89 protein-coding genes, 1 tRNA gene, 1 rRNA gene and 1 other RNA gene are annotated in these 112,482 nt (G+C 60.2%); 24 read left to right on the plus strand and 68 right to left on the minus strand.

Features of this window, described 5'->3' with window-relative positions:
* Positions 1 to 249 precede the first annotated feature (249 nt).
* The 3 genes from AAA069_RS05685 to AAA069_RS05695 all read right to left on the minus strand — a co-directional run bounded on the left by AAA069_RS05685 (position 250) and on the right by AAA069_RS05695 (position 3,134).
* Positions 250 to 1,650 carry a phosphoglucomutase/phosphomannomutase family protein gene (locus tag AAA069_RS05685; protein ID WP_347479838.1) on the minus strand — a complete coding sequence of 467 codons (1,401 nt, stop codon included), beginning with the start codon at positions 1,648 to 1,650 and terminating at the stop codon, positions 250 to 252.
* Between the two features lie 157 nt (positions 1,651 to 1,807).
* Complete coding sequence (locus tag AAA069_RS05690) at positions 1,808 to 2,701, minus strand: homocysteine S-methyltransferase family protein (RefSeq protein WP_349127792.1); 894 nt, start codon at positions 2,699 to 2,701, stop codon at positions 1,808 to 1,810.
* Between the two features lie 10 nt (positions 2,702 to 2,711).
* Entirely contained in the window at positions 2,712 to 3,134 is a 423-nt protein-coding gene (locus AAA069_RS05695) for a metal-dependent transcriptional regulator (RefSeq protein WP_040359600.1), read from the minus strand.
* Positions 3,135 to 3,254: 120 nt separating this feature from the next.
* On the opposite strand from AAA069_RS05695, the gene pepT reads away from it, so the two are divergent.
* Positions 3,255 to 4,502 (plus strand): peptidase T, encoded by a 1,248-nt coding sequence (pepT, locus tag AAA069_RS05700; protein WP_349127793.1) that lies wholly within the window; start codon positions 3,255 to 3,257, stop codon positions 4,500 to 4,502.
* A gap of 253 nt (positions 4,503 to 4,755) precedes the next feature.
* Here pepT and AAA069_RS05705 read toward each other — a convergent pair whose 3' ends face one another.
* The 23 genes from AAA069_RS05705 to AAA069_RS05815 form a co-directional block, all read right to left on the minus strand.
* The gene (locus AAA069_RS05705; protein WP_006235722.1) at positions 4,756 to 5,991 is read right to left on the minus strand and encodes an LCP family protein; all 1,236 of its coding nucleotides are present in this window, start codon (positions 5,989 to 5,991) and stop codon (positions 4,756 to 4,758) included.
* A gap of 12 nt (positions 5,992 to 6,003) precedes the next feature.
* Entirely contained in the window at positions 6,004 to 7,287 is a 1,284-nt protein-coding gene (gene murA, locus AAA069_RS05710) for a UDP-N-acetylglucosamine 1-carboxyvinyltransferase (RefSeq protein ID WP_035138796.1), read from the minus strand.
* Positions 7,288 to 7,375: 88 nt separating this feature from the next.
* A complete protein-coding gene (gene atpC, locus AAA069_RS05715) occupies positions 7,376 to 7,768 on the minus strand; it encodes an ATP synthase F1 subunit epsilon (RefSeq protein ID WP_006235718.1) in 393 nt (130 codons plus the stop codon).
* A gap of 3 nt (positions 7,769 to 7,771) precedes the next feature.
* Positions 7,772 to 9,226, minus strand: coding sequence for a F0F1 ATP synthase subunit beta (gene atpD / locus AAA069_RS05720; RefSeq protein ID WP_006235717.1), 1,455 nt, complete (start codon positions 9,224 to 9,226; stop codon positions 7,772 to 7,774).
* Positions 9,226 to 10,134, minus strand: a complete 909-nt coding sequence (gene atpG / locus AAA069_RS05725; protein ID WP_006235716.1) for an ATP synthase F1 subunit gamma — start codon at positions 10,132 to 10,134, stop codon at positions 9,226 to 9,228. The genes atpD and atpG overlap by 1 nt, the downstream gene beginning before the upstream one ends.
* Before the next feature lie 5 nt (positions 10,135 to 10,139).
* Positions 10,140 to 11,738: a F0F1 ATP synthase subunit alpha gene (atpA, locus tag AAA069_RS05730; RefSeq protein WP_349127794.1), complete on the minus strand. Its 1,599-nt coding sequence runs from the start codon at positions 11,736 to 11,738 to the stop codon at positions 10,140 to 10,142.
* Complete coding sequence (locus tag AAA069_RS05735) at positions 11,738 to 12,214, minus strand: F0F1 ATP synthase subunit delta (protein ID WP_035138792.1); 477 nt, start codon at positions 12,212 to 12,214, stop codon at positions 11,738 to 11,740. Before AAA069_RS05735 ends, atpA begins: the two co-directional genes overlap by 1 nt.
* Positions 12,204 to 12,806, minus strand: a complete 603-nt coding sequence (atpF, locus tag AAA069_RS05740; protein WP_006235712.1) for a F0F1 ATP synthase subunit B — start codon at positions 12,804 to 12,806, stop codon at positions 12,204 to 12,206. Before atpF ends, AAA069_RS05735 begins: the two co-directional genes overlap by 11 nt.
* A gap of 15 nt (positions 12,807 to 12,821) precedes the next feature.
* Complete coding sequence (locus tag AAA069_RS05745) at positions 12,822 to 13,016, minus strand: ATP synthase subunit C (RefSeq protein WP_022094262.1); 195 nt, start codon at positions 13,014 to 13,016, stop codon at positions 12,822 to 12,824.
* A 124-nt stretch (positions 13,017 to 13,140) separates the two neighbouring features.
* Positions 13,141 to 13,944, minus strand: a complete 804-nt coding sequence (atpB, locus tag AAA069_RS05750; RefSeq protein WP_022094263.1) for a F0F1 ATP synthase subunit A — start codon at positions 13,942 to 13,944, stop codon at positions 13,141 to 13,143.
* A 3-nt stretch (positions 13,945 to 13,947) separates the two neighbouring features.
* The gene (locus AAA069_RS05755) at positions 13,948 to 14,259 is read right to left on the minus strand and encodes a hypothetical protein (RefSeq protein ID WP_035138788.1); all 312 of its coding nucleotides are present in this window, start codon (positions 14,257 to 14,259) and stop codon (positions 13,948 to 13,950) included.
* 283 nt (positions 14,260 to 14,542) lie between these two features.
* On the minus strand, positions 14,543 to 15,190 hold the full coding sequence (upp, locus tag AAA069_RS05760) for a uracil phosphoribosyltransferase (RefSeq protein WP_117746943.1): 648 nt from the start codon (positions 15,188 to 15,190) through the stop codon (positions 14,543 to 14,545).
* Between the two features lie 123 nt (positions 15,191 to 15,313).
* Positions 15,314 to 16,855: a glycerol kinase GlpK gene (gene glpK / locus AAA069_RS05765; RefSeq protein ID WP_217750679.1), complete on the minus strand. Its 1,542-nt coding sequence runs from the start codon at positions 16,853 to 16,855 to the stop codon at positions 15,314 to 15,316.
* A gap of 13 nt (positions 16,856 to 16,868) precedes the next feature.
* On the minus strand, positions 16,869 to 17,612 hold the full coding sequence (locus AAA069_RS05770) for an L-threonylcarbamoyladenylate synthase (protein WP_195521259.1): 744 nt from the start codon (positions 17,610 to 17,612) through the stop codon (positions 16,869 to 16,871).
* Between the two features lie 134 nt (positions 17,613 to 17,746).
* Positions 17,747 to 18,238, minus strand: a complete 492-nt coding sequence (locus AAA069_RS05775) for a type II toxin-antitoxin system HicB family antitoxin (RefSeq protein WP_147356408.1) — start codon at positions 18,236 to 18,238, stop codon at positions 17,747 to 17,749.
* Positions 18,239 to 18,458: 220 nt separating this feature from the next.
* The gene (locus AAA069_RS05780; RefSeq protein ID WP_349127795.1) at positions 18,459 to 19,709 is read right to left on the minus strand and encodes a HemK/PrmC family methyltransferase; all 1,251 of its coding nucleotides are present in this window, start codon (positions 19,707 to 19,709) and stop codon (positions 18,459 to 18,461) included.
* A gap of 672 nt (positions 19,710 to 20,381) precedes the next feature.
* Positions 20,382 to 21,449: a peptide chain release factor 1 gene (gene prfA / locus AAA069_RS05785; protein WP_035138783.1), complete on the minus strand. Its 1,068-nt coding sequence runs from the start codon at positions 21,447 to 21,449 to the stop codon at positions 20,382 to 20,384.
* Between the two features lie 228 nt (positions 21,450 to 21,677).
* Positions 21,678 to 23,105 carry a M20/M25/M40 family metallo-hydrolase gene (locus AAA069_RS05790; RefSeq protein ID WP_349127796.1) on the minus strand — a complete coding sequence of 476 codons (1,428 nt, stop codon included), beginning with the start codon at positions 23,103 to 23,105 and terminating at the stop codon, positions 21,678 to 21,680.
* A 72-nt stretch (positions 23,106 to 23,177) separates the two neighbouring features.
* A complete protein-coding gene (locus AAA069_RS05795; protein WP_349127797.1) occupies positions 23,178 to 23,963 on the minus strand; it encodes an amino acid ABC transporter ATP-binding protein in 786 nt (261 codons plus the stop codon).
* A 22-nt stretch (positions 23,964 to 23,985) separates the two neighbouring features.
* The gene (locus tag AAA069_RS05800) at positions 23,986 to 25,134 is read right to left on the minus strand and encodes an amino acid ABC transporter permease (protein ID WP_349127798.1); all 1,149 of its coding nucleotides are present in this window, start codon (positions 25,132 to 25,134) and stop codon (positions 23,986 to 23,988) included.
* 9 nt (positions 25,135 to 25,143) lie between these two features.
* Positions 25,144 to 26,070: a transporter substrate-binding domain-containing protein gene (locus AAA069_RS05805; protein WP_349127799.1), complete on the minus strand. Its 927-nt coding sequence runs from the start codon at positions 26,068 to 26,070 to the stop codon at positions 25,144 to 25,146.
* A gap of 293 nt (positions 26,071 to 26,363) precedes the next feature.
* Positions 26,364 to 27,257, minus strand: coding sequence for an aldose 1-epimerase family protein (locus tag AAA069_RS05810; protein WP_217108334.1), 894 nt, complete (start codon positions 27,255 to 27,257; stop codon positions 26,364 to 26,366).
* A 113-nt stretch (positions 27,258 to 27,370) separates the two neighbouring features.
* A complete protein-coding gene (locus tag AAA069_RS05815; RefSeq protein ID WP_349117102.1) occupies positions 27,371 to 28,240 on the minus strand; it encodes a hypothetical protein in 870 nt (289 codons plus the stop codon).
* Between the two features lie 251 nt (positions 28,241 to 28,491).
* Between AAA069_RS05815 and AAA069_RS05820 the strand changes: the two genes are divergently transcribed.
* A complete protein-coding gene (locus AAA069_RS05820) occupies positions 28,492 to 29,742 on the plus strand; it encodes an MFS transporter (RefSeq protein WP_342996160.1) in 1,251 nt (416 codons plus the stop codon).
* Positions 29,743 to 29,787: 45 nt separating this feature from the next.
* On the plus strand, positions 29,788 to 30,234 hold the full coding sequence (locus tag AAA069_RS05825) for a low molecular weight protein-tyrosine-phosphatase (RefSeq protein WP_035138777.1): 447 nt from the start codon (positions 29,788 to 29,790) through the stop codon (positions 30,232 to 30,234).
* A gap of 186 nt (positions 30,235 to 30,420) precedes the next feature.
* Here the strand turns inward: AAA069_RS05825 and AAA069_RS05830 are convergent, their stop codons facing one another.
* From AAA069_RS05830 to AAA069_RS05840, 3 genes are all read right to left on the minus strand, one after another.
* Positions 30,421 to 31,782, minus strand: a complete 1,362-nt coding sequence (locus AAA069_RS05830) for an ATP-binding protein (protein WP_349127800.1) — start codon at positions 31,780 to 31,782, stop codon at positions 30,421 to 30,423.
* Positions 31,783 to 31,965: 183 nt separating this feature from the next.
* Complete coding sequence (locus tag AAA069_RS05835; protein ID WP_229077256.1) at positions 31,966 to 32,295, minus strand: TIGR04076 family protein; 330 nt, start codon at positions 32,293 to 32,295, stop codon at positions 31,966 to 31,968.
* Complete coding sequence (locus AAA069_RS05840; RefSeq protein WP_349127801.1) at positions 32,288 to 33,112, minus strand: PfkB family carbohydrate kinase; 825 nt, start codon at positions 33,110 to 33,112, stop codon at positions 32,288 to 32,290. The genes AAA069_RS05835 and AAA069_RS05840 overlap by 8 nt, the downstream gene beginning before the upstream one ends.
* A 580-nt stretch (positions 33,113 to 33,692) precedes the next feature.
* Between AAA069_RS05840 and AAA069_RS05845 the strand changes: the two genes are divergently transcribed.
* From AAA069_RS05845 to AAA069_RS05855, 3 genes are read left to right on the plus strand one after another with little or no spacing between them, the layout of a single operon-like run.
* Positions 33,693 to 34,196, plus strand: a complete 504-nt coding sequence (locus AAA069_RS05845) for a MarR family winged helix-turn-helix transcriptional regulator (RefSeq protein WP_349127802.1) — start codon at positions 33,693 to 33,695, stop codon at positions 34,194 to 34,196.
* Positions 34,189 to 36,003, plus strand: a complete 1,815-nt coding sequence (locus AAA069_RS05850) for an ABC transporter ATP-binding protein (protein ID WP_349127803.1) — start codon at positions 34,189 to 34,191, stop codon at positions 36,001 to 36,003. Before AAA069_RS05845 ends, AAA069_RS05850 begins: the two co-directional genes overlap by 8 nt.
* A complete protein-coding gene (locus AAA069_RS05855; protein WP_349127804.1) occupies positions 35,996 to 37,915 on the plus strand; it encodes an ABC transporter ATP-binding protein in 1,920 nt (639 codons plus the stop codon). The genes AAA069_RS05850 and AAA069_RS05855 overlap by 8 nt, the downstream gene beginning before the upstream one ends.
* A 183-nt stretch (positions 37,916 to 38,098) precedes the next feature.
* Here AAA069_RS05855 and AAA069_RS05860 read toward each other — a convergent pair whose 3' ends face one another.
* Together AAA069_RS05860 and AAA069_RS05865 are read right to left on the minus strand one after the other, a co-directional pair.
* Complete coding sequence (locus AAA069_RS05860) at positions 38,099 to 39,190, minus strand: GGDEF domain-containing protein (protein WP_349127805.1); 1,092 nt, start codon at positions 39,188 to 39,190, stop codon at positions 38,099 to 38,101.
* 120 nt (positions 39,191 to 39,310) lie between these two features.
* A complete protein-coding gene (locus AAA069_RS05865; protein ID WP_349127806.1) occupies positions 39,311 to 40,189 on the minus strand; it encodes a LysR family transcriptional regulator in 879 nt (292 codons plus the stop codon).
* A gap of 233 nt (positions 40,190 to 40,422) precedes the next feature.
* On the opposite strand from AAA069_RS05865, the gene AAA069_RS05870 reads away from it, so the two are divergent.
* From AAA069_RS05870 to AAA069_RS05885, 4 genes are all read left to right on the plus strand, one after another.
* A complete protein-coding gene (locus tag AAA069_RS05870) occupies positions 40,423 to 41,304 on the plus strand; it encodes an SDR family oxidoreductase (protein WP_349127807.1) in 882 nt (293 codons plus the stop codon).
* 66 nt (positions 41,305 to 41,370) lie between these two features.
* Positions 41,371 to 42,627, plus strand: coding sequence for an MFS transporter (locus tag AAA069_RS05875; protein ID WP_117646283.1), 1,257 nt, complete (start codon positions 41,371 to 41,373; stop codon positions 42,625 to 42,627).
* A 69-nt stretch (positions 42,628 to 42,696) separates the two neighbouring features.
* On the plus strand, positions 42,697 to 43,737 hold the full coding sequence (locus AAA069_RS05880) for a Gfo/Idh/MocA family oxidoreductase (protein WP_349127808.1): 1,041 nt from the start codon (positions 42,697 to 42,699) through the stop codon (positions 43,735 to 43,737).
* Between the two features lie 411 nt (positions 43,738 to 44,148).
* Positions 44,149 to 46,296: a Tex family protein gene (locus AAA069_RS05885; protein ID WP_349127809.1), complete on the plus strand. Its 2,148-nt coding sequence runs from the start codon at positions 44,149 to 44,151 to the stop codon at positions 46,294 to 46,296.
* 225 nt (positions 46,297 to 46,521) lie between these two features.
* Here AAA069_RS05885 and AAA069_RS05890 read toward each other — a convergent pair whose 3' ends face one another.
* The gene (locus AAA069_RS05890) at positions 46,522 to 47,226 is read right to left on the minus strand and encodes a transaldolase (RefSeq protein WP_349127810.1); all 705 of its coding nucleotides are present in this window, start codon (positions 47,224 to 47,226) and stop codon (positions 46,522 to 46,524) included.
* A gap of 193 nt (positions 47,227 to 47,419) precedes the next feature.
* The gene (locus AAA069_RS05895; protein ID WP_349127811.1) at positions 47,420 to 48,247 is read right to left on the minus strand and encodes an HAD-IIB family hydrolase; all 828 of its coding nucleotides are present in this window, start codon (positions 48,245 to 48,247) and stop codon (positions 47,420 to 47,422) included.
* Positions 48,248 to 48,322: 75 nt separating this feature from the next.
* On the opposite strand from AAA069_RS05895, the gene rlmKL reads away from it, so the two are divergent.
* Positions 48,323 to 50,881 carry a bifunctional 23S rRNA (guanine(2069)-N(7))-methyltransferase RlmK/23S rRNA (guanine(2445)-N(2))-methyltransferase RlmL gene (rlmKL, locus tag AAA069_RS05900; protein ID WP_349127812.1) on the plus strand — a complete coding sequence of 853 codons (2,559 nt, stop codon included), beginning with the start codon at positions 48,323 to 48,325 and terminating at the stop codon, positions 50,879 to 50,881.
* Positions 50,882 to 50,976: 95 nt separating this feature from the next.
* Here the strand turns inward: rlmKL and AAA069_RS05905 are convergent, their stop codons facing one another.
* The 5 genes from AAA069_RS05905 to AAA069_RS05925 form a co-directional block, all read right to left on the minus strand.
* On the minus strand, positions 50,977 to 51,690 hold the full coding sequence (locus tag AAA069_RS05905; protein WP_195361449.1) for a response regulator transcription factor: 714 nt from the start codon (positions 51,688 to 51,690) through the stop codon (positions 50,977 to 50,979).
* A gap of 4 nt (positions 51,691 to 51,694) precedes the next feature.
* The gene (locus AAA069_RS05910) at positions 51,695 to 53,320 is read right to left on the minus strand and encodes an ATP-binding protein (protein WP_138375136.1); all 1,626 of its coding nucleotides are present in this window, start codon (positions 53,318 to 53,320) and stop codon (positions 51,695 to 51,697) included.
* 112 nt (positions 53,321 to 53,432) lie between these two features.
* Positions 53,433 to 53,627 carry a hypothetical protein gene (locus AAA069_RS05915; protein WP_006235656.1) on the minus strand — a complete coding sequence of 65 codons (195 nt, stop codon included), beginning with the start codon at positions 53,625 to 53,627 and terminating at the stop codon, positions 53,433 to 53,435.
* A gap of 69 nt (positions 53,628 to 53,696) precedes the next feature.
* Positions 53,697 to 55,724: a KUP/HAK/KT family potassium transporter gene (locus AAA069_RS05920; protein ID WP_035138754.1), complete on the minus strand. Its 2,028-nt coding sequence runs from the start codon at positions 55,722 to 55,724 to the stop codon at positions 53,697 to 53,699.
* 159 nt (positions 55,725 to 55,883) lie between these two features.
* Positions 55,884 to 56,732 (minus strand): nitroreductase family protein, encoded by an 849-nt coding sequence (locus AAA069_RS05925; RefSeq protein ID WP_349127813.1) that lies wholly within the window; start codon positions 56,730 to 56,732, stop codon positions 55,884 to 55,886.
* A gap of 213 nt (positions 56,733 to 56,945) precedes the next feature.
* On the opposite strand from AAA069_RS05925, the gene AAA069_RS05930 reads away from it, so the two are divergent.
* Positions 56,946 to 59,246 (plus strand): LTA synthase family protein, encoded by a 2,301-nt coding sequence (locus AAA069_RS05930; protein ID WP_349127814.1) that lies wholly within the window; start codon positions 56,946 to 56,948, stop codon positions 59,244 to 59,246.
* Positions 59,247 to 59,932: 686 nt separating this feature from the next.
* On the opposite strand, the gene AAA069_RS05935 is transcribed toward AAA069_RS05930, so the two are convergent.
* The 4 genes from AAA069_RS05935 to AAA069_RS05950 all read right to left on the minus strand — a co-directional run bounded on the left by AAA069_RS05935 (position 59,933) and on the right by AAA069_RS05950 (position 69,227).
* On the minus strand, positions 59,933 to 63,949 hold the full coding sequence (locus tag AAA069_RS05935; protein WP_349127815.1) for a fibronectin type III domain-containing protein: 4,017 nt from the start codon (positions 63,947 to 63,949) through the stop codon (positions 59,933 to 59,935).
* 873 nt (positions 63,950 to 64,822) lie between these two features.
* On the minus strand, positions 64,823 to 65,374 hold the full coding sequence (bilS, locus tag AAA069_RS05940; protein ID WP_349127816.1) for a flavodoxin family protein BilS: 552 nt from the start codon (positions 65,372 to 65,374) through the stop codon (positions 64,823 to 64,825).
* A gap of 127 nt (positions 65,375 to 65,501) precedes the next feature.
* On the minus strand, positions 65,502 to 67,361 hold the full coding sequence (locus AAA069_RS05945; RefSeq protein ID WP_349127817.1) for an ABC transporter ATP-binding protein: 1,860 nt from the start codon (positions 67,359 to 67,361) through the stop codon (positions 65,502 to 65,504).
* On the minus strand, positions 67,362 to 69,227 hold the full coding sequence (locus AAA069_RS05950) for an ABC transporter ATP-binding protein (protein ID WP_349127818.1): 1,866 nt from the start codon (positions 69,225 to 69,227) through the stop codon (positions 67,362 to 67,364).
* A gap of 211 nt (positions 69,228 to 69,438) precedes the next feature.
* Between AAA069_RS05950 and AAA069_RS05955 the strand changes: the two genes are divergently transcribed.
* A complete protein-coding gene (locus AAA069_RS05955; protein WP_349127819.1) occupies positions 69,439 to 70,425 on the plus strand; it encodes an LPXTG cell wall anchor domain-containing protein in 987 nt (328 codons plus the stop codon).
* A gap of 349 nt (positions 70,426 to 70,774) precedes the next feature.
* Here the strand turns inward: AAA069_RS05955 and ffs are convergent.
* Positions 70,775 to 70,870: signal recognition particle sRNA small type (ffs, locus tag AAA069_RS05960), an RNA gene on the minus strand.
* A 455-nt stretch (positions 70,871 to 71,325) separates the two neighbouring features.
* On the minus strand, positions 71,326 to 73,107 hold the full coding sequence (tadA, locus tag AAA069_RS05965; RefSeq protein WP_349127820.1) for a tRNA adenosine(34) deaminase TadA: 1,782 nt from the start codon (positions 73,105 to 73,107) through the stop codon (positions 71,326 to 71,328).
* Between the two features lie 51 nt (positions 73,108 to 73,158).
* On the opposite strand from tadA, the gene AAA069_RS05970 reads away from it, so the two are divergent.
* Positions 73,159 to 73,248: transfer RNA gene (locus tag AAA069_RS05970), tRNA-Ser, on the plus strand.
* 3 nt (positions 73,249 to 73,251) lie between these two features.
* Here AAA069_RS05970 and AAA069_RS05975 read toward each other — a convergent pair.
* The gene (locus AAA069_RS05975) at positions 73,252 to 73,836 is read right to left on the minus strand and encodes a TetR/AcrR family transcriptional regulator (RefSeq protein ID WP_158557017.1); all 585 of its coding nucleotides are present in this window, start codon (positions 73,834 to 73,836) and stop codon (positions 73,252 to 73,254) included.
* Between the two features lie 211 nt (positions 73,837 to 74,047).
* Here AAA069_RS05975 and AAA069_RS05980 point away from each other — a divergent pair, with 211 nt between their 5' ends.
* On the plus strand, positions 74,048 to 74,599 hold the full coding sequence (locus AAA069_RS05980) for a LemA family protein (protein WP_349127821.1): 552 nt from the start codon (positions 74,048 to 74,050) through the stop codon (positions 74,597 to 74,599).
* Between the two features lie 479 nt (positions 74,600 to 75,078).
* On the opposite strand, the gene AAA069_RS05985 is transcribed toward AAA069_RS05980, so the two are convergent.
* Positions 75,079 to 76,131 carry a branched-chain amino acid aminotransferase gene (locus AAA069_RS05985; RefSeq protein ID WP_035138743.1) on the minus strand — a complete coding sequence of 351 codons (1,053 nt, stop codon included), beginning with the start codon at positions 76,129 to 76,131 and terminating at the stop codon, positions 75,079 to 75,081.
* 298 nt (positions 76,132 to 76,429) lie between these two features.
* Positions 76,430 to 77,068 carry a VTT domain-containing protein gene (locus AAA069_RS05990; RefSeq protein WP_349127822.1) on the minus strand — a complete coding sequence of 213 codons (639 nt, stop codon included), beginning with the start codon at positions 77,066 to 77,068 and terminating at the stop codon, positions 76,430 to 76,432.
* Between the two features lie 224 nt (positions 77,069 to 77,292).
* On the opposite strand from AAA069_RS05990, the gene cysE reads away from it, so the two are divergent.
* Positions 77,293 to 77,997 carry a serine O-acetyltransferase gene (gene cysE / locus AAA069_RS05995; RefSeq protein WP_349127823.1) on the plus strand — a complete coding sequence of 235 codons (705 nt, stop codon included), beginning with the start codon at positions 77,293 to 77,295 and terminating at the stop codon, positions 77,995 to 77,997.
* 114 nt (positions 77,998 to 78,111) lie between these two features.
* On the opposite strand, the gene AAA069_RS06000 is transcribed toward cysE, so the two are convergent.
* The 4 genes from AAA069_RS06000 to AAA069_RS06015 form a co-directional block, all read right to left on the minus strand.
* A complete protein-coding gene (locus AAA069_RS06000; protein ID WP_349127824.1) occupies positions 78,112 to 80,112 on the minus strand; it encodes an ABC transporter ATP-binding protein in 2,001 nt (666 codons plus the stop codon).
* Position 80,113: 1 nt separating this feature from the next.
* Complete coding sequence (locus tag AAA069_RS06005) at positions 80,114 to 81,829, minus strand: ABC transporter ATP-binding protein (protein ID WP_306462811.1); 1,716 nt, start codon at positions 81,827 to 81,829, stop codon at positions 80,114 to 80,116.
* An 8-nt stretch (positions 81,830 to 81,837) separates the two neighbouring features.
* Complete coding sequence (locus AAA069_RS06010; RefSeq protein WP_022094370.1) at positions 81,838 to 82,338, minus strand: MarR family winged helix-turn-helix transcriptional regulator; 501 nt, start codon at positions 82,336 to 82,338, stop codon at positions 81,838 to 81,840.
* Positions 82,339 to 82,519: 181 nt separating this feature from the next.
* Positions 82,520 to 82,810, minus strand: a complete 291-nt coding sequence (locus AAA069_RS06015; protein ID WP_006235631.1) for a hypothetical protein — start codon at positions 82,808 to 82,810, stop codon at positions 82,520 to 82,522.
* A gap of 294 nt (positions 82,811 to 83,104) precedes the next feature.
* Here AAA069_RS06015 and AAA069_RS06020 point away from each other — a divergent pair, with 294 nt between their 5' ends.
* Positions 83,105 to 83,626, plus strand: a complete 522-nt coding sequence (locus AAA069_RS06020; protein ID WP_138375058.1) for a nitroreductase family protein — start codon at positions 83,105 to 83,107, stop codon at positions 83,624 to 83,626.
* Positions 83,627 to 83,854: 228 nt separating this feature from the next.
* Here the strand turns inward: AAA069_RS06020 and AAA069_RS06025 are convergent, their stop codons facing one another.
* The 3 genes from AAA069_RS06025 to AAA069_RS06035 all read right to left on the minus strand — a co-directional run bounded on the left by AAA069_RS06025 (position 83,855) and on the right by AAA069_RS06035 (position 87,033).
* Positions 83,855 to 84,430, minus strand: coding sequence for a hypothetical protein (locus AAA069_RS06025; RefSeq protein WP_022094368.1), 576 nt, complete (start codon positions 84,428 to 84,430; stop codon positions 83,855 to 83,857).
* A gap of 84 nt (positions 84,431 to 84,514) precedes the next feature.
* Positions 84,515 to 85,732: a helix-turn-helix domain-containing protein gene (locus tag AAA069_RS06030; RefSeq protein ID WP_349127825.1), complete on the minus strand. Its 1,218-nt coding sequence runs from the start codon at positions 85,730 to 85,732 to the stop codon at positions 84,515 to 84,517.
* A 266-nt stretch (positions 85,733 to 85,998) separates the two neighbouring features.
* Positions 85,999 to 87,033 (minus strand): YeiH family protein, encoded by a 1,035-nt coding sequence (locus AAA069_RS06035; RefSeq protein WP_161145214.1) that lies wholly within the window; start codon positions 87,031 to 87,033, stop codon positions 85,999 to 86,001.
* 193 nt (positions 87,034 to 87,226) lie between these two features.
* Here AAA069_RS06035 and AAA069_RS06040 point away from each other — a divergent pair, with 193 nt between their 5' ends.
* Positions 87,227 to 87,928 (plus strand): GntR family transcriptional regulator, encoded by a 702-nt coding sequence (locus tag AAA069_RS06040; protein ID WP_050766156.1) that lies wholly within the window; start codon positions 87,227 to 87,229, stop codon positions 87,926 to 87,928.
* Between the two features lie 111 nt (positions 87,929 to 88,039).
* Here the strand turns inward: AAA069_RS06040 and glmS are convergent, their stop codons facing one another.
* Positions 88,040 to 89,887, minus strand: coding sequence for a glutamine--fructose-6-phosphate transaminase (isomerizing) (gene glmS / locus AAA069_RS06045; RefSeq protein WP_035138734.1), 1,848 nt, complete (start codon positions 89,885 to 89,887; stop codon positions 88,040 to 88,042).
* Positions 89,888 to 90,199: 312 nt separating this feature from the next.
* Between glmS and AAA069_RS06050 the strand changes: the two genes are divergently transcribed.
* The gene (locus AAA069_RS06050; protein WP_349127826.1) at positions 90,200 to 91,312 is read left to right on the plus strand and encodes a LacI family DNA-binding transcriptional regulator; all 1,113 of its coding nucleotides are present in this window, start codon (positions 90,200 to 90,202) and stop codon (positions 91,310 to 91,312) included.
* 113 nt (positions 91,313 to 91,425) lie between these two features.
* On the opposite strand, the gene AAA069_RS06055 is transcribed toward AAA069_RS06050, so the two are convergent.
* The gene (locus tag AAA069_RS06055; protein ID WP_349127827.1) at positions 91,426 to 92,076 is read right to left on the minus strand and encodes an HAD family phosphatase; all 651 of its coding nucleotides are present in this window, start codon (positions 92,074 to 92,076) and stop codon (positions 91,426 to 91,428) included.
* Positions 92,077 to 92,249: 173 nt separating this feature from the next.
* On the opposite strand from AAA069_RS06055, the gene AAA069_RS06060 reads away from it, so the two are divergent.
* Positions 92,250 to 93,128: an ATP-dependent sacrificial sulfur transferase LarE gene (locus AAA069_RS06060; RefSeq protein WP_349127828.1), complete on the plus strand. Its 879-nt coding sequence runs from the start codon at positions 92,250 to 92,252 to the stop codon at positions 93,126 to 93,128.
* 299 nt (positions 93,129 to 93,427) lie between these two features.
* Here the strand turns inward: AAA069_RS06060 and AAA069_RS06065 are convergent, their stop codons facing one another.
* A complete protein-coding gene (locus AAA069_RS06065; RefSeq protein WP_022094253.1) occupies positions 93,428 to 95,122 on the minus strand; it encodes an ATP-binding protein in 1,695 nt (564 codons plus the stop codon).
* A gap of 477 nt (positions 95,123 to 95,599) precedes the next feature.
* On the opposite strand from AAA069_RS06065, the gene AAA069_RS06070 reads away from it, so the two are divergent.
* Positions 95,600 to 96,583, plus strand: coding sequence for a DNA/RNA non-specific endonuclease (locus AAA069_RS06070; RefSeq protein ID WP_349127829.1), 984 nt, complete (start codon positions 95,600 to 95,602; stop codon positions 96,581 to 96,583).
* Positions 96,584 to 96,712: 129 nt separating this feature from the next.
* Here the strand turns inward: AAA069_RS06070 and AAA069_RS06075 are convergent, their stop codons facing one another.
* The 4 genes from AAA069_RS06075 to AAA069_RS06090 form a co-directional block, all read right to left on the minus strand.
* Positions 96,713 to 98,788: an elongation factor G gene (locus tag AAA069_RS06075; protein WP_022093945.1), complete on the minus strand. Its 2,076-nt coding sequence runs from the start codon at positions 98,786 to 98,788 to the stop codon at positions 96,713 to 96,715.
* 310 nt (positions 98,789 to 99,098) lie between these two features.
* Positions 99,099 to 99,863 (minus strand): amino acid ABC transporter ATP-binding protein, encoded by a 765-nt coding sequence (locus tag AAA069_RS06080; RefSeq protein ID WP_349127830.1) that lies wholly within the window; start codon positions 99,861 to 99,863, stop codon positions 99,099 to 99,101.
* Positions 99,856 to 100,494: an amino acid ABC transporter permease gene (locus AAA069_RS06085; protein ID WP_152076219.1), complete on the minus strand. Its 639-nt coding sequence runs from the start codon at positions 100,492 to 100,494 to the stop codon at positions 99,856 to 99,858. The genes AAA069_RS06080 and AAA069_RS06085 overlap by 8 nt, the downstream gene beginning before the upstream one ends.
* Positions 100,495 to 100,659: 165 nt before the next feature.
* Entirely contained in the window at positions 100,660 to 101,520 is an 861-nt protein-coding gene (locus AAA069_RS06090; RefSeq protein WP_099432383.1) for a transporter substrate-binding domain-containing protein, read from the minus strand.
* A 582-nt stretch (positions 101,521 to 102,102) separates the two neighbouring features.
* On the opposite strand from AAA069_RS06090, the gene rlmD reads away from it, so the two are divergent.
* Entirely contained in the window at positions 102,103 to 103,317 is a 1,215-nt protein-coding gene (gene rlmD, locus AAA069_RS06095; RefSeq protein WP_349127836.1) for a 23S rRNA (uracil(1939)-C(5))-methyltransferase RlmD, read from the plus strand.
* 78 nt (positions 103,318 to 103,395) lie between these two features.
* On the opposite strand, the gene AAA069_RS06100 is transcribed toward rlmD, so the two are convergent.
* The 5 genes from AAA069_RS06100 to tilS all read right to left on the minus strand — a co-directional run bounded on the left by AAA069_RS06100 (position 103,396) and on the right by tilS (position 110,134).
* Positions 103,396 to 104,217 (minus strand): phosphatase, encoded by an 822-nt coding sequence (locus AAA069_RS06100; protein ID WP_349117146.1) that lies wholly within the window; start codon positions 104,215 to 104,217, stop codon positions 103,396 to 103,398.
* A 165-nt stretch (positions 104,218 to 104,382) separates the two neighbouring features.
* Positions 104,383 to 105,567: a pyridoxal phosphate-dependent aminotransferase gene (locus tag AAA069_RS06105; protein ID WP_349127831.1), complete on the minus strand. Its 1,185-nt coding sequence runs from the start codon at positions 105,565 to 105,567 to the stop codon at positions 104,383 to 104,385.
* Positions 105,568 to 105,756: 189 nt separating this feature from the next.
* Positions 105,757 to 107,838, minus strand: coding sequence for an ATP-dependent zinc metalloprotease FtsH (gene ftsH / locus AAA069_RS06110; RefSeq protein WP_349127832.1), 2,082 nt, complete (start codon positions 107,836 to 107,838; stop codon positions 105,757 to 105,759).
* A gap of 61 nt (positions 107,839 to 107,899) precedes the next feature.
* Positions 107,900 to 108,448 (minus strand): hypoxanthine phosphoribosyltransferase, encoded by a 549-nt coding sequence (gene hpt / locus AAA069_RS06115; protein WP_022093938.1) that lies wholly within the window; start codon positions 108,446 to 108,448, stop codon positions 107,900 to 107,902.
* A 147-nt stretch (positions 108,449 to 108,595) separates the two neighbouring features.
* A complete protein-coding gene (tilS, locus tag AAA069_RS06120; RefSeq protein WP_349127833.1) occupies positions 108,596 to 110,134 on the minus strand; it encodes a tRNA lysidine(34) synthetase TilS in 1,539 nt (512 codons plus the stop codon).
* A 48-nt stretch (positions 110,135 to 110,182) separates the two neighbouring features.
* Here tilS and AAA069_RS06125 point away from each other — a divergent pair, with 48 nt between their 5' ends.
* Positions 110,183 to 110,992 carry an MBL fold metallo-hydrolase gene (locus AAA069_RS06125; protein WP_349127834.1) on the plus strand — a complete coding sequence of 270 codons (810 nt, stop codon included), beginning with the start codon at positions 110,183 to 110,185 and terminating at the stop codon, positions 110,990 to 110,992.
* Between the two features lie 81 nt (positions 110,993 to 111,073).
* On the opposite strand, the gene AAA069_RS06130 is transcribed toward AAA069_RS06125, so the two are convergent.
* Positions 111,074 to 111,505 (minus strand): Hsp20 family protein, encoded by a 432-nt coding sequence (locus tag AAA069_RS06130; RefSeq protein ID WP_040359532.1) that lies wholly within the window; start codon positions 111,503 to 111,505, stop codon positions 111,074 to 111,076.
* 277 nt (positions 111,506 to 111,782) lie between these two features.
* Here AAA069_RS06130 and AAA069_RS06135 point away from each other — a divergent pair, with 277 nt between their 5' ends.
* Positions 111,783 to 112,250, plus strand: coding sequence for a hypothetical protein (locus AAA069_RS06135; protein WP_349127835.1), 468 nt, complete (start codon positions 111,783 to 111,785; stop codon positions 112,248 to 112,250).
* A 130-nt stretch (positions 112,251 to 112,380) separates the two neighbouring features.
* On the opposite strand, the gene rrf is transcribed toward AAA069_RS06135, so the two are convergent.
* Positions 112,381 to 112,482: ribosomal RNA gene (gene rrf / locus AAA069_RS06140) — 5S ribosomal RNA — on the minus strand; the annotation flags it as partial.

Raw genomic sequence — 112,482 nt, forward strand, 5'->3', positions numbered from 1 at the left:
CGATGTCTGCCCGGATGCGACACAACTGGTGTGTCCATCCTCGCAGTATCCGGTTCTCAAGGTGCACGCTTTGCGGCTCATCCGGTTCCACCGGGCCGCGCGGCAAGGAGATATATTGCCAGACCGGAGGGGCCCCGTGGGCGGGAATCTGGGCGTACACATTTCCTACACATCTTGGAATCCGACTAACGTTTGCCAGCCGTTACCTACCGCTCGCCGAGCATCTCTTTATATAAGGCAGTCTCATGGTTAAAGCGGATACGTCCCCCTAGCTAAAGCACAGCCAGCATCGAGCAACTCATCACGTTCTTCCACCGAGAACCCCTCGGCGTAGACGCGCACCACTGGTTCGGTCCCGCTAGGACGGACCAGCAGCCACGTGTCATCCTCGAATGCCAAACGCAAGCCATCCATATGACTAACGTTTTGCGGCACCTTGCCACAAATCGACTTGGGGTTTACGCCCGGCAGCAGGGTTCGTAACGTTTCGGCATCTTCGGCCTCAAGGCGCAAATCGCGTCGACCGTAACTCGTCTTACCAAAACTGTCCTCGAGTTGGTCGACCAGAACGCCCAAAGGCGCGTCCGTCTTTGCCATAAGCTCACACAGAATCAGACAGGCGAGGATTCCATCGCGCTCGGGCATATGCGCGGCGATGCCGATACCACCGGCTTCTTCGCCGCCCATGAGGACGCCGCCCTTCTTCATCTCTGCCGCTATATATTTGAAACCGACTGGTTTGACGGTCACGCGGCAGCCAAGCGCCTCGGCAATGCGACGCACGAGCGTCGAGCATGAAAGATTGACGACGACGCGCCCCTCCAAATTACGAAATTGAACCAAGTCGCCCAAAACGAGCGCCATGATCTGATGCGGATGTATATATCTGCCGCGCTCGTCAACCGCGCCGATACGGTCGGCGTCGCCGTCGGTCACCAGGCCAGCGCAAGCTCCGTCCTCGATAACCGTGCGCTCGCAAGCGTCCACCCACGGTTCAACGGGGTCGGGGCAGATATCTTCTTGGTCAGACGCCTGCCCGGCGTGAATCTCGTGCACCTCAACGCCAAGCTCGCGCAGCAAGTCGGCTAGATAGCCCTGGGCTGCGCCGCCCATGGGATCGACAACCACGCGCAGGTGCGCGGCGCGGATGGCTTCGGCATCGACAAACGATGCCACCGCCTGCATATAGTCAGGAATGATATCCGCGGTGCGATATTGCCCCTCGATCCCCATTGGCTCGGGAGCCATAGTCTCTTCGAGCTCTTCGATGACATCCTGGTTGGCGGTCGAGCCGTCACCCATGCGAATCTTGAGGCACAGATAGCCCTGCGGATGATGGGACCCCGTCACCATGAGCGCGCCGCACGCTTCACCGTCATAAGCCGCCGCCCACGTAAGGGCAGGGGTCGGGACAGGTCGCGAAGCGAGCACGGCGTCTAGCCCGTGCGCTGCTAGCACGCCCGCCGCAAGCTCAGCGAACTCGCGCGCCAGGGGCCGGGTGTCGAACCCTATATATACCGTTTTGCCCGGATTGGTCTTTTGCCACAACTCGCCGACGGCATCGGCGATACGGGCAACGTTATCGGCAGTGAAGTCCTCATCGACGCGAGCGCGCCAACCGTCAGTTCCAAAATGAATTATCGCGCACACGCGCAGACACCTCACAGTGTTTGGATCATGGTACGCATGGGGTATACCCGCAACATGCACTCGGCAACCTGCCGGCACCAGCATTCACCATTTGGGCAAATGCTGCCGAGGACATGCAAGCAATAAAAAAACCGCCCCGTATGGAGCGGTTTGCCCTTTATATATCGAGCGCCTCGGCCATCGCGGCCGTAGTGATTGCCGTGGTTCCACAGCAACTGCCCACCATTGCGGCACCGGCATGTCTCCATTCGATGCATGCGCGCGCGAAAGCTTCGGGGTTCTCGTGCCATACGGGGCCATCCTGAGTCTGGACCGGATCGCCTACGTTGGGACGCACCGTGACGGGAGTAGTCGCCGATGCAACCATCCTGGGCACCGCCGCGTTCGCGGCCGCAAGCGAACAGCAATTAACACCAACCGAGTTTGCGCCGTGTTTTTCGGCGTACAAAACGGCTGCCTCGATGTTGAGGCCATCGCCCAACAGGTCGCCTTTATCGTCAACGACAAAACTCACCAGAACAGGCATGCCATCGGCGGCATCTCGGGCGCCGGCAAGCATGGGCTGCAGATTACGGATAGACGTCACCGTCTCGATCAGTAGACCGTCAACGCCGGCGTTGAGCAAGGCGTGCGCCTGTTCGCGCGCAATGCCTCGGATTTCACGATACTCGGCAGAGTTCTCGGCAAACCACTCAATACCGATCGGGCCCATCGAGCCCAGCAGCAGCTGAGGGTGCGCCTGGCGGGCATCGTCGACGGCCCCGCGATTGACCTCCGCCACGGACGGCGCAATCTGGTCGTGCTTGAGGGCATAGCTCGATGCCTGAAAGGTATTGGTAATGAGCACCTGCGCGCCGGCGGCGACATACAAGCGATGGATACGAGAAACGGTCTGCGGCTCTGCCAGATTCCAAAACGCCGGTGGAATGTCGGCGGCATCGTACTCACTCAACAAAACACTGCCCATGGGGCCCTGCGCCAACAAGGTCTCGCTCGACAAGCGGCGCGTAAGTTCCTCGGCACCAAAGCGGTTGTAATAACTCGTATCCATATATATCCCGTTATTCCTCGACGCTGATTCCCTGCTTTTCGAGATAGGCGAGCCAGCGGCTCATCGTGTCCTCGGATAGCGCATGCTCCATCATGCAGGCCTCGGAATCGGCTCGCTCAAATTCGACACCGAGCTCCTGAACCAAAAACGTGCGGATGAGGCGATGACGGTACCAGATAGCCGTACCAACCTCGCGGCCGCGATCGGTCAGGATCACCTTGCCGTAGTGCGATTGCTCGACAAGCTCGGATGCCTTGAGCGCCGAAACCGCTTTATTGACCGATGCCTTGGAGACGCCAAGGCGCTGCGCGATGTCGACCGATCGCACGCCGTTGGTTTCCCCCTCTTCGCTTTCAATGCGAACCATGCACTCCAAGTAGTCTTCGTTCGCCACCGTCAGATGTAGTTCGCGCGAGCTATTTGTCGTATCCATGATCTTCCGTCCCTTCTGCATTCAATGGCTGATTCTACCCCATCCAAGCGTCGTGGTATGCCGTGGCATACCGTGCTAGAGTTCTTGTTGCACACGACGACCAAGATTGGAGCGGTCTTTATGGAAAACACCACCACGAGCCCCGATGTCCTCGAACGCTTTTTGCGCTACGTCCAGATCAACACGCAGTCCGAGGATGCAAACTGTGACCAGGTACCCTCGAGCGCCGTTCAGTTTGACCTTGCCAACGTGCTGGCTGAAGAGCTGCGCGAGCTTGGTGCGAAAGATGCCCACGTGACCGAGCACGCCTATGTCTGCGCGCATATCCCCGCAAGTGCGGGCGCTGAGGACAAGCCCGCCCTGGGCCTGATCGCCCATCTCGACACCACCGAAGTTGCACCGGGTGCCGGCGTGAAGCCGCACATCGTACACTACGAAGGCGGCGACCTGGTCTGCGGCACGGTTGACGGTAAGCCCGTTGCCATGAGCACCGCCAAGCTTCCCGCCCTGAACGACCTCGCGGGTGAGGACCTGGTCTGCAGCGATGGCACCACGCTGCTGGGCGCGGACGACAAGGCAGGCGTCGCCGAGATCATGTCGCTTGTCGCGCGTATCGCTCAGGATCCCTCCCTGCCCCATCCCGCACTCGGCATTTGCTTCTGCCCTGACGAGGAGATCGGTCACGGAGCCGAGCTGTTGGATATCGATACCTTTGGCTGCAAGTACGCCTACACGGTCGACGGCGGCCCCATCGGCGAGCTGGAGTGGGAGTGCTTTAACGCCGCCGAGGCGACCGTCCGCTTTGAGGGCCAGTCCATCCACCCGGGCGACGCCAAGGGCCGTATGATCAACGCAGGCAATCTGTTCTGCGACTTCAACGCGTTGCTCCCCTACGTGCAGCGCCCGGAGTATACGGAAGGCTACGAGGGCTTTTATCACCTTGAGGGTGTATCTGCGACCGTCGATCACGCCACAGCGCGCTATATCGTCCGCGACCATGACGCCGCCAAGTTCCAGCAGAAACTCGACCTTATTGATGCCGCCGCCTCGATGCTCAACCAGCGTCTGGGTGAGGAGCGCGTGACGGTCGAGATTAGGCAGCAGTATCGAAATATGGCCGAGATCGTTCGTGACTATCCCGAGCTTATTGATGTTGCCAAGGAAGCCTACCTTGCCTGCGGCGTTGAGCCCCAAGTGCTGCCGATTCGCGGCGGCACCGACGGCGCTCAGCTGTCGTTCCGCGGTCTGCCCTGCCCCAACCTTTCCACCGGCGGCTATTGCTACCACGGCGTCAACGAGTTCGTCCCGGTCAGTTCGCTCATCAAGATGACCGACGTGCTCCAGGAGCTCGTCGCCCGCTTTGCATAGGGAACTCGAACAATCTAGGTAAGCAAAACCGCCCCGTCCTCAAAACCGAGAACGGGGCGGTTTTTGGTGCAAGGGGAGTAGTCAGCACCGCAGGTTGAGCCAACGTCAGCGAGCGATGTCCAAGGCGAACAAGTTGGCATGAAAAAGGCAGGGCATTGACCTTCTGGTCATGCCCTGCCTTTTGAATGACAAATTGTCGCCTTGGGCGGCGCGCAGCGTCGAGCCGTTACGGCGTTTGGTAAAACGCCGTAACTTAGTAGTTGGCCTCGTAGCCGTTGCCGTCGCCGGTGGGCTCTTCGTAGTAGTCCGAATCGCTCGAATCGCTTGAGTCATCGGAATCGTCAGAGCTGACCGATGAGGTTGCGGTACCGTTTGCGTAGTCGTCGGACGTGTTGTTGTTCAGGTCGCCGATCGTAGAGCTGGAACCGTCGGAAAGACCCATGGTGTTGGGACCCTTGGGATCCTTGCCGGCATCGACGCGCTCCATCATTTCCTTGAGCTCGTCCTCGTAGACAAAGACGTAGCTCACACCGTCGATCATGGTGCTGTCGTCGGCGTACGAGGGCAGGTTGGCCGAGTAGATACCGTCGACATCCATACCGCGCATGGCGTTGACCGTAGCCACGATATCCTGAACGCTCATATCGGTTACGAGCATATCGGACAGCGAATTAACCAGGCCAAAAATCTTCGTGGCATCGAAGTTATTGAGAATCTGGTTGGCAAGGGCGCCAAGCACCTGACGCTGGTGGCGCATGCGTGTGTAATCGCCGTCGGCATAGGTGTAGCGGCAGCGGGCATAGGTAAGGGCGGTGGCACCGTCCATATGCTGCTGGCCAGCGGTAATCTTAATATCCAGGTGCTCGGGGTCGTCAACATCATCGGTTGCGTTAATGTCGATACCGCCAACCGAATCAATCAGCGCCTGCATACCGTCGAAGCTGACCTCGGCATAGTGGGAAATCTGAACACCGCACAGCTCGTTGACCGCCTCGACCATGGCCTCGGCGCCGCCAACGGTATGGCAGGCGTTGATCTTCATGGTCTCGCCCTTGTACTCGACCTTGGTGTCGCGCGGAACGGAAATGAGCGTCGCCTGCTTTTGCGTGGGGTCGATGCGTGCCAGGATAATCGAGTCGGCACGATACGTATCCTCGCCCGGACGGCCGTCGGTGCCAAGAAGCAGCACGTAGAACGGATCCTTTGCCTCATCGGTGTCAACCAGAACCCGACGCAGATTGTCGGTAATGACATTAGAATCGCCGAGCTTGCCCATAATGGTGGCAAACCACAGGCCGGCAGCGGTAGTGGCACTCAGCAGCACACCAAGCACGACAATGAGCGCGACGTGACGAATCGTGTGGCTACGACGACGTTGACGAGCGCGCTCGGAATAGCGAGCCACGTTATCGCGACTGTAGATCTTGGCCTGCGCACCAGTTGAGGGTCTTCGGGCGGTGGTATCCGCGAGGGGCTTTTTATTAAACATAGGCAACCTGTATTAGTAGATGACGGGATCGGGGACGGTAGCATGCTCGACATGCGCGCCGAGCGCCTGCAGCTTTTCGACAAACTGCTCGTAGCCGCGCTTGATATGATGGATAGCCGAAACCTCGGTCGTCCCGTCGGCGATCAAGCCCGCTACGACGAGGGCCGCTCCGCCACGCAGATCGGGCGAGGTAACCTGTGCACCCGAGAAACCCTTGACGCCATGAATCATGGCATGATGGCTCTCGATACGAATGTCGGCACCCATGCGCACCAGCTCAGAGGCAAACATAAAGCGATTCTCGAAGATGTTCTCGGTAATAACGGAACTGCCGTCGGCGAGAGCGGAGAGCACCATAATCTGCGCCTGCATGTCCGTCGGGAAGCCGGGGAACGGAAGCGTTTGGATGTCGACCGGCTTGATACGCTCGGCACGGTTCACATGGACGCCATCCTCGACGCGCTCGCAGTCGATACCCATGAGCTCCATCTTCTTGAGCACCATGCCCAAGTGAATGGGGCAAAAGCCCGTGACATCGACACCACGATCGTCGGCCATCAACGCACCGGCAACGATAAAGGTACCGGCCTCGATGCGGTCGCCCACTACGCGATGGGTAACAGGATGCAGTTCTTCCACGCCCTCGATGGTCACGACAGGCGTACCGGCGCCAACAATCTTGGCGCCCATCTCGTTGAGCATGTTGGCGAGATCGACGATCTCGGGCTCGCGGGCGGCATTGTCGATAACCGTGGTGCCCTGCGCGCGCACGGATGCCATGATGAGGTTCTCGGTCGCACCGACGCTGGCGAACTCGAGCGTAACGGTGGTACCGCGCAGACCTTGGGGCGCATTAGCGTTGATGTAGCCGTGGGCGGTATCGAACTCTACGCCCAGGGCCTCGAGACCAAGAATGTGCATATCGATCTTGCGAGCACCCAGGTTGCAGCCGCCCGGCATGGCGATCTTGGCGCGATGGAAGCGGCCCAGCAGGGGTCCCATCACGGCGGTGGAAGCACGCATCTTGGCGACGAGCTCGTAGGGGGCCTCCCAAGAATCGACCTGAGAGGTATCAATCTCGAGCGTGTGCTCGTCGAGAACATCGATCGTAGCGCCCATGCCCTTGAGCACCTTGCCCATCACGTGGACATCGGAAATATCGGGCACGTTCTGCAGCGTCGTCTTGCCCGGCGCCAGAAGCGTTGCCGCCATGAGTTTGAGTGCGGAGTTCTTGGCGCCCGAAACGGGCACGGAGCCTCCGATGGCGTGGCCACCCTCAACGCGGATAATATCCAAGGTCTACCCTTTCAAAAAGCATGCCCGGGATGGCTGAGCCATCCCGGGCATGATGTGTTCGCAAATGGTCGAACGCTAAATCGTTTGACTATTGGGCAAGCTTGAGCTTACACCATGCGATTTCATTATAGAGGTAGGCGCGGCGTGCATCATCCTCCGACAAATTACCCAGCTTCTCTTCAAAACCTTGAATATCAGCTTTAAGCTTGTCGGCATCGACGGTCGCCAAATCGCAAGCGCGCTCGGCGAGAACGGTCACGACATCGTCCGCAACCTGGGCATAGCCGCCGGCCACGGCAAACGTGTGGTCGACAGTGCCCATGGCCTTATCGGAAACGCGAACGTAACCGCGGTCGATCGTGCAGATCTCGCTGGAGTGAGCAGGCAGAACGCCAAACTCGCCATCCGTGGACGGAATCGACACAAACGCAGCGTCGCCCTCATAGGCGCAGCTCACGGGGCACACGATGCGGATACGCATAACCTACTTCTCCCCCATCTTGCGGGCGCGCTCGCGCACGTCCTCAATCGTGGAAGCATAGCGGAAAGCCTGCTCGGGCAGGTCATCGGCCTTGCCGTCGACAATCTCGGCGAAGGAGCGGACGGTATCCTCGACGCGGACGTAGACACCGGGGTTGCCGGTGAACTTCTCGGCAACGTGGAAGGACTGGGAGAGGAACTGCTGGATCTTACGGGCACGGTTGACCGTAAGGCGCTGCTCCTCGGACAGCTCGTCCATACCCAGAATGGCGATGATGTCCTGAAGGTCGGAGTACTCCTGCAGGAGCTCCTGGACCTTGACGGCGACACGGTAGTGCTCCTCGCCGACGATCGAGGGATCGAGAGCGTCGGAGGAAGACGCGAGCGGGTCGATAGCCGGGAACAGGCCGAGCGACGAAATGCTACGCGAAAGAACCGTGGTGGCGTCGAGGTGCGTAAACGTCGTGGCAGGCGCCGGGTCGGTCAGGTCGTCTGCGGGGACGTAGACAGCCTGGACGGAGGTAATGGAGCCCGTCTTGGTCGAGGTAATGCGCTCCTGGAGGTCGCCCATCTCGGTTGCCAGCGTGGGCTGGTAACCAACGGCGGACGGCATACGGCCCAGCAGTGCGGAAACCTCGGAACCTGCCTGGGAGAAGCGGAAGATGTTGTCGATGAACAGCAGAACGTCCTGGCCACGATCACGGAAATACTCAGCGGTGGTAAGGCCGGCCAGACCGATGCGCAGACGCGCTCCGGGCGGCTCGTTCATCTGACCATAGACCAAGCAGGTCTTGTCGATAACGCCAGACTCGCTCATCTCGAGGAACAGGTCGGTGCCCTCGCGGGTACGCTCGCCGACGCCGGTGAACACCGAAGTGCCGCCGTGCTCCTGGGCGAGGTTGTTGATGAGCTCCTGAATCAAAACGGTCTTGCCGACGCCGGCGCCGCCGAACAGACCCGTTTTGCCGCCACGGATGTAGGGCTCGAGCAGGTCAACGGCCTTGATGCCGGTCTCGAAGATCTCGGTCTTGGTGGTGAGCTCGTCGAAACGGGGCGCTGCATGGTGGATGGGGTAGAACTCCTCCACCTCGGGCATGGGCTTGCCGTCGACGGGCTTGCCCATGACGTTCCAAATACGGCCGAGCGTCTTGGGGCCAACGGGCATCTTCATGGGCTCACCGGTATCGGTGGCGATGAGGCCGCGCTGCAGGCCGTCGGTCGAGGACATGGCGACCGTGCGGACGACGCCGCCCGGAAGCTGACTCTCGACCTCGAGGATCGTGCTCAGATGACCGATCGGGGTCTCGGCCTCGACCGTGAGCGCGTTGTAGATCGGGGGCACCGCGCCGTCAAACTTGACGTCGACGACAGGGCCGATGATTCGCACGATGCGACCATCACCGGCAGTCGTCTTCTTGGTGGCTTCCTCGACCGCAAGCTTTACGGTGTTATTAGCCATTACTGTTCCTCCAATGCTGAGGCTCCGCCGACGATCTCGTTAATCTCGGTCGTGATCGAAGCCTGGCGCACGCGACTATACGTGCGGGTAAGGGTCGAGATGATCGCGGTGGCGTTTTCCGTCGCGGAGTGCATGGCCTTGCGGCGTGCACCCTGCTCGGCAGCCGCCGAATCGATCAGGGCCTGGTAGATGACCGTCAGGATATAAGACGGCACAAGCTTGCCGAGAACATGCTCGGGAGAGGGCACGAACTCGAACGTGGACGAGATGCGCTTAGGGGCGTCGGTCTCGTTCTTACGCGGACCGTGGGCCATAGCGATCATCTCGGGGTCGAGCGGCAACAGATGCTCGACGCGAAGCTCCTGATCCACGCGGTTCTTGGCGTGGTGGTAGACAAGCTCGACGCGGTCAAGCTCACCGGCACGATACGCATCGCAGATATGAGAGGAGATCATGCGGGCCTGATTGAAATCGGGCTCAGAGGAGTTGCCCTCAAAGTGCATGACGACGTTTGCGCGGTCACGGAAATACGTGGCCGGCTTACGCCCGCACGCGATGATCTCGCACTCGATGCCGTCGTTCGCCCAAGAAGCGGCGAGCTTTTCGGCCGTGCGCTCCACCGTCGTATTGAAACCGCCGGCAAGGCCGCGGTCCGAGGCAATAACGACAATCAGGCCATGCTTGACGCTCTCATGCTTCTGCAGCATGGGATCGGTGCCCGAACAGGAGGCGTCGCCGGCGACCGTCAACATGACGTCGGTCAGCGCCTCCTTATAGGGCTCGGCCTGCTTGGAGCGATCGAGAGCACGACGGATCTTGGCCGTAGAGACCATCTCCATCGTGCGCGTGATCTGCTTGGTCGTGGTAACCGAGGAGATTCGCTTCTTAATGTCGCGAAGGTTGGCCATGGGGCTTAGTTCTCCTCTGATCCAGAAACATCCGAATGGTGCTTGGCCATGAACTGCTGCTTGAAGTCGCCGATGACGCGCAAAAGCTCAACCTTGGTGTCATCATCGATCTTCTTGGCGCGAACCTTGTCGAGCAGCGAGCCAAAGCCATTGTCCATGTACTCGATAAGCTCGGCACGGAAGGGCAGCACGTCGGAGATTTCCAGGTCATCCAGGAAGCCCTCGTTGCCAGCGAACAGCGTAACGATCTGCTCGCCAACCTCGAACGGCTTGTAGCGCGGCTGCTTCAGGAGCTCGGTCATGCGGGCACCATGGGTCAGCTGCTTCTGAGTAGCCTCGTCGAGGTCGGAGCCGAACTGGGTAAAGCCAGCGAGCTCCTGATAGGAAGCGAGGTCCAGACGGAGGTTGCCGGCGACCTGCTTCATGGCCTTGGTCTGCGCATCGCCACCGACGCGGGACACGGAGATGCCCACGTCGACTGCCGGGCGCTGACCCTGGAAGAAGAGCTCGGACTGCAGGTAAATCTGACCATCGGTAATGGAAATGACGTTGGTCGGAATGTAGGCCGAGACGTCGCCGTCCTGGGTCTCGATGATCGGCAGTGCCGTCATGGAGCCGTAACCGTTCTTCTTGGACATCTTGACGGCACGCTCGAGCAGACGAGAGTGCAGGTAGAAGATGTCGCCAGGATAGGCCTCGCGTCCGGGCGGACGATGCAGCGTCAGCGACATCTGACGGTAGGCCACAGCCTGCTTGGACAGGTCGTCGTAGATGACGAGCACGTGGCCGCCGGGGTTGGTCTCGCTGGCGGGCTTACCGTCCTCGCCGTTGTACATGAAGAACTCGCCGATAGCGGCACCGGCCATAGGCGCGATGTACTGCATAGGGGCGGAATCGGCAGCGGTGGCCGAAACGATGATGGTGTAGTCGAGCGCACCGTGCTGAGCGAGGGTCTCGCGGATGTTGGCAACCGTGGAGGCCTTCTGGCCGATGGCGACATAGATGCAGACCATGCCCTTGCCGCGCTGGTTGAGGATAGCGTCGATGGCGATGGCGGTCTTACCGGTCTTACGGTCGCCGATGATGAGCTCACGCTGACCGCGGCCAATAGGCACCATGGAGTCGATAGCGAGCAGACCGGTCTGAACCGGCTCGCACACCGGGGTACGATCGATGACGCCGGGAGCCTTGAACTCGATGGGGCGACGGTGCGTGGCGACGATGTCGCCCAGGCCGTCGATGGGCTGGCCGAGCGGATTGACGACGCGGCCGAGCATGGCACGGCTCACGGGGATATCCATAATGCGGCCAGTGGTGCGGCACTCGTCGCCTTCCTTGATGGAGTCGACGGCACCAAACAGAACGGCGCCGACCTCGTCACGGTCAAGGTTCTGGGCAAGGCCGAAGACGGTCTCACCGGTATCGGAGCTCTTGAACTCCAGAAGCTCGCCTGCCATGGCGCTCTTGAGGCCGGAGACGCGCGCGATGCCGTCGCCTACCTCGTCGACCGTTGAAACCTCATGCGTATCGACCGTCGCGGAGAGGCTCGTGAGCTGCTCCTGCAGTTTCTTGGCGATATCCTGGGCATTGAGGGTTTCGGACATTAGGCTTCACCTCCGTACGAATTAGCAGAGTTTGCGAGGGTCTCCTGCGCGATGCGCAGCTGCGTCTTGACGGAAATGTCACGACGCTCGCCGCGGGCCTCGAGCACCAGGCCGCCCACGATAGACGGGTCGACCTGCTCGATAAGGAATACCTTGCGGCCGAAGTCCTGCTCGCATTTCTTAGTGATGGTTTGACGCAGCTCGTCGTCGAGCGGGATCGCCGTGGTGACGGTCACGCCCACTACATCCTCGTCTTCCTCGGCAACATACTTAAAGGCAGCTGCCACCTTGGGAAGAAGGTCGAGCTGGTCGCGCTTGGACATGGTGTCGAGCACGGCGATGATCTCGGGGCTGGCAGAGGCCAGGCGCTCGACCATCTCGAGGTCCTCGAACACATGGTTCTCGGCCTTGGCGGCTTCCAAAAGGGAACGCGCGTAGGTCTCGAGCACCTTGTCCTGATAGCGGCTAGTCGGCATTCAGGCTACCTGCTTCCTGGATGTAGCGCTCGATGAGCTTCTTCTGCTCGGCATCGTCCTCGAGTGCCTCGCCCACGATCTTGGTGGCGACGGCAACGGACAGGTCGGCGATGGAGCTCGCGGCACCGGCGTAGATGGACTTGCGCTCGTCCTCGACGGTCGTATGGGCCTTGGCGATGATCTCCTCGGCCTCCTTGTGAGCAGCCTCGATGATACGGGCACGCTCGGACTCGGCGTCCTTACGGGCCTCGAGAACGATGTCGGCAGCCTGACGACGGGCGTCGGTGACGATCGAGTCGGACTCAGCGCGCTTGGCGATAGCCTCCTGCTTGGTCTTCTCGGCCTCGTCGAGGCTCTCCTCGATCTTCTTGCCGCGCTCCTCCATGGTTTTCATGATGCCCGGCAGGGCGACCTTGGCCAGCACGATCCAGATAATCAGGAAGGCGATAAGCGCCGGGATGAACTCCGCCATCTTAGGGATGAGGATGTCCGCACCGGCGGCGCCGTCCTCGGCGAACGCGGAAACCGGCATGAGCAGCGCGGCCGCGGACGCGGAGAGTGCGATCGCGCTCTTCTGGGATGAAAGATTCATACTTGACGCTCCGTGCTATTTAACGATCAGCGCGACAACGAAGCCGATCAGAGCCAGAGCCTCGCCGAAGGCGGAGCCCATGATGAAGACGGTGAACACGCGGCCCTGGACCTCAGGCTGACGGGCCATAGCACCCGTAGCACCCAGAGCAGACAGGCCGATAGCAAGACCAGCGCCGATAACACCAAGACCGTAACCGATAACTCCCACGATTCCTCCTTTGTCGTGCGTGTCTTATTTCACGCAGGATAACCTTTTTATAACTGCCGGGCTCCATGGGTACGGGCACCGGCGGTTTAACGAATTGCCTTACCATTAAGGCGCGAGCGGAAGACTACTCCTCCTCCGCGACCTCCTCTGCCTCGGAGACATACACGGCGGTAAGGACCGTGAAGACGTAAGCCTGGATGGCGCCGACCACAAGCTCGATCGCATAGATCAGGATGAGGATGGCAAGCCAGGCCAGCGAAGGCAGGGCGCCGACGGCGTGGGCCGCGGAAACCTGCTGAAGCAGCGGCTGCATGAACATGCTCGCCATGATGGCGAACGAGCCCATGACCACGTGTCCTGCGAACATGTTGCAGAACAGACGGACGGCAAGCGTGATGAGGCGCAGGAAGGTCGAGAAAAGCTCGACGACCCACACGAGCACGTTCATCGGGAAGCTCACGCCCTGCGGGGCGAGGCTCTTGATGTAGCCGATCACGCCGTGAGCCTTGCATCCGTAGTAGATGAAGTACACGAAGGCGAAGATGGCGAGCGCGGCGGTGGAGCCGATTGCACCGGTGCCGGGCTTCATTCCCGGGATCAGGCCGATCATGTTATTGATCAGGATGAACAGGAAAAGCGAGCACAGGAACGGGAAGTGCTTCTTCCAGTTCTCACCCACGACGCCCTTGCCGATATCGTTCTCGACGTACTCGATGATGTACTCGAAACCGTTGACGAAGAAGCCCTTGGGGACCAGGGTCTGCTTCTTCTTGAACACGGCCAGGACGATCAGGAGCACGATCGTGGAGACGATCAGCCAAAACGAGTACTGCGTGATGCCGCAGCTCAGATCGCCCACGACAGGGGTGGAGCTGAACTCGCTGACCAGATGATTAATCTCATCAGGCAGCTTTTCAAAAATTTCCACGACTTACCTTTCGACCTCATGAGGATCTCGTAGCGCCTTGGCGACGCGAACCGCGCAGGCGGCCATAAAGGCCACGAAGCCGATCGCCTCGCCCAGGAGGAACATGCGAAATGCCTCTCCGAACAACACAAACACAACCAAGGTAAAGACGAGCAGAGCGATTGCCGAGACCGCCAGACTCACCATACCCTTGAGCATGTCCGCATTCTGCTTATCGTCAAGAACCGGCTTGAGCGTAAAGACAAAGGGAAGGAAGGCAATCGCGCCCGCGATGGCACCTGCAACGATAGCGAGCAGATCGGCTATCTGAAACACTGGCGTCCTCACTTTCCTTTTTTATCGCCTCACAGGACAGTTCCCGCCAAACATTGGTGACTATTGTACGAGCCAATCGCTAAAGTACAACCGAAAAAGCATCGGTTAATACGCACCTGTTCGTTTTCTTAAGACCTTCTTTATGCCGCAGGTACGGTAATACGTTTTTCTCGAACCCTGCGGGGCAAAACGTCCATTAACTAAAGGTGCGCACAGGCGTCTTCTACTTGCCCGCGCGCACCATTTCTTCCTATTTGCAGCCGCGGCCGTCTTAGCCCAGCGACTAGAGCGTGCCGTAGATGCGATCGCCGGCGTCGCCCAGGCCGGGAACGATGTAGGCAGCCTCGTTGAGATGGTCGTCGATAGCACAGGTATAGATATGCACATCTGGGTCCTTCTCGGTCAGCGACTTGAGGCCCTCGGGGGCAGCGACGATGCACAGCATGCGGATGTCCTTGACACCGCGCTCGCGCAGGTAGCTGATGGCCATCTCGGCCGAACCGCCCGTGGCGAGCATGGGGTCGACGACCAGGCAGATGCGCTGGTCGATATCCTTGGGCATCTTGCAGTAATACTCGTGCGGCTCGTGGGTAACCTCGTCGCGCTCCATACCGATGTGGCCCACGCGAGCGGAGGGTACCAAGTCGAGGATGCCATCGACCATGCCAAGGCCTGCACGCAGAATGGGAACGATGGCGAGCTTTTTGCCGGCGAGCTGCTTAAACGTTGCGGTGGTGATGGGGGTCTCGACTTCGACGTCTTCCATGGGCAGGTCGCGCATGGCCTCGTAGCCGTCAAAAAGTGCGAGTTCGCGCACGAGCTGGCGGAACTGGTTGGTGCCGGTGTTTTTGTCGCGCAGAATCGACAGCTTATGCTGGACGAGCGGGTGATCGACAAGGGTCACACGGGACGTATCGTAGGTGACGGTCATGGGTTGATTGCCCCTTTCGTTGCGGCCGGAAGATGGCCTTGCTGACAAGGCGCATGGCGATGTTGTTGCCGCGCGCCGTGCATAAGTTTAGCGGTTTGTTGTATCGAGCAGCCCATCGCAGCCCTACTGTGCGGTACTGAGCGAGCGCTTGACTGCATCACGCCAGCCCGCAAGGTTTTGCTCGCGACGCTCGGCGGACATATGGGGAAGGAAGGTCCTAACGATCTGGGCATTTTGCTCCAGCTCTTCAAGGTCTTCCCAATAGCCGACAGCAAGACCCGCCAAGTACGCGGCACCGATTGCCGTGGTCTCCACCGTCTCGCATTGCAGCACGGGGATATCCAGCAGGTCGGCCTGGAATTGCATGATGAACTCGTTGCGTGAGGCGCCGCCATCGACGGACAGGCGCTCAATCGAAAGTCCCACGTCCTGCTCCATGGCGCGCAGCACGTCATAACTCTGGTAGGCCATGGACTCGCAGGCCGCACGCACAATGGTCGCGCGACTCGAGGCACCGGTCAGGCCGCACACGATACCGCGGGCACGCGGGTCCCACCAGGGAGCGCCCAGGCCAGCGAAGGCGGGGACGAAGTAGCAGCCCTCGTTGTCGTTGATCGAAGCGGCGAGTTGCGCGGACTCGCTCACACTCGAGATGATGCCCATGTTGTTGCGCAGCCAGTTCATGGTTGAGCCGGCGGCAAAGATAGAACCCTCGAGCGCATAGCTGATCTTGCCGTCCGCGGCGATACCGATCGTGGAGACCAGACCGTTCTTGGATTCGACGACCTCGTCGCCGGTGTTCATGAGCATAAAGCAACCCGTGCCATAGGTGTTTTTGGTCTGGCCGGGATGGAAGCAGCAGTGGCCGAACAGCGACGCCTGCTGATCGCCCGCCACGCCCATGATGGGCGGCATGTTGGTCATGATGTCGCTCGCGACGCGGCCGTAGTCGCCCGAGCTCCAACGAACCTCGGGCATCATGGAACGTGGAACGTCAAAGAGCGCCAGCAGGTCGTCGTCCCAATCGAGCGTATGGATATTAAAGAGCGCCGTGCGGCTGGCATTGGTGTAGTCGGTGGCAAAGACCTGACTGCCGGTGAGGTTGTAGATGAGCCAGGTATCGATGGTGCCGAACATGAGGTCGCCCGCCGCCGCGCTCTCACGCGCACCGTCGACGTTGTCGAGGATCCACTGCACCTTGGAAGCCGAGAAATACGGATCGAGCGTGAGTCCCGTGCGGGAGCGCACCAGCTCTTCTGCGCCCCGCTCGACCAGCTCGTCGATCAGAGGTGCGGTGCGACGGCATTGCCACACGATGGCGTTATAGATGGGTTGGCCGCTTATGCGGTCCCACACCACCGTGGTCTCGCGCTGGTTGGAGATACCGATGGCGGCGATGCGGTCAGAATGGATGCCGCTCTTAAACTGGACCTCCATCATCACGCCGATCTGGCTGGCAAGCACCTCCATGGGGTCTTGCTCTATCCAACCGGGACGCGGGAAGCTGGTTTTGACGCTACGACGTGCCTGCGCGACGATGCAGCCGTACTCGTCGACGATGGTCGCAAGTACCGAGGTGGTGCCGCAGTCGAGCGCCATGATGTAGGAACCGCCAAAGTTAAACGAGGCATCTTCCATGCCCAGGCTGCCCAGATTCAACGACATCGCTTACACCTTTCTATTGCATCGGGTCGGACAGGACCCGTTCGATCTCTGATGCGGGAAGTGCGCCTTGGCGCAGGATCTGGAGCCCGCCGTGCTGGAACGACACGATGGTCGAGGCGTCGCGACACGGGGTCTCGCCGGCGTCGACGGCAACATCGACCCCCTCCAGGATGCGCTCCTCCACCGTGACAAAACTTGCCGGCGCGGGCGCGCCATGCGTGTTGGCGCTGGTGCAGGCAAGAGGGCTGCCGCAGGCGCGGATGAGCGCTTGCACCACTGGCGAGGCCGAAGCGCGAAGTGCCACCGTGTCGTCGGCGGCGCGCATAAAGGTCGGCACGCAGGGGGCCGCCTTGACCACGATAGTCAGGGCTCCCGGCCAGCATCGTCGCGCGAGTACGCGAGCCTCTTCGGGGATATCCACGCCATAGCGGTCGAGTGCTTCGGCATTATCAACCAGCCAGGCGACCGTTTGGGTGAGCTTGCGCTGCTTGAGGGTAAAGATGCGGCGGTAGCCGGTACCGAGCGCAGGGACCGCGGCGCCATTGACGACAGCCTGCGGATCGCGCGGCCACGATGGGAATTCGCTTGTATCTTGGGGTACGGCGTCCGAGAAGGCGTTGACTGCCACGGCGACACCGTAGACGGTCTCGGTCGGGATCAAGGCCAGGCCGCCGCAGCCGAGCACCTCGGCCGTGCGCTCGACGGCGAGCCGATGCGGCTCGCGCGTTCCCTCGTATACCCGATAGACCGTCTGCATGTGTATGCCAGCCCCTTACGCTCTGGTGAAAGTTTGTTTACTGAGGGGCATTCTCGCACGAAACATTCAGCCTATTTGCCCAGAGCGCATGTTGGTTTGGTGAGCGGCTCTAGTAGTCGGTGAAAGTGAGGGGGTTATTGGACTGCGACGAACTTCTTTGGCCTGCCGGCGTGGCATCTTTGGGCGGCGTAGCGCTCGATGCTGTCTATCGTTATCATCCGACGGCCGTCGACGAGTTCAACATCGAGTTTTCCGGCTTTGACCAGCGCGGTAATCCGCGGAGCGGAGACTTTGAGGTCCAGCGCTGCATCTTTAAATGTTCGGCACGCCGCTTCCCGAGCGTCCTCGTGGTCGATTTCGACTGAAAGGGCCACGACCTCGGCCGAGCGTTCGTACCCTGCCGGAGTCAAACCGTTGTTGAGGTCGTCGGCCAAAAACGCCATCAGCGCCTCGGTGGCATGGGTAATCGCTTCTTCGCGCGTATCGCCATCGGCAAAGGCGCCGGGAAGCTGCGGGAAGCTGGCGCAGTAACCGTCGTCTTCTTTTATGAGAACGCAGTCATAGGTAAATCGCTGCCTCATTTTGCCTCCAACTACCATCCAGCTTGGCGACGAATACTTGCCCACGTGCCCTTCTTTGGTCGATCACCACCAGAGCCGTTCACGGTGACAACACGATCGCCAGAAACATACTTAGCATGACTACCGACTTGCGCGACCTTCACGAATCCATCGTGCTTGAGTAGGGCAATGATTTCCCGAAAGGTAGGAGGTTGCATGGGCCGACCTCTTTCAGCCGTCCTAATTATAAACTACTTTATAATTTTTGCTAACCAGTTAATGAATATTACTGGCGCTGTTTGGGCTCGGTGACGATGGCTCGGACGATGCGGGGGCGATCGGTGAGGTCGCGGACGATGCGCACGTCCGAGAGACCCGCCTGGCGGCAGAGCTCGGCGGCGGCGTCGAGGGCACCCTCGTAGAGCTCGCAGGCAAACAGGCCGCCGGCGCGCAGCATGTAAGGCGCCGCATTGAGCAGGCGGCGGAAGATATCGAGGCCGTCGGCGCCGCCCTCAAGCGCCAGGTCGGGCTCGAAGTCCTTGACCTCGTGCGGCAGTGAGCGCATGACGTCGGTCGGAATGTAGGGCGGATTGGAGACAAGCACATCAAAGGTGCCCCACTCTTCGCGGGGAATGGAACTCACCAGGTTGGTGAGGCTAAAGGCGACCTCATCGGATGTGAGACCGAGGGCGTCGCGGTTTTTGGTGGCCAGATCGATAGCGCGCGGCTCGATATCGGTGGCGGTGCAGGTAACGTGGCCGCGGCGCTCCCAGGCAAGGGAGAGCGAGATGCAGCCCGTGCCGCAGCCGACCTCGAGAACGCGGGCGATGCGGGGCTCGGCTGGGGCAGGCGAAGCGGCATCCTGAGCTGAAGCCGTCTCCTGGTCGGCACCCTCGATGGCGATGCCGTATTCGTCGAGCTCGGACTCGGCGGCTTCCGTGGCTTCGGCTTCTGCTGCCTGCGCGGCGGCTTCCTCGGCCTCGCGATCGGCCAGTTCCTCGGCATAGGCACGGCTGCCCAGTACGTCGCCGCCTAGCGCCGCCTCATCGGCAGCCGTCAGGTTAGCGGCACGACGCTCGGCGGTCGCGCGTTCGTCTGCCAGCGCGGCCTCGGCTTTGCGTGCCTCCTCGACCTCATCGTTCCAAGGCAGCTCAACACGCTGACGGGCAGCGGCTTCGGGGCTCAGCACCTCGGCATCCAGATAATTGAGGACTTCCTCGACGAGCATCTCGGTTTCGGGGCGCGGAATGAGCACACCGGGGGCGCACGCGACGTCGATCATGCGAAACTGCGTGCTGCCGGTGATGTACTGTAGCGGCTCGCCTTTGGCGCGACGAACGACGGCCGCATGCATGGTCTCGAGCTGGGCCGCGTTAAGCGTCTCGTCCATACGCATATATAGGTCAATGCGCGCCAGGCCCGTAGCTGCGCACAGCAGCCACTCGGCAGAAAGACGGGGGCGCTCCTCGCCGCGCTCGGCCAGGTACTCCTTGGTCCACTCAAGACAACGCTTGATGGTCCAGATCTCGTTTGCCATGGGGCCCTCCCCTCTTAAGCGCCGGACGGCGCGCGAATGTCGGAGCAGATTGTACGCGAGGCCAGCGCTTGGCAAGGGGCGATTGCAGGCGATTATCGAGAATCAGCCCAGATTTTTTGTTTGCCCCCGTCCAAAGTGTTCATTCGCCGACGTTCATATCAGCATCCGTCAAGCTTTTGGCAAGGTTGCCCCCAACCTGACCAATATCTAACCAAACGCTTGCCACATCACTTGACGCGCGACGCGTCAAAAATCGCCCCTCGACTTCTTGGACGATTTTTCGAGCAATATTATCAATAGCAGATGAAGGCTGTTAATTACTTTGAGCAGGTAGGCAGCTTAATTTCTAACAAAGCAGATTAAATAAACTCGAAAAGTAATTTACCCAACCTAGTCATTTAAGAACGTCCCCAATGACTAAAATGCCATCACAGCCGACTGAATAAAATATCAAGGCAATGTCCCCAATGACTCCCTACGGATCATTTGACAACCAAGAAAACGCCGATGTTTTGGCAATGCCAGCGAGCGACGTCCAGAGCGAACAAGTTGGCATGAAAAAGGCAAGGCATAGACCTTCTGGTCATGCCTTGCCTTTTGAATGACAAATTGTCGCTCTGGGCGGCGCGCAGCGTCGAGCCGTTACGCGGTTTGGCAAAACCGCGTAACCCACTACACAGCCTGCGCCAGCTTCTCGGCTCGCTCGGCGGCGGCGAGTGCCTCGATCACGGTGCCGAGCTGATCGCCCAGAAGGACGCCGTTGTAGGTGGAGTTGAAGCCGATGCGGTGATCGGTCACGCGGTCCTGGGGCTGGTTGTAGGTACGGATCTTCTCGGAACGGTTGCCATGGCCGATCTGGCTCTGGCGCTCGGCACCGAGCTCGGCCTGCTGCTTCTCGAGCTCCATCTCGTACAGACGGGCACGCAGCATCTGCATGCAGACCTCGCGGTTCTGGATCTGGGAGCGCTGCTCCTGCGACTGCACCACGGTGTTGGTGGGCAGGTGGGTAATGCGCACGGCGGAGTAGGTGGTGTTAACGCACTGACCGCCAGGGCCGGAGGCGCAGTAGGTGTCGATGCGCAGGTCGGACTGGTTGATCTGGACGTCGATCTCCTCGGCCTCGGGAAGCACGGCGACGGTAGCCGTGGAGGTCTGAATGCGGCCCTGGGACTCGGTCTTGGGGACGCGCTGGACGCGGTGCACGCCGGACTCGTACTTCATGACGGAGTAGACGCGGTCGCCCTCGACCTTGAACTCAATGGACTTAAAGCCACCGGCCTCGCTGGGGCTAGAGTCGAGCACGGTAGTCTTCCAGCCGCGCGACTCGCAAAAGCGCTGATACATCTTGTACAGGTCGCCGGCGAAGATGGCCGCCTCGTCGCCACCGGCGGCGGAGCGGATCTCGACGATGGTGTTCTTGTCGTCGTTGGGGTCGCTCGGGATGAGCATGTACTTGATGTCTTCCTCGAGCTGGGGAAGCTTGGCCTCGTTTTCGGAGATGTCCATCTGGAGCATCTCCTTCTCATCGGCATCGGTGGTATCGTGCAGCATTTCCTTGGCAGCCTCGATGTCATCGAGCGCGCCGATGTACTCGCGCGAGGCGGCGATGAGGTCGGACTGGTGCGCGTATTCCTTGTTGAGACGCGTGAACTCCTTGATATCGGAGGCGACGGCCGGGTCGGAAAGCTTCTTCTCGAGCTCCTCGTAGGCCTTGATGATCTTTTCGAGCTTGTCGCGCATGACGGACTCCTTTATATGCGTGAAGGTGAAAATCGGCAGAATTGATGGGGCGCGGGGCGCCGCTGCGGGGGTAAGCCCGGCTAGAACATGTCGATCCTCAGATACATGCGCATCCCTTCGCGTATGGGGTACATAGTTGCGGTCTAACCCATACATGATAGCGTGCGCAGGCAAACCTGCATATAACCCGCACGGAATCCGACAAAGGGACAGTCCCTTTGTTGGATTCTAGAGCGTGTGGAGCAGAGCGATGAAAAAGCGGACACCCTGAAGGTAGACTCGGCGGGTAATGCGCTCGTTGGTGCCGTGGACGCCTCGGTCGCACTCGTCATCGTCGACCACAAAGGCCGAGAAACGAATGCACTCAGGGCAAATGCGCTGATAGTTGGCAGCGTCGGTCGCGCCGATCACGGTCGAGGGGACGATGCTGACAGGAGCCCCGCCCGTCGCACTCGGTCCGTTTTCCTCCGTCCCCTTTGGATCACGGAAATAGCGGGCGGCGATGGCGCGAACGGCCTCGAGCCCCGGTCCACCGACACGCGGAGACGGCGAAGGCTCGGAGCTGCCGGGGCCCAGCTCCACTTCGACACAACCGGCAAGGTCCGCCCCGGCAACCGCCTCACGGCAGCGCGCCACAACGTCGACCACGCTCGTACCCTCGAGCATGCGGAAGTTAATGTTGGCCCACATATCCTGCGGCATTACGTTGGCGCCGGTGCTGCCACCCTCGATCTGCGTGGGCGCGCAGGTGGTCGTCACCAGCGGATAGAGCTTTTTGCTGGCGAGGCAATCGCGGACAATGGCATCCCCGTTGGCGGCAATTTCATCGGCCGTGTAGAGCCCCAACTCGACGAGTTGAGCGGCAAGCAAGTCGGTCACGCGCGTCGGCCACTCGATATCGCAGATTGCGGTGATGGCACGGCTGAGCACCTCGAGCGATGTGCCGCCGTAGGGGTTGGACGAATGCCCGCCCTCACTCTTCGTCTTGAGTATGATATCGGCGTAACCCTTCTCCGCGAGGTCGGCATGCATAAGCCAGCCCTCGCCCGCGCCATACTCGGCAGCCGAAACAATACGGTAGTCACCCTCGTCGATCAGATATTCAAGTTCAACGCCACGCTCCTCGAGCACACGACCGATCGCCCCCGCGCCGTACTGCGTGGTTTCCTCGTCCTGGCCAAAGGCGAGCAGCAGGGTACGCTTGTGCTCCCAGCCGTGCGCGAGCGCATACTCAACCGCCTCGAGAATGCCTGCGACCTGGTCTTTCATATCGATGGCGCCGCGACCCCAAATGTAGGTGTCGTCCACATGTCCGCTAAAGGGGGCATGCGTCCAGTCAGCCTCGGTGCCGGGTACCACGGGAACCACGTCCATGTGGCCCATGAGCATAATGGGCTTGAGGGCAGGGTCGGAACCGCCAAGCGTCACCAATAGCGAATGGTCGATAAGCTCGACCTTACCCGCCGTAAATACGTGCGGCCAAGCCTGCTGCATATACGCGCGCAGGTCGTCGAACGGCTGCCAGTCCACCGCCTCGGCATCCATACTCGAGATGGTCGGAAACGACAGCACGCGACCCAAGCGCTCGCACGCGCCAGCCTCGTCTATATCGGCAAAATCATCCTCATGCGCAAAGAAGCGCCAAACCTCGGCCATGACATCCTTTCGATTGTGATGACGAGGGCCGCCCCACCGGAGCGGCCCTGCCACATAAGCGTTTGCGGTCGGTTATTTGTCCTCGAGATAACGCGAGAGGAACTCGCGAGTGCGCTGGTGCTTGGGGTTGCCGAAGAGCTCGGCCGGCGCGGCGTCCTCGAGCACCACGCCCTTGTCCATAAAGACCACGCGGTCGGACACCGTGCGGGCAAAAGCCATCTCGTGCGTGACGACGACCATGGTCATGCCTGCGGCAGCGAGCTTGCGCATGACCTCGAGCACTTCTCCCACGATCTCGGGGTCGAGCGCGGAGGTCGGCTCGTCGAACAGCATGATCTGCGGATTCATGCACAGGGCGCGGGCGATGGCCACGCGCTGCTTTTGGCCGCCGGACAGGCGACCCACGGCGGCGTGCGCGAACTTTTCGAGCCCCACACTCGTCAAATGCTCCATCGCGACCTTCTCGGCCTCGGCCTTGCTCATCTTTTTGAGCGTGACGGGCGCAAGCGTGCAGTTGTCGAGCACGTCCATGTTGTTGAACAGGTTAAAGTCCTGGAACACCATGCCGATGTCCTCGCGGAGTTTATTGATATTGCAGCGCTCGGCCGTAAGGTCCTGGCCGTGAAACCAGATGTGGCCCGCGTCCGGGGTCTCGAGCAGGTTGAGGCAGCGCAGGAAGGTCGACTTGCCCGAGCCCGAGGCGCCGATAATGGTGACAACCTCGCCGGGGTTAACGGACAGGTCGATGCCCTTGAGCACCTCGAGCGAGCCAAAGCTCTTGCGCAGGCCCTCGACGCGGATGAGCGGCTCATTGGTCTGTGCGGCGGCCGCGGTGCCGGTAGTGGCGATATCTGCCATGATGATTCTCCTCGTCTTGAGCCTAGTTGGAGCTGGGCAGCGTTGCCGGGGCCTCGGCGCCGAGCTTTTTGCCAAAGGCCTCGAGCAGGCGGCTCGCCACGAGCGTCAGGATCAGGTAAACCACGAGCGCCACGCAGTAGACCTCCATCTGGCGGTAGTACACGCCGGCGACGGTGGTGGTGGCGTACATGAGGTCGAACACGCCGATGACCGAAAGCACCGACGAGTCCTTGATGTTGATGATGAGCTCGTTGGTGAGTGCGGGGATCGCGTTTTTAATACCCTGGGGGAACACGACCTTGCGCATGGCCTGCCACTGCGACAGACCCAGCGAGCGCGCCGCCTCGGCCTGGCCGGGATCGATGGACTCGATGCCGCCGCGCAGGACCTCCATCATGTAGGCGGTGGAGTTGAGCGAGATAGTGACGAGGCCGGCGGTGAAGGTACTCCAAATCTGGTTGGCCTGGGCGGTCTCGAAGCCCATGCCGCGCAAAACGGTGAAGCCCGCGTAATAGATGAGTAGGCCCTGGACCATCATGGGCGTGCCGCGCACGATGGTAGAGTAGACGGTCGCAAAGCCGCGGCCAATGCTCTTAAAGAAGCGCACCAGGTCGTTGTCCACGCGATCGAAGGTCTGAATACGCAGGAACACAAAGAGCAGCGCCAGGAAGAATGCGATGACGGTGCCGAAGGTGGCAAGCGCGATGGTGATCTCGATACCGCGGATAAAGAAGTCCCCGCTCTTGTAGGTCATGTAGACCAGGCTCGACAAAAAGTCGCTAGGATTGGAATCCGAGACAATGCTCACCTGTACCAGGTCGATAAACGACATGACGCAGCGGTCCACGAAAAAGATCGCCGCGATGGCGACCACGACGTAGCTGCCCAGGCGCGCGCCGTGGCGGAAACGCTCGGATGCGAACGGCGACTTTTCGCGATAGTCGCTCCAGTGCATAAGCTTGGTGACGAGCGCCGCCGCCGACACGACAATCCAGGCCCAAAGAATCGCCCAAAGGCAATCCTGGAAGATGCCGGTGGGGGCCAAGAAGCTCAACGGCGTGGGGTTGCGTTGGCTAAACGCCAGGCCGAGCGCCGCGATGACGCTCGTGCCCAGGTACACATAACGGTGGTCGGCCTTGATAAAGGAGGCCAGACGATTGATGGTTTTCATGCTGCCTCCCTATGCCGGCTGACGATCGAGGCACGCGTCCCACATTTGGTCGCGTTCCTCTTGGCTAATGCCCTTGAGTGTCTTGTCGATGAGTTTAAGTAGCTTGTCCGAGCCCTTGCGGCAGCCGACGTTTGCCGTGACCTCCTGCTTAAAGCCCTCGCCCTCGGCAAATTGAATCGGCACGATACCCGGGTTTTGGGCCATATAGCCCTTCTCATTCTCGGTGTTGTAGGTCACGGCGTCGCACGTGCCCTGCAGCAGGTTCGAAAACACCGTGGGGACGGAGTCGACCGGGTTTTTGTGGACGACGCCCGGGATCTCGTCGATGACGGTATCGAGCATGGTGTCCTTTTGGCCGAGCACCGTGGCGCCGCTAAAGTCGCTGAGCTTGGTGGCGTTTTGGTAGGGCGAGCCCTCTTTTACGAACAGGCCAAAGTAGCCGATAAAGTACGGGTCGGAGAAGCCGACGGACTCCTCGCGCTCGGGCGTAGCGCTCATGCCGGCGATGATGAGGTCGATCTGGCCGTTGTTGAGCGAATCGATAAGGCCCGAGAAGCTCTGCTTGACGGCAACGGGCTCGCCGCCGAGGGCCTTGCAGACGATCTTGGCGATCTGCACGTCGTAGCCATCGGCATAGGCGCCCTGCACGTTGTCGATGGGGATGGTGTACTCGCTGGCTTCGGAAACCTGCCAGTTGTACGGGGCGTAGGCCGCCTCCATGCCAATGCGGATCTTGTCCTTGCCGATCACGGAATCGGACAGGTCGTCACGACCGCCGCCCGTCGTGGGCTGAACTACCTTGAGCGTAGACGGGCGCTGGCAGCCGGCGAGCGCGCCGGCGACGACAGAAGCGCTCGCAGCGAGAGCACTACCCAAAAAGATGCGACGGCTGCATACCGGCTGTGGATGCGCGTCGCGTTGATGGGGAGAATGCATAATCTGCCTTCCCTGTTGAATCGTATGCTGACGACTTAACAGGATACCGCTCAGCGCTACCTCCAGCAAATGCATATATAAATGCATATATGCAAGTTTACGAACTGAAAACGATTGGTAGTCGTTGGAGACGTTCTTAAACGACTAGTCAAACAAGAACGTCCCCAACGACTAGGCATGAAAAAGGCAAGGCATAAACCTTCTGGTCATGCCTTGCCTTTTGAATGACAAATTGTCGCCCTGGGCGGCGCGCAGCGTCGACCGGCCCGCCGTTCATTAGAACGGCGGAACCTCTAGAGCAGGGTGACGCTAAAGCTACGTTTATCGGTAGCGCCGGGAGCCAAGGTGATGGTGTTGACCTTGTGCTCAAAGACGTCGTCCTCGGTGTCCATGGTGGTGTGACCGGTCCAGGGCTCGAGCGCCACAAACGGGGCGTCGTTGGCGGCAGACCACACGCCAATGTACTTAAAGCCCTCAAAGTCGATCTTGACGCCGTGGCCCGACTTGCGGCCGCGCAGCGTGAGCGTGGAGCCCGGGGTATCAGTGAACATGATGGCGTCGTTATCGAAGCTGCGGTGCGTGATGGGCAGCACGTCCGAGTTATCGGGAGCCTTGTAACTGCCCTCGAACGTCATAAGACCGTCGGGCGTGATGATGGGAGCCTCATTAGTCCAAGCCTCGGTAAACGCCAGCTCGTAATCCTCGAATGCCTCGTCCTCGGCACCGGGAGCCGGTACGTTAAACGCGGGGTGGCCGCCCACCGAGAACGGCAGGTCCACGTCGCCGGTATTGGTGACGGCAAAGGTCTGGGTAAGTGTGGCGTCACCAGTCAGGGCATAGGTCATGTTGAGCTTAAAGTGGAACGGGAACGCCTTGAGCGACTCGGGCGTGTCGGTGATCTCGTACGTTACCGAGGAGCCGTCCTCCGAAACCTCGACCAGCTTGTGTTCGACGATGCGCGCGAGTCCGTGGCGCGGCATCTCGCAGGTGCCGGCCGCAGACGTCGCCGTGTTGTTGCGCAGCGAGCCCACAATAGGGAACAGGATGGGCGCGTGCTTGCCCCAAAAGGCCGGGTCGCCCTGCCACAGATACTCGTTGCCGTTGAGGGCAAGGCTCGTGAGCTGGGCGCCCATGGAATCGATGGCCGCGGTGAGGCCGCCGCGCTTGATGGTAGTGACGGTAGACATGCTACTTCCTCCAAAAATAAACAATAGTGTCGAGGGCTATTGTCCCACTCTTGGCGGCGGGACGGGACAGCAGGCGATTATTGAGTAGTCATAGCGGAATGAGCGGCGAGCACCTACTGGGTATCCACGTAAAGGTCGAACCCGCCCTGCGGTGTGGTGTCGACCGTGTCGGGCGCCTGTGAGTTAAAACTCACGGGGACCATGCGCTTTGAGGCACGGAAGCGCGTGCCGTCGGTGGCGACGGGCGGTTCATCGACGGTGAGCTCGTAGTCGCCGGGCTTAAGTTCGATGCCGTCACCAGCGGAATTGACGTATTGATACTCGTCAATCGTCTGCCCTTTGAGCGTGCGCCCCACGATGTGGATGAGCATTTGGCTGTCGCCGCGCGCGGTGTCCCACGTCGCGCCGTCCTTGACCTCGACCGACACATGTACCGAGCGCGTGCGGCCGAGCGATTGCTCGATAGACATCTCGACCTTGGCGGCGTCTTTTCGCTGTTGTTCAACATGGCTCCAGACGTTTCCAATTACCGAGCATGCGATAACGCCGGCCATGAAGGCGATAAGGATGGGGCCGAGCGGAGAGCGACGTCCTGCATCTTCCTCGCGAGACAGATTGGGACGACGTGTGGGCGCGGGCGCCTGAGCACCCTGCGAGGGCACGTCGAGAATACTGAAGGATGCCGTGCTGTCGGGGTCGATGTTATGGCGCGGCTGCGGGGTCTTGGCCGGCGAGATGGACATGTCCGCCGGCTCACCGAGTGTGGCCGTGGCATCGGCCTTAGCCTCATCGGCCTCGGCTTGGGCCCAAGCCTGCTCAAAGGTCAGGGGCTCGGCGGCATCGGAGGCGGCATCAGGCTCGACAGCGGCATCGTTGCCGGTCTCGTCCTCGTCGCTCGACACGTCACGCGACGCGGGCTCGTCCCACTCCTCGTCCGGAGCCTCGCCCTCGCTATACCACCATTCAAAGTTATCGATATCCATACGGGGCGCCCCTTAGGCCTCGCAAATAAACACTCGCTAGTCTTATACCCCCAGACGGCACCGAAGCTCACCCGCGCCGGACACGAAAACAGTCACAACATTCGACGTTTTTCCTCGTTTTCGAGATTTTCATCGAATGTTGTGACGGTTTAGGCGGCAGCCACGCCGCGAATGTGACAAAGAGACTGTCCCTTTGTCACATTCTGTTAGAGTTGCAGGGATTGAATCCCGCTTATTCACGCGACATTGGAGTGACAACCTTGACCGCCGCAACCACGCCAAAAAGTAAGTCAACCGCCGCCGCGCTCTCCCCCGCGCGCACCAATCTTTGCCTGGCGCTGCTCGTGCTGTTGGGATTCTCGCTCGGCTGCTCCGAGTTCGTGGTCATCGGCATCGAAAGCGACCTAGCGACGGAACTCGGCGTATCGCTTGCCACCGCAGGCCAACTTATTAGCGTGTTCGCACTGATCTACGCTATCTCGACGCCGGTGCTCGCGCTCAGTACGGGGCGTTTTCGCCGCTACCAGCTGCTCGTGTGCTACAGCATCGTCTTTGTGCTCGGCAACCTGGTCATGGCGTTGGCGCCCAACTTCCAGGTGCTGTTCATCTCGCGCATCATCCTGGGCTCCGTCTCGGGCGCACTGCTCGCCGTGGGCGTGACGTACATCCCCGAGCTTCTGTCTCCGCAGCAAACTTCGCTTGCCATCTCGGTGGTATATGGTGCGTTTTCCGTGGCAATGGTCTTTGTCACTTCGATCGGCAAGTTTGTGGCCGACACGCTCGATTGGCACGTGGCCATGTACGGCACGCTGGCCTTTGCCGTTCTGATCTGCGGAGCGCTCGTGGCGTTTATGCCGCGCGCTGGGCAAACCGACGAGCCCGCCACTTTTCGCGAGCAGGCGGGTCTGCTACGCGAGCCGAGCATCATCACCGGCATGCTCATCTTTTTGTTTGGCGTGGGGTCGGTCTACGTTTTCTACGGCTACGTGACGCCTTATCTTGAGCAGGTGCTGGGCATGGGCACGGTCGAAGCCAGTACCACGCTCATGGCCTACGGCGTGTTCTGCCTGATCTCGAACATCCTGGGCGGATGGATCGATGCGCGCTTTGGCATGAAGGCGCTACTCGTGACGTTTGTGCTGCAGGCTGCAGCGTTACTCGGACTGTTTGCTGTGGGCGGCACCATGCCGCTCGCGCTGGTCTTTGTCTTTAGCCTGGCGCTGCTCATGTACCTGTTCTCGGTGTCGTGCATCACGCACTTTATGGACGTGGCACGCAGCCGCCATCCCAAGTCGATGGTACTCGCAAGTTCGGTTGAGCCCATGGCGTTTAACGTCGGCATCTCGTTTGGCACCGCAGTGGGCGGCACCGTGGTAAGCAGCGTTGGCATTGCATATGTAGGCGCAGTGGGTGCCGCGTTCTCGCTTGTGGCCTGGGTGCTTACGCTGGTGACGATTAAGTTGGCTCGCTGGGAACGCAAGAGGGCGATGGCGCAGGCGTAGATGCGATACTCGAGCTCGATGATGGCGATCGAAAGGAAACCGCATATGCAACGTGTACTGTTCATCTGCTATGGAAACATCTGCCGCTCGACGATGGCCGAGTCGGTGTTTACCGAGCTCGTGCGCCGCGCTGGGCGCGAGGCGGAGTTTGCCATCGATTCCGCGGCGACCTCGACCGAGGAGATCGGCAACCCGCCACACCACGGTACCGTTGCCAAGCTACGCGAGGTCGGGATTCCCGTCGTCGCACATCGCGCACGTCAGGTGCGTCGCGCGGAGTATGGCGACTGGGACCACATTGTCTATATGGACGACGAGAACGCCCGCGCCCTGTACCGAATTTTTGGGAAGGACCCCGATGGCAAGATCTCGCGCCTGCTCGATTGGACCGATCGCCCCGGCGACGTGGCCGACCCCTGGTACACCGGCAATTTCGACGCCACCTACCGCGATGTACTCGCCGGTTGCACCGCCATGCTCGAGCAGCTGTAGGCGCTCGGGCGGCGCGGGCACACGGGCCACGCCATCGGCATAAAACGAGCGTGGATTTTCTCCCACTTTGAGCGTTCGAGTGCGCTCTAAACGGGAGAAAATCCACGCTCGTTATCTCGGTGGGAGAAAATCCACACTCATGAATGTGACAAAGGGACTGTCCCTTTGCCACATCCGGGACCGGCCCTAGACCGGCTTGACCTCCAGCTTTATCCCCTCGGCGCAGGAGTCGCCCAAAACATCCGAAAGGGCCCAGGTCGCATATAGCGGCAAATAGAGAACCGCTCCGTTGCGCTCAACGTTGCCTCTCGAGAAAACAATCCCGAGCCTTACGCCATATTCAGCCGTATCAAGCACATGACCGAGCGCAGCGTGCGCGTGGTAATAGGAGCCCGATTTAACCTCGATCGGAACAGCCGTCCCATCCGGTCCGTCGACCACAAAGTCCACTTCACCGCGCTTTTTTGTCTGATAGTAGTAAAGCTGGCGATTTTGGGCAGCCAGCTGCTGGGCCACCACGTTTTCGTAAATGCCGCCCAGATTGGGCTCCTTGCTATCAAGATACGCCGCTTGGGCGACTCCAACGGGGTAGCGCGCCATCAACATGCCCGTATCCGATTGGTATAGCTTGAACTGCGATGGCCGTGCCGTCTTGAGCAGGGGCGACTTTGGCTCGGTTACGATATCGGCTTTGAGAGCAACGCCGGCATCGACAAGCCAGACAAAATCTCGCTGGTACTTCTCATAATGCGCCTTGGGGTCAATGGAATTGAGCACGAAACGCTTGTGTTCGCCCTCAAGCATAATGGGGAGCTGATCGTAGATGCTCTGCACCTGAAGGGCACGCCCGCTTGCATACTTGGAAATATCCCGTCGGTACTGTTCGTTGAGCTCTGACTGTAGCTGACGAACAGAGGCAAGGTCGCCCTGCGTGTCAAGGAAACGCTGCACGACCTCCGGCATTCCGCCGACAACGGTATAGGTCCTGAAGTTTGCCATCATCGCGTCATGAATGTAATCAGGAATGGGCCTCTCGCTGATACACGCGTTACGTATCGTTTGGCGAGCCCCCTCGCTCACCCCGGTTGCCCAGCAAAACTCCTCAAAATCGAGCGGGAACATCCTAAGCTCGTGGACATACCCCACGGGATAGGACCTGACGCCCTTGAACTGAGTCCCGAGCATTGACCCCGAAAACGCCCAGCGGCACCTCCCGTCCTCAACAAGGAACTTTGCCATCGTCATGATGTCGGGGGCCTCTTGGACCTCATCGATAAACACGAGCGTTTTGCCTGGTGCAATCGACTTTCCCGAAAGAAGCGTCACCCTGCTGATGAAATCATCGGCATCCCGCGCCTCGAGAAGAGCATCTTTTGCCTGGCGATTTTCCATGAGGTTAAGCTCGATGTAGGTTGCATGGTTGGCTTTGCCAAATGCGCGAATCGAATAGCTTTTGCCGATCTGGCGAGAACCCGTGATGAATAAGGCCTTTTGCTCGGTAGACTTCAGCCAACGCTCCAGCTCTGCCGCTATTTTCCTACGCAGCATAGGCTCTCCCCTCAATATCATCGAATGAAATGCAGAGTTTATATACTTGATTATCTATGAAATGCAGAGTTTTTAGAACCTAAAATCGGATGAAATGCAGAGATTTGATATTACAAGCATAATAGAAGGAGCACCATCGGCGAATGTGACAAAGGAACTGTCCCTTTGTCACATTGCGCTCAACTACTCGTCGACGATCTCGGCGAGCCAGACGTTGAGGGTATCGACTTCGGGGCAGCAGAACTTTGCCGTGCCGGGCTCGTTTCCAGGCACGGTCCCGCCATAGCGCAGGATATCGATATAGGGAAAGCCCACGTGGCAGGCCATGGCGCACATCTTGCCGCGATCTCGGTCAAAGTCAAAGACGTCGCCCGGCTTGTGACCGTGGTGGCAGCGGCACGCACCCAGCTGGTCCACGCAGCTCACGCGGATGCGCGGACGCTTGCCACGCGGCGCGCCGAGCGGCTTGTTCTCGCCCGCAGGCTTGATGCCGCCCTCGCCGGCGTTACTCATGGTCAATCACATCCAGGCAGGCCTCGATGGGAAGGCCAGCCGACTTGTCCTCTTGGCCGGCATTGCGCTCGATAAGCTCAGCCACCACACGCATGGCATCGGACGTCGCGCGCTGCAGACTCCAACCTGCCATAACGCGGCCGACGAGCACCGCCGAGAACGTGTCGCCCGTGCCCGGGAAGTAGACCGGAATGAGCTCAAAGGGAATCGTAAAGTACTCCCCCGCCACATGGTCGTAACCGATAACCGCGTTCGTGCCATTGACTACGGCGCTCGTAATGACCACAGACTTGGCACCCAGCTCACGCACGGCGTCCACAAGGGCGCGGGCCTCATCGGGCGTAATTTGCTCGGCGATAGGCCTATCGGCAAGCAGGCACGCCTCGGTATAGTTGGGCACCGCGTAGTCTGCGCACTCCAGCAGATGCCGCATAAGGCCAATCGTGGACTCGGGCACGCCCGCATAGAGCTTGCCGTTGTCGCCCATGATGGGGTCGACGAACACCTTGGTGCCCTTTTGCGCACGGCGGTGGCAAAAGTCCGAGATGATGCGCGTCTCTTCCTCGGTCACGATAAAGCCGGTCGAGATGGCGTCGAACTCAAAGCCGAGCTCCTCCCAGATGGCGAGGCTTTGGCGCACGTACTCGGTGGTGTCGTGGATGTAGAACTTGGGGTAGTTGAGCGTGTCGGAAACGAGCGCCGTCGGCAGATTATGGATACGGTAGCCCATGTGCGACAGCACCGGCAGCATGGCGGAAAGTGCGACCTTGCCGTAGCCGCACATATCGTTGATCAGCAGCAGCTGAGTGTTCTTCATGAGGGTCTCCCTTGGTTCGGGCGCGGCGCAGCAGCGCCACAGTGCGACTAAGTGTAGCGCAGGGGACGTTGCGAGCGGAGTCGAGCGGCACGAAGGGCAAATTGTTGCGGAAAGGTTTCGGAAACGAGGGGCTAGCTTGCTTCATTGCGGCTCATTTGCCGCCACTTATTCAGTGCCATTTCAAAACTATGCCGGATTACGGGGCTGAACCTGAATGAGCCAACCACACCCCCTATTTTCAAATCATAGCGAGCCTTCTACCTGCGGTTTTCTTTTTACCAATTTCGGCATGGTCGGCAATCCGTCGTTCAGCCCCGTAATCCGGCATAGTTTTTAAGTTAGTCGTTGGGGACGTTCTTAAATGACTAGGCAAACAAGAACGTCCCCAACGACTATCATGCCGCCGAAGTTGAAAGGCAGATTGCCGCTCTGGCGGGTTTGCAGCGTCGAGCCGTTACGCGGTTTGGTAAAACCGCGTAACCACTAGTTTGGTACCTTGACAATCAATCTATGCGCTCCTAAATTAGTTAGGCACAAAACAATTCATCTACCTAACTAAGGAAAGGAGCGAAGCTTAGATATGTGTGTTGAACCACTCGTCCTTCCGCATGAGCCCGGCGGTGACCCGTCGCAACCGGTAGACATACCCGAAGCGGTCAGCGCCGAAGACAAACTCGCCAAGCGCATCCTGAGCGGCCTGGGCTTTTGCGGCCATTACATGCATTTTCATGGCGGAGGCGTGTCCGGCAAGGCGCCCATCATCTGCCTGCTGGCCAAGCAGCCCGGCGGCGAGATGTCGCAGCAGGAACTCGGCATGCATTTTGACCTCAAGCCGGGGTCGCTTTCCGAGATCCTGTCCAAGCTCGAGGTCAACGGTCTCATCGAGCGCAGCCGTAACCCCAAGGATCGACGGCAACTCACCATTCGCCTGACCGAAACCGGCCGGGAAAACGCCCGCATCGACCAGGCGGCCCGCATCCGCTTTAGAGAACGGGCCTTTAGTGCCCTCACTCACGACGAGCGCGAGCAGCTCGCCGAAATGCTCGAGAAAATCCGTGTAACCTGGGAGGAACTGGATGATTAAAACCCTCATGGGCAGCATCCGCGACTATATGAAAGTCACTGTTGCCACGCCATTGCTCGTGCTTGGCGAGGTGCTCTGCGAGATGCTGATTCCATTTATCACCGCCAACCTGATCGACGCCATCAAAGACGGCACCACCGTAGCCGAGATGCTTCCCACCGCGGGCTTTTTGGTGCTCATCGCGCTGACATCGCTGGCTTTTGGCGCCGCTGCCGGCGTCACCTGCAGCCACGCGAGTTGCGGCTTCGCCAAGAACCTGCGTCACGACCTGTTCTACAAAATCCAGACGTTCAGCTTTGCCAACATCGATGAGTTCTCGAGCTCCTCGCTCGTCACGCGTCTGACCACCGACATCAACAACGTGCAGCAGGCCTTTATGATGATCATCCGTATCGCCGTGCGTGCGCCGCTGGTATTGATCTTCGCCTTTACCATGGCGTTTATCATGGGCGGCAGCGTTGCCATGGTCTACCTGGTCATCATTCCGCTGCTGGGCTTTGGACTGTTCTTTATCATCTTTAAGGTACGCCCCATCTTCTCGCGCGTGTTCCACAAGTACGACGCCCTTAACGAGTCCGTCGAGGAAAACGTCACCGGCATGCGCGTGGTCAAGAGCTACGTGCGCGAAGACTTTGAGAAGGAGAAGTTCGCCACCGCCGCGCGCGACGTCCAGATGGACTTCACCCGCGCCGAGAAGCTGCTCGCCTTTAACAACCCCATGATGAACATCTGCGTCAACGGCGCATTTGTCGTCATCATCTACCTGGGATCCAAGCTCATCATCACGAGCCAGGGCACGCTGTTCGACGTGGGCCAGCTCTCCTCGATCTTTACCTATGGTTTCCAGATCCTCATGAGCCTGATGCAGCTGTCGATGATCTTTGTCATGGTGACCATGGCCGACGAATCGGCACACCGCATTACCGAGGTGTTGGCCGCCGAGCCCACGATCGCCGATCCCGCCGAGCCCGTGCTCGAGGTTGTCGACGGTTCCATCGACTTTGACCACGTGAGCTTTAAGTATTCCGCGCATGCGAAGCGCCAGGCGCTCGACGATATCGACCTGCACATTAAGAGCGGCGAGACCATCGGCATCATCGGCGGCACCGGCTCGGCCAAGTCCACGCTCGTAAACCTCATCGCCCGCCTGTACGACGCCACCGAGGGCACCGTGCGCGTGGGCGGCGTGGATGTACGTGACTACGACCTGGACGCCCTGCGCCACCAAGTGGCCATGGTGCTGCAGAAAAACGTGCTGTTTAGCGGCACCATCGCCGAGAACCTGCGCTGGGGCGACCCGAACGCCACCGACGAGGAAGTCCGCGAGGCGGCACATCTGGCCTGCGCCGATGAGTTTGTCGACGGCTTCCCCAAGGGCTACGACACCTGGATCGAGCAGGGCGGCTCCAATGTTTCCGGCGGTCAGAAGCAGCGCCTGTGCATTGCGCGTGCCCTGCTGCGTCGCCCCAAGATCTTGATCCTGGACGACTCCACCAGCGCCGTCGACACCAAGACCGACGCCAAGATCCGCGCAGGGTTGGCAAGCTATCTGCCCAACACGACCAAGCTCATCATCGCCCAGCGCATTAGCTCCGTGCAGGATGCAGACCGCATCATCGTCATGGAGGGCGGCCGCATCGCGCAGATCGGTAACCACGACGAGCTGCTCAAGACAAGCGAGATCTACCGCGAGACCTTTACCTCGCAAAACAAGATGTCTGCCGAGGGCGAAGGAGCCGTCGAGGCCAACACCGAGGCATCCGTAACGCAAGCTCAGACCCAGGAAGGAGGCGAGGCACATGAGTAAGGCAACGACCGCCGAGCGCGCGCTCAACCGCAAGGGCGGCACCATGTCGCGCCTCATCAAGACGCTCTTTGGCTTCTACCCCGTGCTTTTGCCCCTCGTCGTTGTCGGCGTGGTGCTCTGCGCCATCATCAACTCCATCGGTGCGACCTTCCTTCAGAGCGCTCTGCAGATTATTAGCGAATCGTGGCAGTCGGGCGATTGGACGACCGCACAGCCCAAGATCGCACAGCTCGTGACCACCCTCGCCTGCATCTACGGCATCGGCATCCTGTCTTCGCTCTTCTGGAACCGCGCCATGGCCATTGTCACGCAGGGCTCGCTGGAGAAGCTGCGCGAGAAGATGTTCAACCGCATGCAGGACCTGCCGATTCGCTACTTCGACACGCACCAGCGCGGCGACATCATGAGCCACTACACCAACGACATCGACACGCTGCGCCAGATGATCAGCCAGTCGCTGCCCAACCTGCTCATGACGACCATCGTCATCGTCACGGTGTTCTTTATCATGCTGTACTACAGCGTTTGGATGTGCCTGGTCATTGTGGCAGGCGTCGCCTTTATGACCTTTATGACCAAGCTGCTCGGCTCCAACTCCGCGCGCTTCTTTATTGCGCAGCAAACCGAGCTCGGCGTGGTCGAGGGCCACATCGAGGAAGTCATGAACGGCCAGAAGGTCGTCAAGGCATTCTGCCACGAGTCTGCCGCCGAGGCCGATTTTGACGAGCGCAACGAAAAGCTCTTCGAGGTCTCGCAGAAGGCCAACATGTACGCCAACATCCTCATGCCCATCCTTATGAACCTGGGCAACCTGCTCTACGTGCTGGTCGCACTGGCAGGCGGCATTTTCCTGGCGCTGGGCGTGCCCAACCTGAGCATCTCGGGCATGGCGCTGTCCATCGCCGTCGTGGTGCCGTTCCTCAACATGACCAAGCAATTCTGCGGACAGATCGGTCAGATCTCGCAGCAGATCAACGCCGTGGTCATGGGCCTCGCCGGCGCCGACCGTATCTTTGAGCTCATCGACGAGAAGCCCGAGACCGACGAAGGCTACGTGACGCTCGTCAACGCGCAGGTGAACCCCGATACCTGGCAGCTCGAGGAGGCCGACCACCACACCGGCATGTGGGCGTGGAAACATCCGCACCGCGCAACCGGCGAGATCGAGTACGTGCCGCTGCGCGGCGACCTGGTCATGGACAACGTCGACTTTGGCTACACGCCCGACCACGAAGTGCTGCACGGCGTGTCCGTGTTTGCCAAGCCGGGCCAGAAGGTCGCGTTTGTCGGCGCCACCGGTGCCGGTAAGACGACCATCACCAACCTCATCAACCGCTTCTATGACATCGCCGACGGCAAGATTCGCTACGACGGCATCAACGTCAACAAGATCCGCAAGGCCGATCTGCGCCGCTCGCTGGGCGTGGTGCTGCAGGACGTGAACCTGTTCACCGGCACCGTGATGGATAACATCCGCTACGGCAACCTGGATGCGACCGACGAGGAGTGCATCGCGGCGGCCAAGCTCGCGGGCGCCGACGACTTTATCACCCGCCTGCCCGACGGCTACGACACGATGCTCACCGGCAACGGCGCCCAGCTGTCGCAGGGCCAGCGCCAGCTGATTTCGATCGCCCGCGCCGCCGTCGCCGATCCGCCGGCAATGATTCTGGACGAGGCCACGAGCTCCATCGACACCCGCACCGAGGCCATCGTGCAGGCCGGCATGGATAAGCTCATGGAGGGCCGCACGACGTTTGTCATCGCGCACCGCCTGTCCACCGTGCGCAACTCCGACGCGATCATCTGCCTGGACCACGGCCGCATCATCGAGCGCGGCAACCACGACGAGCTGATCGCCAAGCGCGGATATTACTACCAGCTCTATACCGGAGCGTTTGAGCTGGAGTAGTTCGGCCCGCCGAGATGGCCGATTTGCCGCTCATTCGTCGGGCATGACCCTAAGGTCAATGCCCTCCTCTTTCGGGGCAAATCGACTCATCTCAACGACCCAAACACAATGCGCCGCAACGAATAAAGCCTCCGCAGCCACACGGGCTGCGGAGGCTTTTCTATGCCCTCTGTTGTTACAAGTTTACCGTTCCTCGCGTTGCAGTCCGGCTGCCTCAGCTGTCTTTACACGGTTCTTATCGACGTACATGTTCTTGTCGGCCTGGGAAAAGAGCTCGCGCATCGTAGGCGGTTCATCAAAATCACTGGAAAGCGCATAGCCCACCGCATAGCTAATAGGCATGTCGGGATGAGTCTCGGAATACTCGTTCACGTTCGCACGAACCCGAGCGAGACAGGACTCCACGGCAGCTCGATCGGCATCCCACAGCACCGCGATAAACTCATCGCCGCCGTCGCGACCCACAAAGCAGGTCTCGGACGCCACACGCCCCAGCTGCCGGGCAAAAGAGCGAATGTATTCGTCGCCCTTCTCGTGACCAAAGCTGTTATTGACCGTATGCAGATTGTTAAGGTCGAAGACGCACACCGCAACGGGCGCCTCCGCGGAGACAGGCTGCTCCTGCCCCAAGATCTCCTCGCACTTGTTCTTGTTGGGTAGTCCTGTGGCTTCGTCGAGATAGACTTTGTTCTGCAGCTCGCGATTGAGTGCGGCAGTTCGCACCGCGCGAACAAGTTCAACCGCAAAGGCCGCCACCAATCCCATGATGTCGATGATCACCAGGCCCTCGAGATAGTTGAGCGCCGACGCCTTCTCCTGAGAGTAGTCCTCTGCGAGTCGCGTAGCATCGTCGCAAATGCCAAAGAACTCCTCGCTCATGGAGATGATGTCGGTGTTCTCATAGCCGACTTCGCGCACGCGGATGATCTCGGTGCAAAGCTCATCAAAATAATTTGCAAGCTCGGTCATTTTTGCCTGATACTCATCGTCGTTGAGACGGACGAGGATGAGGTCGTCACTTCCGTAACGCAAACCGTTAATGTATGAATCCACGGCTTTGAGCAGGCCATCTTGAGGCTGGCCCGCGTCCTCGAGCTTAACGATTCGCTGCGTGGTACCGCGCACCAGACCGGCGTAGTTGACCACGCGCGCCGTGCCCTGGATATCGGAGACGAGCAGCATAACGTTGATGAAGAAGAAGATGAGAACTGCCGTGAGCACCATCATGAGCAGGCGCACCGCCTGGCTGGCCTTCTTGGCGACAGAAGTATTCACAAGTTCAATCCCCCAAATGGCAAAAGAGTAGGTGGCGCATAGCGTCTTGTAAATCATGCGGGGTCAACTCTACCAGATGATTTTTCTAGGACGGGGATTAAAGAATCATCGACACGATAGCTATTTGAGAAGCTGGGCCATGGCGTTGACGAATTTTTGGACTTGGAGGGTGGGCTCGAGCGGGTAGTGCAGAAAGACCGGCACCTCGCGGCCGCAGAGGAACGGCACGCCCACAAAGGCCGGGTGCACCCCCGACCATGCGCCGCAGGTGAGCACCGCGTCGCCCTTTTCCTCCGCCTCGTTAAAGAGCGCAAAGTCAAAGCTATCCACGTCGATCACGTCCACGCCGCCGTCGGCCAACAGGTCGATGCGCAGGCTGTCCATGGCGTCGTTGCCGTGGCGCAGTACGCGCAGGCGCATGCCCTCCAAGTCGGCAACCGTGATGCGCGTCTTGCGCGCCAGCGGGCTCGTGCGCGGCAGGTCGATATAAAACGGCACGTTGACAATGCGGAGCTTTTGGCAGGTGTCGCCCCAGCGCGGAGTCGAAAAACTCGACTGCACCACATCGACCTCGCGACCAAGGCTGCGCATGACGGATTCGCGCTCGTCATAGAGGTCGCTTACCGGCACGATCTCAAATCGCAGCGACGGCTCCAGCTCGTGCACGCCCGCCCACATCGAAAGCGTCTGACGCCCCGGGCACATCATCGACACGCCCAGGCGCACGGCACCGCCGTCACCCGCCGCACGTCGGGCACGGCGCAGGGCGTCCTCGGACTGGCGCATGATCGAGCGCGCATCGTCCACCAGCAGCGCGCCCGCCGGCGTCACCTTGACGCCCGAGTGCGAGCGTTCGAACAGCGTGATGCCGAACTCGGCCTCGAAGCCCGATACCTGCTTGACGAGTGCCGGCGTCGACACTCGCAATTTTGCCGCCGCACGCGAGAAGCTTCCCAGCTCCGCGGCGGCCGATATGGCCTCAAGTCGTCGATCGTACACGTCAATCTCCCGTTTTAGCGCCCGTGGCCACATGGTGCCACAGGGGGTTGTTTTCGCAGGTCACGCGCTCAATTGAGAATAAATTGCATCGCACGGTGTAAACCTACGGTTAACACCATTCTAACAAATATGCAATTCACCTGCGCAAATGCAAAGCATACGATAACCAGCGAAAACCACGTGGGTCGATTAATGAGAACGACCCACCGGGAGGCACAAGAAGGGAAGTTCCTATGAGCAACTGGCTTAAGCTCGAGGGCGATGTTTGCGCCGTGACTGGCGCGCTCGGCGGTATGGGCGCCGAGATCTGCCGCGAGTTCGCCCGCAACGGCGCCAACGTCGTCCTGCTCGACCTGGACGAGGAGAAGGTCAAGGCCGCAGCCGCCGACCTCGCTGCCGAGTTTGGCATCCACGCCGAGGGTTACAAGATGAACGCCACCGACGAGGCCGAGGTTCAAGCCGCCGTCGATGCCACCATCGCCGACTTCGGCCGCGTCGACGTCCTCGTCAACACCGCCGGCATCCTGCGCTTCGCCGCCATGGAGGACCTGCCGCTGAGTGACTGGGAGCAGGTGCTCAACGTCAACCTCACCGGTTACTTCATCACCTCGCAGCGCTTTGGTCGCGAGATGATCAAGGCCGGCCAGGGCCGCCTGGTGCACATCTCGACCGTCGCCAGCCACTCCCCCGAGACGTTCTCGGGCGTGTACAGCTCCACCAAGGCCGGCGTCAACATGATGTCCAAGATGCTCGCCGCCGAGTGGGGCCCCTACGGCGTCCGTTCCAACTGCGTCGAGCCCTGCTTCGTCAAAACTCCGATGTCGGCCAATTTCTACGCCGACCCCGAGGTCGAAAAGAGCCGCAGCCGTCTGATCGCCACGCGCCGCATCGGCGAGGTCAGCGATATCGCCAACGCCGTCATGTTCCTGGCGTCCACGCGCTCGGACTTTACCACCGGCGACGCCATCAAGGTCGACGGCGGCTTCTCCAACATGATGGGCGACCTCACCGCCAAGCCCGGCGGCCGTCGCGCCTATGCCGACAACTATCTTAAGAACAAGGGTGTCGAGCTTTGGTCCGATGAGTCCGGCGTCGCCAAGCCGACCGACCAGTAAACCAACCTGACGAGGAGGCCCCGCGGACACGCCCGCCCCTCCCCCGTATCGATTAGAAAGAGTCCAATGGCTTCCACCAACTCCAACAAGGGTCGCGCCGTCGTGCTTTCCGCCGCGTGCGTCACCATGTTCTTCATCAGCTCCATCGCGCTGTATTCCGTCGTGAGCAAAAACCTGCTCGCCGTCTACCCCGAGTGGTCGAGCGCCCTTACCTGGGCTTTCCCGGTCTTTCAGACCATCATGGCCGTGACGGGCATCTTCGCCGGCCGTATCTCCGATAAGATCGGCCCGCGCAACGTCGTAATCGCCGCCGCCGTGTGCTACGGCCTGGGCTGGTTCATGTCCGGCACCGTCACCGAGCCGTGGCAGTTCTACCTGTGGTTCTCGCTCGTCGCCGCCATCGGCAACGGCCTGGGCTACAACCCCGCGCTCACCACCGGCCAAAAGTGGTTCATCGACAAGAAGGGTCTCGCCTCCGGCATCACCCTCGCCGCTTCGACCGCCGGTCCCGCTGTGCTGTCCCCGGTGCTCGCCTCGCTGCTCATCCCGAGCCTGGGCATCTTTGGCGCCCTCAAGGCACTCGGCGTCATCTTCTTTGTGACGATCGCCGCCTCCGCCCTGTTCCTGAAGGCCCCCGAGGCCGGTTGGCTGCCCGAGGGCTTCGAGGCCCCCAAGGGCGGCGCGCATGCCGGCACCTTCGGCGACCTCACCCCGGGCGAGATGGTCAAGACCCCGCGTTTCTGGGTCCTCATCGTCACCTTCGCCTTCGCCGCCACCGCGGGCACCCTGCTCGTGGGCAAGGTTGCCTCCATCGCCGCCGTCCAGCTCTTCGCCGACCCCACGAGCGCCGCGGCCGTCGCCCTCGGCGGTGTGGTGGTCTCCGTCAACACCTGCGCCAACCTGGTTGGCCGCCTGTCCTTTGGTCAGATCATCGACAAGCTCGGCGCCTACAAGTCGCTGCTCATCAGCCTTGTCGTCACCATCGTCGCGCTCGTCATCATGTCGATGAGCTTTACGCAGAGCATGTTCTTTGTGGCGCTCGCCCTGCTCGGCTTTAGCTTTGGCGCTCTGCTCGTCATCTACCCGCCGCTCACCGGTGGCGCCTTTGGCACCAGCAACATCGGCGTCAACTACGGCATCATGTTTTTGGGCTACGCCGCTTCCACCTGGATCAGCCAGCCCATCACCGCCGTGCTGTATCACGCCGAGGCCGGCAGCGCCGCCTACCAGCAGTCCTTCTACGGCGCCATTGTGATCGCCGCCATCGCCGTCGTGCTCACCGTCTACATGATGGTCTCCGACAGCAAGAAGAAGTCCGCCTAGTTTTACCGATGCGACAAAGGGACAGTCCCTTTGTCGCATTCCACCGGTCACCAGTATTAAGGAGTCGAAATGTCTGAGCTCAACCCCGTCCGCATTGCCGTTATCGGCGCCGGCGCCATGGGCCGCAACCACATCCGCTTTGTCACCGAAGAGCCCGAGGCCGAGCTCGTCGCCATCGCCGACGCCTTTGAGGGCGCCCGCGCCACGGCCGAGGCCGCCGGCGTGCCGTTTTACACCGATCCCGCCCAGATGATGGACGAGGTCAAGCCCGAGGCCGTCATCATCGCCACCCCCAACGACCTGCACCTGGGCGTTGCCCGCGAGGCTGTGAAGCGCAACATCGTGCCGCTGGTCGAAAAGCCGATCTCCAACGATCTCGAGGATGCCCAGGCCTTTGCCGCCGAGACCGAGACCGCCGGCGTGCCCGTGCTCGTGGGTCAGCACCGTCGCCACAACCCCTTCGTCAACAAGGCCAAGGAAATCATCGAGTCCGGCGAGCTGGGCAAGCTCACCGTGTCGAGCTTCCACTACATGATCTATAAGAATGACGAGTATTTCGATGTCGAGTGGCGCCGCAAGAAGGGTGCCGGCCCGATCCTGGTCAACCTGGTGCACGACGTCGACCTGCTCCGCTACCTGCTGGGCGAGCCCGTTGCCGTCCAGGGTATGCAGTCCAGCGCCGCCCGCGGTTTTGAGACCGAGGACTCCGCCGTGGTCAACGTCCGTTTTGCCGACGGCGCGCTCGCGAGCATGACCATCTCTGACGCCACCGCCAGCCCCTGGAACTGGGAGGTGACCGCTCGCGAGGATCCGCAGTACCGCCCCTTCGACGCCGACGCCTACTTTATCGGCGGCACCAAGGGCGCCCTTTCGCTGCCCCGCCTGCACCAGTTCTCCTACGACGGCGCCTCTAACTGGCACAAGCCGCTGCAGATGGAGATTCCGGCCGTGGACCCGGCACTGCCGCACAAGATGCAGCTCAAGCACTTTGTGAAGGTTGTCCGCCGCGAGGTCAAGCCCGTCGTGACCCCCGCCGATAACGTCAAGACGCTCACGCTTCTCAACGCCATCAAGGAGGCCGCCGAGACCGGCCAGCTCGTCGAGCTGTAATGCCTTAAGAGCGACCGCGGCAGAAGCCCCATGCCGAACCCTTCGGTCCGCCACCAATAAGCCCCTCTTCTTTGCCCCGCGAGCAGCCTCCTGCCCGTGGGGCATTTTGCTACCTTGCCGACGATTTTTCTGGGGCAGGGGCCATTTTGCGCCTCAGCTTGGTTCGTGCGCCACGAAATGGGCCTATCTACTACGTTTAGCCGACCACCCTCAACCATGCCGAATTTCGCGAAATAAAAACCGCAGGTAAACGGCTTGCCGATTTTCGGAAAACCCAGGTATGGTCAGCCCCTACGGGTAAAACGTAGTAGATAGGCCGTTTTCGTGGCGCGGCCCCAAAACAGCCTTTTGGGACGGGTGGTATCCTTGGTAGCCCTGTGTTGCAAACGCACCTTAAACGCAAGGAGTCCCATGGATCTTATCGCCCAGCTCGCCCGCGAGCTCAACCTTAAGGCCGCCAACATCGAGGCGGCCGTCAAACTCATCGACGAGGGCAACACCATCCCCTTTATCTCGCGCTACCGCAAGGAAGCAACGGGCGGCATGGACGACGTCGCCCTGCGCGCACTCGACGAGAGCCTGTCCTACCTGCGCAATCTTGAACAGCGCAAAGAGGACGTCATTCTGCTCATCGACGCCCAGGGCAAACTCACGCCCGAACTCGAGCAGCAGATTCGCGAGGCCACGCAGCTCCAGCGTGTCGAGGACCTCTACAAGCCCTACCGCAAAAAGCGCATGACCCGCGCGCAGAAGGCCCGCGAGGCCGGCCTGGAGCCGCTTGCCAACATGATCATCATGCAGGCCTCGGCCAAGGGCAGCGCACTCGACGCTGCCGCGGCATACGTCAACGAGGAGGCCGGCTTCGACACGCCCGAAAAGGCGCTCGCCGGCGCGGCGGACATCGTGGCCGAGACGGTGGCCGAGGACCCCGAGAACGTCGCCGACCTGCGCGCCTTTACGCAAAACACCGCCGATATCGTCGTCGAGGCGACCGACCCCGCCGAGAAGACTCCCTACGAGCCGTACTACAGCTATGATGAGCCGCTGCGCCGCATCCCCAACCACCGTGTGCTGGCTATCGACCGCGGTGAGCGCGAGGGCAAGCTCCGCGTGCGCGTGAACGTCGACGGCGCCGCCGCCACGGCACGCCTCGGCAGCCGTTGGCCCCGACGCCAGGGCGTCTTCGCGCCCGTCTTTGACGCCGCCATCGCCGACGGTTACAAGCGCCTCATGGCCCCCTCGCTGGAGCGCGAGGCCCGCGCCAAGCTCACCGTTCGCGCCCAGACCGAGGCCATCAACGTCTTTGCCAAGAATCTCGAGGGCCTGCTCTCGGCGCGCCCCGTGCGCGGCGCCCGCGTGCTCGCGCTCGATCCGGGCTACCGCACCGGCTGCAAGGTCGCCGTCATGGACGAGACCGGCAAGCTACTCGACCACGGCGTGGTCTACCCCACCAGGCCGCGCCACGACGTCGCCGGCACCAAGCGCGAGCTCGCCCGCCTCGTCAAGAAGGATGGCGTCAACACCATCGTCATCGGCAACGGCACCGCCAGCCGCGAGACCGAGGAAGTCGTCTCGGAGTTCATTGCCGAGCAGGCGCCCAGCCTTCGCTACACCATCGTTAACGAAGCCGGCGCATCGGTGTACTCGGCTTCCGAGCTCGCCAGCCAGGAATACCCCGACCTGGACGTCACCGTGCGTGGCGCCATGAGCCTGGGCCGCCGCCTGCAGGACCCGCTGGCAGAGCTCGTCAAGATTCCGCCCCAGTCCATCGGTGTTGGCCAGTACCAGCATGACCTTGACCAGGCCGAGCTCTCGCGCACTCTGGGCCACGTGGTGGAGGACGTCGTCAACCGCGTGGGCGTCGACGTCAACACCGCGAGCGCGAGCCTGCTGGGATACGTATCGGGCATCACGCCGAGCGTGGCCAAGAATATCGTGGCCTACCGCGAGGAAAACGGCGCCTTTACCGATCGCCGTCAGCTTAAGAAGGTCCCCAAGCTGGGACCCAAGGCATACCTCAACGCTGCAGGCTTTTTGCGCATCAGCGGCGGCAAGAACCCGCTCGACGCGACAAGCGTCCACCCCGAGAGCTACGAGGTGGCCACGTCCGTCCTGGAGCGTGCCGGCGTTGCGGCAAGCGAGCTCAGCCGTGGCGGCGTGCCCGACATCGAGCGCCGTCTGGGCAGTATCTCGGCGCTGGCAAGCGACCTGAACTGCGGCACTCTCACGCTCATCGACATTGTCAACGAACTCAAGAAGCCCGGTCGCGACCCGCGCGACGACGCACCCGAGGTGGTCTTTAGCCGCTCGGCGCTTTCCATCGATGACCTGGAGCCCGGCATGGAACTCAAGGGCACGGTGCGCAACGTTGTGGACTTTGGCGCCTTCGTCGACGTGGGCGTGCACCAGGACGGCCTCGTGCATATCTCAAAGCTGGCCAACCGCTTTGTCAAGCACCCGAGCGACGTGGTGCGCGTCGGTGACACGGTCAAGGTGTGGGTCGAAAAGGTCGATCGCGACCGCAAGAAGATCTCGCTCACCATGGTACAGGGGAAGTAAACCGCCAAAGCAGGGGTACCCCCTGTAGTGACGTGCAAAATCGCGAGTATTCTGCAAATTCCACCGTTCCGGATGCCCCTCAGAGACGAAAAAGCAAAAAACAGCCCCCGTTTTAGCGTCGTCAGAGCCAAAACGGGGGCCGTTCCATGCTTCGGTTAACTGATAAAGACCTTTACCTTGCTGAATACTCGCGATTTTGCACGTCGCTACAGGGGGTACCCTTGCTTACGGCAGAATATGAAAGCCGAGCGAGGCGATATCCTTGGCAAAACCGCGCACGGTATCGAGCGAGACCTCGTACGGGTCACGGCCGATGTTCTTGCGCTTGGCCAGGATGCTGTTGGGCACCGTGATGATCTGGCAACCGCAGGCCTCGGCCTGGTAAATGTTGATAAGCTCGCGCGTGGACGCCCACAGGACCTCGCAGTTGGGCTTGGCGGTGGCCTTCTTGACCGACTCCGTCATAAACGGAATGGGGTCGACGCCGGTGTCGGCGATGCGGCCGGCAAAGAGCGAGATGATGGACGGCGTCTCGGCGTCAACGGCCTCGACCATCTCATCGACCTGCGTAGGTGTAAAGATGGTGGTGACGTTGACCTTGATGCCGTCGGCCGAAAGCTTGCGGACCAACTCGGCGGTGGACTCACCCTTGGTAGTCACGCACGGAATCTTGACGTAGACGTTCTCGGCCCAGGTAGCAATCTCGCGGGCCTCCACCTCCATGGTCTCGACGTCGTCGGCAAAGACCTCAAACGAGACGGACACATCGGTGATGTGGGTCAGGACCTCCTTGGCAAACGCGCGGTAGTCCGTCACGCCACCCTTCTTCATAAGGGACGGGTTGGTCGTGAAACCCTGAACGTTGCCGTTCTCGTACATGTCGAGCATGCCCTCGAGGTTTGCACCGTCAGCGAACACCTTGATTGCCATCTGCCTGATTCCTTTCGTTTGCACACGGCCGATAAACTGCTAAACACTTTACCTATGTTTATCAAGGCGTGAGCTGCGGGTTTTTATCTTCTCGGCGAACGGTATAAACACCTCAGTGTTTGGATTGATAAATCGATTGAGCATGCAAAAGCAAGGAGTCGCAGTTTGAGCAAACGTCAGAACGCGGGATTCATTAGATGAGGCCGAAATGCTGCATGGCGGTGACGGTGCCGTCGTGTGCGACATCGTCGGTCACGTAGTCGGCGACCGCCTTGACCTCGGACATGGCGTTGCCCATGGCCACGGCTGTCTCGACGGCAGCGAGCATGCCCAGGTCGTTGCCCGAATCGCCAAAGCCAAAGGTGCGCGCATTTCCCTCGCGGCCCAGATACGCCAGCGCTCGCGCCACGCCCACGCCCTTGTCAATGCCCTTGGGGCTCAGCTCGCGATTCTGACCACCGGTGTTGCACAGCTCAAACTCGCGATCGATAAAGCCATCATCGTTGACTACGCGAGCCAGGTCGCTCGCGACGATGCCTACCTTGCCCACGCGCAGACTGCCGTCGACGCGCATTTCCTCGGTGCTGTGCACCACAGAAGTGCCGATCAGAGACGACTGCTCAACACCCGCGGGTTCCAGGGCAAAAGTAGCCACGTTGGTCTCGAAAAAGGCCTCAATCCCTGCCGCGGCCATACGGCGCGCAAGCTCCTCGATAACGTCCTCGTCAAAGCAGTCCTCATGCACCACGCGGCCCTCGACCTCGAGCGTCGCTCCCGCCATGGCAACGACACCCGCCGGGTTCAGCGCGCGCAGGCCATCGGCAATCAGCCACAAGGGACGACCCGTGCAGATAAATGCATGGTGTCCCGCGTCGCGCAGACGATGAAACGCCTCGACGACCGCCTGCGAGGGGTGAACCGCCGAAAAGTCCTTGTCGGTCATGTTGTCGGGATCGAACGACGTCAGCGTGCCGTCCACGTCAAAAAAGAGCACGGCGGAATCGGGGCACGCATCAATCATATGGGTTCCTTTCGGGGGCGAGAGTAAACGAAGTATCCATCATATAATGGAGCGACGCAACCAGAGAGGTCACCCATGGAATTTTACGCAAGCTGCCCCGAGGGCTTTGAGTCCGCACTCGCCGATGAGCTTAAACGCCTCGGGCTTTCGCATGTTCGCCGGCTGAAGGGCCGCGCTACATTTGAGGGCGAGCTCGAAGAAGGCTACCGCGCCTGTCTGTGGTCGCGCCTGGCGAGCCGTGTGTTCGTGGTACTCGGGCGCTTTGAGGCGCAGGATGCCGATGAACTGTACGATAGCGTTTACGACATCGCCTGGGAGACCATCATCCGCCCCGGCGCCACCATCGCCATCACCGCCCGCGGCGTGACCGAGCAGCTGCGCAACACGCGCTTCTCGGCCCTGCGCGCCAAAGACGCGCTGTGCGACCGTCTGGCCGAGACCACGGGCCGTCGCGCCGACGTCGATGCCGCCGACCCCGATGTTCACCTGTTGCTTTCGCTGCGTCAGCGCCGCGCGAGCATCAGCCTGGACCTTTCGGGCGACCCGCTGTTCAAGCGTCTGCCGCCCGCTGCGACTCGTGCCGGCGAGGGCGCACACGTGTTGCGCCCCGACTACGCCGCCCTGGTGCTGGCGCAGGTCGGCTGGACCGCACTATGCGAGCGCGAGCTGACGGCCGACGATTACGAAAACGAAGCCCTTCCCACGCTGATCGATGCCTCGTGCGCCGGCGGCGGTCTGCTGCTGGAGGCCGTGAACATTCTGACCGACCGCGCCCCGGGCGCCGCACGCGAGCGCTGGGGCTTTAAGGGCTGGCAGCTGCACGACGCTGTCCTGTGGGAGCAGCTGCTTGCCGAGGCGCGCGAGCGCGAGGCGGCAGCGCGCGAGCGCCAGGCGCGCATCGTGGCCGTAGACATCGACCCCGCCGCCCGCAAGACTGCCGAGCGCATGGTCAAGTGCGCCGGCTACAAGCGTTTTGTCGACTTTTGTGCCGCCAAGCCCGCCACCGTGCTGGACCATGCGGGCGCCGTCGCCGGTGCCGCCCTGGTCGCGGACACGACCGAGACCCCGCTTTCGCTCATGCACGATGCCATGACGCTCATCGGCGAGCTGCGCCGCGCCCCCGAGCTCGCTTCGGCGCCGGTCGCCGCTCTCACCCGCGACGGCTTGCTGGCCCGCGCGCTCCACGCCGAGCCCGAGCGTTCGATCGCCATCATGCCCAATAACGAGGAGGCGGCTCTTGAGGTTTGGCCCTCGCTCGACCACGCCGCCGCGGCATTCGAAGCTGCGACCAGCGCAGATGCCGAGGAGCAGACCGCAGATGCCCAAGGCGAAGCCGCCGACACCCTCATGCCCGAACCTACCGCCACGCTCGACCTGGGCGACGGCAAGCCGCTGCCCGTGCTCATCCCGGAGTCCGAGCAGTTCGCCAACCGCCTGCGCAAGAACGCCCGTCTGCGTCGAAAGTGGGCAAAGCGCGAGGGCGTGAGCTGCTACCGCGTCTACGATGCCGACCTGCCCGACTACTCCGCTGCCATCGACCTGTACGAGGGTTGCCCGCAGACGCCGGGCCGCTGGCTCGTCATCGCCGAATACGCCGCGCCCAAGACCATCGACCCCGCACTGGCCCAGGCCCGTATGCTCGACATCTTGGCCATCGCGCCGCGCATCCTGTATGTTCCGGCCGAGCACGTGCACGCCAAGGCCCGCATGCGTTCGCGCGGCGGCTCGCAGTACGGCAAGCAGGGCGCCGGCAAGGCCGGCTCGGGCGAGCGCGCCAACATCGCGCGCCGTCGCCTGCCGCTCATCGAAGAGGGCGGACTCACCTTTGCCGTCAACTTTGACGACTATTTGGATGTGGGCATCTTCTTGGATCACCGCGTCACCCGCAACCTGGTGCGCGAGCACGCCAAACAGGCACGCCGCTTCCTCAATCTGTTCGCCTATACCGGCACCGCCACCTGCTATGCGGCAGACGGCGGCGTCGAGGAAACCGTGACAGTCGACCTTTCCAACACCTACCTGGACTGGGCCGAGCGCAATATGCGCCAGAACGGCTTTGTTGGTCCGCAGCATCATTTTGTGCGCGACGACGTGCTCGCCTGGATTCGCGACCAGCGCCAGACGCGCAACCGCTGGGACCTGATCTTTGTCGACCCGCCCACGTTCTCGAACTCGTCCAAGATGGGCCGCCGCACCTGGGATGTCCAGCGCGACCATGTTGAGCTTTTGGCCGGCGTATCGCGCCTGCTCGCACAGGGCGGCCACGCCATCTTTAGCTGCAACCTGCGTGGCTTCCGCCCCGAGACGCGCAAGCTCGCACGCGCGGGCGTCGTGCTGGAGGACATTACGGCGCAGACCATTCCCGAGGATTTCGCGCGCAACCAGAAGGTGCACCATTGCTATATCGTGCGCCGCCTGCCCATCGAGGACGCCATGGCCGAGGTCGGCTTTAGCGCCGAAGAGATTGCCGAGCGAACCGAGGAGCTGCGCAACCCCGAAGCCCACAAGCCTCGCGCAGCAGCGCCCGCGCACGCGCAGGCCGGCGACCAAGGGCCGCGCGGCGACGGCAAGACCGCCTGCGCAGGCAAGCCCAAAAAGAAGAAGTTCTACGCCAGCAAGCCCAAGGGCAAATAAACAAAGTTGCGGTGGAATACGGACTGTTTTGCCTGGAATTAGGCAAATTTAGACCGTATTTCACCGCAACTCATAGTGGGATGGCGGACGCCGTCCTACCCTTGGGTGACCAAGCGATAACCGATACCCACGTGCGTCTGGATATAGCGCGGGTGCGCGGGATCGGACTCGATCTTCTTACGCAACGTGCCCATAAAGACACGCAGGCTCGCCAGGTCGCTCTTAGTTGCCGTACCCCAAATCTCGTGCAGGATAGACTGGTGCGTCAGCACCTTGTCGGCGTTATGCGCCAGCAGACATAGCAGTTTGTACTCGATCGGCGTCAGATGCAGCTCCTCGCCGTCCATCGTGGCGATGCCGGCATCAAAATCGATATGCAGCTCACCGGTATCGAACGAGCCCTCGGAGGCAACGCCGCCCGTTTGCGCATACGAAAGGCGCCTGAGCGTCGTGCGAATGCGCGCGAGCAGTTCCTCGACCGAAAACGGCTTGGTCAGATAGTCGTCGGCACCGGCATCGAGCGCGCGGATTTTGTCCGCATCTTCGCTGCGCGCCGAGACCACGATGATCGGCATGCCTGACCATGCGCGCACCGACTCCACCACCTTGACGCCGTCCATATCGGGCAGGCCCAGATCGAGCAGCACGATGCTCGGTGCCTGCGATGAGGCGGCGGCGATGGCGGCATGGGCGGTCTCCACAGCCATATGGCGCAAGCCGTGCGCCTCGAGCGCGGCAACGATAAGATTGCGAACGGCGGGGTCGTCCTCAACGACCAAGATGAGCGGTTTTACGGCAGAGTTCGGCACAGCGCTACTCCTTATCAAACGAAACGTCGGCGGCGGGAAGTTCAATCGTAAAGACCGAACCGTGCGGGTCCGCCGCGGCAACCTCTATGCTACCGCCATGTGCCAACGCAATGGAACGGCAGAGCGAAAGACCCAGGCCAACGCTGCGGTGGCTGTCGGCCAGACCATGGTTGGCGGTATAGAACGACTCGAAGATCCGCTCGCGATCCTCGGGTGCGATGCCCGGACCATCATCGGCCACCGAGCACGCCACGCGTCCATCGTCGACGCTAATCGAAATCACGATATGCGAGCCCGCGGGCGTATAGGTGATGGCGTTGTTCACCAGATTGACCACCAGCTGCACCATCAGGCGCGCATCGACGTTGACGAGCGCTGGCTCATCGCACGCCACCACCTTAAGGTCGTGCTCGCGCACGGCAGGGTTCACGTGGCGCAGCGCCTCCTCGACGATATCGTCCATGAGCTCGAGCGTGGTCGACAGGCGCATACCGCCACCCTCGAGCTTGGTGATGGCGAGCAGATTCTCGACGGTGGCGTTGAGCCACAGCGCATCCGAGCGAATGGATAGAAGCAGGCCGCGGCGCGTCTGGGCATCGAGCACCGCGGTGCCGGTCGAGCCCTGGTCGAGCAGCACATCGGCATTACCCGAAATACTGGTGAGCGGCGTGCGCAGGTCGTGCGAGATGGAGCGCAGCAGGTTGGCGCGCAGCTGTTCGTTTTTGGCGAGCACCGCCGCCTCCTCGCGGGCCTCCATGGCGCGGGCGCGATCGAGCGCCAGCTCGCCTTCGCTCACGATGGCATCGGCAAGTGTCCGCTCCTCATGCGTCAGCACGTCGGGCTCGGCAACGATAGCCAGCACGCCCACCACCGAGGCGGGGTCGCCCGAGCGCGCGAAGCCGTCGCCTGTGCGAACCGTCAGGTAGATGCCATAAAACGCCGAGCCGCCATAGGTGGCATCGAGCGGCGTTCCCACATAGGCGGACGCCGAGAGCCGAGGCGGCATCTGCGGCGCCAGTTCGTGCACCGGTGCGGCATCGCCCACGGCCGTGTAAGTCGCGCGTGGCAGCAGGTCATCGCCCTCGGCGTCGGCGCTGTACCACACGACCGGGCAGCCCGAAAGACGCGCCAGCTGCGTGGCCATGGCGTGAACGATCTGATGCTGATCGGCGCACCGCTGCAGCATGCGGTTGGTCTCGAGCACCATATGCGTGCGGCGGTCGCTGGCGGCAGCCTGTGCCAAGGCGCGGCGCAGGGCCAACGCAATCGAGCTCGACACAAGCGAGACCACGAACATGATGAAGAACATGCCGGGATAGCCGCGGTCGATAAGCGACAGCGAGTAGCGCGGGTCGACAAACAAGAAGTTGTAGAGCGCCACGGCGGCAGCCGAGCTCAGCAAGCAATACAGGCGACTCCAGGTAAAGAATGCGCACAGCTGAACGGCGAACACATAGACGATCATGATGCTCGGCGCGAGACCCGGATGGTCGAGCAGCGCGCCCACAATCGTCGCCGCGACCAGCAGCCCCACCGATACGCAGGCGTCATACAGAGGAGTGCGGCGCGTCAGCGTTGTGCGCCGCCACCAAAAGCTATCGGCAATATCGCCGTCCGTACGGACGTCCATCAGCGTCCCGCCCCTCTCTCAAAAACAAAAACCACCACAAAGGGGACAGGCACCTTTGTGGTGGTTTCCCTTGTGGTGGTTCCAAGTGTATAGCCTTTGCAACCGGCGGTCGCTAGACAAACAGCACGTGCGCGAGCAGTGCGCACACGCACGCCGCGACAAGCACCGTCACCACGATCGAAATCACGCGGTCGGCCATGTCCATGTTGGCCCGATTCGTAAAGAACCGATCTTCGGCAGCATCGGCGCGTACCTCACGCACCAGCTCGGTCGCAAGATCGCAACCGTCAAGCACCTTTGCATCCATGGTTTCCTCCCAGGACTCAATCCCCGTCAATACAAGCCCGCCCGTTCGCAGACAAACCTCGAGCGTCGACTACGGCCGCTCGTTGGGAGCCAGGCGTTGCATCTTGTTCACGGCCTTGAACTTGGTGAACAGCGGCACGTACTCAAAGCTCACGTTGGAGTTCTCCAGGCCGTACCAACGCGCGGGCGTGCCGGCGGCGCGGCGAATGATGTACTTGAGCGTGATGGCCGTACGCTCGCTGGGCTCCACATCGCTTTCGGGCGCCAGAAGCTTACGGATCAGGACGAACTTGAACGTGCCGATGTTACCCGGATCCTTGTAGACCGAGTAGTCATGCGTCTGCGGCGGCAGCTCGCCGGTGGCAGCCAGGTCCTGAACAACCTGACGCAGGTAGGCATTGACGCGCTGGTTGATCTTGTAGCCCAGGTACAGGTGCACGCGGAACACGTAGTCGGTGCCGAACGTCTCGACCGAATAGGCAAAGGTGTGCGGTTCGTCCATGGTCTCGACATTCACGAACCACCAGGCGCGGGCACGCTTGGGATGCTTGTCCAAGATCGAATAGACGATATCGCGGTCGATGTAGTCGGTATGGGTGTCCTTGGTCAGGTACACGACGTTGTCACTCATGCGCTCGTAACGGTCGTCGTCGCGCAGGCGCTTGAGCTGCGGCAGGTAGCTGCGCAGCGGCAGCAGCGTAAACTGGCGCTGCTCGACCGCCGTGCCGTTGTACCAGCACACCATAATGCCCATGATGAGTGCAGCCATGAGGATGGTGAAATAGCCGCCGTGGAAGAACTTGGTGAGCGAGCTCACGAAGAAGAAGCCTTCGAGCAAAAGGAAGAAGGCCGCGAAGATCCACGGAGCAACCTTGAGCTTGCGCTCCTCGTGCAGGTAGAAGAAGAGCAGCAGCGTGGTGCACATCATAGTCAGCGTAATGGCAAGGCCGTAGGCGGCTTCCATATGCGCCGAGTTCTGGAACAGCAGTACCACGATGACGCAGCCGACAAGCATGACGTTGTTGACCATGGGGATGTAGAGCTGGCCCTTGGTCTCGGCAGGGTAGAAGACCTGCATGTGCGGCATGAGATCCAGACGGCTGGCCTCGGACACCAGCGAGAATGCGCCGGTGATGAGCGCCTGCGAGGCAATGATGGCCGCGACGGTGGAAAGGCCGACGGCAAACGGGCGCAGGCCCGGGGCGAGCATCTGGTAGAACGGGTTGAGGTCGGCAATGCCCATGAGCTCGGGGTTGGCAGCGTTGTTCATAAGCCAAGCGCCCTGGCCCATATAGGAAAGCAGCAGGCAGCACTTAACGAACGGCCAGGTAGCGTAGATGTTGCCGCGGCCGACATGGCCCATGTCGGAGTAGAGCGCCTCGGCACCGGTGGTGGCGAGGAAGCAGCTGCCCAGAATCATGATGCCCGCGTGGTTGTTGGGGCTCAGCAAAAAGGCGATGCCGCGCACCGGGTTGAGGCACAGCAGCACGGCGGGGTGCTGGAAGACAAAGAACAGACCCGTGCCGCCCAGGAACAGGAACCACAGCGTCATGATGGGGCCAAAGGCGTGACCGATCTTGGCCGTACCGATGCGCTGTACCAAGAAGAGCACGATGATGATGGCGAGCGTAATGGCGACGACGCGGCCCTGGTCATCGCCCAGCACGGCATGGACCGCCGGGATGGTGCGCAGGCCCTCGATGGCCGTGGTAACGGTAACGGCCGGCGTCAGGATGCCGTCGGCGAGCAGCGCGGCGCCACCCAGCATGGCGGGGATGATAAGCCACTTGCCGCAGCGCTTGACCAGGCTGTACAGGGCAAAGATGCCGCCCTCACCATGGTTATCGGCGCGCAGCGAGATGAGCACATACTTGATGGTGGTCAGCAACGTGACCGTCCACACGACAAGGGAGAGCGCGCCGAGCACGAACTCCTCCGTGACGCTTCCGATGCCGCCGTTGCCGGCAACGAGCGCCTTGGTTACATACATAGGACTGGTGCCGATATCGCCGTACACCACGCCCAGCGTGACGAGCATCGCCGAGATGCTCACAGGAATCGCAGCGTGCGAGGCTGCCTCCTTGGCCTTTTGTTCCATAAGCCGGTTTCCTCCCAACTTTAATGTTCGAAGGGATTATAGGTAATCGGCCTGCACTTGCACGGCACCGTTTTCCCAGCTAGATAAACATTTATACGGCCTTTAGGCCACCACGGCGATATGGAATGCGACAAAGGGACTGTCCCTTTGCCTCATCTGTCATTTTCCGAGCCAGTTTTTGAACCACCACTCCATGGAACGGCTCATCTCGGCCATAAAGGGGCTCGTGTGCTTGCGGGTGTAGATATCCACCACGCGCTCCCCCACCTCGCGGGCATGCGAACGGAACATCGCGTCCATCTCGGCCACCTGCGCGTCCATGGTCGCAGCATCGGCGCGGCAGTAGCGCTCCTCGTGCACCAGGTTCACCACGGGGTGCGCGATTGCCGGGCGCTCCTTGCGGGGCGTGCCGATGATGAGCATCGACAGCGGCATGGTATAGGGCGGCAGATCGAGCAGCTCGGCAACTTCCTCGGCATTCTCGACGATATCACCGATATAGCAGCTCCCCAAGCCCAGAGCCTCGGCGGCAACCACGGCGTTTTGCGCAGCGATCACGGCGTCCTGGGCCGCAATGGCAAAGTCGCCCAAACCCGGCGCGCGGCGGGGCGCCTTGCCCGTACGCTCGACAAACTCGGGCTCAAAGCAGCCCACGTGCTCAAACAGATCGATCCACTTGGCATAATCGACCACAAATATTAGTGCCCAGGGCGCCTTGGCGATCATGGGCTGGTGGTCGCACAGGTCGGCCAGACGATCCAGCGTAGCCTGCTCGCGAATGCTCACGATGGAATACATCATCATGGCGCCCGCCGACGGCGCGCGACTCGCCGCATGCAAAATTGCCGCCCGCTGCTCGTCGGTCACCGCCACGGGGCGGTCGTCGTCATCACGCGCAAAGGCACGCGTGGAGGAACGGTGCTCCAACGTGTCCAGCACCGCATTGCCCGTCGTCTCGACCGGATAACCGTTCGTATCCACAGCCTTGGTGCAAACCTGCTCGTTCATCGCCTCATCCTCGCTAATTCTTTAAGAAGCCTTTACGTTTCCGTGTAATTCCCGTCCATTATCGCGCAGGTCGCCACTACATTGCGCCACACCGCCACACGTGCGCGTTAATATGGCTGGTTGTTGTGCGCAGACACCAATTGCAGCGCATATCTTGGTAACAATCGGGTAAACCCCCGCTTTCGTACGTTTTAGTTTGTGAGGAGTCTCAGCATGTTCGCTGCCGCCATCTCGCTCGTCGGTCTTGCGGCGACCGTCTACCTTGTCTTGCGCGAGGCCAAGGCCATTCGCGCTCAGTCGGGCACCGTTGCCAAAAGCGCTCTTGGGTGGAGCGTCGCCTTCGGCCTGTTCCAGGTCTTTTTGACTATTTGGGGCGCCGTGGGCCTCGTCGCTCAAAACGAGCCGCTCGCCTTTGTGATGCTCATCCTGACCAACGCCATCCTCACCGGCTGCGCTTGGGCCAGCATCGCACGCGACCGCATCGCCCCGCGCGTCTTTGCGTTCGCCGCGCCCGACGCCCCCGCCCCCACCGGCAAGCTCGCCCGCCTGCGCGGCGCCTTTGTGGGCAAACCGCTCGTCGCCGCCGTCCTGTGCCTGCTGCTCGCCGGCGTCTTTGCGCTGCTGGGCATGGAGGTATCGTCCAACCACGACTTCACCTGGGTCTACCCCCTGTGCATCCTGCTCGAGTGGGCCATCATCACCGTGCTCATGACCGGCTTGTTCTTCCTGTTCCAGCGCCACGGCGCAGCTCCGGCCGTCCTGGCCTTCGCCCTCTTTGTCCTGGGCATTGCCGAGTTCTTCGTCATCACGTTTAAATCCATGCCCATCCAGCCGGGCGACCTTTCGGCCATCTCCACCGCCGCCGCGGTCGCCGGCACCGGCTACACCTTCTCGATCTCACTGTTCTGCGTGCTGTCCATGGGCTTTACCTCCATCGCCATGCTGCTGTGCGAGTACGCCGGCCTGGTGGCACCGCACCGTCAGAAGGGCGCCGCCAACGCCAAGCGCATGCTGCTCACCAACCTGCTCGTCGCCGTGCTGTGCCTGGGCGGTGTGACCGCACACGTCACGCTCATCGACTACTACAACACCCTCGGCATCACCGTCTACACCTGGCGCCCGCTCGAGAGCTACTGGCGCGAGGGCTACCTGCCCGCTTTCATTAGCGCAGCGCAGTCCATCAAGCCGCCCAAACCCGCCGACTACTCCGTCGACGATGCCAAGGCCGCGCTCAAAAAGTACGCCAAGGCCTACGACAAGTCCGACGCGGCCAAGAGCGACGAGCGCGCCGCCGCAAAGGAGCAGTTCGACAGCGAGAAGCCCACGGTCATCGCCATCATGAACGAGACCTTCTCGGATCTTTCGATCTACCAGAACATGCGCGCCGGCTACGAAGGCCCGCAGTACTTTAAGAACCTGTCCAACTGCCTCAGCCGCGGCAAGCTCTACGTGAGCGCCTACGGCGGCGGCACCGCCAATACCGAGTTTGAGTTTATGACCGGCAACTCCATGGCCAACCTGGGCTCGGGCGTGTACCCCTACACCATCTACAACATGGAAACGACCGGGAACCTGGCAGAGCAGTTCAAGTCGCTCGGATATTCCACCACGGCCATGCACCCCAACCACGCCACCAACTGGAACCGCGAGAACGTCTACAAGGACTTTGGCTTTGACCAGTTCCTGTCCATCAACGATTTCCAGGGAGCCGACACCCTGCGCGGCATGGTGACCGACCAGGCTACCTACGACAAGATTCTTGAGCTGCTCGACCAGAACGCCGATCCGCAGTTTATCTTCGACGTGACCATGCAGAACCACTCGGGCTACGATACGGGCCTGCTGCCGGTCGACAAGCAGATGCACCTGAATATCGATACGACCGATCTGGATGCCAAGACCGTCGAGGACGGCACGCTCTCCGATGTCGACGAGTATGTCTCGTGCATCGAGCAGTCCGACCAGGCGCTTCGCTACTTCCTCAACGCCCTGAGCAAGCTCGACCGTAAGGTAGTCGTGGTGTTCTGGGGCGACCACCAGCCGTTCTTCCCGTCCAAGTTCAACGACAAGTGGTTTACCGGCGAGGACGATGCCACGCACCAGGAACGTCTGTGGCAGACCGACTACATCATCTGGGCCAACTACGACGTTGCCGGCTGCGACCAGACGAGCGAGGTCGACGACCTGTCCACCAACTACCTGTCCACGCAGCTTATGCAGCTGATCGGCGCACCGCTGACCGACTACCAGAAAGCGCACATGACGCTGCGCGAGTCGCTGCCCGCCATCAACTCGGTGGGCTACGAGGACGCCAGCCTGCGCTGGGCGCTTTCCTCCAACGTCACCGGTGACGATGCCGCCGCCGCAGCCGCCACCAAGGCGCGCGAAGATTACGCCAAGATGCAGTACTACGAGATGTTCCGCGACGGCAAGAACGTGTACACCGAGCACTTCCAGACCGAGGCCAACGAGACCGACCCCAACCTGGCGCCGGGCACGACCAAGATCAAGTAACGACTAGCTGCGAGTTCATAACTGAAACGTCTGTCCGGGCGGAGGCATATAAGGTTCCCTGCTCGGACAGTCCTGCGCAAGACGGAGGCCACATTAAGTGGCCTCCTTTGCGTGCGGAACTCGCGATGAACCTTATATGCCTCCGCCCGGACAGACGCCCTGTTGTTGGAGCGCGGCTTGTCATAGGGGTATCCGCTGAACATATATAAGTTGAAGGCCACGTTATGTGGCCTTCTTTGTTTGCGGAAAGTGTGTCCCGGAATTCTTGTCTGGAATGGGATGCAGTTTCCGCTTGGGACCCGATTGGGAAAGTGTGTCCCACTATTCAGCTGGATTCCGGGATGTATTTTCCGGTTGAGGCTCGTTGGGAAAGTGCGTCCCACTTTGGGGGCTGATTCTGGGACGTGGTTTCCGGTTGGCTCTCATTGGGAAAGTTCATCCCATTTCTCGGCCTAATTATGGGACGCAGTTTCCCGTTGAGGACCCTTTGGGAAAGTGCGTCCCGGTCTGGGCGCTCAAACTGGGATGGATTTTCCGGATGAGGGCTTGACGGAAAATGTGTCCCGTTCCGGGCGCTAATTGTGGGATGCAGTTTCCGCTTGCGGAGTCTCCACTCAACAGAAAACCCGGGTGGCCTGTTTTTTGGCTACCCGGGTTTTTGGGTTGTCGATATGTTCGACTGGCTACTAGTGGGTCTTGCGGCGCTTGATCAGCATGATGAGGGCTATCACTACGAGCGTTGCTCCCGCTGCTGCTGCGGTGGCGACTAGGGCGAATGTTTGGTCGCCGGTGTTTGCGAGGTTCTTCGCTGTGGTCGTAGTCTTGACCTTGGTGTCGGTCTTAGCTCCGTTGTCGGACTTGGGCTTGTCCGGGTTCGTCGGGGTCTCAGGAGTCTCGGGGTCCTTTGAGCCTTCGGAATCGGTTGGGCCGGCGGTGTTTACCAGCGTATGGTCCAGGAACTTCTTGGCACCCGCACTTGCCTGTGAGAACAAGCGGCGCGTGCGGATCGGGGTGGCGTTCACCGTTGTGGGCGCCGTCTCCTCGGCCTCGATATTCACGAGCGTCGTGCCGGTGTCGAGGCCCACGTCGTTGTATCCCACGTGGCAGTAATACTGCGCACCGTCATCGTCTGCGGTCAGGTCAATCTCGAGCTTTGAGGCCGTTCCAGCCGCGAGGTTGCCATCGGCACCCACGAGCTTAAACTCTGTCTCGCCGCAGCCCTTGCGGTACCACATATAGGTCGGTGCCAGCCCTGTTTCGCTATCGTCGGCACCGAGTTGCTTCACATGGCCAATCGCCGAGAGCGTCAGGTGGCTTCCCGCCGTGCGCTCAACCGAAGAGTCGTATCCAAGATCCGACCCCTCCGCAGCATCCGCCGCAGGTCCGCTCACGGTCATCGTCATGCCATCGGGCATGGTCTTGACCGTGATGATTGCCGAGCGAATACCTGTTTCGGTCGTGGATCCATTCTTAACGGCGGCGATGGCGAATCGATACTCCGTATTGGGCTGCAGCCCATCCCACTTGAGCGAGGTCTGCGTGTTGTCGGCAATCTTCCAGCTATTGACGACCGCATCCGCCGCATTGCTCTGCAGCATGCCCACGCCGTAGCTAAAGCCACTCTTGTTTGCGAGTACATCGTCCCAGCTAAACGTAACGCTGGTCGAATCGACGGCGTTTGCCGTAAAGCCCGTCACGGCCGGCGCGTCGGGCATCTCGACGTCCTTAACGTCATAGCCCACGATCCAGAACTGGTCGGTGTCCTTGGTGCCGAGCTTGTCGCCCGAGTCTGCCTCGAACTTGTCGACATCCACCGCGTTGACGCCCAGACGCCACACAAAACCGTACTTGCCCTGCGCGGCCTCGGGCAGGTTGTCGACGGTGCCGCCGTATTCGGTCGATTCACTCGAGGAGTTACCCGTAGTAAAGCCGGCGTTGGCACCAAAGCACAGGCCGCCAAACAACTCGTGCTTTGCGAGCTTCGCGCCCATGACAACGCTGCCGTTCAGCGTCAAGCCGAGCTCGAGCTCCTGCTCCTTGCCCTCCTCGACTTCGATGGTCTGCTCAATGCTCGCCCCCGACTGCGCGGCGGCGCCGTTAAACCCATCGTGCGTGTAGGCGCGCGTTACGCCAGGCTTGCCCAGGCCAAAGGAATCCCCAACGGGAGTCTCGCCGTTGAGCGTCGTTTGATAGGTTCCGGGTTCTCCCGACCGGTTGGTCAAAAAGTAGCTGAGCGGCGTCATATTGTGCTGTTTGGCAATGCGGTCATAGGCCTCGACATTAACGACCGAGGTCTGCGCGCCGAGCGACACGGGCGCCGCCATCACGCCCTTGCCACCAGTTTCCTCATTTTCGATCTCATACTCGTAATAGACCATCGGAATCGTGTAGAGCACGGCCTTGTCACCCTCGCCGGCATGCGACTCATAGCTTACGCTTGCGCTGACCGTGCGCTCGCTCCGGTAGTCATAGCATCCCTCGGCGGCAAAATCGACTGAAGCATTCATCGCGACCAGGGGCGGACCGGTCTGCACCTCGACGGCAACGCCCAACTCGGCGCCAATGGTATAGCCCCGGGATGTCCCCGTGCCCTTTTCCTCTCCGTATGACGTGCCGCCCAACACCAGATAGCCGTATGCCTGCTCCAGATCCTCAACATAGGGCGCATCCTGCAGCACGGCAAGCACGCGCGGGTTGGTATAGACCTTGTAGCGGTCCTTGTACGTGATCTTGACGCTGTCGTTGTCGACATCGGGCAGCGCGAGCGAGATAAATGTGCCGTAGGTAGTGCCGCGACGGTTGCTCTCGCTAATCACCTGCTCCTCGCCGCGGCGCACCTTTCCGTTCTCGTCGAGCGAAAAATGCGAGGCGGTCATCCAATAGTAGTCATCGTTCTTGCGCAGGTCCTCGTCGCGGTGCTTGCCCACCACGGCGATAAAGCTCTCGTTATAGCGGTCCGAACCCGAGACGCTGCCCGCCTTGACGTCGCTGATCCACACCTGCTCTATACCCTTGTGGTCATGCTTGTTGCTGCTGTTGTATTGCTGACCGCTCATGCTCATGGTTCCGACCATGGACCCCAAGCCCTGAGCCCCGCTCTGTGCCGTGTTGCAGGCAAAGTCGCGGAACACATCGCCGCCCACGAGCACCTCGTCAACCGCCAGCTGCTCGGACAGGCCGTCAAGGTTGGCAGTGGCAAGGGCAATAGGCGCCAAGGTGCACGGATAGCGCTTATCCTGAGCGCTATCCTTCCATGCGCTGTTGGGCACATGCATCAGCCCATAGGAGGCGAGGAGCCCGTCTCTGTATTCCTTACAATCGGAAAGCTTGAACTCGCCAGACTCCGAGTCAAAATACGCGTAGCGGTACAGCGCGCCGTACAGCCCCTTGCTGCCGTCAGAAGCGCCGTAATCAAAAGCGCTGCGTTGCCAGTCATAGCCCGCAAGAATAAGGCCCGTGACGGTTTCACCCGTCTTCTTTCCTTCTTCATCGTAGGCGGCAAACGTGCCGAACGTCGCATTCGCAGCGACCATGGTCTTGCCGTTCGCGGAGAGGGAGATTGCGCCCGCGTCGCCCAGAGCATCGACATGGACGAGCGCACCCTTGGATGCATCCCACGAAAACAGCTCGCAATGCGTCGACTTATCAATATTCTTCTTGCCGTAGGGTGCCGAGACCACGATGGCGAGGTCATCGCAAAAATCGCGATCGAGGTCGCCGGCCGCTAGCGAAACGACAGGAGCTGACTGAAGCTGCGTCCAGGAGTCGTTCCCGCCCTTGTTGTGCGTGGTGTAGTCCGCGGCGTTACCGGCATCGATCTTGACGACGCTTTGCTTCCAGTTGCCGCCCTCCAAGTCATACATGTCGACTACAGCCTTGCGCACGCCGTTCTCGTCGACATAGCAGCCCGCGTAGACAAAAAGCTCGTCGACGCCGTCGCCATCGACATCGCCCGCCTCGACATCAAAGACGGCGTCGTGCTCTTGCAGGTAACCGGCATCCAGGTACTTAAAACGGCCTTCGTACATCATATTAGTGTTGACCGTCACCGGCAGGTGTGTGTCGAGAGTGCGCGTACGCCCGTTGCTAAACGAGTAGAGGACCAGCTCAACCTTTCCGGCGTATGACTTGCCGTCAATCGTCGTGGAGGAACTGTCGCCGTAGGCACGGAGCTCGGCAACGCGGCTCTTTTTGCCCGTGCTGGCGTCGCTGCAGAACTCAACACTCGTGGCGTGAATGCCCGAGAAACCGTTGTTGTCGTTGGCGAGTACTGTTGAGGACTCATTGTTGCTTAGGTACGACCAGGTGCCGCCACCGTAGTCGCTATGCTTGTAGAGATCGCTGTTCGTATCGAAGTTGTTGACGTTTTGCCAGAACTTTGCGGCGCCCCACACACTTCCATAGCCATCGGTGAGTTTGCTGCTGCCGCCAATGTCACCGCGCTCGACGTTCTCGAGCTTGTCGCGCAGAGTGTAGCGATTGCCATGGCTACCGTTAGCTGCCATATAGACCTCGCTGCGCGTGGCAAACGTCGTGGGGGTATCAGTGGAATAGGGGCCAACGGTATCGGCCGGAATGTCCTCGCTCGTGCCCAGACCCAGGGCTTGATAATCCTGCTCGGTCATATCGGTGATTGCGGGCGCGTCTGCCGCCTGGGCAACCTGGGGCGTGGCCGTGAAGCAGGCGACGCTCGTGGCGATCAACGCAGCAAGCGCCGCCGTCCCAACAAGCGGGATTTTCGACAGCCTACGGATACGGGGGTGTGGAACGTACATGAGGGACCTCGCTTTATTCGAGTGGAGTGGACTCATTTTTGCAAATGATACATCCGATGCCCGATATCACGTGTCTCATTTTCGCCAACGGCGTGTCTCATTTTTGAGAATCCGAGATGCCGCGGAAATCTTATCCCAGCTCAAAGGCCATTTCTGGGATGTATTTTCCGTCGAGTGCCTCATCGGGAAACTGCATCCCATTTCAAGCGTCGATTCTGGGACGCATTTTCCCCTTAGACCCTCAACCGGAAACCGCATCCCACTTTGAGCGCAAATTCCGGGATGCATTTTCCGCTTGAGCCTCATTGGGAAACGGCGTCCCACTTTGAGGGCTGATTGTGGGATGCATTTTCCGGTTTTGCTCTCATTGGGAAAATGCATCCCGTTTCTTGACCGAATAATGGGACGCAATTTCCCGTTGGAGCGCCTTTGGGAAAGTGTGTCCCACTTCGACCGCCCAGAGTGGGACGCACTTTCCGCAAAGCACCTCAACGGGAAACTACGTCCCATTCCAAAGGCAAATTCCGGGACGCATTTTTCGAAAGCCTGCCCATCCGGAAAGCCCGTCCCACTTTGGACGCATCCGGGCACGGAACCATCGACCTATCAGGCCTCCCATCAATAAAGAGGCGTCCTTCCGGACGGCGGGGCACGAAGTTCATCGCGAGTTCCGCACGCAAAGAAGGCCACTTAATGTGGCCTTCGTCTTGCGCAGGACTGTAGAGCAGGGAACTTCGTGCCCCGACGCCCGGGAGAACGTTTCATTTAGAAAGATGGACCGACCGCCGTCAGCGATGGGAGCTACTCCCCCAGCACGGCTTTTTTGGCGGCTGCAGCCATGTTGTCCAGATCTTCCTTGGTGGGGTGATCCTTTGCGGCGACCCAGTTATCGAGCAGCATCTTAAAGCGGACATTGTCGGGATCTTGCTCGAGCATGGCCTCGTAGCGCTGCTTGACCGCAGGGCCCATCTTGCCCTGGCACATCGCCCAGCCCGCAAGCTCGGCATCCCCAGCCAAATTGGAAGTTACGCGGTCGATAATCTGCTGATAATAGCTCTGGTCGGCGCCAAAACCGCAGGTGCCAAACAGGAACACGCGCTTGCCGTGCAAGGCGGAGAGCAATGCCGCGACCGAAGGCGTGCACGCACCCTTGTCGCACCAAAAACCGACGAGCACCGTGTCGGCCGCGCAGGCGCCCTGCGCCTCAAGCGCAACCTGATCTGCATCCGCATCGTCGCTCAACGCCGCGGCATGGACAAACTCAACACCCGCAGCCTGCAGAGCGCGCTTGATCGCGCCCGAAACCATCCTGGTATTACCGCTCTTGCTGTTAACCACCAAAGAGCACGTCATAGTCACGTTGCCTCGTTTCCCCCAAAACTAAAGCCACTAATGCAATTTATTAGATGAATATCTTAGTACTAACGTGACAGATGTAAACCACCGTCTGCCGATTGATTAATTTGCCCCACGGGCTTGCTCACTGGGCAAACTGACTGCGGTAGAGCTCGGCATAGAAGCCATCTGCCGCCAGCAGCTCGTCGTGCGTGCCACGCTCGATAATCTGGCCGTCGCGCATGACCAGAATGCAGTCGGCGTTGCGGATCGTTGACAGGCGGTGCGCCACCACAAAGCTTGTGCGACCGGCCATGAGCTCGTCGAATGCCGCCTGCACCTGCAGCTCGGTGCGCGTGTCGATACTCGACGTTGCCTCGTCCAGCAGCAAGATAGCCGGGTCGGTGAGCATGACGCGCGCAATGCACAGCAGTTGCTTTTGGCCCTGGCTAAACGTGCCGCCGTCCTCGCCGATGACCGTATCGTAGCCGCCTGGCAGCTGCACGATAAACTTGTGCGCGTGCGCGTGCTTGGCAGCTTCGATAACCTGCTCGCGCGTAGCGTCGGGACAGCCGTAGGCGATGTTTTCGGCCACGGTGCCCTCGAACAACCAGGTATCTTGCAGCACCATGCCAAAGGCGCGGCGCAGGCTTGCGCGCGTGTAGCCACGCGAAGACCGGCCATCGACTGCGATGCGACCGGCATCGATATCGTAAAAACGCAGTAGCAAATTGATGAGCGTCGTCTTGCCGCAGCCCGTGGGGCCGACCAGGGCAAAGCGCATGCCGGGCTTAGCCTCGATGCAGATATCCTGCAGCAGTTTGCGGTCGGGCACGTAGCTAAAGTCCACATGCTCAAAGGTCACCTCGCCCTGCGGGACGGCAAGTTCCACGGCATCCTCCGCGTCGGGCTCCTGCTCGCGCGCATCGAGCAGCGCAAACATGCGGCGCGCCGAGGCGTACGCGGTCTGGATCTGCGTAATGACGTTGGTGACCTCGTTGAACGGCTTGGTGTATTGGTTGGCATAAGACAGAAAGATTTGAACGCCGCCCACCGTAAGCGCCGCAGGCACGCCCGTGATCACGCCCACGCAGCCGATCACGGCGACCACGGCATAGATGATGTTGTTGATAAAGCGCGTGCCGGGGTTGGAGAGCGAACCCATAAACTGCGCGCGCTCGCCCGCGGTGTAGAGCTCGGCATTGAGGGCATCGAAGCGTTGCTGAGCGTTCGAGCCATAGGCAAAGGCGTCGACAAGCTTCTGCTCGCCCACGTACTCCTCGATATGGCCGCCAAGCTGACCCTGAATACGCTGCTGCGCCGTAAAGCTCTTGTTGGAGAGTTTGGCGATGGCGCTGGCCGCAAAGATGGAGAGCGGCGTGACGAGCACCACTACGAGCGTCATGGTCAGGTTGATGGAGAGCATAAACGCGAGCGTGCCAACGATGGTGATAACACCGGTAAAGAGCTGGGTAAAGCCCTGCAGCAGACCGTCGCCCACCTGATCGACGTCGTTGACCACGCGGCTCATAAGGTCGCCGTGGGCATGGCTGTCGATAAAGCTGAGCGGCATACGGCTGAGCTTATCGCTCGCCTCCACGCGCATGTCACGCACCGTCTCGTAGGACAGGCGGTTGACGCAGTAGCCCTGCAGCCACTGGAAGGACGCCGCTCCCACCACGACGAGTGCGAGTTTGGTAACGAGCGGCAGCAGCGCATCGAAGTCCACCTGGCCCGCAGCAACGATCAGGTCGATGCCCTCACCAATGAGAATGGGCGTGTAGAGCTGCAGAATCACCGAGACAGCGGCACTCAAAAACGATGCCACAAACGAGACGCGGTGCGGGCGAACATAGCCCAGCAGGCGGCGGGTCACCGCACCCACGGGATAGCGCTCGGGATCGCCGAGCTGGCGCGGACCGTCACCCAGGTCGTTGAGGTTATCGTTGCCGGACACGTTGGCCGTCATCGTGGCGACCGAACCGGAGGAAGTGTACGGATTCATTTAGCAGCCCTCCTTTGCGCAGACGGATGTGGGGACGGTCGGGGCGCCTGGGGCGGGCGCGGGCGCCGTACTCCCCTGCTGACCCTCGAGCTCCTCGCGGCGAAGCTGCGACTGGCAAATCTCGCGGTAGAGCTGGCAGGTCGTGTAGAGCTCATCGTGCGCGCCCAGGCCCGCGACCGAACCGTGGTCAAGTACGCAGATCATATCGGCGTCGCGCACGGTCGAAACGCGCTGGCTTACGATCACCGTAGTCAGCGGCAGCCCGCCCTCAGCAGCGCCACACACGCTGCGCTCGCGGATGGCATGGCGAAGCGCCGCATCAGTCTTAAAGTCAAGTGCCGAGGCGGAGTCGTCCATGATCAGGACCTGAGGCGAGCCCACCAGGGCGCGCGCGATGGTCAGGCGCTGGCGTTGGCCACCGCTAAAGTTCTTACCGCCCGCCTCGACCGGGGTATCGAGCCCCTGCGGCTTGTTGCGCACGAACTCGCTCGCCTGCGCCATGTCGAGCGCCGCCCAGAGATCCTCGTCGGTCGCAGCCTCGTCGCGCCAGGTCAGGTTGCTGCGGATGGTGCCGCTCACCAGCGACGCACGCTGTGGAACGGTCGCGACCACACGGCGCAGCTGGTCGAGCGGCCAGGTGCGCACGTCGGCGCCCATCACACTCACGCTGCCGGTGCTCGCATCGTACAGGCGCGGGATAAGCGAGACGAGCGTGGACTTGCCGCTACCCGTACCGCCGATAATGCCAAGCGTCTTGCCCAGCGGGAGCTCCAGGGTCGCATCGTTGACGGCATTTGCCGCGCCCGCGCCAAAGGAGAAGCTCGCATGGCTCAAGCTCAGCGCGGGGACCGGAACAGCGCCACCCGCCAGTTCGCTCGGCTTGGGCAGCGCAACCGACTGATCGCCCTCGTCGGTGATGCTCGGCTCGCAGTTGAGCACCTCGTTGATACGCGAAGCACTCGCGCTCGCCTTGGTAAAGACCACGACCAGGTTGGCGACGTACACGATGGAGGTCAGGGTCTGCGTCATGTAGTTCACAAACGCCATGACCTGGCCCTGCGTAAGCTCGCCCACGTTGACCTGGATGCCGCCCACCCACAGGATGGCGCACACGCCCAGGTTCATCACCAAAAACGTGACGGGATTAAGGATTGACGAGAGCTTGCCCACCGCGATGGCGGTATTGGCCTGGTCATCGGCGGCTTGGGCAAAGCGCTCGCGCTCGTGATCTTCGTGTACAAAGGCGCGAACCACGCGGGCGCCCGAAAGCCCCTCGCGGCAAATGAGCGCGATGCGGTCGAGCTTTGCCTGCAGCTGCTTGTAGTACGGAATGCAGCGCGCCATGACAAACCAAAACACCAGGCCAATGGCGGGCGTGCAAATCAAAAAGATCATGCCGAGCTTAAGGTCGATGGCGAGGGCCGCGCACATAGAGCCCACCGCCAAGAAGGGCCAGCGGATGAGCATGCGCACGCCCAGCGCCACGGCAAGCTGCACCTGGTTGACGTCGTTGGTGATGCGGGTGATAAGCGACGGCGTGCCAAAGCGGTCGAGTTCGGCATAGCTCAACTTGTTGATGTGCTGGTAGAGCGCACCGCGGATATCGGTGCCCATGCCCTGCGAGGTGAGCGCCGCCATCTTTTGGCAGACGAGCGTAAACGAGATGCCGATCACAGCCATGGCGCCAAGCAGCATACCGTAGTGGACGACGGCGTTGACATCGTGTGCGCCAATACCCTTATCGATCATCTGGGCAATCACCAGCGGCGTCAGCAGGTCAAAGATCACTTCGATCAGCTTACACGCAGGGCCGATCACCATATACCGGCGAAACTTACCACCAAAACGCCTGAGCAGCTCAATCATGTATAGGCGCTCCCTATCATCATTCACACTCAATCCGAATCATGATAGTACGGTGAGCCCAAAAGAAGCGTAAACAACTCGTCATTTCTAATGGGATTCGGTTTCCAAAGAAGCGGAGAGGCGCGCACCCAGCCAGTGTCGGGTCGACCACTTGGTATACTTGCATTAGTGCTACCAAGTTAGTCGCCGACCCTTGAAATGAGGTGCCGAGATGAACGACATTCTCGCAAGAAGAGCAAGACGAGCAACTGCGGGCATCGCCCTTTCCGCGGCACTTGTCGCGGGAATCGCCCCCGCAACGGCGATAGCGGCAGAAACCAGCTCCCCCACCGCTGCAGTTGCCTTGCAGACGGAAGATGCGGCCGCCGCAAAAGAAAAAGCGTATGCAGCCATGCAGGAAGCGCTCAAAAACCTCGAGGCCGCAAAAGACGCCGCAAGTCCCGAGAAAATTGCGGAAATCGATACTAAAATTGCCATTTTTCAAAAGAACTACGACACTAATTTGGCGCGAGCTGCCATATATAAGGAATCCCTTCCTACCATGCAAGCGGACATCGATGCAGCCCAATCCGAATGCGATAAGGCCCACAACCGAACAAGAGACCTTGAGGCAGAATTAAATAAAATCCCCCACACGGATTACGAAACTAGATGGCAGTTGGAACTGGCGATCATGGATGCACAAGAGCAAGAATCTCGTTGTGAAGATAAGCTTGAGCACTGCCGAATGCGCCTCGAAAGTCAGAAAAGCCTGATTTATTTCTTAGAAAGCGAAGTAGAGTTTAATAAAACCCACCTCGACGGAGAAACAGCCAAGCGAGATGCGCTCCTCGATAATTTGAAAAAGGCGCAAGCGGCCTATGACGACGCCTGCAAGGCATACGAAGAGGCAAAAGCCGCGGCAGACAAGGCCACCTCGCCCGAGGTAACGCAACCGACCGAGACAACGCCTCCCTCCGGCTCGACGCAACCGGCCGAGACGACACAGCCCGCCAGCTCACCCTCGACCGGCAAAGACACCCTACCAAGCTCCACCAAGCAGGCGAACTCGAGCAGCGGCAAGCAAGCAGATACGACCGCCGGCAAGCTCGCGAACACGGGCGATGCAGCGCCGAGCGCAATAGCACTCGCAGGAATCGCCGCCATGGGACTCGGAATAACCGCCACAGCCACACGCCGCATCAAGAACTCAAAATAGCCGACAGAGCATTCTGCCTTCACCAATTCACAAGCCCAGAGACAAAAAGAGGCCCGTTTCCCCACCTAAGGAAACGGGCCTCTTTAACTGCAAAAATTCAAGCAACAGCACCGCCGCCTCTTGAACCACGTAGCCATCAATGCCCAGACAACGCCAGCAAGCCGCATTCCGCAAGGGATAGATTAAATTAGATAAACGCGCCCTTACGGGTGATTTTTGGACGACGGGGGCCGGCCGGCGGCGAGGTGTTTAGTAGTCGAGCGATCCCGCAGGCGAAGCCGAGGACCAGCGAGACACCAAATACCTCGCCGCCGGCCGGGCCGTGTCGCGGCACCAAAAAGCGCCCGTGCGCTCGATGGATTCGGATGCCCGACAGAGGCTCCTTATGGCTGCTTCCTTCCGGACCTGACCAGATTCGGAACATGTCGTCATCCGAACCCATCGAACGCGCTAGGCGCTCGGTATATCTTACCTGCTCCCGCCCGCCAGAGCAAGGTAGCTAATTTGGGACGGAGCTTTTTTGACTACTTTTGCAGCCCGATTGCCAGAGCAGCCAATGAGTAGTCAAAATAGTCCCATCCCAAAATGACCGGCTTGGTGCCGCACCACAGAAAGGACCTATCTACTACGTTTAGGCCGCAAGGGTCAACCATAGCCGGCTTTTTCGAAAATCGGCAAGCTTTCTACCTGCGGTTTTGTTTTTGCAAATTCCGGGATGGTCGAGGGTGGCCGGTTTAACGTAGTAGATGGCCGCATTTCGTGGCAAACGGTCCGACCAAAGACCCAAGGCAGCCAACCTCGAATGGCCATTCTCGAAGTTGCGGTGGAATACGGACTGAATTGGCCCCTTAAAGGCAAAAACGCTCCGTATTTCACCGCGACTTATCGAGGGGATGGGTTTTAGATACGGCCAAGGTCGTAGGATCGAGCGGCCGCTTCGCCGGCGCAGATGAGGTTGGTTGTGGCTTCTTGCGGATCGAGTGCCTGTTCCAGGCCCATGGGTTTGCGGCAAATCGGCAGTACAAGGTCGATGCCTTGCCCATACACCGCATCCAGGTTATCAGCGCGACCGCCCACGACAGCAATCACCGGCTTGCCATATCGCTTCGCACGACGGGCCACACCCACCGGCGCCTTACCGGCGGCGGACTGCTCATCCATATTGCCCTCGCCCGTTATGACCAGGTCGACATCGCGCACGCGCTCGTCAAACCCCACGAGATCGAGCACCGTCTCCACGCCCGAACGCAGCTCCGCCCCGAGCGCCAGCAGCGCGGCACCCAGGCCGCCTGCGGCACCGGCACCGGGCACTCCGAGCACCGAGCCAAATGTCCGAGCCCCCTCGGGTGTGCGCAACAACCCCTGGGCTCGAGCTCTGGCAATCGCCGCATCGAGCAAGCGACCGTAGCCGACCATCCAGCCGTCGTATCTGCGCAGCACCTCGACATCATCCGCCGGCAGGCCCTTCTGCCCGCCGAACACCGCCAGTGCGCCTCGACGCCCCACGAGCGGATTCTCGACATCGGAAAGCACAACGATACGAGCATCATCCAAAGCCTGCAGCGCGGGCGCCAGATCAACGCTCGCCACCTGCTCAAGGCCGGCAAGACCGGGGGCGACATCGCATCCCTGATCATCGACCACACGCGCGCCCAGCGCCTGCAGCATGCCGGCGCCACCATCGTTGGTGGCACTGCCGCCCAAACCAATATAGATAGTCTTTACCCCGACACGAGCTGCACGGAGCATCAGCTCGCCCACGCCATAGGTTGTAGCAGCCAGCGCCGCCGATTCCGTGCAAGGTGAGTACCCGATGCCTGCTGCTTCGGCCATCTCAATAACAACCGACTCGTGCTCGCCGTCCACTAACATCCGGGCAGGCACACCATCGCCAAAGGGTCCCGCAACCTCGCAGGTCACAATCTCACCGCCGCATGCGGCAACGGCATCGAGCGTTCCCTCGCCACCATCTGCCAGCGGCAATGCGCGCACCTCGGCATCGGGCCAAACGCGGCGCACGCCTTCGGCAACCGCCGCCTCCGCCTGCGCACTCGACACGCTGCCCTTAAAGGAGTCGATCGCCAACAGCACACGGCGAGGCCGGCGGCACGCAGGGCCAAAGTCAACCGCCGTGCCAGCATCCTCACCGGCACCTGCAAGCGCTGCGGCGTGAGCGGCGTGTGCTTCAAGATCGGCACCGCAACCGCAATCAGCGCCACCCGCTCCGCGCAGACCGCCAAAATAGCTACTCAGCAGCTCGCGGCATTCATCCGCCAGGACCCCAGCCGTCACGTTAAACCGATGATTCAGGCGCGAGTCGGCATTCAAATCGTATAGGGATCCCAACGCGCCCGCCTTGGCATCACTCGCGCCATACACGCAGCGTCCCACGCGCGCGTTGACCATAAGACCCGCGCACATGCAGCAAGGCTCGAGCGTTACATAGACCGTGCAATCGGAAAGGCGCCAGCGACCGAGCGACCGAGCGGCAGCGCACAGGGCCGCAAACTCGGCATGAGCCGAAGGATCCTGGTCGAGCTCGCGACGATTATGCGCCCGCGCGACGATCTCGCCGTCGCGCACCACTACGGCTCCGATGGGCACCTCGCCCACCGCAGCGGCGGCGCGAGCCTCCGCCAGCGCCTCGCGCATGAACTTCTCGTCGATTTCGGTGATCGTCATCGTTCGCCTTCCCTGTTGCAAATTCAAAACGATGCTATCATTACGACTCACGGAGAGATGGCAGAGCGGTTGAATGCGGCGGTCTTGAAAACCGTTGAGCGCGAGAGCGTTCCGGGGGTTCGAATCCCCCTCTCTCCGCCACTCCTAGTGATGCACCGGTGTCATGGTCCGCTCAAACAACGCATCGACCACGTCGGCTATCTCAGGTCGACGCTCAAGATCGTGGCCCGATTCCCACCATATCGTGAAAAGACGAATAATACCGCCGGCGACAAACTCGGACGTCGTCTCGAGTGACACGGGGGCCAGGGCATCCTCGGCAAGCACGTTCATCACACGCTCGCGGATGGAGCGGGCAATGCGGTCGCAAATAACGTTGGTCAACATGCCCGACATGCTGCTTGCCAAAATGTTATCCATGAGCCGCTCGTGCGTCAGAATCAAATCCATGGCATCGTCCAAAATCGCGTGCCGAAGCGCGCGCACGTCCTCGGCAGACACTGCGCCGGCCTCATCGGGCTGTTTTTGCGGCAAGCCCGACATGAGCTCATCGATATAAAAGGCAAAGTAATCGTTCTTGTCGCGAAAGTGCTTGTAGAACGTCGTGCGGCGAATCATGGCCCGGTCGCACAGCATGGCGACCGTCAGGTCCTCAAACCGATGCTCCTCGAGAAGCTCGGTAAAGGCATCGAACAGGGCGCGGTAGGTTTTCTTGATGCGAAGGTCCACTGGTATCGCCATCCTCAGGACAAAGACAACACTCGTCAATCTGTCGCATATCTTACACCTGTACCTCGCGTGCTTTGCCCCGGTGCCAACCCCGCCGAAAACACAACGCTTACCGGAAAGTTCGGCACGGTAAAACGTTGCGGGTATACTAGTAGCGTTATACCAACGGCAGCTGGCGCATGCCGCCGCGGCCATTCGAAACGGAGACATCATGATTACCGTCATCATCGGCATCGTTGTTGTCATTGTGATTGTCTGCGCCATCGCCGGCATCTACAACAACATGGTCACCAAGCGTAACCGCATCGATAACGCCTGGCAGAACATCGATACGCAGCTGCAGCGCCGTAACGACCTGATCCCCAACCTGGTCGAAACCGTCAAGGGCTACGCCAAGCACGAGCAGGAGACGCTCTCCGCCGTGATCAGCGCGCGTAACACCGCCGTCAAGGCCACCACGCCCGAGGCCAAGATGGAAGCCGACAACGTGCTGACCGGCGCACTGCGCCAGCTCTTCGCTGTGGCCGAGGCCTATCCCGATCTTAAGGCAAACACCAACTTTACGCAGCTGCAGGCATCGCTCGAGGACACCGAGAACAAGATTAGCTATGCACGCCAGAGCTACAACGACTGCGTGCTCAGCTACAACAACGCCATTCAGACGTTCCCGGCTGTCATCTTTGCTAGCATCTTCCAGTTTAAGGAGCGCCAGGGCTTCGAGGCCGCTGAAGCAGCCCGCCAGGCCCCGACCGTCAAGTTCTAGTAGTTTGACAGCGCATCCTTAATCGGCCAAATGCATAAACCGCCCCGTCGAATGCACACTTCGACGGGGCGGTTTCCTTTTTCGCGAAGGTCCCCCTCTAAGCGTCGTGCATTTTTAGGAGTATTCAACATAACCAAGGGCTTCGGGCGCCACGACAAATGCCAAAGACCGCGAATATCCCTGCAAATCAAACGCTGTCAGCCCGTAACCCCACCCATCATTCGTAGAAAACATCGAGAACTCCCGATTTTTTGCCCGAAGCCGGTATGCAGGGGCCTTCGATTGCAGAATACTCGCAAAAATGCACGTCGCCACCGCCCCCACATGGCGCGAAGCAAAACAAAAGGGCGACCTTCCTTTCCGGCGCACTCCGCAGGACGAAAGAACCTCCGCCGCACAAAGTGCGCAGCGGAGGTTCTTTCATGTCCGAGGACGCGCCGGAAAGGAAGGTCGCCCTCGGGCCGGACAGCTAAGACAGCTTACGCGACGGTGTAAACCCAGTTGTGCTTGTCCTCGACAGCACCAGACTGGATACCAGTCAGGGTCTCGCGGAGCTTCTTCATCACAGGGCCAATCTCGGTGTAGCCAGCCGGGAAGGTCACAGTCTCGTCGGCGCCGTAAACCTTGTTGTCGATCTCGCCAACCGGGGAGATGACGGCAGCGGTGCCGCACAGGCCGCACTCCACAAAGGTGCCGGCCTTGACCTCGGCCCACTCGACGGGACGCTGGTCGACGGTCATGCCCAGGTCCTGAGCAACCTGAACGAGCGAACGACGGGTGATAGAGGGCAGGATGGAGTCGGTGTGCGACTGAGGAACGACGAGGGTGCCGTCCTCCTTCACGAACAGGACGTTGGCGCCACCGGTCTCCTCGACATAGGTGCGGGACTCGGAGTCGAGATACAGGTTCTCGGCATAGCCCTCGCGATGGGCCTCCATCGTGGGCTTAAGGGACATGGCGTAGTTGAGGCCGGCCTTGATGTTGCCGGTGCCGTGCGGTGCGGCACGGTCATACTCGGAAACGCGCAGCTTGACGGGCTTGAGGCCACCCTTAAAGTACGGACCGACCGGGGTCACGAGAATGCGGAACGTGTACTCAGGAGCGGGAGCCACGCCGATCACGTCACCGGAGCCGATCATAAACGGACGCACGTACAGGGTCGCGCCGGAGCCGAAGGGCGGAACCCAGGCGGCGTTGGCAGAAACGACCTGCTTGACGGCCTCAACGAACTTGTCCTTGGGGAACGGGGGCATCTCGAGGCGCTGGGCAGAGTTATACATACGCTCAGCGTTCATGTCGGGACGGAAGCAGACGATGCTGCCGTCCTCGGCGGTGTAGGCCTTCAGGCCCTCAAAGACCTCCTGGCAGTAATGGAAGATACCGCCGCACTCGGAGACATGCAGGGTGTGGTCGGTGGTCAGGCCGCCCTCGTCCCACTCGCCATCCTTCCAATGAGCCTCGTAGCTGTAATCGGTCTTCATGTAGCCAAAGCCGAGGCTACCCCAATCGATATCCTTCTTCTCGACAGTCATATGTCGCTCCTTACATACACAGTTGCATACTCGCGAACCCGCACGCAAGGACCGAGGCCGACCGCGTCGCAACGTCGCACGCCCGGAGCGTAGAGCCGGACGGGACACGCGAGCAGCATCAAAGCCGATGGCACGTCGATTCGCATGCACGAGATTGTACTCCCCGCACGCATCTGATAAAACGTTTTTCTTTAACTAACTAAAGTATTTTCATTTGACCGAAGCTAAAGAGGCCCGCCACCGTAAGCAGTGACGGGCCTCAACTGTACGGTCTGCGCGCTGGCTCGAGCTAGGCGTTCTATTTGCCCAGCTTGGCCTTAACCAGACCGACCACGGTCGGGATGATCGACACGGCAACGATGCCGATAATCAGCAGCTCAAAGTGCTCCTGCACAAAGGGAATGCCGCCAAAGAAGTAGCCCAGCAGCGTAAAGACCGTCGACCAGGTAATGCCGCCCAGCACGTTAAAGACGACAAAGTTGCGCCAGTGCATGCCGCCCATGCCAGCAATAAAGGGCACAAAGGTGCGGATAAACGGGAAAAAGCGGCCCAGGAAGATGGCCAGGTGACCCCACTTGTCCAAGAAGTCCTCGGACTTTTTGATGCGCTCGGGCGTCATGGCCTTGACCTTGCCCGAAGCGATGATCTTGCGGCCAAAGAAGTGACCGATCATAAAGTTGCACTGATCGCCCAAAATGGCAGCGGCCCATGCGGTGGCCAGAAGCGCCACGATGTTAAAGCCGCCGTTGTGGGCAAAGAAACCCGAGGCGAACAGCAGCGAATCACCGGGAAGGAACGGGAAGAACACCACGCCCGTCTCGATAAAGATGATCAGGAACACGCAGCCGTAGGCCATAAGCGGGCCGGCGGCGATCCAGCTGGCAATCGCGATGCGCGGGTCTTTAAGCAGCTCGGCGATAAAATTGATGAAACCCATGAAGTAAAACCTCTCAGTTGTGGGCGCGGACACGTCCAAGTTGACCAGTATACGGTTGCGGCGCCCCCTCGTGCGCAACCCCACAAAAGCATGACTCCATTACCAGCAAGTTTGCATAACTGACACTTGTCGCCCAAAGCACAGCAAAATCGCCCTTCCTAATCCCTAGCGAATCGCTATACTTTAGTGAATCGCATTGCCATGGCGCTAAGGGAGGGCGGCCAGTGAGCTTTATCAATACCATTCGCGAGGACATCAAGACCGTCCAGGCGCAGGACCCCGCCGCGCAAAACGGTCTGGTCATCTTCCTTTCCTATCCTGGTCTGCACGCCAAGTGGAACCACGTGCCCGAGCACTGGCTCTGGAAACACGGCCATCGCTCACTCGCCCGTGTGCTCTCGCAAATCACCCGCCATATCACCGGCGTCGAGATTCATCCCGCCGCGCAGCTCGGCAAGCACTTCTTTATCGACCACGCCATGGGCGTCGTCATCGGCGAGACTGCCATCGTGGGCGACAACTGTGTGCTCTACCAGGGCGTCACGCTCGGCGGTACCGGCAACGAGACCGGCAAACGCCACCCCACCCTAGGCAACAACGTCACCGTGGGCACGGGCGCCAAGGTGCTCGGCAACATCCGCATCGGCAACAACGTCAAAATCGGCGGCAACTCGGTTGTCGTCAAGGACGTGCCCGACAACTGCACCGTCGTGGGCGTGCCGGGACGCATTATCAAGCGCAACGGCTGCCGCGTGTTTGAGGAGAGCTTCGATGCCAAGCAGCACCGCGAGTACATGCCCGATGACGCCGCCGAGCAGAGCGCCCTCAACCGCCAGGGCATCACCGAGAATGCCCGCCGCGTCAAGGAACTCGAGCGAGAGGTGGCCGAGCTCAAGGCCCTCGTCGCCAAGCTCGCGGACGAGCGTTAGGAACGCAAGCGGCACAAAACGACATCGGCATCAACGCAAGAAGGCGCGCCAGGGAATCCATCCCCGGCGCGTCTTTCTTTTTGATGTGACATGCGGAACTGTCCCTTTGTCACATTATGCGAACTGACTCAGATAGAGGTCGGCGTAGGCACCCTCGGCAGCCAGCAGCTCCTTATGCGTACCTTGCTCGATAATGTTGCCGTGATCCATGACCAAGATCAGGTCGGCGTCCACGATCGTCGACAGGCGATGCGCGATCACAAAGCTCGTACGCCCGCGCATAAGCGCATCCATGGCACGGCCGATGGCAAGCTCGGTACGCGTGTCCACGCTTGAGGTCGCCTCGTCCAGGATGAGAATCGCCGGGTTGTTGAGCAGCACGCGTGCGATGGTCAGCAGCTGACGCTGGCCCTGGCTGATGCTTTCGGCATCGTTGGCCACGCGCGTGTCGTAGCCCTGCGGCATGGTACGTACAAAGAAGTCGACCTGCGCGGCGCGTGCGGCCGCCACGATCTCATCGTGCGTCGCCTCGGGGCAGCCGTAGGCGATGTTCTCGGCAATCGTGCCGTCGAACAGCCAGGCGTCTTGCAGCACCATGCCAAACTGCTGACGTAGCTCGCCGCGATCCATGCGGCTCGTATCCACACCGTCGAGCGTAATGCGGCCACCGTCGATCTCGTAGAAGCGCATGAGCAGGTTGATGAGCGTCGTCTTGCCCGCGCCCGTGGTTCCCACCACGGCAATCTTCTGGCCCGGCTCGGCGGTAAACGACACGTCGTGCATAAGCGGCTTGTCGGGCGAATAACCAAAGCGCACGTGCTCAAAGGAGACGCGACCCTCAACGCGACCCGGCAGCTTGGCGGCCTCGTCCGGCAGCGGATCGGCCTCCATCTCGGGCTCATCGAGCAGGTCGAACACGCGCTCCGCACTCGCCAACGCGCTCTGCAGCGAGTTGAAGGTAAACGACAGCTGCGTCATGGGTTCGGACGCCTCGTAGATAAACTGGAAGAACGCCTGGAACACGCCGACGGTCATGTGACCGGCAACCAGCATGCTGCAGCCCACCAGCGCGATCACGATCTGCGCCAAACGGCCGATAAAGCGCACCGCAGGGCCGACGGCATTGATCATAAAGTCGGCCTTGGCACTCACGCGTGCCAGCTCGCCCGAGGCCTGGTGCACCTCGGCAGAACTTTGGCGTTCGCGGTTAAACGCGCGGATCACCAGACGGCCCGAATAGCCTTCCTCGACCGCACTCGTAATCTTGGACACCCACTCCTGGCGCTCGCCCGTCACATCGTGTGTGCGGCGCGAGACGACCTTCGTCACCAGCAGCGACAGTGCCGTAAAGAACAGAAAGACGAGCGTAAGCTGCACGCTGAACACGAACATCACGCTCACAGCACCAACAACCGTGCCGATCGACACGAGCAGCTGCAGCAATCCGCGCTGCATGCTCTCGGACATCTTGTCCAGGTCGTTGGTCGCGCGGCTGACGACCTCGCCGGGACGATGCGCGTCAAAATAGGCGAGCGGCAGACGGTTGAGCTTTTGCGCGATGCGGTTGCGCAGGCGCAGATTGAGACGCTCAGCGACGCTCGACATCAAAAAGCTCTGGAGCGCATAGAACGAGGCAGCGGCAGTCCAGATCATAAAGTAGACGAAAATGGTCTTGCCGCAGTTCTCCCAGGTGATGCTGAAAGTGGTGTCGTTGGCAAACGCCACCTGAATGTGGCCCCACAGCTCATCGATCACGCGGGCGCTATATGCCGGCGCGGCGGTGTTAAAGATGACATAGAACACAATGCTCGCGAACACGATATAGAAGCGCCAATGGTCGCCGGCAGCCTCACTCCACAGGCGGCGCACCGTCGCCCAGGTATCCCGAGGCGTCTCGTCCTCGTCTTCGTCGTCCACGTCGCGCATACGCTCTGCCTCGGCGCGGGCGCGCTCGTCCTCGGCACGTTCGTTTTCCTCGTAGAGCGCTTGGCGGCGAGCCTCGCGCTCCGCCGCCTTGGCGGCTTCGTCCAGGTCGGGCGCGACGCCCGTCTCCTCGACTGTCTCTACAACCGCAGCGCCATCGACGATGCCCTGCTTCTTGAGCTCCTCGGTCATGCTACTCACCTCCCTTCATCTGCGATTCCGCGATTGCGCGGTACACCTCGCAGGTTTCCATGAGCTCGTCGTGCGTGCCTAGGCCCACGATCTCGCCGTCTTTGAGCACCACGATCTGATCGGCATGCAAAATAGTCGAGATGCGCTGGGCGATGATGAGCACCGCGGCATCGCACGTCTCGTCCTGCAGCGCATGGCGCAGTGCCGCATCGGTCTTAAAGTCCAGGGCCGAAAAACTGTCGTCGAAGATATATAGATCGGCATGCTTCATGAGTGCGCGGGCAATCGCCAGGCGCTGGCGCTGACCACCCGAGAAGTTCGTGCCGCCCTGGGCCACCGGCGTATCGAGCCCCTGGGGCTGGTCGAGCACAAAGGTGCTCTGGGCAACCTCCAGCGCATGGAGCATGTCAGCCTCAGTCGCGTCTTCGTTGCCAAAGCGCAGGTTGCTCGCCACCGTACCCGAGAACAGCCATGCCTTCTGCGGCACATAGGCGATACGCCCGCGGATGTCGTCTTGCGAAAGGTCGCGCAGATCGATGCCATTCAGGCGAATGGCGCCCTTCGTGGCATCGTGGAAGCGAAGCAAGAGCTTGGCCACCGTCGACTTGCCCGAACCCGTCGAGCCTACAATCGCCGTGGTCTGGCTACGGCGACAGGCAAAGCTCAGGTCGCACAGGGTATCCTCGTCGGCATCGTCAAAACGGAACGACATGTGGTCGAACACGGCCACCGCGTCGGCACCGTCAACAGACTCCGCCGCGCACGTGTCCAGCGTGCGCTTGCCGTCCACGATGCTCGGCTCAATCTCCAACACCTGCTGCGCACGGTTCAGGCATGCGGCGGCGCGTGGGAGCGTCAGAATCACCATCTGCGCCGTCATCACAAAGAACAGGATCAGGATCGCGTACTCCAGCACGGCCGAGATGCTACCGATTTGCATGGCGTGGACGCCCACGCGGTTGCCGCCCACCCACAGCACCGCCACCTCGGCGATATTCATCAAAAAGAAGCTGGAGCTGTCGAGACCCACAAACAGGTGGTTGACCTTGATGGCATTGGCCGCGTAATCGCTAAACACCTCGTCCAGGCGCTGCTCCTCGTGGCGCTCCTTGTTAAATGCGCGGATGACGCGCACGCCCACGATGTTCTCGCGCAGCACCACGTTCATGCGGTCGATAAAGCTCTGCAGGCGCATAAAGATCGGCGCGGCGTTGGCAACGGTAAAGACCGCCGCCACCAGCACGATCGCAACCACCACGCCCAGCAGCGTACCCATGGCGGGATCGATGAACCAAGCAAAAATGATGCCTGCCACGGCCAAGAACGGCACCGGCAGCACCAGCTGAATCGTCTGAAGGACAGCTTGCTGAATCACGTTGATGTCGTTGAGCGAGCGCGTGATCATCGAACCCGTGCCAAAGCGCTCAAAGTCGCTGGCGGACAGCTCGAGCGACTTGTCGTACACGGCATTGCGGATATCGCAGGCCACGTTGGCGGCCAGGCGCGCCGAAAGATAGCAGCCCAGCACCGTGCCGCCGCTGGCCATGCCGGTCGCGATAAGCATGTACAGGCCGTTGCGTAATATATAGTCGACATCACCCGTGGTAATACCGGTGTTGACCATGTTCGCCAGCATCGTGGGAACCAACAGCGTACCGACGTTATCTATCAGCACCGCAAACAGCGTCACCGCAATCAGACCGCGGTACGGCCTCATAAACCTCATTAAGAGTCGCATGCGTCCCCCTCGCCCTTATCGTCAGTCTCGTTCTCGGCGGCCACTTGCCGTTTAAATGCCTCGCACTCTTCGTTAAGAACATGGGAGAACTTACCGACCAAGCGCATGATCTCGCACTGTTCCCACGGCTCGAGCGCCTCGAATGCCTGTTGCTCGGCTTTTTGCGCCGGCAACGCGTAGCGCTTGGCAAACCGCACGCCTTCTTCGGTCAGTCGTACAACCTTGTTTTTACGACTGCCCTCGGCAAACTCCAACGTCGCAAGCCCTCGCGCCCTAAGCGTTTTAATCGCCGAATTGATGGTCTGTTTGCTGTAGAACCATTCACTCGTCAGCCGACTCACGGCAACGCTTCCGCCCGCTGCACTCGTGTCGACGAGCATCCAGTAGGCGCAGTCCGAAAGGCCGCAGGCGCGCGAGAACTCCGAATAGATATGGTCGAGTCCATTGAGCAACCGATCGAAGTCGACCAGCGTAACCGCACTATTCATCTATCCCACCATTCAATTGTCCGATTTTTGACCAATTATGTGTCTCTAGATTAGTCCGAGTTTTGACTATCGTCAACAGGCTCTCCGCAAATGCGTGCATTTTTATGGCCTATCGGCAGAAAAAGACCGCCGGCGCGGGGGCGGCGCCAGCGGTCACGTGAAAATCGGGTTTTATTGCCTGTTAAGCGGCGACGGCCTCATAGACCGTAGCGCCCGAGAAGCTGTCATGCAGGCTCTTGCCGGCAATCCACGGCAGCTCGACGACCTCGCAGACCGTGTTGACCAACTCAGAACAGTCAGTAAAGTGGCCCTTGTCGTTGAGGGCCTCGCAATCCTGAACACGCCAATAGCCATCGGTGTGCGTGATGTAGTACTCGTGATCGTTGATCGACACGAAAGCGCGCGTCTTGGAACGCAGCAGCTTCAGAAATCCTTCGAAATCGGTCTCGACGACATCTCCAGCCTGGAACATGATGTTACCTCCTGGCCCGGCGCCACCACGGCGCATTGATAAACGTTGGTACTCCTTTAGTAAAACCTTTATCAGAGGTTATGCGTTCGTCATTTAGGCAAGTGGTAAAAAACCGCAGGGTAGACGGGATAAAACGTTTAACCATCCCATTTGTTTGTCACATTCTGAAGGTACTTTTATGCAAACCTACTTTCCCAATTGGAATCTATCCTTTTGGCCGGGCAATTGACCGTCTATCGTTTGAGCCCGACGGGTATGAACGGGGCATCTGCAACGCCACCGCAAGGAGACACCATGGAGACTATCGAAGCACTCATTCACCGCCGCAGCTGCCGCAACTACAGCGATCGTCCCGTCGAGGCCGAAAAGCTTGCACGTATTATCGAAGCCGGCCAATATGCACCGAGCGGCATGGGCCGCCAGCCGGTGACGTTTGTCGCCGTCACCGACCCCGCGACCGTCGAGCGTCTCTCGCAGCTCAACGCGCAAGTCATGGGCAGCAACAGCGACCCCTTCTATGGCGCCAAGACCGTTGTGGTGGTGCTGGTTGACCGCAGCGTGCCCACACATCTGGAAGACGGCTCGCTCGCCATGGGCAACCTGCTCAACGCTGCCTATGCGCTGGGCGTTGATTCGTGCTGGATTCATCGCGCCCACGAGGTTTTCGATTCGCCCGAGGGCCTGGAGCTACTGGCCAGTTGGGGTCTACCCGCCGACGGCAGCCTGCGCGGTGTCGGTCACTGCATTCTGGGCTATGCCGAGGACACGCTGCCCGAGCCCAAACCCCGCCGCGACAACGTGGTCTACGTAAGGTAATTAGTTCCGCCATTCTACCGAACGGCGGGCTCGTTGACGCTGCGCGGGCCGCATTCACGCCAATCTGACGTTCAATTTCGAGGGCGCGACCAGAAGGTCAGCGCCCTCTCATTTCACGTCACCTTGGCGCAAATGCGGCTCGCTCGCTTTTGGCGACTGACATCGAATGAGCCACTGTCTTGGGCAGCTAAAAAAGCCCCGTCCCAAATTAGCTGCCCCACTCGCAACTTATCCCGCCGATGGAGTTATTGCCGTTTCGCTCGTCTGATTCGCATCGACGTCGTCGCCTTGCTTGTCTTCGTCCTTTTGCACATCGGCGATGGTGGAGGCCGCCGCAACGATACCGCGCTGGGGCGCGACGCTCGTCTGGGCCTGAGCGCCCTCGACAACTTCTGTACCTACATGCGCGAGCTCGGGCGATTTAAACATTGCGTCCAAGTTGGCGCCACCGCCGGCATATCCGAGCGCAGCGAGCGCGATGACGATCACTGCAACGGCGGCCACGATCGGCACGTAGCGATGCCAGCCGGCGGGATTGAGCCCGCTGCGGCGAGCCGCCCCGCGGCTGATGTAGCCGAGCGTTCCGTCGTGCTTGAGCTTTGAGCCCACCACGCGTTTGCGGCCCCACAGCGAGGACTCTGCCTGCATTGCCAAGCGGGCGCTTGCCGAAGGATAGCCGTATTTAGTGCGCTTGAACGAGCCATCAAACCCCGAGGCGTGTTTGCCCCACGTCACCGATGTTGTGCGTCGGTTGACCGGCGCGGCACTCCGCCTTCTGCGGCTCGGTTTTGAAGTCTCAGCCATATGCCCTCGCACGCCGTAACCAAATCGAAACAATAACGCTTTGGACTGTAGCACACGCGTCGCGTGCGGTCACGGGCGCCTCGCTCAACGGTCATCGTCCTTCAGCAAGCGCCACAGCGTTGTACGGCTTATGCCCAGCACCTCCGCCGCACGGGTTCGGTTGCCGTGGAGATGGTCTACAACCAGATGCGCGATATCTCGCTCGGTATCGGCCAGCGGTCGCAGGATATACAGGTCACTTTCAAGCGTCGGGGCGCCAAAGGTTGCGGTCTTAATCACGTCCTCTTGGGCGAACACTTCCTCCGCCACAGCGCGGTCCACCGTGCCCGTCCCCACCAATATATACAGTCGTTCCGAGACCTCGCGGAGCTGCAGATAGTTGCGCGGCCAGCGGTAAGCATCGAGCGTCTTCGTCGCCGCGGCAGACAGCGTGGGCGCTGCCGTCCCAAATGCATCAGCGAGATATTCCAAATAGCGCGCGACCTTCGTCGACGCGGCTCCCTGCTCGGCGATTGCCGGCGCGACGCTCACCGCACAGGCGAAGCGCTCGGTCACAAAGGCGGCTTGATCACTTTCGCCGCCGCCCGGCATGTCATTCGCCGTCAGCACCACATGGCAGCGCGTCGCCAACGCGGTGTCGGTCATCGTGGAGACCAGCTCGCGGAGGCGCTGGGGGCCAACCGCATTCCAGCCCTCAATGCAAAGGGTCAGCCCCGTTTGGAACAGCGGCGATTCGGAGCTTTTGAGCACATGGCGCCAACCGCGATCGGTGAGTTCATCGAGCGCGACGGAAACAAAGGGCTGATCGACAAAAGGGCCATCCAGATAGAGGCGCTTGGCAATCTCGACCTGACCCGCTCCCAGCTCGCCCTCGAGCATAAGGGGCACGCCGCGCGCATAGCTCTCGGTAACCGGTACAGCCACCGAGGCCGCCCCCTCAACGATGCCGTACGCGCTCGATTCATAGCGGACCTCAACTTCGTCGGCGTTGAGCCACTCGATGCCCGCATGCGCCGCGGCGCCGCGCACCTCGCGGACCACAACGACCCAAAGCCTCCCGCCCTCTTTGTCGGTGGGGCGAACGGTCAGGCTCAGGCGCGTACCCTCACGCCCCATAACCAGACGCGCGCCGTCTCCTATACGGTCGAGACGCTCAGCGACAAAAGCCGCCACATCCCGCTCAAGCGCCGCGTCATTCATGGTCGAGATCGCGACGTCCCCACGCGCATCGATTGCCAATGCCGAGGCCCCGACAGCAGCTAGGGCATCGGTCAAGATGTTCAGCTTAGCATTGCTATCCATGATTTGCCCCTGTCCGCGGCGACGTGCAACCGCCGACGGTCGCACGACCGAGTGTTTCAAAATTGAACGATATTGCTCACCAAACACTATAGGGCAGAAAGCGCCGTCCTGCGAGTATAGGTGTTGCCCCGCATCGCCATCCTGGCGGGGCGATAAGAGCTCTTCGGGACTTATAAACCTGCGGACAAGCCATACCCGCAAGAGCTCCTATCGCTCCACCGAAGGCTTGCGCTCACCGGCAGCCAGCACGCGAATAAGCTACTTCTCTACCAGATTCCCAGCACGTGCTGCATTCCCAAACTCATGCACGCAATGCCAATCCAGCAGCAAAAGCCCAACGCGATGGGCTTGCCGCCCTTTTTGACCAGCTCGACGATATCGGTATTAAAACCAATAGCCGCCATGGCCATCACAATAAAGAACTTCGACAGCTCCTTGATGGGCGCCGTGATGGACGCGGGAAGCTGAAGCACCGTGGTGATCACGCTCGCCAGCACAAAGAACAGCACAAACATGGGAAACGCACGTTTAAGCGAGAACGTGCTTTTGGCGTCACCGCCGGCCTTGCGTGCCAGATGCATCTGCCAGCATGCGAGGACCAGCGTGATGGGAATAATGGCCAGCGTCCTGGTGAGCTTGACCACTGTGGCGCTCTCGAGCACATTGGCGCCGGGATGCATGCTGTCCCAGGCGCTCGCCGCAGCCGTTACCGACGAGGTGTCGTTGATGGCGGTGCCGGCAAACAGGCCAAAGCCCTCGTTGGTCAGCCCGAGCATGCCGCCGAGCGTCGGAAACACGAGCGCCGCGATAACGTTAAACAGGAAGATGACCGAAATGGCCTGGGCAATCTCGCGATCGTCGGCATCGATGACGGGCGCGGTCGCAGCGATGGCCGAACCGCCGCAAATCGACGAACCCACACCCACAAGCGTCGCGATCTTACCCGGTACGTTCATGACGCGGCAGAGCACAAAGGCGATGACAAGCGAGGTCGAGATCGTCGCCACGATAATCGGCAGCGACTGGGCGCCCTTGGACAGAATCTGGGAGAGGTTCATGCCAAAGCCAAGCAGGATAACCGCGTACTGCAAGACTTTTTTGGACGTATAGGTGACGCCGGCGGCGAGCTGTTCGCGACGCTTCCTGGGAAAGACGAGCGCCAGGACCATGCCAAAGAGGATGGCAAATACCGGACCGCCGACCACCTCAATTTGTTTGCCGAGCAACGTCGCGGGAATGGCAATGATCAGGCAGAACAAGACGCCTTTCCAGCGCTCGCGAACGATATTTGCCAGTTGCATATGGGATTCCTTCTTTCTATTTCACGTTTGCGACGGCTTATGATACGGCAACATTGAGCACAGCCTTGCGCAAACACAGACTAAGATGCCGCAATAGTTCTCAGGCAACAGCCGAATTGCCCACCGCGGAGAGCTGATTCGCGGCATAATTAACAACTGACATATGAGTTTGATAGAACAGTTGCGAGGCGCTATGGAAGAATCGATGCACGTCGGCGAGCAGGAAACGAGCCTACAGGACCAGTCCTACCACACCATTCGACGCAAAATCGTCTACCTGGACTACAAGCCGGGCGAAAAGCTGGGCGTCAAGCAACTTTGCGACGACCTAGATATGGGGCGCACCCCTGTGCGCGAGGCTTTGGTTCGTTTGGCGCAGGAAGGCCTGGTGCGCACCGTGCCCCAGAGCGGTACCTACGTCTCGCCCATCAACCTCACCCTTGCCGAGAGTGCCTGTTACATCCGCGAGCATCTGGAAAAGCAGGTGATTGTGGAGTGCTGTGCGCGCGCCACGTCGGCCGGCATCGAGCAGCTCGACCGCGCCATCGTGCTGCAGGAAAAGGCCATGGCCGAAGAGGATCGCATCGGCTTCTTTTTGAGCGACAACCTCATGCATCACATGATTTTTAGCATCGCATGTCGCAGCACCGTGTGGTCGTGGCTCGAAGAGACCAATGCCGACCTGGAGCGCTTCCGCTGGCTGCGCGCCGCCACGCAGGTTCTCGACAATCAGGACATCGTGAACGAGCACAAGCAGATTCGCCGCGCTATCGCCGGTCGCGACCCCATCGAAGCGAGCTTTTTGGTCAGCAAGCACCTGCATATGATGTTCCGCAACCAGACCGAGGTTCTGGACCAGTTCCCCGAGTACTTCGAGACCAGCAAGCTCCGCTAACCTGCCAAATAGGGACAGGTTCATTTTGGCAGGTTTTATCTGGGCAAATGAAACAAGGCCCGGCTCCGCTGCAACGGAGCCGGGCCTTGGTCGCCAGAATGGCGGAACCAACTACTCCACGGTAACGCTCTTTGCCAGGTTGCGGGGCTGGTCGACGTCGCAGCCGCGCAGGATGGCAACCTCGCGGGCGAGCAGCTGCAGCGGGACGCTCGCCGTGATGGGGCTGAACACGTCGCGGACGGCCGGCACGCGAATGATGCAGTCGGCAATCTTGTTGATTTCCTCGTCGCCCTCGGTAGCAACGACGATGACCTTGGCGCCGCGCGCCTTGCACTCCATGAGGTTCGACACGGTCTTGTCGTAGGTGGCACTCTTGGTGGCCACGGCGATGACAGGGAAGCCCGGGTCGATCAAGGCAATGGGGCCGTGCTTCATCTCGCCGGCGGCGTAGGCCTCGGCGTGCAGGTAGCTGACCTCTTTGAGCTTAAGCGCGCCCTCGTAGGAAATAGCGGCACCCATGCCACGGCCCACGAACAGCGCCGACTGCGCGTCCTTGCACAGCAGGGCGGCCTCATGAACGGCCTCGGTTTGGGTATCCAAAATCCACTGGATCTGCTCGGCCGTATCGGAAAGCTCGCGGAACAGCATGCGCGCCTGCTTGGTGGTCAAGCGGTACTTGACCTGCGCCAGCAGCAGGGCCAAAAGCGTAAGGCTCACGACCTGGCCGATGAAGCTCTTGGTCGAGGCGACCGCGATCTCCTTGTTGGCCTTGGTGTAGATGACGCCGTCGCTCTCACGCGCCACGGGGCTGCCCACCACGTTGGTGATGCCGAAGACCTTGGCACCCTTGATGCGCGCGTCGCGAATGGCGGCAAGGGTATCGGCCGTCTCGCCCGACTGGGACACGGCCACGACGAGCGTCGTCGGCGTGATGATGGGGTTGCGATAGCGGAACTCGCTGGCCGCCTCCACCTCGGTGGGGATGCGAGCCCAGCCCTCAATGAGATTCTTGGCAATGAGGCCAGCGTGATAGCTGGTGCCGCAAGCGATCACGTAGACGCGGTCGATGTCGTTGAGTTCCTCGAGCGAAAGGCCCAGCTCGTCGATGTCGAGCTCGCCGGCCGGCGTCATACGACCAACCAGCGTGTCGCGCACAACGCGCGGCTGCTCGTGAATCTCCTTGAGCATAAAGTCGGGATAACCGCCCTTTTCTGCCATATCCAGGTCCCAGTCGATGTGGGTGACCTTGGGCTCGATAACGTTGCCGGCCTCGTCGGTGTACTCGACGCCTGCGGGCGTGAGCTTGGCAAACTGACCGTCCTCGAGCACCACGACATCGCGGGTGGCGTCGATGAGCGCGATGACATCGGAGGCGACATAGGCACCGGTCTCGCCCGCGCCGACCACGATCGGGGAATCCTTGCGGGCCACGGCGATCACGCCGGGCTCGTCAGCGCACACGGCGGCCAGACCATAGGCACCGACCACGTGGGTGCAAGCCTCGCGCACGGAGGCCATCAGGTCGTGCGTCTCGGCATAAGCCTCTTCGATCAGATGCGCGAAGACCTCGGTGTCGGTCTCGCTCTTAAAGTGATGGCCGCGACCCTCCAGCTCCTCGCGCAGCTCGGCGAAGTTCTCGATGATGCCGTTGTGGACGATGGCGATACGACCGTCGCAGCTGGTGTGGGGGTGAGCGTTAACGACGGAGGGCTTGCCGTGGGTGGCCCAACGGGTGTGGCCGATACCGCAGGTAGCGTCGCTGTCGATGTTGGAAAGCTCGCTCTCCAGGCCCGCGACCTTGCCCACGCGGCGGATGACGTCGAGGTGCGCCGCGGCGCCCTCGCCCACCTCGAGCGCGACGCCCGAGGAGTCATAGCCGCGATACTCCATACGCTTGAGGCCCGTGACCAGGATGTTCTTTGCAATATCAGAGCCGGTGTAGCCGACAATTCCGCACATAGGATAAATCCCTTCGTCCGCTTGACTGCAAAACGTCCACGCACAGGGGGCGCTGAGACGCATAACGTTCGAGTATTGTACTCACGCAAACGCAAGCTGATATACCAGAAGTGGTATCTCAACTTAGATACCACCCGATGCACACACGTCCAGCCGGTCCAAACCACCACAAAGGTACCTGCCCCCTTCGTGGTGGTCACGCTGGCAACGGCGTTTCCCCAGATAAAACCTGCCAAAATAAACCTGTCCCTTTTTGGTAGGTTTGGGATGCTACAATCTGCCTTGTACTTGAAACGCATCAAAGGGGCCGCTATGGCAAAGGTAAAAATCAGCGACGTCGCGCGCGAGGCTGGGGTTTCGTTGGGCACGGTTTCCAACGCGCTCAACCACCCCGAAAAGCTGCGCCCCGAGACCCTCAAGCTCATCAACGAGACCATCAATCGCCTTGGCTACCTGCCCAACCAAAGCGCCCGTCAGCTCGCGGGCGGCGCCACCAAGTCCTTTGGCCTGGTGCTCCCCCGTCTCGATCACGGCTTTTCGCTCCAAATCGCCAGCGGCGCCCACAACGAGGCCCGCAAGCACGGCTATGACTTGCTCATCGCCAACGCCGATAACGACGATATTCTCGAGGACCATTACCTGCGCTATTTTATGGGCACGCAGATGTCCGGCGTCATGGTTCAGCCCATGGCATCCCCCGACTGGCACCCCGCCATGACCAAGATGCCCGTACCGATCGTCCATCTGGACATCCACTGTTCCGAGCCCGGCTACTACGTAGCGGCCGACAACGAGGCCCAGGGTCGCATCATTGCCGAACTCGCCATCGCCCGCGGTGCGCACCATATTGTCGTCGTCGGCCGAGCAGCATTTATGCAGCTCACCCTACGCGTGCTTGGCATTCACAAGGCCCTCGCTCTGCACCCCGATATCAAGATCGAAGTCATCGACGCCGGCGAATGGAACACGGCAGCCGACGGCTATGGTATCGGCAACCAAATCGCCGAGCGCCCCGCCGACGAACGCCCCGATTTTGTCGTCGGTCTAACCGACGTGCTGGCCTCGGGTGTCGTTTCGGCACTGGTCGACAAGGGCATCTCTGTCCCCGGGCAAGTACGCGTAGCAGGCTGCGATGGCAACCCGCTCGCTTGGAGCGGATCGGTTCCGCTCACTACGGTAGCGCCCCCGGGCTATGAGATTGGCCGCAAGGGCGTTCAATTGCTCATGGAGCAAATCGAGAACAAGGTCCCGACAAAGACCAAGCATATCCACGTCAGCTCTGCCGCGCGCACCGTCACCGCGGTCACGGCCATCGAGGACATCAACCGCCAAGAACTCGTGCGGCCGTTCCTACTGGAACGCGCCAGCACCCAGGCAAGCAGCCAGACCGACGCCACGGCTATCAACCTCGGTGCGTATCTATAGCACGCCCGCGAGTATGCTAAGTCGCCGCTTAAGCAAAAGGGGCCCGACCATTGCCGGGCCCCTTTTGCTTAAGCGCAAACGTGAGCAACCGCTCGTTTTAACGCCGCAATTTTCTAGCGCACAGCCTTGATTGCCGCCGCCAGGTCGAACAACGTATCGAGCACGGCCTCGCAGCCATCCACCACGTCCTGCGGCAGCGGCACGATATCGGGGACGGCAAAGACATGGCAGCCGGCCGTGATGCCCGAGACGCAGCCGTTGCGCGAATCCTCGACCACGGCACATTCCTCGGGAGCAAAGCCCGCGCGCTCGCAGGCGAGCAGATACATCTCGGGGTCGGGCTTGCCGTGCACGACGTCCTCGCCACACGTTACCGTTTCAAACTTGCCAAAAAGACCGACCATCTTAAGGTTGCGCTCGGCCGTAACGAGGCGCGACGACGTCGCTAGACCCACGTGATAGCCCGCAGCCAGCAGCTCGTCTAGGCACTCGGCGGCACCGGCCTTAAGTTCCAGTTCGGTCTTGACCATCTCGTCGCGAATCTCCTTGTGGCGACGATAGATCGCCTCGGTGGTTTCATGGCTGCCGTAATGCTTATCAAGGATGTCCATGACATCGGGCAGCGTGCGGCCGATAAACTGATGGATCAGCGCTTCATCAATCGCGAGCCCCAGCTCAGCGGCGCCTGCCTTCCAGGCCTTAATCCCCAAACGCTCGGTATCGACCAGCGTTCCATCCATGTCAAAAATAACAGCCTTGATCATATCGGTCCCCCATCGACTCTCGCTGTCGCGTTGCTGCAACTCTACCGCATTTGGCAACTTGTATATAACGTATATGCCATATTGCACTTTCGTTACACAGATAGAAGTCTTATGGCAAGTAACGCATTAGGATTATAGTTTTCGATCGAGTACTCAACGATAAGGAACGTTTCATGATTTTAGACACCACGGCACCCGCAGAGGAGCTTCAAGACAAGCTATCGGCGCTCGAACAGCTGCTTTTGGCATACGGGCGCGTGGCTATCGGGTTTTCCGGTGGCGTCGACAGCAGCTTTTTGGCCGCCGTATGCGCCCGCATCATGCCTACCAATACCCTCCTCGTCCATCTCACCACGCCGCTCATCGGCACGCCCGAGCAGGCTTCGTTTGAGCAGTCCGTTGATGGGCAGGCCAATGAGGGGCCGCATTTTAAGCTCCCCGTGCTCAATCTTTCGGTGGATCAGCTGCAGCTCCCCAAAGTAGCCTGCAACGATACTAATCGCTGCTACCACTGCAAGCACGCCGGCTTTACCGCCATCGTCAACCACGCCAAGTCGCTCGGCTTTCCCACCGTCATCGATGGCAGCAATGCAAGCGATCGCGGTGACTACCGCCCCGGCATGCGTGCGGCAGAAGAGCTCGGCGTACGCTCACCCCTTATGGAGGTCGGCTTTACCAAGGACGAAGAGCGCGAGCTGCTGCGCGCATGGGGCTATCCCGTTTGGAACCTGCCGGCGGGAGCATGTCTTGCCACCCGCGTCCCCACGGGCGAGGAGCTTACACGCGAGAAGGTCGATTTAATCCGCGCCTGCGAGGATTACCTGCACGATCTTGATCTGGCACAGGTACGCGCGCGCTTGGTCGGCGGCTGCATGCATATCGAGGCCGCACCCGCAGATGTCGCCAAGATTGCTGCCCTCGGTGGCAACGCCGTCGACGACAAGGGCAAGACCCCGCTGCCCGCCGCCATCGAGTCCGCGCTGCGCGAGCTGGGCTGCGACCATATCTCCCCCGAGGTCACCCCCTACATTCACGGCAACATGAACCTTTAGGTTACGCCGTTTTACAAACGGCGTAACTGCTCGGCGCTGCACGGGCTCCGGGCACGGCAATCTGACGTTCAACTTCACGGGCGCGACCAAAAGGTCAGCGCCCGCTTGTTTCACGTCACCTTACCGCACCCGGAGACCGCTCGCTCGCATATGCTCAACCTGCACTGCGTTAACTGACCCGCCAATAAGGGACAGGTTTATTTTGGCAGGTTTTATCTGGGGAAATATCGCGAGGCAGTCGCCCCCCCCCTAGCACCCATCTCACTTCGAGAGACACAAGAGGGGCGACTCGGCTGCATCTACTTCTTCCGATAGCGGCGGTTGCGGCTCGTCGATGAACCCATTACTTCGATGAGTCCTTTATCCGCCATTTTTGGCAGATGGTAGCGGACGGACGAAATTTTGACCCCCGATGCAACCGCTATTTCTCGCGCCGTCATATCCACTTCGGCTCTGAGAGCCTCCAGGATCCTATCCGCTGTCGAAGCTGACGATTCTCTGCTCATATCGATAATCTCAAACGTGTCTTTGCCACATTTTGACAGGACATGTTTATCGACAAGATTCCCGCAGATCAGGCGAATGTCATCCGAATCCCACTTCAGGGCCTCTCGTATTTTTTGAACATCGCATACGCACCCATGCTCCCGCATAAACATGAGCAATGTTTCCTCGCGATCCGTCAGCTCGGTGCCCACATGGCTCTGAATCCACGTGCGGTTTTCAGCAAGCTCCGCCCCGTGCCGGGAAAGCAGCACCGTAAACGAATCGGCCTTAACGATAAATTTCGGCCTTCCAAGCGAACGAGACTCCATCTCGCGAATCATAGCCGGGATACCAGATCCCTGGCTTTCTGCAACGGGCCCCTCGGCATGCTCTAACGGCGTCGCCCCCATTAGGCTCATGAGCTTTGGGTTTCGGCAGCGCGATTCCCCGTCTGCAAGATTGTCCACCGTCTTTCCGCCCCAAAGCCCACCGGGGTTTTTGATCTCTATTCTGTCTGGATAGATATCGACACTCACGGCCTGCCCCACAAACATGGGCGAATATTCTCGATGGATGCAGGCGTTTGCCAAGGCCTCGCGCAAAACCTCCTGGGGAACTTCCCAATCTTCCCTTCTGCCAGCGCCTTGCACTATCGCCGCTTTGCGCAAGTTCCGTCCAATCGCGACAAGGGCATCTTCGATGCAAGCCGGAATCGGGCCATCGCACAACTGGCGGTCAATAAACCGGGGTTGCCCGGGTGCAGATTTTTCCACATCGGAATGAACGGCGACATCAATCATGAGTTTGGGATAGAACTGCTGGGGGTAAATTCCCGCCGACAGAAGCCCTGCGAGCTTCACCGCACCATCCTTTGTAGTGATATTGAGTCTGACCAGCTGCTTTTCCAGCGTATCGGCCCCGCGCAAAACGCGGGGGGTCTGCAGCCGGCGATTTGCGATAATAGACCGCACGACATCTGGATCCAAATCCTCGACTGTTGCCTCCGAAACCACCGTGCCGTCTGCATCGCTCGGAAGCAACGCACTCTGCAGCTCATATAGCTCAGCGGGTGACATCTTGATATCTTTATCATCCACGCGCTTGTAGCTACCGTTCTGCACGCCGCGCGCGCCGATATAGCAAGGCTTCGCTTTAAGCTCAAGTTCAAAGATGCGCACCAGAAGCACCTGGAGCCCGTCGACCTCGCCTCGATCAAGCTCGTACCGTGGCGCATGGGTCACCACTGCCGCTGAGCCTCCGTCTCCGATACCCGAAACAAACTGATCGCGCACCCTATCGATAGCAAAGTTAGCCGAAGGAACAAATCCTTCGGCTTCGTTTAGGCCCAAAATAATGAGCCCACCCGCAGTGTTCGCAAAAGCGCTCACTGTCTCCCATACGTCTGCGCTCAATTTATTCGTGCAGGCTTTAACTTCTACCGATGCGTCATCAGTCCCCCGCCTGCGAAGGCGCTCAACGATAAGGCCAAGAGGTTCATCCAGCAGCATTGGCATTCCGTCTCTCTAAAACGATAGATTTATCTCTCTAAAGTATAGTATATCTCTCTAACTTTAGAGAGATAAGCACCTTATTTTAGAGAGACATTTAGAGAGATGTATCGAATTCACTGTTAGATAGCCCAATGTTATCTCTTTAACTGGCTTTCTCTTTAGAGAGACAATTAGAGAGACGAGCGCGACCTCTCTAATCAAGGGCACCACTCTTTAAGGTGCACACTCCCTAACCGTGCCCTAAGTTGCGGTGAAATAGTCCCCCGATTAACCTGCCAAAAAGGGACAGGTTTATTTTGGCGGGTTTTATCTGGGGAGACGCAAAATAGCCCCACATACACAACCACCGCAGCTCCATATGAGGCAAATGAATCAGTAGCGTCTATCCCAAATCTTGAGTATTTGTTCGACAGAACGGCCCCTGCCGGCTCCTGCTAGACTGGTAGATTCCCAACCGTCCATCCAGGAGCCGCAATGTCGCGCAAGTCCGCCTACAAGCAAGTACTTTCCATCGGCGCCGCCGTGGTGCTGGGGTTTGCGCTGTTCACAGGGTCGCTCGACGGAGCGCCCAAGTTGTTGTCGCCGCAAAGTGATGAACAGGCGGCAGCTCTGGCCGAAAAACAAAACGAAAGTCCCAGCCGCACCGACGACGAGGCGGACCTGGTCGATCGGCTCGAATCAGGAACGGCGAGCTCCCCGGACCCTCAAAACAGCCAGGACTCTGGCGATGGCTCCGATTCCGCCACAACCGACACCGGCGACGGCGCTTCCGCGGACAGCGCCGCCACCCCCATCGACGAGGTCGAAAACCCCGACCTCAACCGCGCCCGCGGTGTTTATCTCAGCAGCATTCCCGACTACGCCGGCAACCCCTACGTTGCCCTGCGCGCCGACAGCACGCACCCGCTCGGCACACCATCATTCACGCTCGATGAATACGAGCGCGCTACAGAAGAGGGTTGCTTTAAGAAGTTCTCCAAGCTTGACAGCCTGGGCCGCACCCGCAAAGCGCTCGCCTGCGTGGGCCCCGAATCACTCGGTCAAGGCGAGCGCGGCGATATCTCGCGTATCCATCCCGCTGGATGGCGCCAGCAGCGCTACGACTTTATTCCGGGCCAGAGCCTCTACAACCGCTGCCATCTCATCGCCTGGTCGCTCTGCGGCGAAAACGCCAACCGCAAGAATCTCCTCACCGGCACGCGTTATCTCAACGAGACAGGCATGCTGCCGTTTGAGGAGCAGATTCTCGACTACATCCGCGAGACGGGCAACCACGTGCTCTATCGCGTCACACCCATGTATAACGAAGAGGAACTTGTCTGCCGCGGCGTGCGCCTTGAGGCGCAATCGGTCGAGGACCACGGCAAGACCCTCTGCTTCCACGTGTACTGCTACAACCTGCAGCCGCACGTGCAGATCGACTACGCCACCGGCCGCAACCAGGCATCCGGAGACTAGTGCCGACCGCACCGCCCGTAACCCAAAAATGATTCGTTTTCCTCCGTCCCCATGGGATCAAAAAAGGCCGCCCTGGATTACCCAGGGCGGCCTTTTCGTCAGCGTCCACATTGCAGGCAACGCCACACGCTACTTGGCGCGACCCTCCTCATAGCGCTCGACCAGCTTGGCCTGAACGTCATAGGGAACCTGCTCATAGCCAGCGGGCTTCATGGTAAAGTCACCCGTGCCGCGCGTGATAGAGCGCAGGCGCGTCGAGTAATCCGTCAACTCGGCCAGCGGCGCCTGGGCGATGACCACGGTGTCGCCGCGCTCATCGGTCTCCATGCCCGTCACGCGACCGCGCGATGCCGAGATGTCGCCCATCACGGCGCCGGCGTAGCTCTCGGGGATAGTCACCGTGATTTCCTCGATGGGCTCCAGCACCACCGGGTCGGCATCGGCGCATGCCTTGCGCAGGCCGATGCGAGCCGCCGCGCGGAACGCCATCTCGTTGGAGTCGACGCTGTGATACGAGCCGTCGTACACAGCCACGCGAATGCCCGTGAGCGGGTAGCCGGCAATGATGCCGTCCTTCATGGTCTCCTGGACGCCCTTGTCCACGGCGGGAATCAGCGAGCGCGGAATGCGGCCACCCACGACCTCGTCCACAAACTCGTAGCCGTCGCTCGTGCCGTCGGGCCCAATGAGCGGCTCCACGCGCAGCCAGCAGTCGCCGTACTGACCGGCACCACCGGTCTGCTTCTTGTGGCGGCCCTGGGCGCTCGCCGTGCGGCGGATGGTCTCGCGATACGGAATGCGGATCGGCACGCTCTTGGCCACGACCTTGGTACGGTCCTCCAAACGGTTGAGCAGCACCGAAACCTGCGCCTCACCCACGGCGGAGATAATGGTCTGGCCGGTCTCCTCGTCACGATCGATGCTCATGGTCGGATCGGCCTTGCAGGCCTTCTCGATAAACGTGTAGAGCTTCTCTTCGTCCCCGCGATTCTCGGCCTCGATGGCAATGCGGTACTGCGAGTTGGGGAACTTAAACGCCGCAGCCTCGACCTTGCCGGTAATCGAGAGCGTATCGCCCGTCTCGGCCGCCAGCTTGGGTGCCACGATAATGTCGCCGGCATAGGCGTGACCGACCTCGGTCATGTCGCGGCCGCACATCACATACAGGTGAGCCAGACGGTCGCCCTTGCGCGTGCGCGCGTTGACCAGCTCAAGGCCCGGCTCAAGCGTACCCGTCAGCACCTTGATAAAGCTGATGCGACCCTGCTGCGGATCGGCCAGGGTCTTAAACACAAACGCCACCGGACGATCATCGTCGCTTGAAATCTTGAGCGAATCGCCGTCGATAAGCGGCATCTCGCCGTAGTCGGTCGGCGCCGGGAAGTATGTGGCGATGTCGTCCATCAGCGAGTTGACGCCCTGCTCCTTAATGCAATCGCCCGCAAAGACCGGCACAAAGATGCGCTCGGCAATCGCCTTCGACAGCAAGCCCTCAAGCTCCTCCTGCGTCAGCGTCTCCTCGCCTTCCAGGTACTTCATCATCAGCTCATCGTCGGCCTCGGCCACCAGCTCGCACAGATGGTCATGGGCCTCCTCGGCCTGGGCACGATACTCCTCGGGAATCTCCGACTCAACGGCTTCGGTGCCGTTGCAATGGCGCGCCTTCATGCGCACCAGGTCGATGATGCCGTCAAAGTCCTCGCCCTCGCCCCAGGGAAGGGTCACGGCGCCCAGGCGCGTGCCAAAGCGCTCTTGCAGCAGGTCCATCGTGGTCGCAAAGCTGGCCTCGGAGCGCGACAGGCGGTTTACGAACACCGCACGCGCCAGACGCAGGTCCTCGGCGGCATACCAGAGCTTAACCGTCGTAGGCTGTGGGCCGGCCTCGGCGTCGACCACAAACAGAGCCGTCTCGCAGACGCTCATCGCGGCAAAGGCGTCGCCGATAAAATCGGGGTAGCACGGGGCATCGAGCACATTGATGCGCGCGCCCTTCCAGTCGATCGGCGCGATGGTCGTCGAGATGGAAAACGCACGCTTAACCTCTTCGGGGTCATAGTCGAGCGTGGGCTTGGTGCCGTCGTGGCCGCCCAGGCGGGCGGTCTTGCCGGAAAGGTGGAGCATGGCTTCGGCGAGTGAAGTCTTGCCCACCCCGCCTTGGCCTACGAGCACCACGTTCCTTACGTTACCGGTCTTGGGAGCACCCATGATGACCTCCTTGCAGGGCCGCGCGCAATGCGCGGCGCCAACGGGGAGAGTTCGCGGTCGGTGCCATCCCGGGAGCAGCATGGTCGGCAGCCGAGCCGACTCACCCTCCAAATGTCCTATGCCACCACCCTACCCTCACGGGCGACCGTCCATGCACACCTTTCGGCACACGTATGAATACAGGCGGCGAGAGGAAGAGACAAGCTTGTGAGGCGATTATTGAACCCCGTCGATGCAAACAAAAAGCCGCCACAGACCGTAAGACCTGCGGCGACTTCGCCTCAATTAATAGTTGAGTAAATAGCTGAGCCTACCCCTCGATACGACTCAAGAACTCACGGGTACGCTGCTCGCGCGGATGGTCGATGACCTGCTCGGCAGGACCCTCCTCGACAATACGGCCGCCGTCCATAAAGACCACGCGGTCGGCAACATCGCGCGCAAACTGCATTGCGTGGGTCACAATCACCATCGTCATATTCTGCGCGGCAAGGTCTTTAATGACACGCAGCACCTCGGCCGTCAGCTCGGGATCGAGTGCCGAGGTCGGCTCGTCAAAGAACAGGATCTCCGGATCGAGCGCCAAGGCGCGGGCAATACTCACGCGCTGCTGCTGACCGCCCGAAAGCTCGCAGGGCACCTTGCTCTCGTTACCCGTAAGCCCCATCTGTGCAATAAGCTCGTGTGCGCAGGCCTCCGCCTGCTCGCGCGGGCGCTTAAGCACGCGGATCGGCGCGTCGATGATGTTTTTCATCACGGTATAGTGCGGGAACAGGTTGTAATTTTGGAACACCAGGCCGAATCGCGAGCGCGCCTGTTTGGGCACATCGCCCTTCGCATAGACCGCGCCCGAACCCGCATCCGTCGCAACGGCAAGGTCGCCAAACGAGAGTGAGCCTCCGTCGAGTGTCTCGAGCAGCGTGGCACACCGCAGCAGCGTGGACTTGCCGCCACCCGAAGGCCCGATAATCGCCACGACCTCGCCACGCTTCACCTCAAGCGAGATATCCTTGAGCACCTCATTGCCGCCAAACGCCTTACGCGCGCTTTCGATTTTCATCACTGAGTTAGTCATGATAATAGTCCAGCTTCTTTTCGGCGGCGCCCAGCAGCATCTCGACCACAAAGTTAAAGATCCAGTAGATCAGCGCCGCGATCGCAAACGGCACCATGCTCACCTGCGAGGCGACCAGCGCCTTGGCCGTCGAGAACATCTCACCCACGCCAATGGCAAACGCCAGCGACGTGTCCTTGACCAGCGTGATGATCTCGTTGCCCATCGCCGGCAGAATACGCTTGGCGACCTGCGGCATCACGATATACAGAAACGTCTGCATGCGCGAATAGCCCAGCACCTCGGCTGCCTCGTATTGACCGCGCGGAATGGACTGCAGGCCCGAGCGATAGATCTCGGCAAAGTAACCGGCGTAGTTGATGATGAACGCCACGACGCACGCCGTCCACTTGGAATCGGGCGTGAGCGAAATGCCAAACACGTAGTACGGGGCAAAGTAGATGGCAAACATCTGCAGCATGAGCGGCGTACCGCGCATGACCGAGATATAGATGCGCGCAATCCAGCGAAGCGGCGCGATTTTGCTCATGCGCATAAACGCCACGGGGATTCCCAGCGGAATCGACCCCAGCAGCGTCAGCACAAACAACTGCAAACTGACCAAGAATCCCTGGCCAAGCATCTGCATCATGACCTGAATAGACAACCCAAGCTCTCTTTCACAGTAACGGAACGGCGAACCCAATGCTAAAGCGGGTTTTCCAGGTGCCCGAGTTTGCCGTGAAAGAGGAGCGCCGCGTACTAAATGTACGCAAGCGACGGTTTGAACGGCAAAATCGGGTGCCTGGGAAAGCCGCTATTTGAGAACCCAGTTGTCGAAGGAAAGACCATAGCTTGAATACTTGTCGCACAGGTCCTTAACCGTGCCGTCCTCGTAGAGCGCCTTAAGCGACTCGGTTACAGCATCGGCCGACTTGGTGTCGCCCTTCTTAAAGCCGACGGCGTAGTGCTCGCTGGACAGCGGCTCATCAAGCTGCGTATAAGCATCGGGCTTGGCGGCAAGCTGATACTGGGCAATCGAAAGGTCGCAAGCCACGGCATCGACCGCGCCGCTCTCGAGCTGCATAAAGGCCGTGTTGTACTCGCCGATCGTGTCGAGCGTGGCAAACGTCGCCGCCAAATCCTTCTGGTCACCCTCGAGCACGTCCTGAGCGGCGGAATCGGTCTGGGTGATCACCGTCTTGCCGGCAAGATCATCCCAGCTCTTGATGCCCGCATCCTTCTTGACCACGAGCACCTGCTCGTTGAGCATGTACGGCTCGGAGAACGTGTAGTCGTCCTCACGGCCCTCCATGGTAAAGCCGTTCCAGATGCAGTTGATGGCGCCCGAGTTAAGCAGCGTGTCCTTGGCATCCCAATCGATGGCCTCGTATTTGACCTCCCAGCCCTGCTTATCGGCAACAGCCTTGGCAAGATCGAGATCAAAGCCGGTGTACTCGCCATCGTCGCCCACAAAGCCGTACGGAGGATAGGACTTATCAAAGCCCACCACGAGCTTCTTGGACTCCGCAGCGCCCTTCACGTCCTTGGCTGCAGCAGAACCGGCAGCGGAACCCTTGCCGGCACCACCGCCGCAACCGACAAGACCAAGGCCAAGCACCGTGGCGAGCGAGCCGGCTAGACCAACAAACTGACGACGAGACATATCGGTATTCATGGTATTCCCCCTTGGTGGCACTTTAGTTAGGTAAAGTGAATCATGTAACGTTCAGAATCATACACTTTAGTGAGATGGAGTACAAGGGAGGGTTTGCCCGGCGCGGGCGGGGAGCGGCGCGTAATTAAGTTTCCTGCTCTACAGTCCTGCGCAAGACGGAAAGCACATTAAGTGCTTTCCTTTGCGTGCGGAACTCGCGATAAACTTAATTACGCGCCGCTCCCCGCCCGCGCCGGGCAAACATCGTTGGACTTATCACTGACAGGAAATGGCCGCTTGCATATCGCCCGCTGGCTTGGCACGGTACAATGCTTGCAGCTTTTAATTCATGAATTAGTGGAGTTATTGATGGCAGAATCTCGTGCGGAGCGTAAGGCTCGTCGTGCTTTGATCGAGGCGGCTGAGGGGTCAAAGGAGGAGAAATCTTCTACGAAATCCAAGTCTTCTAAAGCTGCAAAAAGTAAATCGACCAAGAGCAGAGCTAAGACCAAGCGTGCTGACTCTCGTCGAGGCGGGGATAAAGCGCCTCAGACTCGTTCCAAGCGTTCGCATAAAAATCCGGCTTCGTCTGCGCGTAAGGCTGTGGACCCCAAGTCTCCTTGTTCCATCATGAAAGCTTGCGGTGGGTGCACGGCGCTCAATCGTCCTTATAAAAAGCAGTTGGCAGCTAAGCAGGCTGCTATGGAGGAGCTTTTTGCTGCTCTTTGCGAGCGCGAGGGCATTAGCGTCGACCCCATTCGCGGTATGGGCGTCACCCTGGGCGACCCGGGCAAATATCCTGCGCCGCGCGGTTTTCGCCATAAGGCCGCCACTCCCTTTGCTCCCGGTAAGGAGGGTGCTGTCCGTTGCGGTTTCTTTGAGCGCGGCACGCACAAGATCGTTGCCGTACCCGAGTGTCCTGTCGAGGCACCGGGTGCCCGTCAGATTCTCAACGGCATCGCACGCGAAGCTGAGCGGCTGCATATTCCCGCCTTTAATGAGGACAAGCATCTTGGTTTGCTTCGCTATGCCGTCGTCCGCTGCGGCTGGCGTACCGACCAGGTCATGGTCACGCTCGTGACCGCTCAGCGCGACTTGCCGCATGCGCAGGAGTTCTTTGAGGCTGTCGCCGCACTCGATCCGCGCATCGTCACCGTCGCCCAAAACATCAACGGACGTCCCGGCAACGCCATCCTCGGCGAGGAAACCCGCATTGTATATGGCGCCGAGTGCATGCGCGACCAGCTGCTCGGCTGCGAATTCGACATCTCCCCCACCGCGTTTTATCAGACCAACCCGCAACAGACCGAGGTGCTCTATCAGCTCGCTATCGACGGCATGGATTTGCACCAGGGCGATGTGCTCATGGATGCCTACTGTGGCAGCGGTACCATCGGTCTTTGCGCAGCTAAAGATGCCCAGAACAAGGGTATCGGCATTATGCTGCTCGGCGTGGAGCGCAACCCGGCGGGCATTGCCGACGCACGCCGCAATGCCGAGCTCAACGGCCTCACCCGCAGCGCTTGGTTTATGGCCGACGACGCCACCGATTACATCCTGGATGCCGCCGATAACAACGAGCGGGTCGATGTCCTTTCCATCGATCCGCCGCGCGCCGGCTCCACGCCCGAGTTCCTCGAAGCTGCCTGCGCGCTTAAGCCGCGCCGCATCACCTATATCAGCTGCAACCCCGTAACTCAAGAGCGCGACCTGCATCAGCTCCTCGACGGAGGCTATTGCCTGCTCAAGATCACGCCCGTCGACATGTTCCCTCACACTGACCACACCGAAACCGTAGCGGTCCTCGAACGCCGCTAACCAACCTCAGTAGATTTTTGGGACAAGAAAGGGGGCGACCCGCCTGGGCCGCCCCCTTCGCTTGGTTTATAAACTCCGCTACATCCCATTGCGCAGATCGCACACGCCGGCTGCCGCCATCTCGCGCAGCAGCGTCTCGCGGTCGCGCGTCACGATCAAATCCAGCGGGAAGTGAATCTCGTCGAGCATCTTGCGCGCGTGATCGAGCTTGCCAATGGCCATGCCAATGTGGGCATCGGTCGACACGCCAATGCCCACGCCCAGCTCGGCGCAGCGCTCGGCAATCTTGCGGCATACGGCCCAATGCTCAGTGTCGACACCGTGTTCAAGACTATGGTTGTTGATCTCGATAATCTTGTGCTTGGCCTTAGCTGCCAACAGCACCTCGTCGATATCGAACGGCACACCCGAACGCCCCGTGTGACCCAGCATGAACACCTTGGGGTGCTCCAGGGCATTGATATACATCTCGGTCGTCTGGGCCAGCGTCGCGCCCTCAGCAATCTGCGGATTATGCACGCTTGCAACCAAATAATCCAAATTACGCGTAACCAAATCGAACAGCGAATGCTGACGGCTGTACGAATCGCCGGCAATATCGAGCGTGACAGGAGTGTCCTCGCCAAACAGGCTTCCGTCCAGCGAAACGATATCGGCCTCGGCACCACGCAGCACCAGCACGCCGCTCCAAATGCGCGGCCAGATATCCTGGTTGATAAAGAACTGGTAACTGCGCAGGTCATTGGGGCAAGCCGTAACCATAGAGCTCAAATGGTCGGCAGATCCGAGCACCTGCAGACCACGCTCTGCCGCCCAGTACACATTCTCCTCAATGGTCGAATATGCATGCGCAGAGAACATCGTATGGGTATGAATGTCACAAGAAAGCAGGTAGGGCATCAGGTCTCCTTATCTGGCACGGCCGTCGCTTATATTCATTGTACGCATAGCCTCCGATAGTCGTAAAACCACTCCATCCCAAAGACACAACGTCCATGGCAACGGGGTCCGGCTTAACACCAAACCCCGTTTCACGTAAAACATTGTAGGCAGAGCGCTTTACTCTTAACGATACTCGTCCGCCAACTGTTTCCAAGCGGGTAGCGAATTGACAATCGTTTCGTAACTCACGCAATAGCCCAAGCGGAACCAACCCGGCATACCAAAGCTGTCCGAGGGAACCGCAAGCAACTCATACTTCTTTGCGCGCTCGCAAAACGCATTCGCATCGGGCTCCAACGCTTTCACCCATAGGTAGAACGCGCCATCCGGCTCAACATAGGTGTAGCCATACTCCGCTAGTGCGTCGGTAAGCGCGGTGCGGTTGCGTGCATAGGCCTCAACGTCACTCGGCTCATCGATGCAGTCGATAATTACGCGCTGGAAGAGTGCCGGTGCGCACACGAAGCCCAGCGTACGGGCGGCACCGGCAACGGCGGGCATTAGACGATCTGCCTGAGGATTCGTATTGGGAACAAGGATCCATCCCACGCGCTCGCCCGGCAGCGAAAGCGACTTAGAATACGAGTAGCACACGATGGTGTGCTCGTAGATCGAGGGCACCCAAGGCACCTCGACACCGTACACGATTTCGCGGTACGGCTCATCCGAGATGAGCATAATCGGATTCTCGGGATCGCGCTGAGCGTTGGCCTCGCGCAGAACGTTGGCCAGTCGCGTCAGCGTGTCGCATGTATATACGGCACCGGTCGGATTGTTGGGAGAGTCGATGATGACGGCCGCCGTCTTATCGCTGATCGCCTTGAGCACGTTGTCCACGCTCAGCTGGAACGTATCTTCATCGGCGAGCGCCTCAACACACGTACAGCCGGCCTTCTCAATCCAAACGCGATACTCCGGAAAGTACGGGGCGATAACAATAACCTCGTCGCCCGGGTTCGTAACGGCGTTGAGCGTGCAGGTGAGCGAAGCTGCGGCACCCACCGTCATAAAGACGTCCTTACCCTCATAGTTCGTTCCAAAGCGGCGGTTGAGCGATTCGGCGACGGCCGCTCGACATTGCGGCAGGCCCGGAGCGGGGGTGTAGCCGTGCAACTGGTCACTCGGCAGCTCCAGGGCCTTCTTAATGGACTCCGCCACAGCAGCGGGTGCCGGAACGCTCGGATTGCCCAGCGAAAAATCAAATACGTTTTCCGCACCGATCTGCGCCTTGCGCTCAAGGCCATAGCTAAAAATCTCACGGATGATGGAGCTTTCCGCACCGCGAGCATACATAGTTTCGTTGATCATCTGTTCCCCTTTCGCATAGGCGCTATTGTACGCTTTAGCCGAGCGAAGTGCCGCAGCAATGTTGATTGGGGACAGACTTAAATGCGTGAAAACGCTCATTTAAGTCTGTCCCCAATCAACAGACGGCCCCATATCGCTCAAAAGAAAAAGCCTCCGCAGGTTTCCCCGCGGAGGCTTTCGCCACAAAGACTATTTGTCGGTGTCGGCATCGGCATCGGCATCGACGACGGCATGGTCATCGTCAGCATCATCGGATGCGGCTTCGGCATCCTCCTGCATGGCCGCCTGCGCAAAGGCCGCGGCATCAGCCGCCAGCTCCTCCTCGCTCATACGAGGCGCGCGCTTCTTGGTCGGCATGCCGGCCGCCTTGGCATTGCGCTCCTCCTTGGCCGCCAGGATATCGCCCTCGCGCTCAAGGTAGGCATTCCACTCGTTGTCGAGCAGGGCGTTCACGGCGTCGCCTTCGACGGTCTCGCGCTCAAGCAGCACCTTCGCCATCAGATCGAGCTGATCGCGACGGGCATCCAAAATCTCGACCGCACGACGATGGGCTTCGCGCATGATGCGCTGAACCTCGATATCGATGCGGCGCGCCGTCTCCTCGGAGTAATCCTGGTGATCGGCGTAATCGCGACCAAGGAATACCTGATGCTGCGCCTCGCCAAACACTTGCGTGCCCAGCTCCTCGCTCATGCCCAGACGCGTGACCATCTCGCGCGCCATCTTGGTCGCACGCTCCAGGTCGTTGCTCGCGCCCGACGTAATGTCATCGCACATGAGCTCCTCGGCAACGCGACCGCCCAAGAACACGGCGAGCTCGTCGAGCATCTCGTTCTTGGTCTTGAGGAAGTGGTCCTCCTGCGGAAGCTGCAGCGTGTAGCCCAGCGCCTGACCGCGGCTGACAATCGAGATCTTGTGAACCGGATCGGAGTGCTCCAGGATGTGGCCCACCAGGGCGTGACCGCTCTCGTGGTAGGCAATCGTGGTGCGCTCGGCCTCGGTCATCACGCGACCCTTGCGCTGTGGTCCGGCAATCACGCGCTCCATCGATTCCTCGACCTCGTCCATCGAGATCACGGAACGATGACGGCGAGCGGCCAGCAGCGCAGACTCGTTGAGCAGGTTCGCCAGGTCGGCGCCGGTAAAGCCAACGGTCATCTGGGCGAGCTTCTCAAACTTAACGTCCTCGTCCATCGGCTTGTTCTCGGCATGCACGCGCAAGATCTGCTCGCGGCCCTTCACATCCGGACGGTCGACCGTAACCTGGCGGTCAAAACGGCCGGGACGCAGCAGCGCCGGATCCAGGATGTCGGGACGGTTGGTCGCAGCGATCAGGATGACCGACTCGCTTTCCTCAAAGCCGTCCATCTCGACCAGCAGCTGGTTGAGCGTCTGCTCGCGCTCGTCGTGACCGCCGCCCAAGCCAGCTCCGCGCTGACGTCCCACGGCATCGATCTCATCGATGAAGATGATCGACGGGGCCTGGGACTTGGCCTCCTTAAAGAGGTCACGCACACGGCTGGCGCCGACACCCACGAACATCTCGACAAAGTCGGAACCAGAGATGCTAAAGAACGGCACGCCCGCCTCGCCGGCGACGGCCTTAGCCAGCAGCGTTTTACCGGTGCCCGGAGGGCCCACCAGCAACACGCCACGCGGGATCTTGGCGCCCAGCTTGCGATAGCGGTCCGGATCGCTCAAAAAGTCACGGATCTCCTCGAGCTCCTCGACTGCCTCGTCCACGCCGGCAACGTCTTCAAACTTGACCTTGGGTCGTGTGGCCTCGTTGGTCTTGGCATTGGTCTTGCCAAACTGCATGTTCCTGTTGTTGGCGCCCATCATCTGGCGCATAAAGTAGAACATGATGGCGATAAGGGCGATCGTCGGAAGCACACTCATCGCCAAGTCGCCCCAAAAATCGGGATCGTTGGTGTTGACGATGTACTTGGTATCGGGGTGCTCCGCCATGAGCTCGGCAAGCGAATCGGAGCCGACATAGGTCGAGGAGAAGCTCTTGAGCTCGCTCGTATCGCCCTTGTCCTTTTTTGTCTTCCAGTAATGACCCGTCACGCTTCCGTCTTGAACCGTATAGGTCAGATCTTCGACGCGATCCTGCTTGATGGCGCCCACCATCTCGCTCGTCGCGAGCTTAACGGTATTGCTGGAATTGGCAAAGCCGGAGCCCATGTTAAAGAAGGCGTAGCCCAGAAGCGCGCAAGCCAAAATAAAATACAGCCAGCCCGTACGCGTGGGCTTCTTGCCTCCGGGCATCCCCGGGATCTTAGGCTCCCGGGGAGTCTGGGAATTGTTATCGTTATGGTCGTCGGGCATCTTACGAATAAACCTCCGGTTTCAAAATGCCCAGATACGGAAGGTTACGATAGCGCTCGGCATAGTCGAGGCCGTAGCCCACCACAAAGGCATCGGGGCAATGGGTTCCAACATACTTGGGCGTGATGGCCGAGACGCGGTCCTCAACGTCCTTCCACAGGAAGGCGGCGACCTCCAGAGAAGCGGGCTTGCGGCTCTCGAGGTTCTTCATCAGATACTTGAGCGTCAGGCCCGAGTCCAGAATGTCCTCGACGATCAGCACGTCGCGACCGCGGATGTCGATATCCAGGTCCTTAATGATACGCACGATACCCGAGGACTTCACACCGTCGCCGTAGCTCGAAACAGCCATGAAATCGATGTTGGTCGGCAGCTCGATCTTACGCATCAGGTCGCCCATAAAGACCACGGCGCCGCGCAGGACCGCAATCAGCACCAGATCCTTACCCGCGTAGTCGCGCGTAATCTCCTCGCCCAGGCGAGAGACGATACCGTCGATATCCTCCTGCGTGAACAGAACCTTCTCGATATCCGGATGTTGAGAAGCCATGACAACCCTTTCTTGTGCTTATCGCCCACACACCGCCGTATGGACGCGAACTACACATTCTAGCAGCGCACGGGGTAAATTTACCAGCCCGTGCGCCATCAGCGCGGGAATACCGTCAACGTCGCACAGAATAGCAGGCGTGGGACGCTATTCCGCATCGACCACGCGGAGCAGATATGCCACGCGCGTTGCGGCCGTGCACTTAAAACGCTCGTCCGCGCGAACTCCGGCGACCCACACCACGGCACCCCCCGGCGCCGTCCTCACCACGGGCACGCCGGCGCGCTCGGAAACGGGAATGCGAGCCTCGCCTAGCAAGTCGGATACCTTCTTGCTTCGGCCACTCATTCCTAACGGGCACATCACGTCTCCCGGTGCGGGACCGTCCACCCACAGGCGCGCCAATCGCGCCTCTGCAGGGATCTCGCCACGTGAGCCCGCCAGGATCCGCTCACTATCGCTGTCGGCAAAACCCAGGGCAGCCGCGTCTACCAAAGCTGTCACTTCCCCGGCAGCCGCTAGCTCACGGGCGCGGCGCACGATATCGCATCCCGGCTCAACGGCCATCGGCTCTGCGACCAGCATGCGCCCCCCGCCCAACGGCAAACGACCGGGTATGGTAATCCAGTCCGCAACCAGCCCCTCACGAGCCGCCGGCGCCTTAAACGCTAGCATGCCAAACTCGACGCGCGCGTCAATTCCCGCCGGAAGCGTGACCGAGCCTGTGCCTTCGGCAACGCAGGAAAGGACTCGCTCCACATGTCGCATCTCTGGACGAGCGCCCGGATCGATGCGTTTGATCGCCAGTCGCACGATGCGCCGCGCGATTACCACCTCGGCCGCAGCAAGGCGTCTGGCATCGAGCACTAGCGCGCCCGCCGCCTCCTTGCGCAGGCAGCTTCGAAACGCCTGCGCCGACAGCTGGGATAGAAACGCGTCTTCGTCACCCAAGATCTCACAGGCGGCGCCAATCGTCTTGCACACGCTCGCATTACGCTGTGCCACCACTGGCATTACCCGATGGCGCACGTAGTTTCGCAGATACGAGATATCCTCATTGCTCTCGTCTTCACGCCACGGCTGACCATGTACCTGTAGATAGCCCACGAGCTCGCCATGAGTTAGGTCGAGCAAGGGACGCACCACGATATTCCTCCGGCGAGGAATGCTCGATAGGCCAGCGGGCCCCGAACCCTTAATCGCGTTCATCAAAAACGTTTCCGCGCGATCCGAAGACGTGTGCGCGGTGCAGATACGAGCCGCCGTTCGCGGTGCCCCCGTCTGGGCGCAGAGCTCGCGAACATACCTCCGCGCCGCGGCATAGCGCACTTCGCGGGCCGCGGCCTCAATATTGCCCGACTCCCCATCAAAATAAGCGTGCTCCACGCACAGCGGTAAACCATATTTCGCGCAGAGCTCACGCACAAAGGCCTCGTCGCCATCGGACGCCTTGCCGCGCAGATGATGGTTTACATGCAGCACATGCAGGCGCTCGCGAGCAATGGGGGCAACACCGCGCCCGTCTTGGATATCCAGCTTTGATGTGCACGCCATAAGAAGCAGTGCCGTCGAGTCCGCGCCGCCTGATACCATGAGCACGACAGGAGCAGCCTGCTGCCTCGTCCGGGTCTCATCGACTGCCCCAGGCACGGCATGGTGTCCATAATGCTGAGATACCGTAGGCATTTGCTTCCTCCTCTATTCGTCCGCACCCATTGTATCCTTTGGAATCTTATGTCTCGTCTGCACCTTCATATCCTCGGCAGTGGCTCTAAAGGCAACTGCGCACTCATCGAGGGCCCGCAGGGGCTCATTATGGTCGATAACGGACTGTCTCGCCGCGAGAAATTAAAGCGCATGGCAGAACTGGGGCTCTCGGCAGACAACGTCTCGGCTCTTCTCATTACTCATGAGCACAGCGATCACATCAAGGGCCTCGATGTCTGGTGCAAGCACTGGCACGGCCCCCTCTTTGCCAGCAGGGGCACTCTTTCGAACAAAGAAAATCTTTCGCATCTGCCTGTCGAGGAATTCGATCCCGGCGACGACCTATCCATTGCCGGCATCCACGTGCAAACCTACTCAACATCACACGATGTCATCAATCCGGTCGGCTATCGATTCAATGCTCTCGATGATTCCATTGGGTTTGCCACCGACACCGGAGAGCTATCGAGCCAAGCCATGAACACCCTCAAAGATTGTCGAGTCCTCGCGCTCGAAAGCAACCACGATGTGACCATGCTGCGCGAGGGAGAATATCCCCGCTTTCTTCAGGAGCGCATCCTGTCTGCAAGGGGACACCTCTCCAATGGCCAAGCCGCCGAGGCCGCGCGCGAACTTGTTACCGATCGCACCGAACAGCTCATTGCCATGCATATCAGCCAAGATAACAATCGTCCGAGCCTTACCGTCAAAAGCTATGCCAAAGCTCTGGCCGCAACCCTGGATGACGAGGTCGGCAGCTCCGCAACCCTTCTCCAAGGATCGCGAAAGCTCTCGATACGCCCCGCAAGCCAGCATCGGCCAGCAACCATTCAATAACTGTCCTAAACAGCAAAAGGGGCCGGGAATCGCTTCCCAGCCCCTTTTGCTGTCTTTTAATAGCGCAGAACACCAACGAAGTTAGTCGATGGAGATCTTCGTAACGTTCTTCTTCTCGACGATCTTGGGAACCGTAACGGTCAGGATGCCGTCAGCGTACTTAGCCGAGAGGCCCTCGCTCGAAGCGTCCTTTAGATACACGCCACGCGTCGCACTGTACGAGCTGAACTCCTTCTGCAGGAAGTTCTTCCCCTCGTTCTCCTCGTCTTCCTCGACATTCACGCTAATGGACAGACGGCCCTCGTTAAGCTCGACATCGATGTCGTCCTTGGCGACGCCGGTCAGATAGGCCTTGACCTCATAGCCGTCGCCCTTATCCTCAACGTCAACGGGAAACGCCTTAGAAGCAATCGAGTTGTTTGCAAGGTCGGTCATATCATCAAACAGATCGAACAGCGAGCTAGCAGAAGGACGAACGCCAAAAACCGAACGATAAGGAACCATGCTTGCCATGTTTACCACTCCTTTTAAGGACTGCCGAGCCATCTTCTAGGTGACTGGGACTTCTTTTGACGCTCTTATATATGCCCACCCAGTGCTCATATATACATCGACTATAAAGTTTTTTGAGTCCAGTACTATAAGCATATCTAAGCGTGTATGACTCAGGTTTTAGTAAGGTTAAGGTTCTTTGAACCAGAGCTTAAATAACAAGTATGTTCGCAGCTACAAATAGCGAGGGGCTTACAATGAGCGCGTACACGTTGTTGGTAACGAGCTAAAGGGCATCATGGACGACCAAAACCAGAACAAAATGTTTATGCCGACGCAGGGGGAAGATACTTCCACGCAGCCGCCACGGTTCCATCGCCCCCACATCTCGCAAGAGCCCATTAATGATCCGGAGCCCGAGTATGTGACGAGAAATCGATATCAAACGCTCGAGGATGCCCAAACGGGACGTAAACATATGGGCGTCGCCTCGGGAGACCCTGTATATCTGAAAGACGCACCATTATCTAAAAACAGCGCAGCTAGTGAGGAGCCACTGAAAGCATCCGCCGCTCATCAACAAAGAGGTCCACGACCCAAACAAACCTTGACGCATTCGGCTCGCTATCTCGAAACACCAAAACAGGGAAAATCAATCTTCGTTTCGACAAGTAAACGACGCAAGCAGCATCGACTGACAATTCTGCTTTTGATCATTGCGGTCATAGCAGTTGCCCTTGTTATTAGATTTATCTTCTTTAAATAAAGGCTCAATACCAAAAACGATAAGATCGTCTGGTGTAATTGAGTCATTTACGCCCCGTAAACGCAAAAAAAGGGGAGGCCGCGAGGCCTCCCCCTTCCAAGTTCAAGCGTACGGCTCGGTGCCGTCCACCGGTCAGCGGCGCCCTGGCCTCCCACGGGCTGACCCCGCAGTACTCTCGGCGCGATGGGGCTTAGCTTCCGGGTTCGGAACGGGACCGGGCGTGCCCCCCATG

The sequence above is a fragment of the Collinsella sp. CLA-SR-H006 genome, assembly GCF_040097075.1.
GTDB lineage: Bacteria > Actinomycetota > Coriobacteriia > Coriobacteriales > Coriobacteriaceae > Collinsella.

What these genes read in the sequence shown, in the direction of transcription:
- AAA069_RS05690 (WP_349127792.1), bottom strand. Translation starts at nt 2,701, where the DNA reads ATGGATACGAGTTATTACAACCGCTTTGGTGCCGAGGAACTTACGCGC.
- AAA069_RS05695 (WP_040359600.1), bottom strand. Translation starts at nt 3,134, where the DNA reads ATGGATACGACAAATAGCTCGCGCGAACTACATCTGACGGTGGCGAAC.
- pepT (WP_349127793.1), top strand. Translation starts at nt 3,255, where the DNA reads ATGGAAAACACCACCACGAGCCCCGATGTCCTCGAACGCTTTTTGCGC.
- AAA069_RS05705 (WP_006235722.1), bottom strand. Translation starts at nt 5,991, where the DNA reads ATGTTTAATAAAAAGCCCCTCGCGGATACCACCGCCCGAAGACCCTCA.
- atpC (WP_006235718.1), bottom strand. Translation starts at nt 7,768, where the DNA reads ATGCGTATCCGCATCGTGTGCCCCGTGAGCTGCGCCTATGAGGGCGAC.
- atpD (WP_006235717.1), bottom strand. Translation starts at nt 9,226, where the DNA reads ATGGCTAATAACACCGTAAAGCTTGCGGTCGAGGAAGCCACCAAGAAG.
- atpG (WP_006235716.1), bottom strand. Translation starts at nt 10,134, where the DNA reads ATGGCCAACCTTCGCGACATTAAGAAGCGAATCTCCTCGGTTACCACG.
- atpA (WP_349127794.1), bottom strand. Translation starts at nt 11,738, where the DNA reads ATGTCCGAAACCCTCAATGCCCAGGATATCGCCAAGAAACTGCAGGAG.
- AAA069_RS05735 (WP_035138792.1), bottom strand. Translation starts at nt 12,214, where the DNA reads ATGCCGACTAGCCGCTATCAGGACAAGGTGCTCGAGACCTACGCGCGT.
- atpF (WP_006235712.1), bottom strand. Translation starts at nt 12,806, where the DNA reads ATGAATCTTTCATCCCAGAAGAGCGCGATCGCACTCTCCGCGTCCGCG.
- upp (WP_117746943.1), bottom strand. Translation starts at nt 15,190, where the DNA reads ATGACCGTCACCTACGATACGTCCCGTGTGACCCTTGTCGATCACCCG.
- glpK (WP_217750679.1), bottom strand. Translation starts at nt 16,855, where the DNA reads ATGTCGTTGAATCTGGGCAGCCTGGGCATGGAAGATGCCTCGTTTAAC.
- AAA069_RS05770 (WP_195521259.1), bottom strand. Translation starts at nt 17,612, where the DNA reads ATGCAGACGGTCTATCGGGTATACGAGGGAACGCGCGAGCCGCATCGG.
- AAA069_RS05780 (WP_349127795.1), bottom strand. Translation starts at nt 19,709, where the DNA reads ATGGCAAACGAGATCTGGACCATCAAGCGTTGTCTTGAGTGGACCAAG.
- prfA (WP_035138783.1), bottom strand. Translation starts at nt 21,449, where the DNA reads ATGCGCGACAAGCTCGAAAAGATCATCAAGGCCTACGAGGAGCTCGAG.
- AAA069_RS05790 (WP_349127796.1), bottom strand. Translation starts at nt 23,105, where the DNA reads ATGGCCGAGGTTTGGCGCTTCTTTGCGCATGAGGATGATTTTGCCGAT.
- AAA069_RS05795 (WP_349127797.1), bottom strand. Translation starts at nt 23,963, where the DNA reads ATGGCAGATATCGCCACTACCGGCACCGCGGCCGCCGCACAGACCAAT.
- AAA069_RS05800 (WP_349127798.1), bottom strand. Translation starts at nt 25,134, where the DNA reads ATGAAAACCATCAATCGTCTGGCCTCCTTTATCAAGGCCGACCACCGT.
- AAA069_RS05805 (WP_349127799.1), bottom strand. Translation starts at nt 26,070, where the DNA reads ATGCATTCTCCCCATCAACGCGACGCGCATCCACAGCCGGTATGCAGC.
- AAA069_RS05810 (WP_217108334.1), bottom strand. Translation starts at nt 27,257, where the DNA reads ATGTCTACCGTCACTACCATCAAGCGCGGCGGCCTCACCGCGGCCATC.
- AAA069_RS05815 (WP_349117102.1), bottom strand. Translation starts at nt 28,240, where the DNA reads ATGGATATCGATAACTTTGAATGGTGGTATAGCGAGGGCGAGGCTCCG.
- AAA069_RS05825 (WP_035138777.1), top strand. Translation starts at nt 29,788, where the DNA reads ATGCAACGTGTACTGTTCATCTGCTATGGAAACATCTGCCGCTCGACG.
- AAA069_RS05830 (WP_349127800.1), bottom strand. Translation starts at nt 31,782, where the DNA reads ATGCTGCGTAGGAAAATAGCGGCAGAGCTGGAGCGTTGGCTGAAGTCT.
- AAA069_RS05835 (WP_229077256.1), bottom strand. Translation starts at nt 32,295, where the DNA reads ATGAGTAACGCCGGCGAGGGCGGCATCAAGCCTGCGGGCGAGAACAAG.
- AAA069_RS05840 (WP_349127801.1), bottom strand. Translation starts at nt 33,112, where the DNA reads ATGAAGAACACTCAGCTGCTGCTGATCAACGATATGTGCGGCTACGGC.
- AAA069_RS05845 (WP_349127802.1), top strand. Translation starts at nt 33,693, where the DNA reads ATGTGTGTTGAACCACTCGTCCTTCCGCATGAGCCCGGCGGTGACCCG.
- AAA069_RS05850 (WP_349127803.1), top strand. Translation starts at nt 34,189, where the DNA reads ATGATTAAAACCCTCATGGGCAGCATCCGCGACTATATGAAAGTCACT.
- AAA069_RS05855 (WP_349127804.1), top strand. Translation starts at nt 35,996, where the DNA reads ATGAGTAAGGCAACGACCGCCGAGCGCGCGCTCAACCGCAAGGGCGGC.
- AAA069_RS05870 (WP_349127807.1), top strand. Translation starts at nt 40,423, where the DNA reads ATGAGCAACTGGCTTAAGCTCGAGGGCGATGTTTGCGCCGTGACTGGC.
- AAA069_RS05875 (WP_117646283.1), top strand. Translation starts at nt 41,371, where the DNA reads ATGGCTTCCACCAACTCCAACAAGGGTCGCGCCGTCGTGCTTTCCGCC.
- AAA069_RS05880 (WP_349127808.1), top strand. Translation starts at nt 42,697, where the DNA reads ATGTCTGAGCTCAACCCCGTCCGCATTGCCGTTATCGGCGCCGGCGCC.
- AAA069_RS05885 (WP_349127809.1), top strand. Translation starts at nt 44,149, where the DNA reads ATGGATCTTATCGCCCAGCTCGCCCGCGAGCTCAACCTTAAGGCCGCC.
- AAA069_RS05890 (WP_349127810.1), bottom strand. Translation starts at nt 47,226, where the DNA reads ATGGCAATCAAGGTGTTCGCTGACGGTGCAAACCTCGAGGGCATGCTC.
- AAA069_RS05895 (WP_349127811.1), bottom strand. Translation starts at nt 48,247, where the DNA reads ATGATTGATGCGTGCCCCGATTCCGCCGTGCTCTTTTTTGACGTGGAC.
- rlmKL (WP_349127812.1), top strand. Translation starts at nt 48,323, where the DNA reads ATGGAATTTTACGCAAGCTGCCCCGAGGGCTTTGAGTCCGCACTCGCC.
- AAA069_RS05910 (WP_138375136.1), bottom strand. Translation starts at nt 53,320, where the DNA reads ATGGACGTCCGTACGGACGGCGATATTGCCGATAGCTTTTGGTGGCGG.
- AAA069_RS05915 (WP_006235656.1), bottom strand. Translation starts at nt 53,627, where the DNA reads ATGGATGCAAAGGTGCTTGACGGTTGCGATCTTGCGACCGAGCTGGTG.
- AAA069_RS05920 (WP_035138754.1), bottom strand. Translation starts at nt 55,724, where the DNA reads ATGGAACAAAAGGCCAAGGAGGCAGCCTCGCACGCTGCGATTCCTGTG.
- AAA069_RS05925 (WP_349127813.1), bottom strand. Translation starts at nt 56,732, where the DNA reads ATGAACGAGCAGGTTTGCACCAAGGCTGTGGATACGAACGGTTATCCG.
- AAA069_RS05930 (WP_349127814.1), top strand. Translation starts at nt 56,946, where the DNA reads ATGTTCGCTGCCGCCATCTCGCTCGTCGGTCTTGCGGCGACCGTCTAC.
- bilS (WP_349127816.1), bottom strand. Translation starts at nt 65,374, where the DNA reads ATGACGTGCTCTTTGGTGGTTAACAGCAAGAGCGGTAATACCAGGATG.
- AAA069_RS05945 (WP_349127817.1), bottom strand. Translation starts at nt 67,361, where the DNA reads ATGAATCCGTACACTTCCTCCGGTTCGGTCGCCACGATGACGGCCAAC.
- AAA069_RS05950 (WP_349127818.1), bottom strand. Translation starts at nt 69,227, where the DNA reads ATGATTGAGCTGCTCAGGCGTTTTGGTGGTAAGTTTCGCCGGTATATG.
- AAA069_RS05955 (WP_349127819.1), top strand. Translation starts at nt 69,439, where the DNA reads ATGAACGACATTCTCGCAAGAAGAGCAAGACGAGCAACTGCGGGCATC.
- tadA (WP_349127820.1), bottom strand. Translation starts at nt 73,107, where the DNA reads ATGACGATCACCGAAATCGACGAGAAGTTCATGCGCGAGGCGCTGGCG.
- AAA069_RS05980 (WP_349127821.1), top strand. Translation starts at nt 74,048, where the DNA reads ATGATTACCGTCATCATCGGCATCGTTGTTGTCATTGTGATTGTCTGC.
- AAA069_RS05985 (WP_035138743.1), bottom strand. Translation starts at nt 76,131, where the DNA reads ATGACTGTCGAGAAGAAGGATATCGATTGGGGTAGCCTCGGCTTTGGC.
- AAA069_RS05990 (WP_349127822.1), bottom strand. Translation starts at nt 77,068, where the DNA reads ATGGGTTTCATCAATTTTATCGCCGAGCTGCTTAAAGACCCGCGCATC.
- AAA069_RS06000 (WP_349127824.1), bottom strand. Translation starts at nt 80,112, where the DNA reads ATGACCGAGGAGCTCAAGAAGCAGGGCATCGTCGATGGCGCTGCGGTT.
- AAA069_RS06005 (WP_306462811.1), bottom strand. Translation starts at nt 81,829, where the DNA reads ATGAGGCCGTACCGCGGTCTGATTGCGGTGACGCTGTTTGCGGTGCTG.
- AAA069_RS06010 (WP_022094370.1), bottom strand. Translation starts at nt 82,338, where the DNA reads ATGAATAGTGCGGTTACGCTGGTCGACTTCGATCGGTTGCTCAATGGA.
- AAA069_RS06015 (WP_006235631.1), bottom strand. Translation starts at nt 82,810, where the DNA reads ATGTTCCAGGCTGGAGATGTCGTCGAGACCGATTTCGAAGGATTTCTG.
- AAA069_RS06020 (WP_138375058.1), top strand. Translation starts at nt 83,105, where the DNA reads ATGGAGACTATCGAAGCACTCATTCACCGCCGCAGCTGCCGCAACTAC.
- AAA069_RS06025 (WP_022094368.1), bottom strand. Translation starts at nt 84,430, where the DNA reads ATGGCTGAGACTTCAAAACCGAGCCGCAGAAGGCGGAGTGCCGCGCCG.
- AAA069_RS06030 (WP_349127825.1), bottom strand. Translation starts at nt 85,732, where the DNA reads ATGGATAGCAATGCTAAGCTGAACATCTTGACCGATGCCCTAGCTGCT.
- AAA069_RS06035 (WP_161145214.1), bottom strand. Translation starts at nt 87,033, where the DNA reads ATGCAACTGGCAAATATCGTTCGCGAGCGCTGGAAAGGCGTCTTGTTC.
- AAA069_RS06040 (WP_050766156.1), top strand. Translation starts at nt 87,227, where the DNA reads ATGGAAGAATCGATGCACGTCGGCGAGCAGGAAACGAGCCTACAGGAC.
- glmS (WP_035138734.1), bottom strand. Translation starts at nt 89,887, where the DNA reads ATGTGCGGAATTGTCGGCTACACCGGCTCTGATATTGCAAAGAACATC.
- AAA069_RS06050 (WP_349127826.1), top strand. Translation starts at nt 90,200, where the DNA reads ATGGCAAAGGTAAAAATCAGCGACGTCGCGCGCGAGGCTGGGGTTTCG.
- AAA069_RS06055 (WP_349127827.1), bottom strand. Translation starts at nt 92,076, where the DNA reads ATGATCAAGGCTGTTATTTTTGACATGGATGGAACGCTGGTCGATACC.
- AAA069_RS06060 (WP_349127828.1), top strand. Translation starts at nt 92,250, where the DNA reads ATGATTTTAGACACCACGGCACCCGCAGAGGAGCTTCAAGACAAGCTA.
- AAA069_RS06065 (WP_022094253.1), bottom strand. Translation starts at nt 95,122, where the DNA reads ATGCTGCTGGATGAACCTCTTGGCCTTATCGTTGAGCGCCTTCGCAGG.
- AAA069_RS06070 (WP_349127829.1), top strand. Translation starts at nt 95,600, where the DNA reads ATGTCGCGCAAGTCCGCCTACAAGCAAGTACTTTCCATCGGCGCCGCC.
- AAA069_RS06075 (WP_022093945.1), bottom strand. Translation starts at nt 98,788, where the DNA reads ATGGGTGCTCCCAAGACCGGTAACGTAAGGAACGTGGTGCTCGTAGGC.
- AAA069_RS06080 (WP_349127830.1), bottom strand. Translation starts at nt 99,863, where the DNA reads ATGACTAACTCAGTGATGAAAATCGAAAGCGCGCGTAAGGCGTTTGGC.
- AAA069_RS06085 (WP_152076219.1), bottom strand. Translation starts at nt 100,494, where the DNA reads ATGATGCAGATGCTTGGCCAGGGATTCTTGGTCAGTTTGCAGTTGTTT.
- AAA069_RS06090 (WP_099432383.1), bottom strand. Translation starts at nt 101,520, where the DNA reads ATGAATACCGATATGTCTCGTCGTCAGTTTGTTGGTCTAGCCGGCTCG.
- AAA069_RS06100 (WP_349117146.1), bottom strand. Translation starts at nt 104,217, where the DNA reads ATGCCCTACCTGCTTTCTTGTGACATTCATACCCATACGATGTTCTCT.
- AAA069_RS06105 (WP_349127831.1), bottom strand. Translation starts at nt 105,567, where the DNA reads ATGATCAACGAAACTATGTATGCTCGCGGTGCGGAAAGCTCCATCATC.
- ftsH (WP_349127832.1), bottom strand. Translation starts at nt 107,838, where the DNA reads ATGCCCGGAGGCAAGAAGCCCACGCGTACGGGCTGGCTGTATTTTATT.
- hpt (WP_022093938.1), bottom strand. Translation starts at nt 108,448, where the DNA reads ATGGCTTCTCAACATCCGGATATCGAGAAGGTTCTGTTCACGCAGGAG.
- tilS (WP_349127833.1), bottom strand. Translation starts at nt 110,134, where the DNA reads ATGCCTACGGTATCTCAGCATTATGGACACCATGCCGTGCCTGGGGCA.
- AAA069_RS06125 (WP_349127834.1), top strand. Translation starts at nt 110,183, where the DNA reads ATGTCTCGTCTGCACCTTCATATCCTCGGCAGTGGCTCTAAAGGCAAC.
- AAA069_RS06130 (WP_040359532.1), bottom strand. Translation starts at nt 111,505, where the DNA reads ATGGCAAGCATGGTTCCTTATCGTTCGGTTTTTGGCGTTCGTCCTTCT.
- AAA069_RS06135 (WP_349127835.1), top strand. Translation starts at nt 111,783, where the DNA reads ATGGACGACCAAAACCAGAACAAAATGTTTATGCCGACGCAGGGGGAA.